This window comes from Brevibacillus dissolubilis (assembly GCF_006170445.1).
In the GTDB taxonomy this organism is placed as follows: Bacteria; Bacillota; Bacilli; order Brevibacillales; family Brevibacillaceae; genus Brevibacillus_B; species Brevibacillus_B dissolubilis.
The window spans coordinates 284,887-400,229 of the sequence record NZ_VCNA01000004.1 but is presented as its reverse complement, the minus strand read 5'-3'; the positions used below and the strand labels follow the sequence as shown (position 1 = coordinate 400,229).

The 115,343-nt window shown below is 45.8% G+C and carries 90 protein-coding genes and 3 tRNA genes (2 of these 93 only partly in view); 83 read left to right on the top strand and 10 right to left on the bottom strand.

The features are described 5' to 3' along the window. Positions 1-170, top strand: the final stretch of a protein-coding gene (locus FGI41_RS10855; RefSeq protein WP_139490133.1) for a PHP domain-containing protein. 682 nt of this gene lie to the left of the window's left edge; 170 of the gene's 852 nt are visible here — the last part of the coding sequence; the start codon falls outside the window, past its left edge; the stop codon is at positions 168-170. Positions 171-273: 103 nt separating this feature from the next. Here FGI41_RS10855 and FGI41_RS10850 read toward each other — a convergent pair whose 3' ends face one another. From FGI41_RS10850 to FGI41_RS10840, 3 genes are all read right to left on the bottom strand, one after another. Further along, positions 274-3,723 carry a LamG-like jellyroll fold domain-containing protein gene (locus tag FGI41_RS10850; RefSeq protein WP_139490132.1) on the bottom strand — a complete coding sequence of 1,150 codons (3,450 nt, stop codon included), beginning with the start codon at positions 3,721-3,723 and terminating at the stop codon, positions 274-276. Positions 3,724-3,921: 198 nt separating this feature from the next. Further along, positions 3,922-4,368, bottom strand: a complete 447-nt coding sequence (locus FGI41_RS10845; protein WP_176560227.1) for a GNAT family N-acetyltransferase — start codon at positions 4,366-4,368, stop codon at positions 3,922-3,924. A 91-nt stretch (positions 4,369-4,459) separates the two neighbouring features. Then, positions 4,460-4,975 (bottom strand): 2'-5' RNA ligase family protein, encoded by a 516-nt coding sequence (locus FGI41_RS10840; protein ID WP_139490130.1) that lies wholly within the window; start codon positions 4,973-4,975, stop codon positions 4,460-4,462. 124 nt (positions 4,976-5,099) lie between these two features. Between FGI41_RS10840 and FGI41_RS24920 the strand changes: the two genes are divergently transcribed. Then, positions 5,100-5,258, top strand: coding sequence for a hypothetical protein (locus FGI41_RS24920; protein ID WP_176560226.1), 159 nt, complete (start codon positions 5,100-5,102; stop codon positions 5,256-5,258). 22 nt (positions 5,259-5,280) lie between these two features. Here FGI41_RS24920 and FGI41_RS10835 read toward each other — a convergent pair whose 3' ends face one another. After that, positions 5,281-6,012, bottom strand: coding sequence for an alpha/beta hydrolase (locus FGI41_RS10835; protein ID WP_255298426.1), 732 nt, complete (start codon positions 6,010-6,012; stop codon positions 5,281-5,283). A 208-nt stretch (positions 6,013-6,220) separates the two neighbouring features. Between FGI41_RS10835 and FGI41_RS10830 the strand changes: the two genes are divergently transcribed. The 3 genes from FGI41_RS10830 (at position 6,221) to FGI41_RS10820 (ending at position 7,191) form a co-directional block, all read left to right on the top strand. Beyond that, positions 6,221-6,778, top strand: coding sequence for a phosphatidylglycerophosphatase A family protein (locus FGI41_RS10830; RefSeq protein WP_139490129.1), 558 nt, complete (start codon positions 6,221-6,223; stop codon positions 6,776-6,778). A 236-nt stretch (positions 6,779-7,014) separates the two neighbouring features. Next, a tRNA-Ile gene (locus tag FGI41_RS10825) sits at positions 7,015-7,091 on the top strand. A gap of 24 nt (positions 7,092-7,115) precedes the next feature. Next, positions 7,116-7,191 (top strand) — tRNA-Val (locus tag FGI41_RS10820). 177 nt (positions 7,192-7,368) lie between these two features. Here the strand turns inward: FGI41_RS10820 and FGI41_RS10815 are convergent. Beyond that, positions 7,369-7,899, bottom strand: coding sequence for a hypothetical protein (locus tag FGI41_RS10815; RefSeq protein ID WP_139490128.1), 531 nt, complete (start codon positions 7,897-7,899; stop codon positions 7,369-7,371). 218 nt (positions 7,900-8,117) lie between these two features. Further along, positions 8,118-8,480 (bottom strand): HsmA family protein, encoded by a 363-nt coding sequence (locus tag FGI41_RS10810; RefSeq protein WP_139490127.1) that lies wholly within the window; start codon positions 8,478-8,480, stop codon positions 8,118-8,120. A gap of 319 nt (positions 8,481-8,799) precedes the next feature. Between FGI41_RS10810 and FGI41_RS10805 the strand changes: the two genes are divergently transcribed. The 14 genes from FGI41_RS10805 (at position 8,800) to FGI41_RS10740 (ending at position 27,378) form a co-directional block, all read left to right on the top strand. Beyond that, positions 8,800-9,480, top strand: coding sequence for a response regulator transcription factor (locus FGI41_RS10805; protein ID WP_139490126.1), 681 nt, complete (start codon positions 8,800-8,802; stop codon positions 9,478-9,480). Beyond that, a complete protein-coding gene (locus FGI41_RS10800; protein WP_139490125.1) occupies positions 9,477-10,886 on the top strand; it encodes a sensor histidine kinase in 1,410 nt (469 codons plus the stop codon). The genes FGI41_RS10805 and FGI41_RS10800 overlap by 4 nt, the downstream gene beginning before the upstream one ends. Before the next feature lie 194 nt (positions 10,887-11,080). Then, the gene (gene sbnA, locus FGI41_RS10795; protein WP_304364767.1) at positions 11,081-12,100 is read left to right on the top strand and encodes a 2,3-diaminopropionate biosynthesis protein SbnA; all 1,020 of its coding nucleotides are present in this window, start codon (positions 11,081-11,083) and stop codon (positions 12,098-12,100) included. Positions 12,101-12,231: 131 nt separating this feature from the next. After that, entirely contained in the window at positions 12,232-13,245 is a 1,014-nt protein-coding gene (gene sbnB / locus FGI41_RS10790) for a 2,3-diaminopropionate biosynthesis protein SbnB (RefSeq protein WP_139490124.1), read from the top strand. 106 nt (positions 13,246-13,351) lie between these two features. Beyond that, positions 13,352-15,355 carry an IucA/IucC family protein gene (locus FGI41_RS10785; protein ID WP_176560225.1) on the top strand — a complete coding sequence of 668 codons (2,004 nt, stop codon included), beginning with the start codon at positions 13,352-13,354 and terminating at the stop codon, positions 15,353-15,355. After that, positions 15,324-16,658, top strand: coding sequence for an MFS transporter (locus FGI41_RS10780; protein WP_139490122.1), 1,335 nt, complete (start codon positions 15,324-15,326; stop codon positions 16,656-16,658). Before FGI41_RS10785 ends, FGI41_RS10780 begins: the two co-directional genes overlap by 32 nt. After that, positions 16,636-18,555 (top strand): IucA/IucC family protein, encoded by a 1,920-nt coding sequence (locus FGI41_RS10775; protein WP_139490121.1) that lies wholly within the window; start codon positions 16,636-16,638, stop codon positions 18,553-18,555. Before FGI41_RS10780 ends, FGI41_RS10775 begins: the two co-directional genes overlap by 23 nt. Next, positions 18,552-20,414 (top strand): IucA/IucC family protein, encoded by a 1,863-nt coding sequence (locus FGI41_RS10770; RefSeq protein WP_255298425.1) that lies wholly within the window; start codon positions 18,552-18,554, stop codon positions 20,412-20,414. The genes FGI41_RS10775 and FGI41_RS10770 overlap by 4 nt, the downstream gene beginning before the upstream one ends. 106 nt (positions 20,415-20,520) lie before the next feature. Next, positions 20,521-21,321, top strand: a complete 801-nt coding sequence (locus FGI41_RS10765) for an HpcH/HpaI aldolase family protein (RefSeq protein WP_139490120.1) — start codon at positions 20,521-20,523, stop codon at positions 21,319-21,321. Beyond that, positions 21,321-22,562 (top strand): type III PLP-dependent enzyme, encoded by a 1,242-nt coding sequence (locus FGI41_RS10760; RefSeq protein ID WP_139490119.1) that lies wholly within the window; start codon positions 21,321-21,323, stop codon positions 22,560-22,562. The genes FGI41_RS10765 and FGI41_RS10760 overlap by 1 nt, the downstream gene beginning before the upstream one ends. Next, on the top strand, positions 22,559-23,356 hold the full coding sequence (locus tag FGI41_RS10755; RefSeq protein WP_139490118.1) for a ParB N-terminal domain-containing protein: 798 nt from the start codon (positions 22,559-22,561) through the stop codon (positions 23,354-23,356). Before FGI41_RS10760 ends, FGI41_RS10755 begins: the two co-directional genes overlap by 4 nt. A gap of 299 nt (positions 23,357-23,655) precedes the next feature. Further along, positions 23,656-24,570 (top strand): HNH endonuclease, encoded by a 915-nt coding sequence (locus FGI41_RS10750; protein WP_139490117.1) that lies wholly within the window; start codon positions 23,656-23,658, stop codon positions 24,568-24,570. Between the two features lie 44 nt (positions 24,571-24,614). Next, complete coding sequence (locus FGI41_RS10745; RefSeq protein ID WP_139490116.1) at positions 24,615-24,947, top strand: nucleoside triphosphate pyrophosphohydrolase; 333 nt, start codon at positions 24,615-24,617, stop codon at positions 24,945-24,947. After that, positions 24,934-27,378 (top strand): DEAD/DEAH box helicase family protein, encoded by a 2,445-nt coding sequence (locus tag FGI41_RS10740; RefSeq protein ID WP_139490115.1) that lies wholly within the window; start codon positions 24,934-24,936, stop codon positions 27,376-27,378. The genes FGI41_RS10745 and FGI41_RS10740 overlap by 14 nt, the downstream gene beginning before the upstream one ends. A 74-nt stretch (positions 27,379-27,452) precedes the next feature. Here the strand turns inward: FGI41_RS10740 and FGI41_RS10735 are convergent, their stop codons facing one another. Then, the gene (locus FGI41_RS10735) at positions 27,453-28,376 is read right to left on the bottom strand and encodes a DUF2971 domain-containing protein (protein ID WP_176560224.1); all 924 of its coding nucleotides are present in this window, start codon (positions 28,374-28,376) and stop codon (positions 27,453-27,455) included. Positions 28,377-28,558: 182 nt separating this feature from the next. Here FGI41_RS10735 and galE point away from each other — a divergent pair, with 182 nt between their 5' ends. Further along, a complete protein-coding gene (gene galE, locus FGI41_RS10730) occupies positions 28,559-29,554 on the top strand; it encodes a UDP-glucose 4-epimerase GalE (RefSeq protein WP_139490113.1) in 996 nt (331 codons plus the stop codon). 270 nt (positions 29,555-29,824) lie between these two features. Here galE and tatC read toward each other — a convergent pair whose 3' ends face one another. Further along, positions 29,825-30,607 (bottom strand): twin-arginine translocase subunit TatC, encoded by a 783-nt coding sequence (gene tatC / locus FGI41_RS10725; protein WP_255298424.1) that lies wholly within the window; start codon positions 30,605-30,607, stop codon positions 29,825-29,827. Between the two features lie 266 nt (positions 30,608-30,873). Here tatC and FGI41_RS10720 point away from each other — a divergent pair. Next, positions 30,874-30,949 (top strand) — tRNA-Val (locus FGI41_RS10720). Between the two features lie 341 nt (positions 30,950-31,290). Here FGI41_RS10720 and FGI41_RS10715 read toward each other — a convergent pair. Next, positions 31,291-32,436 carry a site-specific integrase gene (locus FGI41_RS10715; RefSeq protein ID WP_139490112.1) on the bottom strand — a complete coding sequence of 382 codons (1,146 nt, stop codon included), beginning with the start codon at positions 32,434-32,436 and terminating at the stop codon, positions 31,291-31,293. A gap of 762 nt (positions 32,437-33,198) precedes the next feature. On the opposite strand from FGI41_RS10715, the gene FGI41_RS10710 reads away from it, so the two are divergent. The 16 genes from FGI41_RS10710 (at position 33,199) to FGI41_RS10635 (ending at position 65,629) form a co-directional block, all read left to right on the top strand. Continuing rightward, positions 33,199-36,420 (top strand): UvrD-helicase domain-containing protein, encoded by a 3,222-nt coding sequence (locus FGI41_RS10710; protein WP_255298432.1) that lies wholly within the window; start codon positions 33,199-33,201, stop codon positions 36,418-36,420. A gap of 1 nt (position 36,421) precedes the next feature. Continuing rightward, the gene (locus FGI41_RS10705; protein ID WP_139490110.1) at positions 36,422-39,274 is read left to right on the top strand and encodes a hypothetical protein; all 2,853 of its coding nucleotides are present in this window, start codon (positions 36,422-36,424) and stop codon (positions 39,272-39,274) included. Between the two features lies 1 nt (position 39,275). Then, positions 39,276-42,542 carry an SNF2-related protein gene (locus FGI41_RS10700; RefSeq protein ID WP_139490109.1) on the top strand — a complete coding sequence of 1,089 codons (3,267 nt, stop codon included), beginning with the start codon at positions 39,276-39,278 and terminating at the stop codon, positions 42,540-42,542. Continuing rightward, positions 42,529-45,015 (top strand): DEAD/DEAH box helicase, encoded by a 2,487-nt coding sequence (locus FGI41_RS10695; protein ID WP_139490108.1) that lies wholly within the window; start codon positions 42,529-42,531, stop codon positions 45,013-45,015. The genes FGI41_RS10700 and FGI41_RS10695 overlap by 14 nt, the downstream gene beginning before the upstream one ends. Then, positions 45,015-45,797: a hypothetical protein gene (locus FGI41_RS10690; protein ID WP_139490107.1), complete on the top strand. Its 783-nt coding sequence runs from the start codon at positions 45,015-45,017 to the stop codon at positions 45,795-45,797. The genes FGI41_RS10695 and FGI41_RS10690 overlap by 1 nt, the downstream gene beginning before the upstream one ends. A 4-nt stretch (positions 45,798-45,801) precedes the next feature. Continuing rightward, the gene (locus tag FGI41_RS10685) at positions 45,802-48,903 is read left to right on the top strand and encodes a hypothetical protein (RefSeq protein ID WP_139490106.1); all 3,102 of its coding nucleotides are present in this window, start codon (positions 45,802-45,804) and stop codon (positions 48,901-48,903) included. Beyond that, positions 48,893-49,558, top strand: coding sequence for a hypothetical protein (locus FGI41_RS10680; protein ID WP_139490105.1), 666 nt, complete (start codon positions 48,893-48,895; stop codon positions 49,556-49,558). The genes FGI41_RS10685 and FGI41_RS10680 overlap by 11 nt, the downstream gene beginning before the upstream one ends. Before the next feature lie 442 nt (positions 49,559-50,000). Continuing rightward, a complete protein-coding gene (gene dndB, locus FGI41_RS10675) occupies positions 50,001-51,092 on the top strand; it encodes a DNA sulfur modification protein DndB (RefSeq protein ID WP_218015228.1) in 1,092 nt (363 codons plus the stop codon). Further along, a complete protein-coding gene (dndC, locus tag FGI41_RS10670; RefSeq protein WP_218015227.1) occupies positions 51,089-52,606 on the top strand; it encodes a DNA phosphorothioation system sulfurtransferase DndC in 1,518 nt (505 codons plus the stop codon). The genes dndB and dndC overlap by 4 nt, the downstream gene beginning before the upstream one ends. A gap of 2 nt (positions 52,607-52,608) precedes the next feature. Beyond that, the gene (gene dndD / locus FGI41_RS10665) at positions 52,609-54,600 is read left to right on the top strand and encodes a DNA sulfur modification protein DndD (RefSeq protein WP_139490103.1); all 1,992 of its coding nucleotides are present in this window, start codon (positions 52,609-52,611) and stop codon (positions 54,598-54,600) included. Then, on the top strand, positions 54,597-55,016 hold the full coding sequence (gene dndE / locus FGI41_RS10660) for a DNA sulfur modification protein DndE (RefSeq protein ID WP_139490102.1): 420 nt from the start codon (positions 54,597-54,599) through the stop codon (positions 55,014-55,016). The genes dndD and dndE overlap by 4 nt, the downstream gene beginning before the upstream one ends. Then, positions 55,013-56,131 carry a cysteine desulfurase DndA gene (gene dndA / locus FGI41_RS10655; protein WP_139490101.1) on the top strand — a complete coding sequence of 373 codons (1,119 nt, stop codon included), beginning with the start codon at positions 55,013-55,015 and terminating at the stop codon, positions 56,129-56,131. Before dndE ends, dndA begins: the two co-directional genes overlap by 4 nt. Positions 56,132-56,329: 198 nt before the next feature. Continuing rightward, positions 56,330-58,129: a DNA phosphorothioation-dependent restriction protein DptF gene (gene dptF, locus FGI41_RS10650; protein WP_139490100.1), complete on the top strand. Its 1,800-nt coding sequence runs from the start codon at positions 56,330-56,332 to the stop codon at positions 58,127-58,129. 3 nt (positions 58,130-58,132) lie between these two features. After that, a complete protein-coding gene (gene dptG, locus FGI41_RS10645) occupies positions 58,133-59,521 on the top strand; it encodes a DNA phosphorothioation-dependent restriction protein DptG (protein WP_139490099.1) in 1,389 nt (462 codons plus the stop codon). Then, entirely contained in the window at positions 59,502-64,721 is a 5,220-nt protein-coding gene (gene dptH, locus FGI41_RS24915) for a DNA phosphorothioation-dependent restriction protein DptH (RefSeq protein ID WP_218015226.1), read from the top strand. Before dptG ends, dptH begins: the two co-directional genes overlap by 20 nt. A gap of 170 nt (positions 64,722-64,891) precedes the next feature. Continuing rightward, the gene (locus FGI41_RS10635; protein WP_139490098.1) at positions 64,892-65,629 is read left to right on the top strand and encodes a hypothetical protein; all 738 of its coding nucleotides are present in this window, start codon (positions 64,892-64,894) and stop codon (positions 65,627-65,629) included. A 25-nt stretch (positions 65,630-65,654) separates the two neighbouring features. On the opposite strand, the gene FGI41_RS10630 is transcribed toward FGI41_RS10635, so the two are convergent. After that, positions 65,655-66,461 carry a Shedu anti-phage system protein SduA domain-containing protein gene (locus FGI41_RS10630; protein ID WP_255298423.1) on the bottom strand — a complete coding sequence of 269 codons (807 nt, stop codon included), beginning with the start codon at positions 66,459-66,461 and terminating at the stop codon, positions 65,655-65,657. 196 nt (positions 66,462-66,657) lie between these two features. Between FGI41_RS10630 and FGI41_RS10625 the strand changes: the two genes are divergently transcribed. The 46 genes from FGI41_RS10625 to FGI41_RS10435 form a co-directional block, all read left to right on the top strand. Beyond that, the gene (locus FGI41_RS10625) at positions 66,658-67,671 is read left to right on the top strand and encodes a hypothetical protein (RefSeq protein ID WP_139490096.1); all 1,014 of its coding nucleotides are present in this window, start codon (positions 66,658-66,660) and stop codon (positions 67,669-67,671) included. 50 nt (positions 67,672-67,721) lie between these two features. Continuing rightward, on the top strand, positions 67,722-69,230 hold the full coding sequence (locus FGI41_RS10620) for a helix-turn-helix domain-containing protein (RefSeq protein WP_139490095.1): 1,509 nt from the start codon (positions 67,722-67,724) through the stop codon (positions 69,228-69,230). Positions 69,231-69,432: 202 nt separating this feature from the next. Beyond that, positions 69,433-69,702 carry a helix-turn-helix domain-containing protein gene (locus FGI41_RS10615; RefSeq protein ID WP_139490094.1) on the top strand — a complete coding sequence of 90 codons (270 nt, stop codon included), beginning with the start codon at positions 69,433-69,435 and terminating at the stop codon, positions 69,700-69,702. Beyond that, positions 69,699-69,917, top strand: a complete 219-nt coding sequence (locus tag FGI41_RS10610; protein WP_139490093.1) for a hypothetical protein — start codon at positions 69,699-69,701, stop codon at positions 69,915-69,917. Before FGI41_RS10615 ends, FGI41_RS10610 begins: the two co-directional genes overlap by 4 nt. 76 nt (positions 69,918-69,993) lie before the next feature. After that, positions 69,994-70,794: a hypothetical protein gene (locus FGI41_RS10605; protein ID WP_139490092.1), complete on the top strand. Its 801-nt coding sequence runs from the start codon at positions 69,994-69,996 to the stop codon at positions 70,792-70,794. A 249-nt stretch (positions 70,795-71,043) separates the two neighbouring features. Further along, the gene (locus FGI41_RS10600) at positions 71,044-72,789 is read left to right on the top strand and encodes a CHC2 zinc finger domain-containing protein (protein WP_176560223.1); all 1,746 of its coding nucleotides are present in this window, start codon (positions 71,044-71,046) and stop codon (positions 72,787-72,789) included. A gap of 125 nt (positions 72,790-72,914) precedes the next feature. Next, positions 72,915-75,485 carry a KAP family P-loop NTPase fold protein gene (locus tag FGI41_RS10595; protein ID WP_139490090.1) on the top strand — a complete coding sequence of 857 codons (2,571 nt, stop codon included), beginning with the start codon at positions 72,915-72,917 and terminating at the stop codon, positions 75,483-75,485. Between the two features lie 162 nt (positions 75,486-75,647). Then, positions 75,648-76,001, top strand: coding sequence for a hypothetical protein (locus FGI41_RS10590; RefSeq protein ID WP_139490089.1), 354 nt, complete (start codon positions 75,648-75,650; stop codon positions 75,999-76,001). A 13-nt stretch (positions 76,002-76,014) separates the two neighbouring features. After that, on the top strand, positions 76,015-76,311 hold the full coding sequence (locus FGI41_RS10585) for a PrgI family protein (protein WP_139490088.1): 297 nt from the start codon (positions 76,015-76,017) through the stop codon (positions 76,309-76,311). Next, positions 76,311-77,132 (top strand): TraC-like domain-containing protein, encoded by an 822-nt coding sequence (locus tag FGI41_RS10580; protein WP_139490087.1) that lies wholly within the window; start codon positions 76,311-76,313, stop codon positions 77,130-77,132. Before FGI41_RS10585 ends, FGI41_RS10580 begins: the two co-directional genes overlap by 1 nt. Continuing rightward, complete coding sequence (locus tag FGI41_RS10575; protein ID WP_176560222.1) at positions 77,119-79,023, top strand: VirB4 family type IV secretion system protein; 1,905 nt, start codon at positions 77,119-77,121, stop codon at positions 79,021-79,023. The genes FGI41_RS10580 and FGI41_RS10575 overlap by 14 nt, the downstream gene beginning before the upstream one ends. After that, positions 79,020-79,934 (top strand): hypothetical protein, encoded by a 915-nt coding sequence (locus FGI41_RS10570; protein WP_139490085.1) that lies wholly within the window; start codon positions 79,020-79,022, stop codon positions 79,932-79,934. The genes FGI41_RS10575 and FGI41_RS10570 overlap by 4 nt, the downstream gene beginning before the upstream one ends. A gap of 14 nt (positions 79,935-79,948) precedes the next feature. Then, complete coding sequence (locus FGI41_RS10565) at positions 79,949-81,391, top strand: hypothetical protein (RefSeq protein WP_139490084.1); 1,443 nt, start codon at positions 79,949-79,951, stop codon at positions 81,389-81,391. A 32-nt stretch (positions 81,392-81,423) separates the two neighbouring features. After that, complete coding sequence (locus tag FGI41_RS10560) at positions 81,424-82,686, top strand: M23 family metallopeptidase (RefSeq protein WP_255298422.1); 1,263 nt, start codon at positions 81,424-81,426, stop codon at positions 82,684-82,686. Beyond that, positions 82,673-83,095: a hypothetical protein gene (locus tag FGI41_RS10555; protein WP_139490083.1), complete on the top strand. Its 423-nt coding sequence runs from the start codon at positions 82,673-82,675 to the stop codon at positions 83,093-83,095. The genes FGI41_RS10560 and FGI41_RS10555 overlap by 14 nt, the downstream gene beginning before the upstream one ends. Positions 83,096-83,114: 19 nt before the next feature. After that, on the top strand, positions 83,115-84,602 hold the full coding sequence (locus FGI41_RS10550) for a CpaE/TadZ family protein (protein WP_139490082.1): 1,488 nt from the start codon (positions 83,115-83,117) through the stop codon (positions 84,600-84,602). Further along, positions 84,599-85,285 carry an SAF domain-containing protein gene (locus FGI41_RS10545; RefSeq protein WP_139490081.1) on the top strand — a complete coding sequence of 229 codons (687 nt, stop codon included), beginning with the start codon at positions 84,599-84,601 and terminating at the stop codon, positions 85,283-85,285. The genes FGI41_RS10550 and FGI41_RS10545 overlap by 4 nt, the downstream gene beginning before the upstream one ends. Beyond that, complete coding sequence (locus FGI41_RS25430; RefSeq protein ID WP_255298421.1) at positions 85,278-85,403, top strand: hypothetical protein; 126 nt, start codon at positions 85,278-85,280, stop codon at positions 85,401-85,403. The genes FGI41_RS10545 and FGI41_RS25430 overlap by 8 nt, the downstream gene beginning before the upstream one ends. Further along, positions 85,400-85,612 (top strand): hypothetical protein, encoded by a 213-nt coding sequence (locus tag FGI41_RS10540; RefSeq protein WP_139490080.1) that lies wholly within the window; start codon positions 85,400-85,402, stop codon positions 85,610-85,612. The genes FGI41_RS25430 and FGI41_RS10540 overlap by 4 nt, the downstream gene beginning before the upstream one ends. Next, on the top strand, positions 85,600-86,568 hold the full coding sequence (locus tag FGI41_RS10535; RefSeq protein ID WP_139490079.1) for a hypothetical protein: 969 nt from the start codon (positions 85,600-85,602) through the stop codon (positions 86,566-86,568). Before FGI41_RS10540 ends, FGI41_RS10535 begins: the two co-directional genes overlap by 13 nt. Before the next feature lie 32 nt (positions 86,569-86,600). Continuing rightward, on the top strand, positions 86,601-87,926 hold the full coding sequence (locus FGI41_RS10530; RefSeq protein WP_139490078.1) for an ATPase, T2SS/T4P/T4SS family: 1,326 nt from the start codon (positions 86,601-86,603) through the stop codon (positions 87,924-87,926). 2 nt (positions 87,927-87,928) lie between these two features. Further along, the gene (locus tag FGI41_RS10525) at positions 87,929-88,876 is read left to right on the top strand and encodes a hypothetical protein (protein WP_139490077.1); all 948 of its coding nucleotides are present in this window, start codon (positions 87,929-87,931) and stop codon (positions 88,874-88,876) included. An 88-nt stretch (positions 88,877-88,964) separates the two neighbouring features. Further along, on the top strand, positions 88,965-89,855 hold the full coding sequence (locus FGI41_RS10520; RefSeq protein WP_139490076.1) for a hypothetical protein: 891 nt from the start codon (positions 88,965-88,967) through the stop codon (positions 89,853-89,855). Between the two features lie 138 nt (positions 89,856-89,993). Then, a complete protein-coding gene (locus tag FGI41_RS24910; protein WP_176560221.1) occupies positions 89,994-90,158 on the top strand; it encodes a hypothetical protein in 165 nt (54 codons plus the stop codon). A 22-nt stretch (positions 90,159-90,180) separates the two neighbouring features. Continuing rightward, positions 90,181-90,387, top strand: coding sequence for a hypothetical protein (locus FGI41_RS10515; protein WP_139490075.1), 207 nt, complete (start codon positions 90,181-90,183; stop codon positions 90,385-90,387). A 5-nt stretch (positions 90,388-90,392) separates the two neighbouring features. Continuing rightward, positions 90,393-90,539, top strand: coding sequence for a hypothetical protein (locus tag FGI41_RS24905; protein ID WP_176560220.1), 147 nt, complete (start codon positions 90,393-90,395; stop codon positions 90,537-90,539). A 25-nt stretch (positions 90,540-90,564) separates the two neighbouring features. Next, the gene (locus tag FGI41_RS24900) at positions 90,565-90,714 is read left to right on the top strand and encodes a hypothetical protein (protein WP_176560219.1); all 150 of its coding nucleotides are present in this window, start codon (positions 90,565-90,567) and stop codon (positions 90,712-90,714) included. 184 nt (positions 90,715-90,898) lie between these two features. Next, complete coding sequence (locus tag FGI41_RS10510) at positions 90,899-92,182, top strand: helix-turn-helix domain-containing protein (RefSeq protein ID WP_139490074.1); 1,284 nt, start codon at positions 90,899-90,901, stop codon at positions 92,180-92,182. Positions 92,183-92,210: 28 nt separating this feature from the next. Then, positions 92,211-92,357: a hypothetical protein gene (locus tag FGI41_RS24895; protein ID WP_176560218.1), complete on the top strand. Its 147-nt coding sequence runs from the start codon at positions 92,211-92,213 to the stop codon at positions 92,355-92,357. Between the two features lie 143 nt (positions 92,358-92,500). Then, positions 92,501-93,796 (top strand): helix-turn-helix domain-containing protein, encoded by a 1,296-nt coding sequence (locus tag FGI41_RS10505; protein ID WP_139490073.1) that lies wholly within the window; start codon positions 92,501-92,503, stop codon positions 93,794-93,796. Further along, positions 93,796-93,939, top strand: a complete 144-nt coding sequence (locus tag FGI41_RS24890) for a hypothetical protein (protein ID WP_176560217.1) — start codon at positions 93,796-93,798, stop codon at positions 93,937-93,939. The genes FGI41_RS10505 and FGI41_RS24890 overlap by 1 nt, the downstream gene beginning before the upstream one ends. 244 nt (positions 93,940-94,183) lie before the next feature. Then, positions 94,184-94,564: a thioredoxin family protein gene (locus tag FGI41_RS10500; protein ID WP_176560216.1), complete on the top strand. Its 381-nt coding sequence runs from the start codon at positions 94,184-94,186 to the stop codon at positions 94,562-94,564. 5 nt (positions 94,565-94,569) lie between these two features. Continuing rightward, the gene (locus FGI41_RS10495; protein ID WP_176560215.1) at positions 94,570-95,475 is read left to right on the top strand and encodes an S-layer homology domain-containing protein; all 906 of its coding nucleotides are present in this window, start codon (positions 94,570-94,572) and stop codon (positions 95,473-95,475) included. Between the two features lie 176 nt (positions 95,476-95,651). Next, a complete protein-coding gene (locus tag FGI41_RS10490) occupies positions 95,652-99,911 on the top strand; it encodes a hypothetical protein (RefSeq protein WP_139490070.1) in 4,260 nt (1,419 codons plus the stop codon). Positions 99,912-100,008: 97 nt separating this feature from the next. Then, positions 100,009-100,419, top strand: a complete 411-nt coding sequence (locus FGI41_RS10485; RefSeq protein ID WP_139490069.1) for a hypothetical protein — start codon at positions 100,009-100,011, stop codon at positions 100,417-100,419. A gap of 5 nt (positions 100,420-100,424) precedes the next feature. Next, complete coding sequence (locus FGI41_RS10480; protein WP_139490068.1) at positions 100,425-100,826, top strand: hypothetical protein; 402 nt, start codon at positions 100,425-100,427, stop codon at positions 100,824-100,826. Positions 100,827-100,829: 3 nt separating this feature from the next. Then, on the top strand, positions 100,830-101,420 hold the full coding sequence (locus tag FGI41_RS10475) for a hypothetical protein (RefSeq protein WP_139490067.1): 591 nt from the start codon (positions 100,830-100,832) through the stop codon (positions 101,418-101,420). A gap of 46 nt (positions 101,421-101,466) precedes the next feature. Further along, the gene (locus tag FGI41_RS24885) at positions 101,467-101,772 is read left to right on the top strand and encodes a helix-turn-helix domain-containing protein (RefSeq protein WP_176560214.1); all 306 of its coding nucleotides are present in this window, start codon (positions 101,467-101,469) and stop codon (positions 101,770-101,772) included. Positions 101,773-101,776: 4 nt separating this feature from the next. Beyond that, positions 101,777-103,198 carry a cell division protein FtsZ gene (locus tag FGI41_RS10470; protein WP_176560213.1) on the top strand — a complete coding sequence of 474 codons (1,422 nt, stop codon included), beginning with the start codon at positions 101,777-101,779 and terminating at the stop codon, positions 103,196-103,198. Positions 103,199-103,321: 123 nt separating this feature from the next. After that, the gene (locus FGI41_RS10465; RefSeq protein WP_139490065.1) at positions 103,322-103,924 is read left to right on the top strand and encodes a RusA family crossover junction endodeoxyribonuclease; all 603 of its coding nucleotides are present in this window, start codon (positions 103,322-103,324) and stop codon (positions 103,922-103,924) included. A gap of 332 nt (positions 103,925-104,256) precedes the next feature. Continuing rightward, a complete protein-coding gene (locus FGI41_RS10460; RefSeq protein ID WP_139490064.1) occupies positions 104,257-105,213 on the top strand; it encodes a replication-relaxation family protein in 957 nt (318 codons plus the stop codon). A 546-nt stretch (positions 105,214-105,759) separates the two neighbouring features. Next, complete coding sequence (locus FGI41_RS10455) at positions 105,760-107,484, top strand: type IV secretory system conjugative DNA transfer family protein (protein WP_255298419.1); 1,725 nt, start codon at positions 105,760-105,762, stop codon at positions 107,482-107,484. A 29-nt stretch (positions 107,485-107,513) separates the two neighbouring features. After that, positions 107,514-108,518 (top strand): S1 RNA-binding domain-containing protein, encoded by a 1,005-nt coding sequence (locus FGI41_RS10450; protein WP_255298418.1) that lies wholly within the window; start codon positions 107,514-107,516, stop codon positions 108,516-108,518. A gap of 15 nt (positions 108,519-108,533) precedes the next feature. After that, positions 108,534-109,373, top strand: a complete 840-nt coding sequence (locus FGI41_RS10445) for a hypothetical protein (protein WP_139490063.1) — start codon at positions 108,534-108,536, stop codon at positions 109,371-109,373. Between the two features lie 454 nt (positions 109,374-109,827). Then, positions 109,828-114,954, top strand: a complete 5,127-nt coding sequence (locus FGI41_RS10440; protein WP_176560212.1) for a S8 family serine peptidase — start codon at positions 109,828-109,830, stop codon at positions 114,952-114,954. 101 nt (positions 114,955-115,055) lie between these two features. After that, positions 115,056-115,343: the 5' end (the start) of an RHS repeat domain-containing protein gene (locus FGI41_RS10435; protein ID WP_139490061.1), read on the top strand. The gene runs 4,998 nt beyond the window's last position; the window shows 288 of its 5,286 coding nt (coding positions 1-288); it begins with the start codon at positions 115,056-115,058; its stop codon lies off the right edge, out of view.

Sequence of the window (115,343 nt, the reverse complement as noted above, 5' to 3'; positions counted from 1 at the left end):
AATACGAGCGCCTCGCCGATGAGTACGGCCTCATCCGCACCGGCGGCTCCGACTTCCACGGCTACCGTGGGCCGGAACCGTTCCATGCGATGCTTGGTTCTTATACTGCACCGCTTGATACCGTGGCCAAACTGCGCAAGCTGACAGAGATGCGTAAAGCAAAGCTGTAAAGGCTAGAAGATCTTCATGATAAAAAAAGCAAGCACGGCTCCCGCGTTGGGGAACTGTGCTTGCTTTTTTGTTGTCTGATCCTGATCAATTAAAGAGGTGAGCTTATTGCGATTGCGGGTCACTATCGGGTGAGACCGGATCTGTGCGCGTCACATCTGTTTCAGTCAGAATGGTTGGTTGACTGGATTCTGTCGGCGCAGGAACATCCACCGCAGCAGGAGTCGTCACAACCAATTTCTCAGGCATGCTCTCACCTGTTTGATTCGCCGCCTGTACCGAATACGTGTAGGTTGTGCCCGGACTCAGACCCGTGTCGGTAAACCCGCTGCCATACACAGACCGGCCGACCGTCAATCCGTCGCGTTTGAAGATATAGTCATCTGCTGATGAATGAGGCGTCCAGTTGATTTTGACCGAGTCAGACAGCACTTCGGCCGCCTGCGGATTCAGCTTGGCGGTTACGAATAGGACACCGGTTGCTGTGTTGCCGTATCGCGAAGAATCAAAGGCTTGGTAGGTAGATAGTGCTCCCAGCTTCCAATACCCGACCAGACCTGTTTCTTGACCCGTCAAGGTCGTGTTGACATACGTCTGGATTTGCGTCCGGGTGCGGGCGTGATTCCAGATCCGCAATTCACTTAATTTGCCGCGGAAATTATAGAAGGAGCCGCCTTTGAAATGACCGAACCGGATCATCGGGGATACCTGTCTGGAGCTGATCGAGGTCTCGGACAAGCGGTGGGTCAGTACCTGTTTTTCCCCATTCAGATACAGCTGTACGGTACTCGGGGAAGGGACGCCATTGTAGAAGACAGCGGCCACATGTGTCCAGGTATTGAGCATCTTATCCGCAGGTACCCCAAGCAGATTATCCTGCCCGGTATTAAACCCGAAGGAATTACTTACAAATTCCAGGTCATAGGTGTCCTCCCAACTGAAAGGCATCACCGCATTTTTCCCATCCCAGTACACCCAGAACTCTACCGTGTTTTTGGCTCCGGGAGTCGTATTGACCGCTACATTCTGCGCGGTCATCGTGTCGTCCACACCGTCAAATGACAAGGAAGAAGCCCTCGGTACATCCGGCACGGCTACGAACGGATCACGGAAAGAGAATGAAAAGAAATCACTTGTGGTCACGCCAAAGGCAGCCCCGTCGATCTTGGTCTTGTCTATGGAGACGCTGGCCTGTGAGATACTGTCTGCGGCCTGATGGGCAGTGGCTTTGCCGGTAAAAGTAAGCTTCAGCTCTGTGTCGCTCATACGGGTCACCTCTACGCCAAGTCCGGTGGGGAGAGGATTGATCGTGACACCCGTGCTCATGTCAGCCATAAATGTACCGTTCTTCATATAGACGGACTGGGTGACACTGATGCTACCGTCATTTTCATCTGCCTCTGGAATTACGGGAGTGGAGACGGTTAGCGTTGGAGGAGGGGCTGCTGCAGTCAATTCAGCCTCCTGAATGCTGATGTTTTTCGTATTTTCATAGCCATTGTAAGGCTTAAAATGCAGGCGGTATTTCCGATAATAGTTGGGGTTATGAATCGCAAATTCTCTCTTGACTCCTTGTTTCCAGGTCGTCACGACTTCAGGGGTACTGATACTGGTCCAGTTGCCTCCATTCGATGCTTTGACTTCCCAGGTGATCGGGGTATTGGCAAAAGCAGTGTCAGATGGAGGGGTCAGCGTATACTTGGTGATCCGCTTTTCCGCTGGGAACTCGATCTCAATGTAGCGCCCGTCTGTAGAACCGACCGGATAATCCATCGTAAAGCCAGTGGTTGGGCTGTCATCAAAGATCTTGAAGACCTCTGTCTGATTGATCGTGGTATTTGAACTGAGGATGCCTGACGGTGTGGTGTTGCTCGTCATCTTCGGCATGCTGTCCAGATCGTTTACGGAAAAAGTAAATGGGGCAGACGTGACATTGCTGCCAGGTCCGGATGCCGTTCCTGTCCGAAGTACGCCGGATGCATTCACGACGACTTTGGCGTTGGTGATATCTTGGGCCGAACCGAATTGTTTGGCTACACCAGAGTATGCCAGAGACAGCTGGCGATCATTGAGTCTATTTACAGATACTTGCAAACCTTCTGGTAATTTCTCTACCAGTACGCCCGAGGACATATCAGCAGCAAATGTACCGCTGCTAAGCGTCACGACCTGTGTCTGTGAGACAGAGCCGTCATTGGCATATCCTTCACTGATTACGCTTTCATTTAGTAAGAGACGCGGATTATACAGCCCGTTCATTTCAATCTCGGCAACAGAGACAGAGGTATTGCCAGATTCCCCGTTGGCTCCAGTAAAACGGAACCGGTACCTTTTATACGTACCCGGTGTATCGACGACAAACTCCAGCTTCTGGCCTGCCTTCCATTTGGGCCAAACATTGACGGTATCGATCACTTTCCAGCCCGTACCATCGTAGGCTTCCAGCAGCCATGTGACCGGGGCCCATTTCACATAAGAGTTGGAGGGGGGAGTCATCGTATATTTCTCGATTTTTTCCGGTGCTGTGAATTCATACTCGATCCAGATCCCATTGACAGGATCTTCTGCCAGATTCACGGTCTGATAACTGTTGATGTCATCGTCAAACACTTTATAGGACAGACTCAGATTCATGGTGGCGTTGGTCAGGGTCTGTTCGAATCCAGTCTGGTTCTTTGTCATTTTCGGGACAAAATCCACATCAAATACGGAAAAGGTAAAGGGAGGAGAGATTACATCAGCAGGAGCATTCCCTATACCGCCAAGACCAATCACCTTGCTCTTATCCAAGGTCACAGTGGCGTCCGTGATATCTGTCTGGACACCTACACCAGATGCCTGACCGAGAAAGGTAATCGTCAATACGTAATTACTGGTTCTCGCCACACTGGCCGTAAGTCCGGCAGGCAGCTTATTGACGGTTAGACCGCTGGCTGCATCAGCAGTGAGAGTGCCGCTTGTCAAGGTGACTGTCTGTCTGGTAGAGACGGTACCGTCATTTTGATGGCCTTCACTGATAATCGGCTCTCCCACTAACAGACGCGGTCGAAAGGGACCGATCAGTTCCAGCTCTGCGAGCGAGATCGTAGTGACATTGCTGTAATTGGATGACCCCGTAAAACGGAGGCGGTAGCTGGGATAAGATCCAGGTGTGTCTACGGTGAATTCCTGCTTGACACCTGCTTGCCAGACAGGGGCTTGGGACTGTGTATCGACGATCTTCCACCCCGTACCGTCATACCCTTCCAAAACCCAGGTGGTCGGAGCCCAGTTCACATAGCTGTTGGAGGCGGGAGTAATCGTGTACGTGTTCACTTGCTCATCAGTGAGGAAGTCATAGGAGACCCATCTCATCTGCTCGATGGCAGTGCTCCTGGAAAAATCGGTAATCCAGGTGGCAGCTGCACTGTCATCAAAAATCGTATAAGCCGAGGATGCATTCAGCGTGGAGTTTGTATGAACAAGACCGCTTGGTGTAGCCTTGTCAGTCATTTTGGGGACAAGATCAAATGTATTACCTAATCCATCGGCCGCATAGGAAACCTCAGTTACCAATGGATACCCTCCATAAGATGTCAGAAGGAGAAGAAGCGCAAGAATGGAGAGAAACCATCTTTTTGCCTGTTTCACATAGAATACCTCCTCATGTACTTAGATGTATATTTGAGTTGCTAGGTAAGATTTTACTATAGAAAAGAAAAAGGGAATAGTCGCCTAGGACTATTCCCTACCGTTAAATATCGTTCCTTTTTCCTATATATTCTTTTTCATCGCAATATGATCAATCCCGGCTTCATCAAAAACCTCACCAAAAGGCTCGTACCCCAGCTTCTCATAAAACACCTGGGCATGGCACTGCGCGTTCAGCTTCAAAAGTTCAAACCCGCGCTGCTTCGCCTGCTCTTCAAGATGAAGCATGATTTTTTTGCCGATCCCGGTGCCGCGTTCGCTCTCTAGTACCGCGACACGCTCCACCTTGCCCACGCCTGTATCATAGGTACGGACACGGCCGGTCGCTACTGGTTGGTTGTCTCTGTAAGCGACCGCATGCAGGGTCTCGCCATCCGGCTTGTCATGCTCGTCAATCTCCAAGTCCTCCGGCACCTGCTGCTCCTCGATGAATACCACACGGCGCACCGCGAGCGCATCCTGCATGGTCTTGTCATCCGCTACATTTCGAATGGTATATTCTGTACTCATATCTCTCATCCTTTCTATACCCGCTCATCAGCATTTCTAATCCTCATACGGAAAAGAAAAGACCCTCTATATAAGAGGATCTTCGGCTATCTTACACTTTTTTCAGCAAGAACGTCTGATGTACATTCCAGACGCCGTCTTCCAGCTGGTAAACCAAGTGGATTCGGTCGATCTCGGATTGCAGATCAAGCTTCGTCATGCCAAGCTGTCCGACGACATCCTTCAGCTCATCGCTCGGCAGGTCGCGCCCGATGGTCAGATGCGGGACAAATGCAAAGGTTTCTTTATGGGCGGAGAGACAACCCTCGTTCAGCTTATCGTGCAGTGCAGTCACGGTGTCTTTTTCCTGAACGGAGAAGTAAATCACGTTGGTGGTCGGGTGGAAGGTACCGACACGGTGGAAGTTCAGAGTGAAAGCCTCTGTAGAGTCAGCTACCTGCTGCAGATGAGCTACCAGCTCAGGCAGATTCGCTTCATCTAGTTCAAAAGCCTCTTTCAGACGCATAAAAGGCGGAATCGTAGCATAAGTCGGGTCGTAGCGCTTCCGATATGAATTGGCGATTTCTTGGACTTTGCTAGATGGGAAAATGACAACACTATACTTCACAGAAATCCCTCCTTATGATCATTTCACTATTTTAACAGAAAATTCTCCACTTGTGTAATCTTATGCGTCATCTCGTATATTCCTGCCTGTCCGGGAAAGACTAGAGACAGGAGGTGGAAAAAAATTGAAGTTAGCTATTATGATGACTTATGCATTTTTAGGACTTCTTTTGCTCTTATTCCTCATGGGCAGTATTCTCAACGCAATCCGGCATTCCGATTACGAAGAGGCGGTCGCCACACCGAGACCAGACGAGCCCAAGCCGGAGCCTGACGTGCACTAAGCCTGCATGCATTCCTTACGCCTTATCCCGCATATAGATGACGCAAAATCAGCGGCAGATTCGCCTGCCAATATCCCCAAGTATGATCACCCTCGAAGGTTCTATACGCGAGGGTGATTCCTTTTGTCAACAGGATATCACGCATCCGCTCATTGCCATGCACCAGATCCAAGTCCCCGCGCGAGGTCTCCACGGCGGTCTCCTCAAGCCCGATCTCCAAATATACATTCAGATGGGCTAGGGCAGCCTGATTCTCCACCATCTCACACAGCGCATCGTCAAACGCTCCCGACTGTGACGCCACCTGCCCGAATGTATTCGGATACGTCAGCGCGGTAAACAATGACACCACGCCACCGAGCGAATCCCCGATCAGCGTACGCGCCGAGCCGAGTGGATTGGTCGAGTAATGACGGTCGATGTAATTGACTACCTCTTCCGCCAGAAAACGCGTGTAGGCCGCATGCATCGAACCGTTCGGATGATAGCGCTTACTTCGCTGCGCCTTATCCACCGGCAAAAATACTGCGATCAGATCTGGAATTTCTTTATCCGTCGCAAACTGGTCGAGCAAAGAGGCGAGACGACCCATCGCCAGGTAGTCCGATCCATCCTGCACATACAACACCGGATAGCTGTACAGCGGGCTGTAGCGATACGGTGTATAAATCACGATCTGCTCCGAAGTCCCCAAATACTTGCTCTCGAGGGTCACTTCTGTCAGAGTTCCTTTCAGCAAATCAACGCCAGACAAACCCAACAACCCCTTTGCATTTCAATCTTATCCATTATAACGCATTTTGACACCCCACAGTAAAGGGGGCCCAGCACACCCGGCCCAATGGAAAAAAAGGGTGCCCCAACGAAATGTTGTCGCAATTCTTTGTCAATGTGGTAGTATATAAGGTAAGAAGTCTATTCAAATAAATTTCACTTTTTGCCAGTGGAAGGGGTTGGTTTTCATGACCAAGCAGGTGCACAGTAAGGTTGTCCGAGAAGCTGCACTCCAACGTCTCATCGACCGGGGCGTCAATGTAGAGGACATCGCAGAGATCGTCTTCCTCATGCAGTCCCCGTATCATCCCAACCTCACCATGGAACCGTGCATTGCCAGCGTCAATGCCGTCCTCGAAAAGCGTGAGATCCAACACGCCATCCTCGTTGGCGTCGAATTAGATATGCTCGCCGAAAAAGGCTTGCTTTCCGAACCGATCCAATCCATCATCGCCCAAGACGAAGGCCTCTTCGGGTGTGACGAGACACTGGCCTTAGGCTCTGTGTTCACGTTCGGCAGCATCGCCGTCACCACCTTCGGCCATCTCGATAAACAAAAGGTCGGCGTCATCAAACGCCTCGACACCAAATCCTCCGGCCAAGTCCACACCTTCCTCGACGACCTCGTCGCAAGCATTGCCTCCAATGCCTCCAGCCGCATGGCACACCGCCTGCGCGATGAGCAGGAAGCGCAATTGGATGCACAAGAGGGCAATGAGGCGGACGGTGAGCAGCAGGCGGGATAAAGTTGTGGTGTAAAGCAAAAAAGGGGACAGGGATGAATCTTTGTCCCCTTTTTTCCGTTCGGATTGATTTGCTTACGAAGTAGTTTGTTTCCTTATGGATATGGCTGAATGTTTTGTGCGGAATGACAGAAAAAGAATAAAAAAACGAAAAAAGGTCTTGTGTTTTTGTTTGAGATCGTGTATATTAATTTTTGTTGACACGAGATTCACTTTTCCTCGTATGGAGAAGGATACGAGGGCCCTTAGCTCAGTTGGTCAGAGCGGTCGGCTCATAACCGATTGGTCGTAGGTTCGAGTCCTACAGGGCCCACCAGATAATAATTTTTATACCAACAATGATCCGGTAGCTCAGTTGGGAGAGCACCATCTTGACAGGGTGGGGGTCGCTGGTTCGAACCCAGTCCGGATCACCATACATATGAATGTTAGAACCTCTTGCAGAGATGCAGGAGGTTTTTTTGTTTGTGTTCGTACCGTGGGGGTGACACGAGGGGGGAGTGGTCACGCAGTGTCAGAGTAGGTGTAGGGGAGTTTTTGTGATCCAAAACAAAAAGAGCCGCAGGTTAACGCGGCTCCCATTGATTCTATTCTTAGTGACCGTATGTATTTGTAGCCCAGACAGGTTGCCAGCTGCTGCTCTTTGTATCATAAAGAGTCACATTGCCGTCATCTTGAACATACAGTGTGTCGCCAACGAGGCCTGTTGGTACTGGCACACCCATTGATCCGTAGTGTTGTCTCATCCAACCCGCGGTATCGGCTGTCCAGAACACATGAGTGTCTCTAAGATCTTTGAGTTGAAGAACTCCGTTGGTGTTGAGCACCAATTTATCTGGATATACATAAACAGGTTTTTGAAGGAAGTAATCATAATAAAGCTCAAAGCTTTTGTTATCAGTGTTGGTATCCCAGAGGCCATTACCGGACATATAATGTACTAGATTCCCATCTTGTTGCATGACGAGAGCAAATCTACCATCAGCAGATTGTAACATTTGGCCCTTCGCAAGTGTTTCGCCAGGTTTGAGAGTGTTCTTTGCAAAAGCCGCAGAAACAACGGAGAGCTGAAGCATGGATACTGCAAGTAAAATAAAAGCAGACTTCTTCGCAATTTTTTTCATAGTAGTTTGCTCCTTTGTAGGGAAGATTTTTAATTGCTAGTAAAATATACCATGTCAATCTAATAGGAGCAACTAGTTTTTTAGTAAATTATTGTAAAGTGTTTGCCTGCATAATCTTAACATGTCGATAAAACAAAATGGAAGAATTGATGTTCATAGAGTGTGAGAAATAGCATTGGGGTGAACCTCTTGCAGGAATGCAAGAGGTTTTTGTAAAGTTAACTAAAGCTCAACACAACGCCAATCGTATAAGGGACAAGCCATAAAATCCATACAAGCTGACTAAACTTATGAAATTGCTTAATTTGATTTTCTTGCTTCTTCCACAGAACATAGAATGCCCAGATGGTGTGAAACAACATCAGTACCAGAGCGATTAACCCAGTGATGCCATGCAGATTGAGCACGGTACTTTCTGCGAGCAGTTTCATAAAGGTCGTTCCAACAGTATCAAATAGCAGCCCAAAGCCAAAAAAAGCAAGGTGTCTCTTCTGGAGTCTGCCAGAACGCTTCTCACTCCATACACCAATCGTATAGGAAATTAGTGCAAGGTTAATAAAAATCACGGCGAATGCTAACAACGTAGATCATCTCCTGTTCCTCGTTTTGTGAATACGCTGATGAGTGTAGTACAGGAAGATGAACAACACATGAACAAGTGTCAGGTATTTTTTACAGAGCCATTCGCAACATGATTACCTCAGGACTCTTTTCGTTTTTGTCATTCTTTATTCATCTGTTGTTCACAAGGAGCTCCTATAATGAACTCATCATAATGAGCACATAGTACTAGTCGTATTCGGCAGAAATTTTTTGGAGGAAGCAGGGGCATGTTGCGTTGCTGATTGTAGTTCTAGTAACATGTTGACAAATAGCTTGACATAAAAAGGCGGGAATGAGATGAAGCTTTCGATTCTCATAGCGGATGATGACGTACATGTTCGGGAATTGCTCCGATTCTATTTAGTAAAAGAAGGATATGAAGTACGAGAAGCTCCTGATGGCCAGATCGCCTCCCGTATTCTCGAACAGGAACAAATGAACTTGGCCGTGATCGATGTGATGATGCCGGGGAAAAACGGTTGGGAGCTATGCCGGGAGATCCGGGAACACTATGATATTCCTGTTATTTTGCTCACAGCCAAGGGAGAAGTGAAGGATAAAGGGAAAGGGTTTCTCGCAGGAACCGATGATTATGTGACCAAGCCCTTTGAACCGCAGGAGCTGCTTTATCGCATCAAGGCATTGCTCCGTCGATATCAGATGGTCAGCAAGAATGTCATCACCTTCAATCAAACGGTCATAGACCGGCTCAGTCATGTGGTGAAGGTGGGCGAAGAATCCATCCATCTCCCACTAAAAGAATTCGAGCTGCTTGTGCAATTAGCCAGCTTTCCGGACAGAACCTTTACCAGAGCTCAGTTGCTGGAACTGATTTGGGGGAATGATTACGAGGGGGACAGCCGCACCATCGATGTGCATATCAAACGGCTGCGTGAAAAATTTGCGGAGAAGACGGATGACTTTGTCATTTCTACCATACGCGGTCTGGGTTACAAGCTGGAGGTGCGCAAAGTGTGAAGTCTCTTTATGTCCGGGTTGTCCTCACGTTAGTTTTCATTGTAATGATGAGTGGGATGCTGGGTTTTTTGGTAGCAAATTGGTATTACCAGCAAAACCTTCGATCATACAACGAGCAAAAAATTACGCGCATCGGAGAAGAGATCATCTCCCTCTATGAGCAAAATCCTACACAAGACTTGCACCTCTATCTCACGCGGATTGCTAATATGAATTTCCAAATGTACCTGGTCGATGAAGAAGGAAAAGGAATGTTATTTGGTGCACCTTTTCATGAGCGTGACATTGACCCGGTGATCGCCAAGCGGGTGCTCTCAGGTCAAGTCTATCGGGGAATATCGGAAGAGGAGCACGGCCTGTTTGTCACCGGTTTTTTTCAAAACACCTTACAAAACAGTATCGGGCTTCCGATGAGAGCAGATGGAAAGGAGTACGCGCTTTTTCTACGCCCCAATATCGAGCAGCAGTTTGGGGAAGTTCACATCTTGTTCACGATTTTGCTGGTTGCGACTTTTCTCATAAGCATCCTTTTTATTCTGGTTTTTACCCGGTATCTGGTGAAGCCGATCAAAAGACTGACGAAGGCAACGAGGAAACTGGCGGAAGGAAATTATCATATCGAGTTGGACATTTCCCGTAAGGACGAGATCGGGGATCTGGCTACAAACTTTGCGCAAATGACCCAATCACTAAAACAGCTGGAAGAGATGAGACAGGAATTCGTCTCTAACGTCTCCCACGAAATCCAATCGCCGCTCACGTCTATTCAGGGGTTTTCCCAAGCGATCCGGACAGGTGAGGTGACAGAAGAACAAAAAGAAACGTATCTGGCTATCATCGAACAGGAGAGCAGGCGCCTGTCCGCACTTAGCAAACAACTGCTGACCCTGGCATCCTTGGAGAAAGAGACCAACCTGTATGAACCATCTGTGTACCGCTTGGATGAGCAAATTCGCCAGGTAGTATTGATGCTCGAACAGCAATGGCAAGAAAAGAGATTGGAAATTGATCTGGAGTTGCCAGAAACGCTGATTTATGCAGACCAACAAATGCTCAGTCAGGTATGGATCAATCTTCTTTCCAACAGCATCAAATTTACCGAACCAGGTGGCTCTGTCTTCGTTGGGATTCGTCATGACAACGAGATTACGGTGACGGTGAAGGACACGGGAATCGGTATATCTGATGCGGAGTTGCAGCATATTTTCGATCGCTTTTATAAAGGGGATCAGTCTCGGAATCGAAGCAGCACGGGAAGTGGGCTCGGGCTGTCCATCGTCAAAAAAATTGTACAAACAGCAGGTGGAGGTCTGGATATCCATAGTGAACCGGGAGTAGGAACCTGCATCACAGTGAGGCTTGCGGGTGGGTCTTCAGACATCATGATAGGATCAGGTCGTACGTAGTGTACGGCCTATTTTGCATGTCCAAAAAACCCAAACTGCACATTCAACTGAAAAAAGTTAAAAAACACATTGACAATAATTCTCATTATCAATTATTATAACTTTCGTAAGAGAAAACGTTGAAAACGATTCTCATTATCATATGTTAATTGTATATCTATAAACCAAAAGAATATGAAAGCAGGTGTTCACTTGTGAACAAGGCTGGCACAGTATTAAATCCTACCGTGAATCAAGTAAGCGATTCCATCGTTGCGTGTGTAGGAAAAACCCCTTTGGTTCAACTCAAAAGACTGTTTGCAGACAGCGGAGTGGACGTTTTTGCCAAAATGGAACTGATGAATCCCGGCGGCAGCATGAAGGACCGTCCGGCACGTTATATTATCGAGCAAGGACTTTTGGATGGCACGATTCACTCTGGGACGCATCTGATCGAGAGCACCTCGGGTAACCTGGGGATTGCGATTGCGACGATTGCACGGGTGTATGGGCTGACTTTTACATGCGTGGTCGATCCGAAGATCACGAAGACCAACCTGAATATCATCAAGGCGCTGGGGGCCAACATCGAGATGGTGCAGGAGCCGGATGATCAGGGCGGCTATCTCAAGACCAGGATCAAGCGGGTCAAAGAGCTGGTGGAGATGACACCGAATGCGTATTGGATCAACCAGTACGCGAATCAGCGCAACTGGCAGGCGTATTACCATGGGACGGCGAGTGAGATTGTGGAGCAGCTGAACGCGCCGGTTGATTATCTGGTGATGGCGGTCAGCACGACTGGCAGTATTTTGGGGACATCCCGCCGTCTGCGCGAGGCGAATCCGAATCTCAAGGTGATCGCGGTGGATGCTTACGGTTCCGTGATCTTCGGTACACCATCTGCGCCGCGTGAGCTGCCGGGGATCGGATCGAGCCGTGTGCCGGAGCTGTTCAGCAGAGACGAGATGGATGCGGTGATCCACGTGAATGACCGCCAGTCGGTCGAAGGTTGCCGGAGCTTGCTTGAGGCAGAAGGGATTTTTGCCGGGGGGTCTTCGGGGGCATTGATCTACGCGTTGAAAAAGCTGGTGCCGACTTTGCCTGCGGGATCTCGGGTGGTTACCATCCTGCCAGACCGTGGCGACCGTTATCTGGACAGTGTCTACGATGAAGCGTGGGTGAACAAACTGAGCCAGCCGATGGAAATCGTTCCGGAAGTTCAATTTACGTAAAAGATCGCCAGAATCATCCGAAGAATTTGAATCATCGGTAATAAATTTGGCGTGGAATGAATCACTTCAGCCGATCTAAAAAATTAGCGTACTAGTAAACGCGTTGACCCAAAAAGGAGAGAAACAAAACTATGTCTAATCGTCCAACCATTCTTTACCTCAGTCAAGAAGATATCATCTCAGTCGGCGGTGCTTCATCCGACATGTATGTGACAGCGGTGCAGCGTGCGCTTGAACTGCATGCGAAGCGGGATTTTGTCCAGCCGCTCAAGCCGTACCTGCGTGTGGATGCTGAGAATGGTCATATCGCAGACCGCATCATCGCGATGCCAGCTTATGTCGGCGGGGAAGCGCCTGTATCGGGTCTCAAATGGATCGGGAGCAAGCACGACAACCCGAGCAAACGCGGGATGGAGCGTGCGAGCGGGCTGGTGATCCTCAATGACCCGGTGAGCAACTATCCGATCGCGGTATTGGAAGCGAGTCTCATCAGCGGGATGCGTACGGCGGCGGTCACTGTGCTGGGTGCAAGACATCTGGCGAAAAAAGGCTTCCAGCAAGTCGCATGCATGGGGTGCGGTGTGATTGCGAGAATGCAGCTGACTTCCTTGCTGGAGCAGTTCCCACACATTACGACCATCCACCTGTATGACCTGAACGCAGAAGCGGCGCAACGCTTGGGCAATGATCTGCGTGAGAGATTCAACCATGTTGAGATCGTGATTGCTCCAGATGCGGAGAGTGCGGTACGCAAGGGTGAGGTCGTGGTGACCAGCACGGTTGTGGATAAACCATATCTGCCGTTTGAATGGCTGCAAAAGGGTGCATTTGTCAGCAATATTTCCATCATGGACGTACATAAAGACGTATTCCTGCTCGCAGATAAAGTGATCGTAGACGACTGGGATCAATCCAACCGTGAGAAAAAGGTGATCAACCAACTGGTAGAGGAAGGAAAATTCTCCCGCGAAAAACTGCACGCTGAATTGGGTGAAATCCTGATCGGACGCAGGGCAGGGCGCGAATCGGACGACGAGATTATTTTGCTCAATCCGATGGGTATGGCGGTTGAGGATATCGCGAGTGCGCAGGAGATTTACCAGAAAGCGGTTGTGGAGAATAAAGGCGTGCGCTTGCCCCTCTAGTTGGGGGGGCTCCACCTCCACCCTTCACTTGCACGGTAAGAGGATTGGGATGGAGAAGGAGAAGGCAAAAGTGATAGGTGTAGCGGATGGAGGGGAAATGGGAGAAATGCAAGTGAGAAAAGAGGAAGCAGATCAGGAAGAGGCATATAAGAATCAGGACCACGGGAAGCCGGGGCGGGCAGCTGAGGCTCAAGAACATGCTGAGCAAGCGGTTTTGTACGATTTGATTAATGCAATGCTCCATGAGAATCTGCTCGGGATTCTGCAAAAGGGAGAGGTATCGGCTACTTGGAAGTATGGTTCGAGCCACGTTCCATACCCGTTGGAAGCGAATGAGTCCTACTTTTACCTGCCGTTGGACAGAGGGAGAACCCTGATGTTCAGAGTATGTGAACAGCCTTTTATCCAGTCATATAAAATCAGTCGTCCCCCAGCTGTTTTGCTCACGGTGCAGGCAGATGGTGGACTCGTAAGGGCTGAAGAATGTGACACGGTTGCATTTATGAAGCTATGGGCTGAGTCTGTGACAGAGGAAGAGCGGGAGGGCTTGCTGCCGAACCTGTCTGATTTCCTGGCAGAACTGAGCGAATCTATCCAGCACCATGCATTGTCTTGGCAGGCATTGCAGGAGTATCAGTACAGTGCTGATGGCGCGATGCTGGATGCGGAGCAGTTTTCGGCGTTTCGGGATCGTCCGTTTCACCCGACTTCACGGGCGAAGAGGGGCTGGGATGATCGGGAGTATCGGTTGTACAGCTCGGAGTTCGGCCATTCCTTCGGGTTGGATTGGGTAGCCGTGCGCAGGGATTATATTCAGGCGAGTACGAGTGAAGAGGCTTATACCTTTGGAGTGTTGGATGTTCGGGAGCAGGAGCTGCTTCGCGAGGCGGCTTTGCAAGCGGTGGGGGCTGATTTGGAGTCGTATACGCTGTTGCCTGTGCATCCTTGGCAGATGGAGCATGTGTTGCCTGAGGTGTTCCGACAGGAGATGGAGGGGCGTATCATCGTGCCGGTCATCAGGGACTTGGGGGATGTGCGGGCTACCTCATCTGTGCGGGCGCTGGCTGTGTCAGCAGAGGGGCATCAGCATCAGCATGTAAAAGTGCCGGTCGGGATCTACTCGCTGGGAGCCTTGCGCATCATGCCGCCGCGCTATCTGCATAATGGGGCGGAGGGTCAGCATCTGTTGGCTCGGATTATGGAGCAGGATGCGTTTTTGCAAGACGGCTTGCGTCTGTGTCAGGAGACGAAGTGGTGGGCATTTGATGACCCGAATGCAGATCCGTTTGCAGATAAGCCAGGGCATCTGGCTTGCCTGATCCGGGAGTATCCGCGTGAGCTGCTGGAGGATACAGGGACAGATGTGATCACGATGTCGGCCTTGGCGGTGTTGGATCGGGATGGGAAGAACCCGATGGTGGAGAGTTGGATTCATGAGAGATTTGGCGGGGAGACGGCGAAGGCAAAAGGTCTTACCCCGAGCCCTGCGCATATTCTTCAGCTGTTTGCCGAGCTAAGCCAAATGTTCCTCCAGACCACGCTCCGTTGCTTCCGTTACGGGATCATGCCGGAGGTGCACGGGCAGAACGTGATGCTGACAGTTCGAGGTGGGAACATCCAAGGAATTCTGCTGCGTGATCATGACACCATCCGTCTGCATCTGCCATGGCTGGAGCGGGAAGGAATCGCTGCCCCGAACTATACGGTCAAGCCGGGAACGCCGAACAGCCTGATCAATGACACACCGGAAAAACTGCTCTCCTATCTGCAAACGCTCGGCCTGCAGGTCAATCTGTACGCCATCGTGGATGCCTGGTCAAAAGCGTATGGCATCGATGAAGCGCTTTTCTGGCAGGAGATCCAAAAGGGGATTGAGACGTGCTTGTCTGCGATTGATTTCCCGGCAGAGGTGCATGCGGTAGTAAAAGAGCAACTGCTGCTAAGTCCGACATGGCCGACGCGACTGCTCATTGGGCCGCTGTTAAAACGCAGAGGTTCCGGTGGTGGCAGTATGCCGGCAGATGCGGGCGTGACGCAGAACCCGTTGCAAAATCTCAAGCAGAACCTAGGAGTCGGCTATGCAGACGAGAGCGTCGTTACCACATCGTAAGCGGTCTGGGGGGAACTCGTTCCGTGGACGTAATCCGTTCTACCGGCGTAACCCATTTTTCGTCCTGTGGCTCGGGCAGTTCTTCTCCATCGGCAGTCTGACCGTGCTTGTCCCGCTGTTGCCGTTTTATATGGAGACATTGGGTGCGGGGGGCGAGGAGGATGCCCGTTTCTGGACGGGATTGTGTCTGGCGGCTCCGGCGATCACGCTGTTTCTCACCTCGCCGTTGTGGGGGAGGTATGGGGATCGCTTTGGGAGGAAGTGGATGATTGTCCGGGCGCTGTTTGGCATCGGGGGGAGCTTAGGGCTGATGGCTGTGGCGCAGACGCCGATGCAGTTTTTCCTCGCCAGATTGGTGCAGGGAGCGTTCGGCGGGATTGTCGATGCGACCGCAGCTTTTGCCGGGGCGGAAGCCGAAGAGGGCAAACAAGGCCGAGTGCTTGGGCGCTTGCAGAGTGCTACGGCGGCAGGGTCTCTCATCGGGCCGCTGATCGGTGGGACGATGGCAGATGTCTTCGGGTTTCAGACGATTTTGTACGGGACGGCTGTACTGACGGCGCTGTGTGGAGTCATGGCGGCGTGGGTGCTGCAGGAGCCGAAGCAGGCTGTGGCTGGAAAAGGAAGGGAAGCAGCAGATACCCCAATCCCGCTGACGAAAGCCTTCTGGCAGCTGCTCAGCCACCGCCGCGTGCCGCCCTTCCTGCTCGCCGGGATGCTCGCGCAGTTCGGGGCATTCAGCTTGGTCACCGTTTTTGCCCCGCGCGTAGAAGAACTGGTCGGACACGGGAATTACGCTGCTACGTGGGTCGGAGTGCTCCAAGCGGTCACATGGGGTGCGACGATGCTGGCTGCTCCGTGGTGGGGACGGCAGAACGACCGCCATCCGGTGGAGAAGAATCTGCGTCTGGCCCTGCTCGGCTGTGGTGTCAGCGTGATGCTGCAGATCGTGCCTGCTGATGTGAGCTGGATGATTCCGCTGCGGATCGTGCAGGGGGTTTGCTTCGCGGCGATCGTGCCGTCTATTTTTCTCGTCATCACGCAAGAGACAAAAGCCTGCGACAGAGGGATGCATATCGGCATCTCCAACTCCGTGATGGTGTTCGGGCAGATTGCCGGTTCACTGGGTGGGGCGATGTTTGGGTCGATCCTGTCGATGGAGTGGACATTTGTCATCATGGGAGCTTCGTTCTTGGGCGGGGCGGTGTGGCTGGCATGTGGGACCTGCAAGGCAGAGCCTGCTTGGTATATGAAGATGATTAGGATGAGGTGGAGAGTAAAAAATGATAAACAAATACATGGATGAGGCGACAGAGACATCCAAGACGCTGATCGGACGGAGGGAGCTGGCAGAGCAAGCAGCGGCGGAGCGTCTGCTGAATGCGTACTTCCGTGAGACAGGTGTGTTCGACCCGACAGCAGAGTGGAGGGTGGATGGGGAGCAAGAGCTTCCGGCTTTCCTGTCAGAAGAGCTTCAGAAGCAGGGGGATTTGCTCAAGCTGACGCTCCCGCTGACAGGGGCTGTCCTGTTGGGGGCTGTGCGTTACCTGTCGACATTTGGTCATCATCGGTATGGGCGTAGCTTTTGGGTGAAAAAGGCGGGGAGTGCAGACTTTACACGGATTCCAGGGACAGCAGGACTGGCTGCCCTTTTGCTGGGTGAACTCGCTTCGGCTACAGATGCAACGCCCGAGAAAAAACAGCAGCTCGTCACCAACCTGCTGACCCAAGTGAACAACTCCATCGATAAAACAACGATTTACATACAAGACAGCGAGCGTCCAAGCCGCGACTTATCTGGTTCCTTCCTGGAGCTTGACGGAGTCCCGCGCTTTTATACAGCGGAGCAGTCCTTGGTCTATGGGCATCCGTTTCATCCGACACCAAAAAGCTCACAGGGTTTCTTGCCGGAAGATTTGGAAAAGTACGCACCGGAGATGGGAGCTTCTTTTGCCCTGCATTATTTTGCCTGCGCGGTGGAGCTGGTGCAGGAGTCCTTTCTGACAGCGGGTCAGCCTGAGCAGACGTGGTTTCCAGCCATGGTGGTTGAGGCAGCAGAGGAGAGGCTCGGAGATGGGTGGCAACAGCAGTATCGGTTGATTCCGTGCCATCCGTGGCAGTCGGCTCATCTGAAGACCTGGCCCGAAGTGCAGCAGCTCATGAACCAAGGCTTATTGATCGACTTAGGACCGCTTGGAGATCGCGTCTATCCGACCTCCTCAGTCCGGACGGTATGGGACCCGCAGCATACGCATTTTTTCAAATTGCCATTGCATGTACGAATCACGCATTTTATCCGGGTGAATCCGATCGACCAGTGTGAACGGACGATGGATGCCAGCCGGGTGCTGCATCACTTGAATACAAACTTGAATTTGAACACGAACCAACAGCGTTATTTTGACGGCTTCACCATCCTGCATGAAGCAGGGTACCGCACGATCGTACCACGAGAGATGCCAGAAGATACACAGGCGAGGTTATCCGAAGCATTCGGCATCATCCTGCGTGAAAATCCGGCAGTCACCGTATCCGAGGAAGAGCTTCCAGTCGTCGTGGCAGGCTTATTGGAGCACCAGCCACATGCCGAGCAGCCGCCGATCATGGATGCTTTGCAGACTGCAGCCGGACAATGTCCGCATCTGACACCGCAAGAGCTGGTCGAAGAGTGGGTGCGGCAGTATGTCAGTGTCTCCTTCTTGCCGCTATTGTGGATGTTCACCAACCACGGCATCAGCATGGAAGCGCATGTGCAGAATTCGATGATTACGATTCAAAAAGGCTGGCCCACCCATTTTTATGTCCGCGACCTCGAAGGAGTGAGTATCGGACGTACCTTTGCCCGTGAGCAAGGGATGTTCGGCCAGACTGTTACCGATGAAAGCCCCGTTCTCTATCGCGATGAAGAAGCATGGGAACGTTTCAAATATTATGTAGTGGTCAATCATCTCGGGCATCTGCTCCATACGCTGGCTTGCTACAGCGGCGTGGAGGAGACCGCACTGTGGAGCATCGTGGCTGACGAGATTCAGAAGTCAGAGCTGATCCACAACAGTGCCCATCCACACTATGCCCAAGAACTGATCGATAACCATTGGTTGCCCGCCAAAGCCAACCTGACCAGTTGGTTCTATCAACGGGGGGAACGACCGCTCTATGTCAACATTCCAAATCCGCTGACCGCGTTCAGGAGGGAAGTATGAGCCATACACCGATCCAGACAGAGAATAGACAACCGAAGCAACAACCGCATGTGATGAATCAGGCCCACATCGTCGGAGAGGCGATCCAGTCTGAGCAGTACACAGCCGTGCGCCGCCGGATTTTTCGCCAGCTGATTGAGGCGATTGTATATGAAGGATTGCTGGATGTGACAGAGGAAGCAGTGCAGGCGGGGGGCCTGACACTCTACCGTATCCCCGCCACCGATGAGCATGGCAACCCAGTCGAATACGTCTGCGAAGGCAGCCGCCGTCTTACCTTTGGACGCATCCGTCTTACGCCAAAGCCGATCATCCGCATCGCAGGCGACACCTCCGAGGAAGCAGATTCCGTCGCCCAATTCCTGCTGGAGATCCGCAACAGCCTCGGCTCAGACGACGGTCGCCTGACGACTTTTATCAATGAAATCGAGCATACCCTGCTCAAAGATACCTTGGCCCAGTACCAGCGTGCTCAAGAGGATCGGGTGATCAACCCTGCTCAGTACGATGAGTGTGAAGGCGATATCATGGACGGACATCCGTACCATCCAAGCTACAAATCCCGCATCGGCTTCGACATCGCTGACCATTACGCCTATGGCCCAGAGTTCAAACAAGAATTGCGCCCGCTATGGCTGGCTGTGGACAGATCGCAATCCCGCTTCAGCATCTCCCAAGAGCTGGACTATGACGCTTTTCTCCAAGAAGAGCTGGGAGCAGAGCAACACACTGCATTCACCGAGACGATCCGCCAAAAAGGTCTTGATCCTGCAACCTATCTTTTTGTCCCGGTTCATCCTTGGCAGTGGAACAAAATCATCTCATCCGCTCTGCTCGAAGAAATCCGTGAGCAACGTGTAGTGGTCTTGGGCGAATCTGGCGACACCTACCGACCACAGCAGTCAATCCGCACCTTGGCGAATTCCTCTTCCCCGAAAAAGGCGTATCTGAAATGCTCCATGAGCCTGATCAACACCTCGACCGGCCGGATTCTCGCCCCGCATACGGTATCCAATGCCCCTCATGTCTCCGACTGGCTGCACGAGCTGGTACAATCCGACACTTACCTCACCGAAGAGACACGGGTGATCATGCTGCGCGAGATCATGGGCATCTCCTACGACCGACCGGCACGCGACGAGCTGCTGCAATCCAAAACCTACGGAATCCTTGGCTGCATCTGGCGCGAGAGCCTGCACCGCTATCTGGAGCCAGGCGAGCAAGCCTATCCGTTCAACGGTCTCACCTCACTGGAGCGTGGCGGAGAGCCGGTGATCGCCGCATGGATTCGCCGCTATGGTGCAGAAGCATGGCTCACGAGACTGTTCGAAGCTGCGATTCTGCCGATCATCCACCTGCTGTATGCCCACGGGGTCGCCTTGGAATCCCACGCGCAGAACATGGTGCTGATCCACAAAGACGGCTGGCCTGTACGAGTCGCGTTCAAGGACTTCCACGACGGCATCCGTTTTTCCAAAGCACACCTCACCGCACCGGAAAAATGCCCGGATCTGCTGGGAACACCAGAGTACCACGCCCGCGTCAACCGCAACTCGTTTATCGAGACAGATGACCTCGATGCGGTGCGCGACTTTATGCACGATGCCTTTTTCTTCATTAATATAGGTGAAATTGCACTGTTGATGGCAGACCATTTTGGATTCGATGAGCTGAAGTTCTGGAACCTGGTTCGTCAGGTGATGGAGACGTACCAAAACCGTTTCCCAGAGCTGTCGGAGCGCTTCTCCTTGTTTGACCTGTTTGCTCCGACCATCGAGGTGGAGCAATTAGCCAAGCGCCGTCTGTTCCCAGATACCGAGCTGCGCGTACACCGTGTACCGAATCCGTTGCATAGATAAGCACGAATAAAGCCAAAAACGGTGTAATAGGCTGATCACCGTGAGATGGTTCCCACATCAGCCAGACTCCGAACATCTGAAAAATTCACAGGGGAGAGTGCCCGACGTGCTGCGAACCAACACCCTCAAACAAAAAATCCAAGCAGGCCACCCCGCATTCGGCCTGTTCTGCTCGATCCCATCCCCGACCATGGTCGAGATGATCGGATGTGCCGACTTCGATTTCGTCATCATCGACACCGAGCATGTCCTCATCAACCCGGAGACCTTGGAAAATATGATCCGTGCCGCCGACGCCGCCCACCTGACACCACTGGTCCGAGTCGCGGACGCCAATCCCGGCACCATCCTGCGGGCACTCGACAGCGGTGCACAGGGGATCGTTGTACCCCATGTCCAGAGCAGGGAACAGGCCGAAGCAATTGTCCGGGCCAGCCGCTACTACCCAGAGGGAATGCGCAGTCTCAACAGCGGGCGCCCCGGTGCTTTTGGCAAAGGAGACCTCGTCGCCTACATGAAAAAGGCCAACGAAGAAATCCTCGTCATCCCCATGATCGAAAGCAAGGAAGCCGTCGCCCAGATCGACGAGATCCTGTCCGTTCCAGGCATCGACATGGTGCTGGAGGGCGCGGCCGACCTATCTCAATCCTACGGCGTACCTTGGCAGACTCGTGGCGAGATCGTCCGGGATGCACTCACCCACGTGCAGGCAGCAGCGGCCAGACACGGCGTCCCATACTGTGCCATCCCGCGTGCACGCGAAGACGTAGCAGCGTGGCAGGCAAAAGGGGTGGGCGTATTCGTCCTCGGCGACGAGCGCGGCATCGCTTTCCGCGCCCTGCGCAGTCATCTGCATACCTACCAAGAGGCGTGTGCCGACGAGACAAAAGGGAGAGAACATATATAATGAAGAAACTCGTTACCGAATATATCCAAAAGCAAAAGCAGGAGAGAGAGCAGCCGTTCTGCGCCTTCCTCTACGACCTTCCACACCTGCGCCAGCATGTGACCGAGCGGGTACAGACCCTCCCGTCCCCATGCCGCCTGTTCTACGCGATCAAGGCCAACTCCGAACAGCGCATCCTAGAGACCTTGGCCCCCATCGTCCACGGCTTCGAAGTCGCGTCCCTCGGCGAAATCCGCAAAGTACGCGCCGTCGCCCCCGACATCCCGATCCTCTTCGGCGGTCCGGGCAAGACAGATGAAGAGCTGGAGGGAGCGATCGAGCACAACGTCACGCTCATCCACGTAGAGAGCCTGCACGAGCTGCAACGACTCAACTTCATCGCCCAAAAACGCAATATCATCGTCCCGATCCTCCTGCGGATCAACCTCCGTGGCCCATTCCCCGACGCCACGCTCGCCATGGCAGGCCGCCCAACCCAGTTCGGTATCGACGAATCCCGCATCGACGAAGCGATCCAACTGGCTCTGTCATTAGAGAATGTGAAGCTGGAAGGATTTCATTTTCACTCCTTATCCAACAATCTGGACGCCCGCAAGCATGTGGAGCTCGTCTCGTTCTATCTGCAAACGATCAAAAAATGGATCACCACCTACCATCTCAATATCTCCTACCTCAATGCAGGGGGCGGGATCGGCGTCAACTATGCGGATCTCAATCAGCAATTTGACTGGCACCAATTCGTCACAGGGCTTGCCGCCCGACTGGCCGACGAAGCCATCCCCGGCGTGGAGATTTTCTTCGAATGCGGCCGCTACCTGACGGCTTCATGCGGTTACTACGCGGTAGAAGTACTGGATATCAAAGAAAACCACGGCCAGACGTACGCCATCATCCGTGGGGGAACCCATCATTTCCGTCTGCCACAGTCTTGGCAGCACAGCCATCCTTTCACTGTAATTGAATCGGATCACTGGAGATATCCTTTTGCACGAAAAGAGCACCACGACACCGAAATGACAGTCGTCGGCCAGCTCTGCACACCAAAAGACGTACTCGCCAAGGCCGTCCCAATATCCCGTCTGCGGGTAGGAGATATCATCTGCTTCTTGTACGCCGGTGCATATGGCTGGGCGATTTCCCATCACGATTTTCTCAGTCATCCGCATGCCGATCTGGTCTATCTGGATCAGCCGTCATCTGCTTCTCACTCACACAATCAGGAGGTATCGATTCCAACATGAGTGTCCTATCCTCATTGCAGCTCGTAGAAACCCAACAAATCTGCCTGCACGAAGAGCACGAGACATCCCGACTGACCCACACCAGCATGACACTGGTGCAGGACGGAGTACTCCGCCATCCCCCGCTCGCCATGCAGATGACCGACGGCCGCTACCTAATCTTAGACGGCGCCCACCGCACCGCCGCCCTGCAGCATCTGGGCAGCCGCTATATCCCTGTGCAGGTCGTCAAGCAAGACGAGTTACGTCTGGATGCTTGGGAACATATCGTGGCCATCGGGAGCTGGTTTCACGAGCTGAAGAAGCACCCCGAGCTTGCTTGGCACACCACTCCAATCGACGGCCAAAGACCGATCGCAGAAGTCATCAATTCGTCCGGCGAAACCTATTATCTCTATCTAAAGGGACATGAAAGCGGGGAGCAGCCCCATCTGTCAGACACCCTCCGCGTCTGGCACAGCATCGTCGGCTCCTACAGCAAGACCTACGCCGTACTCCGCCGCCCAAGGGGCACTGTCCAAAAATCAGCAGAAGGCACGGTCTGCCTCCGCTATCCGGTCTATGCGGTAGAGGAACTGGAGCAGCTGGTCGCGCAGGGCCATGTGATGCCTGCTGGCGTGACGCGTTTTCTCGTCAGTGGTCGGTTGCTCAACCTGGGGATTCCGCTCTCCATGCTGATGGAGCAGGAGCAGGTGGATCAGGCTGATCATCAAGGGCGGTGGATGGAGCTGTGCCGGCAGTGGGAGAATAAGCTGAGGCTGTATATGGAGCCGGTTTATTTGTGTGAGGGGTAGGAGAGGGAGGAAGAGAAGAAGAGAAGAAGGAATAGAGGAAGCACACTGACTTTTAGTGAGGGAGGCTAAAAGGCGGTGTGCTTTTTGGTGTGGGTTATGTTATCAATGCGATAGCCGTAGAGGACAAAATGTCTTCTACGGTTTTTTGTTCCCTATTTTCATTTCCAATTCCATTGTCGTTTTTTGTCGCACACGTTCTCTTCAATCCTGTCGAAAATAGCTTTACTATTGTAATTAAGAAAAATTTATAGTGCTGATTTTCCTTAATTACTTCCAGATAGGTTGAGAGCGGTGAGCAAATGACACAAACACAAAATATCATTAGCGCCGATTCCTGGACGGTTATTCCGCCTGATGTAGCGTTCAAAGAGATAGACAGATCAGGATTTCTTCATAGAGGGACAGGAATACCGATAGAGATTCGCCCTTTTTTCCAGATTTCCGATATGGTGAAAGGCGAGAGAAGAAATATTGTTTTACAGTTCGAAGGAACTCCATACGAGGCTTATTTTTCTACCACGGGTAGTGTGGAGCGTGCTACCCCTCAGGCTAGATTATTCTGGATGAAAGATTTCACTCTAGTTATTCAAAATGCTTACCCCGACCATTATTCTTTCTATGAAAATGCTGAAGACAAGAAAGCAAAACCCTACGGTCTGGAAATTCCCAATCTTTATCTTCAAAAAGATCAGGAAACACCGGGGCTTTATATTGTTTCTTTTGACGACCCGCGTCTGGCTCAAGCCGTAGAAGAAACAGACGAAGCGGATTACCAGCGTCGTGTCCAAAGCAAGAAGAATGTTAAGATAAGAGAAGATAAGCCGAAAAACAAACCCGATCCTTCCTTTAAAAAAGGGAGAAAATCGTGGGATCGTGACGAGAATACTGGTGCAGAAGCAATGGCGAAAGCGGAGTACCGTTGCGAGATGGACGCCAACCATCTGACTTTTATCTCACGCAAAACCGGTCAAAACTTCGTCGAAGCTCATCACCTGATTCCGATCAGCCTACAGGATCAATTCGACTACAGCCTCGATGTAACGGCAAATATCGTCTCGCTATGCCCCAACTGTCACAAAAAGATTCACCACGCGAGATACGAGGATCAAGAGCAGATGATCACCCTGCTCTACCAACAGCGAAAAGATAGATTGCGTACTTGCGGAATCGAAATGGATATGCAACGATTATTTCATATCTATAAAAGTTTATAAGAACAAGTACCCATATAAAAAAACACAAAGAGGAGACCACCCCCATGCCCATCTACAACAAACTCATCCGCGACCGCATCCCGCAAATCATGGACGAAGCCGGAAAAACCTACACCATCCGCACCCTTTCCGACGATGAATATAAAACCGAACTCCAGAAAAAATGCCAGGAAGAACTCAACGAATACCTCGCAGCCGAGAACGACACCGACTCCGTAGAAGAGCTGGCCGACCTGCTCGAACTCATCCACACCCTTGTCCGCATCCACGGCTCCACCCCCGAAGAGCTGGAAGCTGTCCGCGTCAAAAAAGCGGAAAAACGTGGCGGGTTCGAAGAGAAGCTATTCCTCATCGAGGTAGAAGATGACAAGCGTTAAACTCATCACAGAAAGACTGCTGGAAGAACTCATACCTGCCTTGCAAAAAGCGACGTCAGTTTATTTTCTGACGTCCTTTGTCATGAGATCAGGTGTGCAGCTGCTTGCGCCACATCTCAAGGCGGTGCTGGATCGGGGCGGGGAGGTCAAGGTCCTCGCAGGTGACTATCTGTACGTGACCCAGCCGGCGGGTCTGCAAGCGATGCTCGACATCGATGATCGGATCGAGGTGCGGCTGTGGCAGAGCAAGGGGATTTCGTTTCACCCCAAGGCATATCTGGTGCAGCAGGATGAGACGGAGGGCGTGTTTATCGTTGGCTCGTCCAACATGTCCAGATCCGCGCTGACGTATGGGGTCGAGTGGAGTCTGGCAGTGCAGGCGGAGGCGGCTCCGGCTACGTTTGATGAGGCGTTGCATCTGTTTATGGAGTTTTTCTACCATGAGCAGACCATTCCCGTGAACCCGGAGACGGTGCGAATCTACCAAGAAAAGTACGACGAGCATCACCAGCGCTACCCGCAGCTTATCCGCAACTGGACTCACAATGAAGAGATAGACGTGATGTTCGAGCGGGATGCGGACAAAGAAAAAGCGGTCACGATGACCAAAGAGACCGCCGCTCCCTACCAGCTGGAGATCACTCCGCGTCCGGCACAGGGGCAGGCGTTGGAAGAGTTGCAGAAGACCGTCAGTGAGGAGTACAACAAAGCGATGGTCGTCATGGCCACAGGTCTGGGGAAAACCTATCTGGCGGCTTTTTTCGCCCGCAACTACAAGCGGGTGCTGTTTGTCGCGCATCGGGAGGAGCTGTTGATTCAGGCGAGCCGATCTTTTGGGCATGTCAATCCAGAGCGGACGACGGGTATTTACAATGGGGTGAGCAAAGAGACCGAGGCGGATGGAATTTTTGCTTCTATTTATACGCTGAGTCTCAAACGGAATCTGGAGTCATTTGCACCAGATGCCTTTGACCTGATCATCATTGACGAATTCCACCATGCGGCGGCGAAGACGTACCAACGGGTGTTGAAGCATTTTAAGCCAAGTTTTTTACTAGGAATTACCGCGACTCCGGATCGTCGGGACGGCAAGGATATCTACGCGATCTGCGACGGGAATGTGGCGTATCAGGTGACATTCATCGAGGCGATTCAAAAAGGCTGGCTGGCGCCCTTCCGCTACTATGGCATCTATGACGAGACCGACTACTCCAAAATCGCTTGGCTCGGTACACGCTATGATGAGGAGCAGCTATTGGCGGCACAACTCCAAGATGATCTGGCAGAGAGAATCTATCTGGCGTGGGAGAAGCATCGTCAGACCCGGACGATTGCGTTCTGCTCGTCGATCCGACAGGCGAATTATCTCGCGGAGGTGTTTCGTCAGCGCGGGATGAAGGTGATCAGCCTACACTCGAAGACACAGGAAATATCCCGGCCCGAAGCGATTCGTCAGCTGGATCGAGGGGAACTGCAGGTGATCTTTACCGTCGATCTGTTTAATGAAGGGGTGGACATCCCGTCTGTGGATACGCTGCTTTTTGTCCGTCCAACGGAGTCGCTGACGATCTTCACCCAGCAAGTGGGGCGCGGTCTGCGGCTTTATCCAGAGAAGGAGTACTGCACGATCATCGACCTGATCGGCAACTACCGCAATGTGGATGTGAAGCTGCAGCTCTTCGACACCGCTGTCCGAACCGGTAAAAAAGAAGCGGCGGCTCTGCCGACTGTACCTGAGTTCTGTCAGGTGAACATGGATGTGCAGGCGGTCAACCTGCTGACGGAGCTGGCTAGAAAACGGCAACCGCGCAAGGAAAAGCTTTTGTCCGCATACGAGGAAGTGAAGCAGGAGCTGGGCCGAATCCCGAGCTATCTGGAGGTGCATCTGCACGGACGGGAGAGCAGCCGGGAGTATCGGCAGGAGTTCAAGTCGTATGTGAATTTCTTGGCCTGGGCCGATGAGCTGACGGATGAGGAACGGGACGTCCTGTACCAATACGAGGCGTGGCTACAGGAAGTGGAGAGTACGGGGATGGCGAAGAGCTACAAGATGATCGTGCTGTTGTACATGCTGGAGCGGGGCGTCGAGAAGTGGCTTGACCCTGTGGCACCGGAGGAGGTTGCGCCGTTTTTTCATACGTATCTGATGGAGAAGGAGTATCGGAGACGGATTGATTTTTCGGACAAGGCTTCCCAGGCGCTGTGGGAGTATGATGCGGTGGCTGTGAGCAGGTTGGTGGCGCAGATGCCGATGAGTAAGTGGAGTGGGAGTTCGAAGGGGTTGGTGGAGTTTGGGGAGGGGAGGTTTTCCATTCGTCTGGAACAAGCTGACTCGCTTGCGGAACGGGTTTTGATTTATAGGTGGACGAGGGAGATTTGTGAGTATCGGTTGCATGAGCATTTTGAGCGGAAGTCTCAAGTAATCAACTAAAAGCCTATCAGTAATAAGGAAAGGAAAGCTCTTTAGCAGTAAGGGAGCTTTCCTTTTTATTTTGCTTTAAAAGATTAATAACGCAAAGGAACAGCAGACTTGTGGATTTTAACATTGGTATGCCCCGAGTGACTCAAAAACCGCTCAACACCTAATTTAGCAATATCAATATTATTTTTTGGACCTATGTTAATTTCAGTAATAGGGATCTGATCTATTCCAACTTCAATATAGGGAATAATGATTCCCAATCGATGTCGAAAGCTCACATCAAACGAATGATTGCTTTTAATCAGAACAATCCTATACTCTTCTTCTGGAGAAAAGGATGGATGCTTAAAAAACAGAGAGTACAAATTAAGCTGCACACTCAGATCCACATGATTGATGACACCCGCGAGGAAATCAGAGATATTTTCGATATCTGTCTTGTTCGATATGTATCGCTCGATCAGTCTTGTTAATAGTTTCTTTTGTTGTTCAAGATCATAAATAATTTTCCCATAAAACAGTAAAAAGCCATTTTGTATAGCGTAATTTCGTAGGCATTCAATTAATTCTGCTCTCTTAAAGCCTAAATTATATCCCTCGTAGTTGGCATAGTTATTCCATAGAGTGATGGAATCGCTATTTTCCGTCAAGGATAAAGCGAAAATTTCCAACTGTTGATGCCATAGGATGTCTTTCATAGATGAGCCTGGCGGAATCGATATTTGTTCTTTGTCAGGGACTAATACCGTATCTCGAAAGAGTTGACTGAATAAATCAGAGGTATAGATCAGCTCAGCCGAATCATTCAGGAACTCACTGTTCGAAAGCCACAGTTTGTTCTGAACGATTCCAAGTAATCCATCGATGCTTGTATAATGATAGATTGTCTCGGAGGTAGATTGTGGTATTAATTCAGAAGCAAAATGAGTTAACGCTTCATATATCTTTTCTGACATATCCCAATCTCCAATCACATTCATTTTTCCCTTTTGTTCTGTTTCTATCATTATGAACATCCATAATTTTAAATATAAGTAATTTCAACAAAATTTTATGGAGATTGAGGCATTAACTGTTTTGTATCAAAATCTTTACCTTCTACGCTTTCCTATTTCTACATATCCATAGGGTAACGGGCGTCTACTATTTTGACATAGCGGGCAATATCGACCAACCAGGAGGTGGAACCATGTCCATTCTAGTAACAGGCGGCGCTGGCTATATCGGCAGTCATACCGTAGCCGAGCTGGTCGCCCAAGGAGAAGACATAATCGTACTCGACAATCTTCACACCGGCCATAAAAAAGCCGTGCAAGTAGAGAAGTTCTACCAAGGAGATGTCCGCGACACAGCGCTGCTAGACGGGATTTTCCGCAATCACCGGATCGAGGCGGTCATTCATCTTGCCGCCCAATCACTAGTGGAGGAGAGCGTCACCGACCCGCTGGACTACTACGATAATAACGTCGTCTCCGTCCACAGACTGCTTTCGAAGATGCACAAATACGACGTGAAAAACATCATTTTCTCCTCCACAGCCGCCATCTACGGCGAGCCAAAGCAGATCCCCATCCAAGAATCTGACCCTACTGAACCGACCAACCCCTACGCCGAAACCAAGCTGGCGGTTGAAAAGCTGCTCACATGGTGTGACCAGGCATACGGTATCAAATCGGTCAGCCTGCGCTATTGTAATGCCGCAGGCGCACACCCGAACGGAGAGATCGGCGAAGCCCACGACCCCGAGAACCACCTCATCCCGATCATCCTGCAAGTGGCCCTCGGACAGCTCGAGTACGTCTCCATCTACGGCGACGACTATCCGACCGACGACGGTACCTGCATCCGCGACTACATCCACGTCATGGACCTCGCCCATGCCCATTATCTCTCCCTTCAATGGCTACGGGAAAAAGGGGAGAGCCGCATCTACAACCTCGGCAACGGCACAGGCTTCTCCGTCAGACAGATCATCGACCAAGCACGCGAGGTAACAGGCCACTCCATCCCAACCCGCACCACAGCCCGCCGCCCCGGCGACCCCGCCATCCTGATCGCCTCCGCCGACCGCGCGAAAAAGGAGCTCGGCTGGACCCCCGAGTACTCAGACCTCCAGACCATCATCCAAACCGCTTGGAACTGGCACAGTCGGCACCCGCAAGGCTACAAGAGTACGGTAAGGTAGGGGAAGGGGAGTCAGTGGAGGAGAGGGGCCAAAAGGGGCCGAAAGATGATTCCACATATCATGAGTGACGCCGGAATTAAGAGCAACTGCCCCCCCTCCTGCAAGCCAACTCCAAATCGAAGCAGCTTACCTAAGGCATCCCTTGTCTACGGCATCCAGCCATCCCCAAAATAAAGAGTCCGCCACCGGATCATTACACCGACAGCGGACTCTTGCTATTGGACTATCTAATTGAATTGCCTCTCGCTCACGCAATCTGAGCCTGACACCCTACTCTTCCTCATCCCACTCCGCATCATCTGTCTCCCAATCCGTGTTCTCCGCTTCCTTCGCCTTTTTACGGAACACGATCTTCGACATCCAAATACTGAACTCATACAGCAGAATCAACGGAATCGTCACGATAATATCGCTAGCAAAGTCAGCCGGAGTGACCACAATCGCAAAAATCGCGAGGCCGAAGTACGCAAATCGGCGGACTTTTTGCAGCCGGAACGGATTGATAATCCCAATCGCTGTCAAGAACATGACCACAATCGGCATCTCAAACAGGAATCCAAACGGCACGACCATATTAAACAAAAACCCGAAGTATTGCGAGATCCCATACGACGTCGGAACCCCAATCGCCTCCGAGAAATTCGCCATAAACATCAGCGTCATCGGATAGACCACATAGAATCCAAACAAGATCCCGATGACAAACAACACAACCGTCGCCGGGATGAAATACAGCGAGACGCGCTTCTCTTTTGGCTTCAGCCCCGGACTGACAAACCGCCACACATGGTACAAAATCACCGGCAGCGTCACCACAACCCCGATCAGAAACGCAAACTGCATATAAATCTGTAGCGCATCCGCCGGCGACAGTGAGATCAGGTTGACATCCGTCTCGATCATGCTGTTATTTTTCAGATATTGAATCAGCGGCCCGACCACAAAAAATCCGCCGATGCATGCCAGCACGAACACCACCAGCACCCAGATCAAGCGTTGCCTAAGCTCGGTCAGGTGTTCTACCACTGACATTTCTTTAAAATTTCTCTTCATCGAACTTCCCCACTTTTATGCGTTATTTCTGGCTTTTCTTTTTTCATGAGATACACGCCATCTCCACGTACACATATTCATGTATTGTAGCTAACCGTGTATGCTTTTAACCTTGAAAATTCGTTTCTACATTATATCACATTTTCCTGTGGGTACTTTAAGCGAAAAATCGAGCATTTTAAGGCGCGGGGGAGTGAAATATATGATTGATTTGAAAAAGAGTGTTGACTTTTAAGGTGGGGTGTAGTAATCTAGTCTTACGAAATGATCCGGTAGCTCAGTTGGGAGAGCACCATCTTGACAGGGTGGGGGTCGCTGGTTCGAACCCAGTCCGGATCACCATACATATGAACGCTGAAACCCTTGATATATAAGGGTTTTTTCTTATTTTAGGCGATTCTGTTTTGACAGTGATTTTTGCTCGGAAAAGGCGTTTGACCACATTTTGACCACCTTTAGTTAACTAAAGCGTTTTTTAAGGGCTTATAACAGGGTTAGGAACGAAGAGGGAATAGAAAAAAGTGAAACAGAGTAGAAAAGAATGAAACGGAATAAAATGAAAGAGCCGCATTCCATTTTTGGTTGGAATGCGGCTTTACTATTATTTTGGGGGATATCAAGCTCTGCATATATATGGGACTAAGATTTTTGAGGTTCATTCACTATCCCTTTGGCTGGCTGCCTCATGACATCGACTTCCGCAACATTTTTTTCATGGCCTTCTCAAAGTTCTCTGCTGCATCTTTTTGCATATCAGGAAGCACATGGCTATAGGTATCCAGCGTAACGCTTATTCGAGAATGGCCTAGACGTTCGGAGACCACCTTGGGATGTTCCCCGATTTGAAGTAAGATCGTAGCGTGTGTATGGCGCAGGTCGTGGAAGCGGATTTTGGGGCTACCAGACTCTTTGATCATTCGGTCAAAATGACGAACAAAATTGCGGGGTTCTACTGGCTTGCCATCTTCTGTACAGACGATAAGATCGTGATCGTGGTATGCGGTTCCGAGCGACAACTTTCTTGTGTTTTGTCTGATTCTATATTTATTGAGGGCATCCACGACTGTCTGGGGCAAGGAAATTTGTCTTTTGGATGATTTGGTTTTAGGTTCCTGGAAGATCAGTCCTTGACGAGTGCGGTACAGAGTTTGACGGATACTCGCTTTCGCTTGCTTAAGGTTGCAGTCTTTCCAGCGGAGGCCGAGGATTTCACCACGACGCATTCCGGTATAGATGGCGAGCAGGTATCCGATGTAGAAGCGTTCACCGTGGTTCTTAGAATATTCTAGGAACTCGGTGGCTTCTTCTAATGTCCATGTCTGGATTTCCTTATCCCGTAGGCGAGGTGGGTCAACCAGTTCGATGATATTTTTGGGGATCAGTTCCCATTTGGCTGCGTGTTTAAGTGATTTGTTGAGAATATTGTGCATGTAGCGAATATAGTCAGGGGATAAGCCTTGTTTAGTTTTCTGACTGTAGAATCTTTGGACATGGGCTGGAGTGAGATCTACTAGCTTATAGTCGCCCAGGTCTGGGATAATGTGAGATTCGATGACGACTAGGTGATTATCGTAGCTTGACGGGCGGAGGACTTGTTTGGCTCGTGTCTCCATCCATTCCATGATGAATTCTTTCAAGGTGGTAGTGCTTGGTTCTACGTACAATCCCTTGTTCATTTGGTTGATTAACTCGTTGCAGGCGCGTTCTGCATCCTTTTTGGTTTTAAAGCCACTTTTGGTCTTTTGTTTGCGTTTGCCGGTCTTTTCGTCTCTGCCTAAGTCGATTGTAAAAGACCATGTGCTGCCGCGTTTACGGAAATAGCCTTTCACAGTAGTATCCTCCTTGTTTACAAAAATCCTGAGATACAAGAGTTTAGCAATAATAGTAGTAGGATTTTAGCAGATGAGGTGGAATGGATGTGAGAGGATTAACCTTTATTTGGAAGATGGAGAGAAGTCTTTTGGTTAGATACACTTTAGAAAAGGGAGTTTATCAACGTGCCACTGGTGCCATGTTGGCTAAGTGATCTCCCAAAAATGTATTAGTCCCGTGATAAGTTAAGTTACTCAAAGGTCTGAACTATCTGCCTGTTTGAAGTCGTGAATCCAGAGATATAGCCGAGTGGTGTCGATGCTTTGAGACCGACTAAGGGAGTTAGATTTAAATTTGTTTTGGTCTATATCTAAATATCTGCGTATGTTATGGATAGTATGTTCGACACCATCTTGACTGAATAGTTAAGTCTGAACATGAACCCAATAAACCTGGCGTGTTAACCCTTGATCAAACAAGGGTTTTTCTTGTTTTAACTCTATTTTCCTACTTTGATTATTTGAAATTGAAAAAATGCTCCTAATAATTCTTTCGTACATAAAATTTCATACTATATCGCACGCTGAAAATGTATAATTTAGTAGAAGTTACTTATTGAAATTATAAAAATCATGAAAAATGTTCCATATTTTTCATTTTTGGAAATGGTAATGAGATTGAGCTTTGAGATTTAAGTTTGAATGTCCTGAAGTCATCAGTGATTTAGTGCATTCACTGCGATCAGTTAACTTCTTAAGTAGGTGAGTATTTTGGCCAAAATGATATGTGCAATAGACCAAATTAATAATATAGGTGAGAAAGCTTTTTATTTTGCTCTTGATAATTTTTTGGATAATTCGCATGTGGTGTATTGGAACAGAGAGGTATATGGGAGGGAGTTCGACTTTTGTATTCTCATACCCGATGTGGGTATCGCCGTTATAGAAGTCAAGGGGTGGAATGAAGCAACTGTTGTTGATGTTCCAAGAGGAGAGTGCATAAGAATCCAGACAGAGAATGGTTTCGAACGACATAACCCTAGAGTTCAGGCCAGAGCATACCGCTTTGCTGTTTTAAATCAGATCAAAACTAAACTTGGTAAGCAACCTGTAGTGTTTCACATGGTTTGTTATCCTTTTATTTCATCTTCTTTTTATAAATCTAATCAGATGGACTTGATCTCTGAACCTCAACTTACATTTATAAAAGAGGACCTAGCTTCCAAAGATGCGTTCTTATCTAAATTAGAGGCAGCTACAAATGTTTCTCGGAAATGGGGTACACATCCTTTTACACCATTATTAATGAAGCAAGTGCGCTCGTTATTTGAACCAGAGATTGAGCTTTATAACGAAATGCACTTTGAAGATCTGGGTTGCGAAAAGAGAGTGGATCGTCTTTTGCCCTGTTACTCAATTATTTCCTATATTCCGGCTAATCAGCAAGCTTGGAAGGCTGAAATTGATCAATTAGTACAAGCATATGATAAGGGAACTCGTATTTATAGTATGGTCGGGACGACCGAAATGTTGGATTATATTTCATTTCGGTTAGCAGAGTGTCTGCGAAATAAAGGTTTAAGCTGTGATAAGAAAGGTAATTTGCATTTAGGAGTTACCTATGATGAGTTAGCCAATGAAGACAAAAATATTACAATATTTAATTGGCAAACGGTACTAATTCCTTCGTGCGAAGAAGTTGAAGATATACCTGGTTTGCATATAGTCGATGCATTTGATCTGGCTGATGAAAATGTAAAGTTCTGGTTGGAAAAGTTAGATGAAGTTGGTGGGATTAATCTTTCGCAGTACCGTGTGGAACATGAAAAGCCAAGAAAGAATATGTTAGTTAAAGCCGGTGCTGGAACTGGTAAAACCCACACGATGATCCTAAGGGTGGCGTATCTATGTTATATCGAAAATATACCTTCTGCAAATTTGTTTGATCGTATCGTTATGATCACATTCACTAAAGATGCGGCTGACAACATGAAGAACCGTTTGAAGACCGTTTTTCAGAACTATTATCTTCTGACAGGACAAGGTGACTTTATGGAGATGTTAGCCCAAGTAGAACGTATGCAGATTAGCACAATTCACTCATTCGCTCGTCGCATTATTGAGAAGCTTGGAACTAGCGCTGGATATGGACAAGACTTAGGGGTTACATCTGGATTGCATAGTCGAAGACAAGTACTTGAAGAATCACTCGAAAACTATGTTAATGAGCAGATTCAGCTTAATCCACAGTACCTTAGTGAACTCGGTCTACCTATTTACGAATTGCGTGAAAAACTTTTGGCCTTTGTTAGTAAACTCGAGAATAAGAGTGTTGATGTAGCTGAAGTTAAGTTTGAACAGTTTGGCACAGTTAACTACAACAAGCCATTGCATAATTTGCTGATTACTGTCCTGAGTATCACGGAGAAGGCCTTTGAACGTCAACTTTTAGAAGATAATCGTATATTCTTAGGACGTTTGATGACGGTCCTGTCAAATTTGGTTACAAACCATCCAGAACGGTTGAAGGAAGGACTTTCCTTTGGTTCACGATACTTATTCATCGATGAGTTTCAGGATACGGACGATGTGCAGATAGGTGTTATTCGTAGCATTTGTTCACAGATAGGATACTGGCTTTTTGTTGTAGGGGATATCAAACAATGTATTTATCGTTTCCGTGGTGCAGAAGAGAAGGCATTTGACCATTTGGAAATCGAGAAAGATTCCCTTCAATGGGGAGAGCATCCGCTCTCCAAGAACTACAGAACAGATAAGCGTCTAATGTCAATATATCAATCTATTTTTGAAGTATGGGGACAATCTTCCCAACCGTTGTTAACGTATAATCCAGAAGAAGATGCTTTGGTCAGTAATGTGTCTATTCATGCCGACGATGTATCACAAGAAGTGTTTTTTAATCGAATTTTTATTGAATCCGAACAATATCGTATGGAGGCTGTATTCACCGAAGTACATCGTTTCAATGCGATCATACGCGAAATGGTTCAAGGAGGGAAACGTCCTTCTAAAGAAGAGAGAACCATCGCTATCTTAGTGAGAGAAAATTGGCAGGCGGATGAAATAGTTCTGGAAGGTAGACGACGTGGCTTCCATGCTATCCAAACACAGACTGGTGGAAACTTGTATCAATCTATTCCCGCCTTGGAATTATGTGCTTTACTCCAGGCGCTCCTCTATGGAGAACCAGAGCATCTTAGTCATATCCTTCAAACCAACTTTTTCAAAGTCACATATGATCGGTCGATAATGTATCAATTTAGTCCTAAAAGGTGTAACGACGATAAATCTCATGAAAAACAGGTAGCTTATCTTACAGGTCTGATCGATAGTGTTCTCGCAGTTTCAAAGGAGTATGGAACATACAACAGCTGGAGCGAAGTAATCAAATCGCTAAGAATGTCTCCAATTTTGCAGGTAGTTCGTAGCTTGTATAAGCAATTGCGTCCATGGACAAAGTTCGACGATAAGTGGATGACTTCTTACTATCGTATGAATGTTGACTTATTGTTCGAAAAGATTTTGCAAGGATGTAGTCTCAATAATTTGACTTTACACCAGCTTACCGATTTTATGGTAATGAATATTGCCACTGGACGGTCTGAAGAATGCCGGTGGCCAGATCAGGGAGAGGAAGATATCCAAATTCTCTGTACTACGGTGCATAAATCAAAAGGTTTGGAATACGGGTATGTGATTCTGCCTTTTGCTTCTTTCCCGATAGATAAGCCGAAACGCAATAGCATGGATGTAATTATAGGTTCCCAGGGCACCATAGGCTATCGCTTCAGTTATGCTGATAATAAGGTGTTAAAGAATAATTATTACGACTTGGCACAGGAGATAACAGAACGTATGAATGAAGAAACTCGTGTGCTATACGTGGCCATGACGAGAGCAATACGATCTTTCTCATGGATTGAATTAAAGTCCGATAGTAAAACATCTTGGCAATCCCTGCTGAAGAGAGGGTGGCATTAGTATGAGCTTTAAGGTCTACACATACGGTGATCCTTATCATTTGGATAAAACATCATTCTGGAACAATATTAAAGGATCTCCTCATATGTGCAGCTCTCAAGTGATGGTTAACGGCTTTCGTGATCTATTTGAAGCTGCATTTGATTCCCTCCTTTGTCCCATCGATAATGTGTTGCAAAACGTTTATACAGGATGGTTTAACAATATTGAAAAACGGATTGCTCAATATATAGCTGTATCCAAGCAAATAGAAACATGGCAAAAACGAGAAAATGGTAACCGCTCTGAATTGTATGCGTCACTAAAACATAATCAGAACGCTCTACTGGAAGCTTTACGACTGTTTGTTGAACTTGGAATTGATGTAAACAGTTTGAATAAGTCTCAAGCAAACCTTGAACAAAGAGTATTTATCGCATTGATGAAGGAAATTTCTAACCCATCAGGTCCTATGTATAAACCATTTTTCTTTCAAGCCGAGTATTCATTATCAGATATTGTGAATTCGTTTAGAAAAACCATATCAGATGAGATTGAACGAGAACAGAAGGAATATGAGAATGCTGATTCGTATAACCGGAAAAAAAGGCAAGAACGCATATCAAAGTTAAGTGTTCTCGGTAAGATTTTTTCAAAAAATGATCTTAAGCAGGTTGTCATCCACGGGATACACCAATTCACTCCATTACAACTCCGCTTCATTATGCTCTTGGATGCTCTTGATGTAGAGGTTGTATTTTTATACAATTTTCAAGCAGAATATAAAGAAATATACGCTACTTGGGAAACTCTGTATCAATTGTTCGATGTTGATATCTATCGAGATACTAATTTTACGCAATATACTGATGAATCAACTAGTCATAAATTTGCTAAGGCGTTTGGTGAATTGATCGAATCTGGTAACGCACATGCAGAGGAGCGTAAGAGATGGTATCAACTTAGCCAAGAAATCCCAATGATAGCTTTCAATAACGTCTCGGAGTATGGAGGTTTTGTTTCCCGTTACTTTGATGATGCGCTAAAAGTTAATAGTAATAGTCCTATTTCGTACATGACTGAACAGGTATATTCTGCTAGTCGTGATATCCATGATTTACTTCGCATCTATTATCCGGATCAATCAGGTGATCGACATTTCCTAAGTTATCCAATTGGCCAGTTTTTGATTGGGTTATATCGTATGTGGGATCCAACCTTGAATCAGTTGAAATTCGATATTAATTCCATTCGTGAATGCTTTGCAGCGGATGTATTGAAAGTTAGAAATTCTAATAGACTGAACGTGATACTTGAACTTACCAGCATGTACTTTGCTGATATCAAAGTCTATGAAGAATTTGTAACCAGAATTTTTGAGTATAAAAAACAGTACAAGAATATACAAACAATGATTAATGAACTCGGAGGGCAGCTCCGCAAAATTGCCTTCTATCAACAAAGGATGGTCTCATTTGAAGATATTGAAAGTCTAGAAGAGGCCGTGAAACAACTCAATGAGTTGGCAAAAGACCTTTTTACACACAAGGGCGATGGTACATTATCTTTCATTCAGCATTTTACGCGTTTGGAACAATTTATAAGCAACCGTATGCTTGTTCTTGTAGAAGAGCAAGAAAAGATTTTGGTCGAAAGTCTATTAGAAAGGTTCAAGCAAGTATCGTTAAACACAACGCTTTCTGGCACCATGAATGACCTAAAAACTGGGCTTCATTACTATCTAAAACAAAAAGAGCTACAACGACCTGACTGGATTGTTCGTAACTTTGTACAGATTGAAGGTGATATACTCCTTAGTAAGCGTCGAGCTAAAGATGAAAGAAAAGAAGAAACGGTCTATCACTTCGGTTTTTTGTCTGACCGTATATTGAATCGATCTATTGATGAGATACTACCATGGCCATTAACTGATTATTTTATCCGCAAAGCGTACTCCCCAGAAGAACTGATTTTTCAGCTTTACTATACATCTATCAGTGAGTATTCAAAGTTTTTGCGGTATGCATTCTTTTATGGTCTTTTCTATAACAAATGTAAGGTTCGTTTAAGTTATGTAGTCCATGTTGAGGAAACTGACGAACAACCTTATTTCCCGCTTCGGATGTTGGGAATCCAGCCTGATCGGTATATTGATAATGAGGTTATGGATAAAAATGATATATTAATTTCTCGATCTTATTCTGTTCAAGATCCAACCAATGCTAATTATGTAGCAGATCGAAATGACCGAATAGATTTTTTCCTTTGTCCGTACAAATACTATCTGGACATGGTATGCCGTGGGGATATCGTGATTGATAATTCCTTCCTCCTAAAGCGTTATTACTGTAACATGCTTATTCATGCGGTTTGGAAAGTGGTGGCCAGTAAACCTCGAATGTTAATCCCAGCAAATCGTATTCGTGAAATAATAAAGAAAACAAACGAACACTATCGTAAATATTTCCCATTTTGGCGGCGTACAAATGACTTCTTTGATATGGAAAAAGAGACGGAAAATTATATCGAGCACAACCTTTGGGATAGATATTATTTTAAAAAATTAGATAATAATCATATGTCAATTCGTTTTTTGTTCGGAAAAGCCATTTTTGCATCAGATGCAGGCAGGAGTCATCCGTATGCTGCTTTTGATGTAAAAACACGAAATCGTTCTGGATTAAAGGAGTATCCATTACACGCCATAACTTCTACTAGTGAATTATCATTATTAGAAGCGATGAAGAACTACATGATAGACAATCCAGATAATCATGCGGTAGCTGGTGAATGGTGCAATAGCTGCTCGCATCAGAGACTTTGTATGAAACCATATCAGGTTGAACTTAACATAACGGCTATGGGGGAAGATTAATATGCAACCAGGTATGTATGTGCGTATTCCTATCAAAATAAAAGAAGTCGATGTTGCATACCCACGGACGTTTGCCTTGGCTCAAATATTGGAAGTCGATTCTTTAGCAGAAACCGTTAAAATACGTCTTCATGATCTTAATAATTGCAGGGCTTATTATAATAACATCTTCAAAAGAACTGAGTTTTCTTGGGATGATGTAGTTCGATGTAAAGCACCGAAGGGTACTAATGTAGTAACGCCTTCTGGGGAAGGCACCATCTTATCTGTAACACGTCAAAAGGACAATGGATCATTTTATATCTATCATGTAAGTATAAATGGACAAGATGTTTTAGCTTTCCCTGAGAACGAAATCGCAGCAGACTTCACGGCCTTCGATATGGACCCGGCTGACATGCTTATGCAATATGAATTCCAGCATCCCTCATGGTTTGCTTGCCGCAATGTGGTAAGCAGCACCATGCATGTATTGAATAATGCAGTTTACGGTTTTAAGGTACTTGCTGGTTGTAGGGTATTCCTTCTACCTCACCAAGTTGTTACGATCCTCCGTTGTTTAGAAAACACCCCGGTACGTTACATGCTGGCAGATGAAGTTGGATTGGGCAAAACAATAGAGGCTTGCTCTATCGTTAAGATCATGCAGGAACGAAATCCTTCTCTTCGTGTTCTCTATGTCCTACCGACTCCCCTAAAGGATCAGTGGAAATATGAACTTATGAATAAGTTTGCCATTGAGGCTGTTCCATATCGTGAAGGGACCGAAGAAGATAGGCATATTCTGGTGACACCGCAGGAACTTAGGCTTATAAATATGGGGTCCTTACTTCAAAACCATTTTGACATTGTGATTGTGGATGAAACTCACAATCTGCTAGGGGATGAAGATGCCTATCAGCGTATCTTGAGACTCAGCAGTCAAATAGAAAATATTTTGTTGCTAAGTGCAACTCCTATTCAAGACCGTAAGGAAGAATTTCTTCGTTTGTTGCGATTATTGGAGCCTAAACAATATGGTAACATGGAGCTTGCCTACTTTTCTGAGCTAGTTGAAAGACAACTGGATATCCAACGTGAGCTTTATATGTTAATGGGCGACATTCAATCATATGGGGAGTATGCCGAATCCATATACGATCAACTCCAATCGTTGGCTCAGGAGTTGCAAGACCAACGTCTTCAATCTCTGGTCAATACTATTGATCTCAACGCCGAAGACAAAGGGCTGGAAACAGCATATCAAGCAGCTGCATATATAAGTGAGCATTATCGCTTGGAAAGGCATGTTATACGCAATAGGAGAGCATTACTTAAAGAGCGTATGGCAGTGCGACAGTTGATTGAACAGCCATATCAAATGGTTACTTTAAATGAACTGTATGGTGAGGCCGATGCAGTTGATTCTTTGATTGAATGGTTGAGTAGCATAAATAACCATACGGACTCTTTTGTAGAAAAGCTAGTACGTCCTCTTCTTGAAGCGGCTTTTAGTTCGCCATGGGCTTTACAGGGGAGATTGCACGTATTAAAAAGCGAGGGAATATCAATTCCTGAGGGCCTAATGGATACCATCGATAGTTGGACACGCGCGGCAGACAGAGAACTGTTGCGTGTGGATGAGCTTTTGGACGAAAATCCAGATGAAATCTGTGGGCGTCTCGTTCGTTGTCTGGATTATCTTGAGCAAGAGACAGATGTGACTAAGAATAAACCTTACAAAGTATTAGTATTTACCCGATATAAGGAAACGTTGGAGCGGTTCTTACAGGTTGCTAGAACTCGTTTTGATGAAAAAATGTGTAGAGCTTTTTATAGTAGCATGACAGAGGAGGAGCTCCAAGATAGTGCTGAAGATTTTCAAGATTCATCTGGTTGTAGAATTCTAGTATGCGATGAACTTGGGGGAGAGGGACGTAACTTTCAAATGGCTGATATGGTCGTTCATTTAGACACACCGTGGACGGCAAATATGTTAGAACAGCGAATAGGTCGGCTAGATCGTTTAGGTCGGAATCCTGAAAATCAGGTGGTTTCTGTTGTTTTCTATGCTGAAAATACTATAGAAGAACAACTAGTCCACTTGTGGAAAGATGGAATGGGGATATACAATCAATCATTAAGTGGTTTGGAAATCATTTCAGGTGAAGTAACGAACAACATTGTTAAAGCATTAAAAAATGATGTTCGAGAGGGTGTGTCTCTGGCGATACCTCTTATACAGGAAGAAACGTCTCGTATGCGGGAAGCCGTTGAAGAGGAACAATTCTATGATATGGCATCTATGTTGTACAGACCTTTGACGGTAGCTGTGGAACGGATGTTGGATATGTATCAAGGTAAAGAAGATGATATTTTCTCTGAAGCTATGGATAGTTGGGCGGACCAGGCTGGCTTTAAGCCTAATTCTATCAATGAGGGCACCAAGAATATCTTGAAGGAGTTTAGGGCTGAGAAGTTTTCCCCAGCTTCATCGACAAATGCATTAATGATCCCGCCATCGTGGGATAAGTATACCATTAATCCTCGCTTTAACCGTATGGGGAGGCGTATTGTCGGTACTTTTAACCGAGCTTTGGCTATTCAGCGGGAAGACTTGCTATTCTACGCTCCTGGCGATCCCATTTTCGACACAATCACGGAAAATGCAATAAATTGCTATCGGGGCAGAGTCGGCGCGATTAAAATTACTCAAGCATCATTTTCTTTCAAAGGACTAGTCTTTATTTGGAATATCGAACCAGATATTCAACCCCTTATTGATAACAATCTTGACTCTGTTGTACTTGCACAGTTTCGAACTTTTTTGCCATTGGAACAAATAGTCACGATTTATCCAATAAATGGGGACTACTCTCATGTTAGCGCAAGGAGTATAGAAGAAATTTTGAAACAAAGAAACTTGATGAAGAAAGCTACACATCTAGGAGAGCGTGGCAATCCTAATAGTGGATTTTCTCCTATAGAAGATTTTATGGAGCGATATCCAGAGCATCAATGGGTTTCTTGGATCAAAAAAGCTAGAAAAGAATGTCATGAGATGGCTTATCAGCTAGTAATGGAACGATGGGATTACGATACCGCACTTGAAGAGGCTAATCGTATCGTAAGTGCTAGACTGGCCTCCGATCAGTATTTTGATCGGAAGACGGAAGGGAATGAAAATTTAAAAAGCACGTATGAGGCTATCCTAGCTGCTATTAAGAACTATCGAGTAATTCTTGATGCATCAGTCTATATGGAGGTGAAGGAGAATGAATATCGTTGAATCTGTTTCTCAAGCTTTGCGAAATCCCTCGTCTTTACAAAGTACCATAGCAATCTTTAAGGAAGAGATAGCTTGGACTGAGCAATCAGGGGGTATCCGTGAACTTCAAGAACAGCGTTGTACTGTTCGTTTCTTAACACGAGCCATACAGTATTCAGAAAGGCTATTAGGCGAAGCTGACTTTCTTGCTGCCTTACGGGACTTTATATTATTCGTAGGAAGTTTGCAGGTCCCGGACAATGTTGCAAATCTTGTTCGAAAGAGTGGGGCAGAGTTTGATATATATGTAGAAGATCCGAATAATACTGTAAATGCAAGGATCAAATGGATAGGGGACAACGAACGATTTATCCATCAGGTTTATGGACAGGAACCTGTGGAGCTTTTTAACCGTAAGCATTCTTGTGGGGATACACTATTGTATCGAGCAACTGGATTTAAGAAATATCGTTCGTTCGAGCAGAAGATTGCGGTTCATACGGCGCTTAATATGCCCCAAGGCTATACGTTACTAGTATCACTTCCCACTGGTGCTGGAAAGAGCTTACTGACACAAATGATTGCGCATGCTGGAGAAGGTTTAACAATAGTAATTGTTCCAACGGTAGCACTAGGGATAGACCAATATCGTGCAGCTCGTACCGTATTAGCAGATTCTTTAATGGAGGATCAGATTGCAAACTATTGCGGTGATGTGTCAGCAACAAAAGCTAAACTCATTATAAACAATATAAATAAAGGTAGGTTAAGATTGCTGATCATTTCTCCAGAATCCCTTGTTCGTAATGACCTACTGAAACAGTCCTTATATCAGGCAGCAGAAAGCCAGTACCTAAAACATTTGGTTATTGATGAAGCACATATCGTTGAGGACTGGGGTGCGTTGTTCCGACCAGATTTTCAAATGATGTCTGTTGTACGTAATGAAATGTTAAATTTAAGTAGCGACAGTTTAAAAACATTGTTGCTTTCCGCAACGCTTACGGAAACCGCAGTCAATAATCTGAAATCGTTAATGTCCGATGGGGAACGATGGATAGAACTTCGCTGTGATTCGCTACGAACTGAACCTCGTTATATCATCGAAAAGTGCAAAGACCAAGATGAATTAAAACTCCGCATTCTTCACTTGTGCAAGACATTGCCAAAACCAATGATTATATATGAAATCAAGCCAGAAAAAGCTGAGTGGTGGAAGCAACTCCTAAAAAGCGAAGGTTTTTCGAATGTTGCTACTTTTACAGGAGATACAAATGACAGCTGTAGAAATGAGATTATCAGGGACTGGAGCGAGGACAAACTTGATATTGTAGTAGCAACCTCGGCTTTTGGTATGGGCATTGATAAACCGGATGTTCGCACCGTGCTCCATGCTACTCTCCCAGAGAGCATCAATCGTTTTTATCAAGAAGTAGGACGTGGTGGACGTGATGGGCTTCCCTCTCTAAGTGTACTCTGCTACTCTCCATCTGATGATAGGAGTTTACAACAATATATCTCATCTTCCCGCGTTTTAACCGTAGAAAAGATGGTTGATCGCTGGGTTTCGATGTTACGCGCGGATTCAGTTGAGCGTGATGGTAGTACTGTGCTGTTGGATACCTCGACTCCTCCTTCTCATTTTTCTGAGAAGGAACGAGAGACTAGCGGGAGTCAGAACATGCGATGGAACCTGAATCTTTTGCTCTTCTTGATACGCTGGGACTACTTAGATTTTGTGGAGATGGTCTTCGTCCCATCACAGAATCGCTATTATGTAAGAGTCTCCATGTGTGACCCGGTGCTTATGCAAAATGAAATAGAACTCGGTCGATCCCTTGAGACCCATCGGGAAAAAGAAGTTGAAAATGTAATGAGCGGCTATACAGCCATGACAAGATTAGCGAAGAATGAAAGGAGTTCATGTTGTGCTGATCATTTTGTAAATCTTTTTCCAAATGCTGAACCATCTTGTGGCGGTTGTTCTTGTCATGACTATACCTATTGTAAGGATGGGGATTTTACATTTAATCATACTATTCCTGAGTATATACAAGATTTATCGAACAGTATAAAGCATAGTCCGAGTCAACTATTGATAGTACGAGGTGAAACGGAATCCTGGGATGTAAAAAAAGCTCTGGAGTTAGGGGCAAAGTTAGTTGTTGATGGATACAAAATTTTGGTCTTACCGTCTACTGATAATGTTGATTCTACAGGGTTTGATGGACTTGTTTTAGATGCTACCGAATTTGAACATCTTGTTTTCAAACATCCGTCTCTTTTTAAAGGTAGTGGGGTCATCTGTGCATTCGATGATGATCAGCGGAGGAATCAAAGTCAATTCAGATCAATGTGTAGGATAGACGAACTTGGTATTTCGTCCGTATATTACTGTCGAGAGAATATGTTCATTAATCAGGCTAATAGAACGATCCGACATTTACTCAATGCAAGTACATTGAGATTTTGGGAAGCGATGGAGGTGCGGTAATGTTTAAGTCTGGGAAAGATAACATGCGAATGGAACCAACACCCGAGCGTGTCTTTGCTTTAGGACGGTTTATGTTGAGTGGCGTCTATTCCCGAGAGGAGATTTATCAGAAAATTTGCATGGTAGATGTCTTCGGAGAAGGTAGCAAAGACATTTTCGGATATACACTTAGCGTAGCTCAAGAGTTGGAAATTATTAAAGATGTGGAAGGCAAATATCAGCTCTCGATTGATCCTACCATTCTAGAAAGTCCTAATACATTTCGTAGATATGCAGCACGAACAGCTTTCGCGAGAATTAATTCACTATTTTTCAAAACATCTTCACTATATTTGAAAATAGCAGAGGATGTTTTGAAGTGTCAAAATTGGAGTGCTGTTACAAACTTGTTTAATCAAAACGATGTGAGTGTAAGTGAAAATGACATTTTGGGTTGGCGCTTTTGGGTTTCTTACTTCGGATTAGGGTATTTACATAGAAATATGTTAATCCCTAACACGTGTAATCGCATCAAAGATGTTCTGGTACAACAAGACGAGCTAAAGTGTAATCAGCCAATATCAGTAATGGAGTTTTTCAACTGGCTGGAAGTTCAGTGCCCAGAACTAAAAGAGAGTCGAATGGATTCGCGTATCGGCATGGGGGTATCTAATGGTCTGCGTACCTTGCATTTTCAAAAAGAAATTCAGTTGATCTCTCAACCAGACGCGTTGAAATGGCAACTGTACGGTCTTGAATCCGAGGATATAAACGATATATCCCATGTGAGGATAATGAGGTGAGATTATGAACTGGCAGAATGTACAAAAAAGGATCAACGAAATCATTCAAGTTGACGTTATGGCTGACGATGAATCGGATTTTATGGCCACACACATGCCATTTAGTCGTCTTCCTGTACAATTCTCTGGACGAAAAGATTCGTTAGCTGTTCAAATGAGCGAAGAGGAAGTATATAGCCAGCTTGTTTTTAATCCAAATAATGAACATCGTATGATTATTGTTAATGGACCAAATGGATCGGGTAAATCGCATTTGATTCGTTGGATTAGGGCCCGTATGTACAGCGACAACAATATTGACACCATTAATAATGAAAAGGTCGTCTTTATTCGTCGTATTGATAACACGTTGCGCGGAACTATACGCCAACTACTTGAACAAGGCGTCGTAACCGATCCTATCCAACTTGAACGTTTGCGCCAATTCGTCCAGAGCAGCGATATTCAAAACGAAGAGGAACTCAAATCTACACTGTTCTATGCTTTTCTTACCAGAGTGGAAACCGATAAGGAAGATATAGATTATCGTAGTGCTGAGCGTAGAAGGCTAGCAAGTTTTTTGCGTGATGATGATGTAAAAAAAATCCTTATGGAAGATGATGGTCCTATTTCACGTTTTTACGAGTTGCTAGCCAAGCCCCATGGGGTGAAACAGCAGGTAGAAGCAGCGTTTAGAGCAGAAGATTTCATGGGAATGCGTAAAATAATGAACACGATTCAACGGAATGGTAGCCAAGATGCCAAACTAATAATTGCGCGTGTGCTCAAAGAAAATGAAGCAGAGAAACTTGCAACATACTTAAATCGGTTCTCTCATGCAGTCATTCAGCAATGTGCTAACATGGCTCAAGGGGATGTTGGTGAAATGATCCGACAACTTCGTCTAGATCTTAAGCGTGAAGGTAAGGCTTTAACTGTTCTTATTGAAGATATGACAACCTTTACTGGTTTGGACGCGGAGCTTATTAAAGTACTATCCGTACCCCATGAGGGAGAATATCAAGACCTGTGTCGTGTCACCTCTGTAATCGGTCTCACTAATGCCTACTATGACACTTATTTTAGAGACAATTTCCAAAATCGTGTCACACATCAAATTAATGTTGATGGCAATATATTTGGTGATGCGGATACATTAGGGGAGATGGCCGCTCGTTACATTAATGCAACTTACATGACAAAACAGGAAGCTAAAGAATGGAATGAACGAGGAGCAGAGCAAGAATTATTGCCCTACCGAACGTGGGAACCCGATTTTGAATGGGAGAGCGAGCGGATTGCTGATAGAGAATTTTCACTGTTTCCATTCAACCGCCGTTCACTTTTGAACCTCTTTAACCGGTTACCAGAAAAAACGCCACGTTTCTTTTTGCGTGATGTAATCAAAGTGCAATTAAATGCTTGGGTTCAGTACCAGTTGGGACAGGGTATGTTCCCAGACACAAAAGTTAGCGCAATCGGTGAAAATCCATTGCAATTTACGGAGTTTCAACATAATGCTCGCTTCGAGTCTGTTGATCTGCCGCAAGAAAAGAAACAAGTGCTACGGGCGATCCTTTGTCTTTGGGGTGACGGTCACCTGCATGAAGAAGGAGAGGAGCCGAATCATACAATTGGTAATCTTTCAGTTCCATTTCTACGCTTTTTTGGAATGAATGGACTTAGTGGAGTACGACAAACTAGTATCCAAAATGTCAGCGCCGCTGAACTAATAGACGTTACTCCAGCAATCTCTACTCAAGCTGCTACCAGTAAAACGATGAGCGTAGCTGAAAAAAATTATCGAAGTGAATTAGAAGCACTTGCTAATTGGTATGAGAAAAAAGAACGGCTCGCATTTCATGAGGATTTCCGTAAAAGAGTACGTTTGTTTTTAGCTGATGCAATCAACTGGCAACTTGAAGGGATTCCAGCGTATTTGGCTAGCAGAAAGCTAGCACTGCAGAATATATATATTGAGGATCAACTGGAACGTCAAGAAGCCAAAGAGAATCTAATCTTCATCAAACGTGATAGAGACAGCTATTGGATGCTGATAGCCTTAACTGAATGGAATTATTATGGAAGTAGTTGGGACTTCAAGGATGCACCTTTTATGCAATATAGGTTAATAGCATGGTTAGAAGCTAACAAGGCTGATATCATTTCTAGATTTAAAGGAGAGCCAGGAGTAACTCCGATGCATACACTCCAGTGGTCAATGTCGTTGGAGTATCTTCGACTCGGCCTAACAGGAGGCTTGGCTCAGACAGAAAGTGATGACATTCTACTTAGAAAGATTTTTAGTCAAAGTGAGAACGTATCCTCTCGCTCTGATACAGACGATGCATGGTCTAGATTGTTGAAATATATCCAACATGATGCAAGGAAGAGCCAATTCGAAGAAAATCAAAAAACCTTGACTCGGTTACCCAATACTCAGATGGGTAGCGTAATAGAAGATCGTAACTCTAAAGTCTTAATCCATCGCGATCAAGTCGAACAGGCTTTCTGTACGCTAAAAAATCTCTATTGGGATGTTTCAACACTCTTGCCAGACCAGTCTATCGAACGCGGGGAATTGAGTACAAGTGCTGCTCGACTTCTACAGTCTCTCCTACCTCGTGTAAAAGAAGTGCTTCAAGACGAAAAGCGAAAAGCTACAGAGTTGTTAAAGAAGCTTAAGGCTAAGTTAGGTGAATCATTGGAGCGGGATACATGGGTCGAAGCGTCTCGTGAAATGGTAAATTTCTTGTACATGTTAAACACTGAGTATCACATCAACTTTCAGTCTAATCTTCGTACTCGCTCTGAAAAGTTAGAAGAAATCGCCGAAGAATTGGCAAATACATGCAAACGATCTTATGAGGTTATAGAGGGAATGAAGTTTTCTCAAGAGCTAGCATTTTTTTCTACAGATCCATGTCAGTTATTGCAGGATGCCTTAGATATCATTCTAACTATTGAAGATCTTGCGTTTAAAGAAGCTCAAAAGGCTGACAGCGCGTTGGCTTCATTGCGTCATGATACAAGTACAGGTAGCGAAAATGTCAAGCTAGTGGAGGTAGGTCTTGTTTCTTTAATTGACCGTATTAATGCTTTAGGGGGAGTTAACCATGTTAATTAATGTATTACAAGATGCTACCGATAGGCTTGAAAAGAATAAAACTTCTCAAGAACGGGTGCGTGATCTAGCGCAATTTGAATCTAATATTAAGAAAATCCTTGATATCGCCAATAAGATGGACTCAATTCTCGAAGTTGCAATAGAGGCCAAACGACAGATACAAATGCCAATTGTTTTAGAACTAACATTGCGAAATGACCTAATTTCTACAATGCGGAGTGTATTGGAACAGGCCCAGGACGGCTTCTTGGATAATGAGGTTGTACGTAATTTATCTAGAAATGCTGATGATCTCAGAGGATATTTTAATAGTAGTTGGACTCAGACGGTATCAGAAGAAGCAAAACAGGTCGCCACATCTCTGGATACATTTGGGCGTTTCATGTCAAATCCCGATGAGGCTTCCCAGATTAAGCTTGCCATCAGTAGCAGAATACAGGCACTACCCTCTCAAAAAAACGATGTTTCACTCTTTGCTTCTAATCTAAAAAAAGGACGTGAAATGGCCGACCAAGCAGGAGATGATCCAGAAATCAAAATGTTTATTAAGAAGGTATTGGATAAACAAGCTTCTCTAGCGGATATTACCCCTAACGTTCAAGAATGGATAAGGAAACATAAACTGGAGCAAAGAACTAAAATTTCATTTGCATAACGATTATTTTTTATCAAACATATTTTGGGGATTTTATACCTAAAGGAAAGTGAGTGTTCACTTTCCTTTCTTTTCGTTACTTTTTAATTTTAATGTAAGCATTAAATATACTTATCTTTGAAAAACATACAACTAGATATTTTAAACCAATATTGTGTTAGTTGAGGTGTCACCTTAATTTCGCTGCTATTCATCATTATAGAAATATTAGCAACAGCGTTTATAATAGTCACTGCTCAAGCATCAAAAGATACTTTATTGCTCTCAGAAAGCAGGTGATCATCTGGCATAGGCAGGAGTCCTAACCCTAATGTCCCATCAGTACAATCTCATAACTGTACGAACAAAAGAAAACCTTAGTCATTTTATTGACGCCTTTAATCAAAAGTAATACGATACTTCCATGGGAGTTTTACAGACTTCCAAAATCGGAGGGATAGACGTGCATCACACATTTCCAGCCGTCCGAGGAATACAAGCTGGACGAGAATACTATATTACGATGTGTCCATTGCGATTAGTACCTAAGCTTTTTTTATTTGAAGATGATGAACTTGACCCAGCGTTAAGAGCACAGCGCATCATTAATAAGAGCCGAATTCCTTTAATCGCAAAGTACATTTCCGAAAACCCAAATGATTATGTTCTTTCTTCTATTACAGCTTCGGTTGATTGTCTGGTAGAGTTTTCACCGATATCTGAGGCTCCATCTCACCATAACATTGGAACAATTCAAATACCGATGACTGCAAAATTTTTGGTAAATGATGGACAGCATCGGCGGGCGGCCATAGAGCAGGCTATAAAAACTAATCCTACTTTAAAAGAAGAGACGTTATCAATTGTTCTATTTATAGATGAAGGTTTGCGACGTTCCCAACAAATGTTTGCAGACCTAAATCGTTATGCAATTCGACCGACCCAGTCATTAAATATCCTCTATGATCACCGAGACCCTTTAGCTAAATTGGTTAGGAGATTGGTACAAGAGGTTGATGTCTTTGATGGACTTACTGAAATGGACAAGTCGTCTATTTCAAATCGATCGAAAAACTTATTTACACTAAGCGGAATTTATAATGCAACTGAGGAGCTTTTGGCCTACTGTTCTGAACAAACACAGGATGAGCAAACCATGGATGCATTGGAATTTTGGAAACAAGTATCTGATTACGTTCCTGGCTGGTTAGATGTTAAAATGGAGAGACAGTCTGCCGCCGACTTGCGTAAAGAGTACATGAATGCACACTCTATTACACTAGTCGCTATTGGACGAGCTGGGAGTGTGTTACTGAGAGACAAAACGGATTGGAAAGACCAGCTACGCAAATTAAAAGAGATTGATTGGCGCCGCTCTAACCGATTATTATGGGAGGGCCGCGCTACTGTTGGCGGAAAAATTTCATTTTCTCGAAACAACCTGCTTTTAATGACAAACGCAGTTAAACAGGCTCTTAACCTTTCCTTGACGGACGAAGAACAAGCAGCGGAAGAAGCATTTCAATCTGCGAAGACCAGGAGGGGTAACCTGTGACATCAACAACAATGGTTGGTAAGGAAGTCATTCAGCAACTTAACGAACGTATTCAGGAATTATACCTATCAGATAAAATTCCATGGGTTGTGGGATATAGCGGTGGTAAGGACTCAAGCACCGTCTTGCAACTTGTATGGAATGCTATTAAGGAACTCTCACCTGAGCAAAGACAACATAAAAAAATATATGTAATAAGTACGGATACCTTAGTAGAACAGCCAGTTGTAGCGGCTTGGGTGAATCGCTCTTTACGTCTTATGAACAATGCTGCTGTGGAACAGGGCCTACCGATAGAAGCCCACCGACTTACTCCTCTGATTGAGAATGCATTTTGGGTGAATCTGATTGGGAAAGGTTATCCCGCACCGCGAAATGGATTTCGCTGGTGTACAAGTCGTCTAAAGATCGATCCATCCAATCGGTTCATTACCAATCTGGTTAGACAAAATGGTGAAGCGATCATGGTACTTGGCACAAGAAAGGCCGAGAGTGTGAGTCGTGCTGCTAACATGAATAAATATGAACAAATGCGGGTTCGCCAATGGCTGAGCCCTAATGGTAGTTTGCCTAACTCGTGGGTGTTCACCCCTATAGAGGACTGGACAAGTGATGACGTATGGATGTATCTCATGCAATACAAAAATCCTTGGGGTTGTAGTAACAAAGAGCTGATGGCTATGTACCGGGAAGCTACTGCAGACAACGAGTGTCCTCTTGTTGTGGATACGACCACACCAAGTTGCGGGAACAGCCGTTTTGGATGTTGGGTTTGTACATTAGTGTCTGAAGATAAGTCCATGCAGGCTATGATCCAGAACGATGAAGAAAAGGTATGGATGATGCCGCTATTGGAATTCAGAAATGAGATTGGTCGTCTTGATGAGGAAACAGGTCGCATCGATGATCATCAGTACCGTGATTATAGACGAATGGATGGTGGCATCAAGCTGTACCCTAGTGATAATACACCTATTCATGGTCCTTATAAAAAAGAGCGTCGTGAATACCTCCTCAAACGTTTGTTGGAAGTGCAAAAGGAGATTCAAGATGCTGCTCCATCTGATATTGAAGAGTTGGAACTGATTACTTTAGAGGAACTTCGCATGATCCGCAAGATATGGGTTCAGGTTAAAAATGAGTTTGACGATTCACTTCCTGCTATTTATGAGGAAGTAATGAATAAACCGTTCCCAGACGAACGTTTTACCCTTTCTCGTTTTAGAGAGGAAGAGTGGAAAATACTAGAGAGTCTTTCCGGTGACAATTACGTATACATGGAGATGCTCTCATCTTTATTAAACGTAGAGCAGCGTTCTAATAGCTTGGGACTGGTGCGTAAGGGGATTGTAGATGAATTGGAGCGACATATAAAGCGGGGATTCTACGAAAGCAAAGAAGATGCCGCAGCATACAAAGTCATGCAAAACAAGCTACGCTCAGTAGATCATCTGACTCAAGCCGACCAACTCAATGAAGAGGATAATCTTGATGAGGAGGACGGAACAATTTAACTATGATCATACATTCTATTACCCTATATAATTTTGGTATTTACTCGGGTGAACAAAAAATTCATCCTTCTTCAAGCGAGTCCCTGTTCGGCAAGCCGATAACATTGGTTGGGGGCTTTAATGGGCGAGGAAAAACAAGTCTGCTTGAGGCAATTTTGCTAGTTTTGTACGGAAATCGTTCCCCCATTGTTCGGGAACGTAGAATATCTTATTCTGATTACCTAGAAAGTCTAATGCATCAAGGTTTGGATGAAGAAGCAACTCAGAGTTGGATTGAGTTAGACCTTGAACTTTTATCTGGGGATCAGATGACTTCACTACGCATTGTTCGTTCGTGGAAAAGGGCCAATGTTCGAACGGTTGATAAATTGAAAGTATGGGTTAACGGTGCGGTTGATTCACATGTATCCGAAAACTGGGAGTCTTATGTCGAAGAATTGATACCATCTGCTATCGCTGAATTGTTCTTCTTTGATGGTGAACGTATTAGTGAATTGGCCGAATCAGATCAGACCATCGATTCTTTACAAACCGCCATTCAATCATTACTTGGTTTAGAAATTGTTGACCGTACTATCAAAGATCTTACGCTAGTGATTCGCAAAAACCAAAAGAAGTTTAAAAATGACGAGAGTGCTGTCTTACTTGAAAACTTACAATCCGAACTTGAAGAAGTTCAGTTGGAAGCTGACCGACTCAAACAGAAAATAGCAGGTCTGAATAACCGTATAATCCAAGCAAACAGAAAACAGACCGAATTAGAAACAGAATACTTTAAATCTGGCGGAAACCTGCTAGAAAGTCGTGACAAATTACTTGCAAAGCGCGATGAAGTTCGAGGGCGCTTAAGCGATGTCAAGGCAGAGTTGTTAGCATTGTTTGCAGGTCCGTTACCGTTAGTACTTGTACAGCAACAGTTACAGCAGGTTCAAAGGCTTGTTCATGAAGACCAAAAGTTGACTCAAGCAAAGATGGCTCTCCCCATATTAAAAGAGCAGAATGAAAGTCTTCTTAAGCAACTGGAAGGTATGCAGCTTGCAGCTGATGTTTTAAGACGAATCGAACAGACGATGGAGGAACGCCGTAATTCAATTGATGAATTGGCGAGCCTACAACCTACTCTCCCCATGTCCTATTTGGGTATTGGTCAACTTCAAGATTTTCTGGGGAGTTTGGGAGTTCACTTAAAGCAAAATGCATTAGACGTATTAAATCAATACGAGTCAGTTGAATTCGAGCTGGAACAGTTAGAAAGACACTTATTAGTAGAGGTCGATCAAGAAAATACGACTCAGCTACTTGAAAAATTGGCTCATACACGGATGGAACTTGTGGAGTTTGAACAAGAAAGGTCCCGTTTAGAAAAAGAGTACGCGACTTCTAAGCGCAAAATTCAGTTGCTTGAGAATAAGATGACCAGAACCGCAGCAGAACGTGGCGGTGTACAAGAAGCAGAACGGATTGTACAGTACGCAGGTAAAGCACAAGAGACCTTTAAAGCATTCCGCGAAGAGCTTACCAAACGAAAGATTCATCTGCTGGCGGATAGTGTAACTGAGGCATTCGATGTTCTGACGCATAAAACCACGTTGGTCAGTAATATTCAGGTTGATCCGCAAACATTCAGGTTCTCCTTATGGACAGCTAATGGTAAAGAGATTTCCAAAGCAAAGTTGTCAAGTGGTGAGCGTCAGATGTTGGCAGTCGCAATCCTATGGGGGCTTGGACGTGTATCCGGGCGTAAATTACCGGTAATCATTGATACTCCGATGGGACGATTAGACTCATTACACCGTATGAATTTTGTAAAAAAATATCTTCCTCATGCAAGCCATCAAGTCATTGTATTGTCCACCGACACAGAGATTGTTGGGGAGTATCTGGAGTCCCTACGTAATCATATTGGACAAGAATATCTCTTGAAATATGATGACCAACAGAGACGTACCGAAATCCTCGAAGGGTACTTCGATACAGTAGGAGTGGCAAAATGATTGTCAAACAAATTCGATTATCGGAAAAGGCCAAAGATCAATTGATCCGAATCAAAGGGAGAACTGGTATTCAACAATGGAATATTCTCTGTCGATGGGCTCTGTGTTTATCGCTGCAAGAACCGATTCCACCTGTTGATGACGAGATTGCTGCTGACAGTAATGTAGAGATGACATGGCAAGTATTTGGCGGTGAGTATCAGGAGTTGTACGAGGCATTAGTAATCCAGCGATGTGTGCAGGACGGACTTGGCACCGATCCAGCTACACTGGCCAAACAATTCCGCTTACATTTGCATCGGGGAATTGCATACATGTCAGCCAGTAACTATATAAAGAGTCCATTGGATCTATTAAAATTGGCGTTGACTGAAAATGAACGCCTACAAGCCCAGGGAGATGAGAACAAGGTATGACCATTTACTTGGACTACAATGCTACTACCCCTGTTCATCCTGAAGTGCTTGATGAAATGTTTAAGGTATATCGTGAAAACTATGGCAATGCCTCTAGTCGGACTCATACCTACGGACATCAAGCAAAGCAGCTTGTTGACCAAGCGAGAAAGACAGTTGCCCAGATCCTCGATATCACTCCAACCGAAGTTGTTTTCACCAGTGGTGCAACCGAGAGCAACAATCTTGCGATACAAGGTCTGGCAAAGTGGGGTAAGGAAAACGGGAAGATGCATATCGTAAGCACTTCAATCGAACATAGTGCGGTACTTGAAGTGTTGGAACATCTGAGCCAACGAGGGTTTGAAATCGAGTATATATCGCCAGACTCTTCTGGTCGGGTAAAAGCACAAGATGTTCTTGAGCGAGTGCGACCTGATACACTGCTTGTGACGGTGATGCACGCTAATAATGAAACAGGTATCATCCAACCGGTTCAGGAAATTGGACAGGCTCTGATGCAGACCGAGACCTTTTTTCATGTGGATGCTGCTCAGACATTTGGAAAATTGGTTGATGAACTAAAAGAACTTCCTTACGATTTACTCAGTGTTACAGCTCACAAGCTATATGGGCCGCAGGGAATAGGGGCATTGGTTATCCGACAACGACGTAATCGCCGTATCAAGTTGGAACCTTTGATGTACGGAGGAGGACAAGAACGCGGGGTTCGTCCTGGAACGCTACCGGTTGCACTTATTGTTGGCTTTGGCAAGGCTGTTGAATTGGCCCAGCAGAACTATCAAGGGTGGATGAAAGCTGCCGGAGACATAAAGGAAAGTATTATGGCGCAACTGACGAGTGTACAGTATGCTATTAACGGTGACCAAAAATATTGCCTCCCTCAAACATTAAATATCTCCTTTATTGGCGTTGATTCCGAAGCATTAATGGTAGCTGTTAAAAACCAAATGGCTATCTCTAGTGGTTCAGCTTGTACTTCATCAAGTTACGAACCTTCTCATGTGATTATGGCAATGGGAGGGGACGCTGAAAGTGCAATTCGACTTTCGTGGGGGCCGGGTAGCGAGGTACGGATTGCCCCTATTGTAGATGTGGTTCGGTCTTTTCAATAGCATGTCGAAATAAAGAGTCTGACAAAAAATTGTCAGGCTCTTTTTAGACTCTTTTTGATACTTTTCTGTTGTTTAAATGGGATTCGTTGACACTTTACATAAGACAGGGTTAGACTAAATTAAGGAATAAAAAGAACTTAATTATAGCCTTACTGAATAAAAATTTCTGACCTGTAGGCAGAACGGGAGAGGATCGTCATGCTAGAAGAAAAAGCACCTACCTGTTTAGTTACGATATTAAAAAAATGTAAGCAATCTTCTCGGGAAGCTGTCGAAAATATCCAATCGTTCAGTCCCTTTAAGAGATATATGCACGTAGAACGAACTGTAGAGAAGGAATTGAAAGAGTTGATTGAACAAGCTTTTCAATCACCCTCGTCTCAGCTCATCCTTGTATGTGGGGGAGTTGGGGATGGGAAATCGCACATCCTTTCCTATTTTAAAGATAAATATCCTGATATAATTCAAGCTTTTTACTTACACAACGATGCTACAGAAAGTTTTGAACCGCAGAAAACCTCTATTCAAACTCTGGCTGAGCGATTTAAGGAATTTTCTGATGAGATGCTTAGCAGCAATGAGGTAAAAAAGGCACTTTTAGCTATTAACTTAGGGACGTTAAACAATTTCATCGACTCGGAGGAAGGTAAAGCGTTCTCTCGACTAAAAAAATATGTAGAAGAAAAGAAAATTCTCGAATCAGTAATTGTTGACAACAGCTTTGACCCAGATAGTCCGTTTCAGTTTATCAACTTTAGCGACTATCATATGTTTCAATTAACGGAAGATGGTCCGAAGTCGGATTACATGAAAAAGTTAATGCAGAAAATTACTGAAGATAAACCTGATAATCCTTTTCATGAAGTTTATAGAACCAATTGTTTGTCTAATTGTCCAGCAGCAGAACAATGTCCGGTCAAGCATAACTATGAACTGTTAAGCTTGGAAGCAGTTCAAGATAAAGTGACAAGCGTTTTGATTCAGACTATCGTCAAAGAAAAATTGATTATTTCTACACGCGGACTGTTGAACTTTTACCACGATTTACTTGTATCACCTCGCTTCGAATCTATGGGTGATTTACAGATACGAGATGAGATCGAAAAACTTTCGTTTGAAGAGTATGTTGATCAATTATTACCGATGTTGTTGTTTAGCAAACCAGAGATATCACCTATCATGCAGGCGGTCCACCGCCAATCGCCGACAAGGATTCGCTCGGAAGAATTGGACGAACGCTACGTTGAATTCCGTACAAAAGAAAATATTTATTCTATTTTCCAAGAACACATTGATCTTGACCAGCTTGCCTATTTAGGGAGGAAAATAAGCCAATCGCCATATGAAATCAATGATGAGCGGGATGGCAAGCCTTTCAAACAGAAACTTGTTCAACTGTTCACTATTTTGTACTTGTTAGTCCCAAAACAAGAGCATGGATGCTATGTTGATATTCGATACGATCAATTTATGAAGTATCTTTTTTTCTGGAACGCGAAAAAGGTGACTAACCTCAGAGAATTATACGGTGAAGTTCGTGATGCAACATACAAATGGGACGGGCATGTCAATAATAGTTATACCAATTTACGAATTGGTAAAGCGCAGACACAATATCAGACGTTTCAGGAGTTGCAAATTAAGCCGTTCATTCAGAAAGATAAAGAAATCACTGAATCCGTGCTTGATAAATTCCTACAGAGCATGACATTGTACTTTAAGCCTGAAAAAGCTGTACTTGATACAGAACAATATCCAGGGATAGAACTCGATTATTCCCTTTACAGTTTATTATCCAAAATCAGAGAAGGATATCGACCTAATAAAAACGATAAGCTGCAATTCATTAAATTCGTTGAGTTTATAAACAAATTAAACCGATTTGGTGAACAGCATAAGGAGCTTTTGTTTGAAGAAAGGCAAGGTGCTAAGAAAGTAAAATACGTTTTGCAGTATGATGAAAGCTTCGACCGATACTCTTTTAAAATGGAGATGTAAAAAATGACTTATCGCTTAAATATAAAAAAAATCCACGAAGCTTTTTCCATCAAGAGCGGAAAATCGGTGAAGCATAATCCAAAGATTGGTATCGATTTTTTACCATACACAACTAAGAAAAAGGGGGTCAACTACCAGCCAGATTTTATAGAGGTAATGGGTGAGTTTAGCCGTTTAGTTGAATGTAAAGCTTCAGCAGGAAGAATAGATATCGATTCGTTCTTTGAGCAGATTCTAGGGAGAGTGGATCTGGAAGAAGGAGCAACGCTGAGTGACTTTAAAAAGTTACTGAAGACGTTGTTTTTCTCTGAGGAACGACTTCATCTATTTCATCCCAAAGTATTATCGTATATGGAGACTATTGAATCTGAAAATAAAAAGCTTGCCCTATTTTTATATCAGGTTTTGAACGCTAGTCTGGTCTCCATGCATGGTTCCAGAAACCATGAGCCGAAGGATGTGTTGACCCGTTTAGTGTTTGACAGCTTACCACAATTACAAGATGGCAAAAAAGAAGATATTAAATATCAATGTGTAGTTCCTGAAGTTTCCGATCTCTTTGCTTATGACTTCAATTGGTTAAGTAAAAATCCCCAGTTATTTGTCGAGTCTATCGGGCGGCTTTTGACCTACTATTACTTCTTTTACGTTACACAGTTTGCCCTCCACTGTTTTGAAATGTTTCAGTTAGAACAATCAATTGTACCTGTGTACTTTACATTGGATTGGGAAAATCTTTCCCAGTCTCGTGTAGGATATGAAAGAGGCTGGAATCACATTGAGAAGGTTGTTTCAGATCTGTTTTCACATGTTAATACACTCAAAATGTTGAGTTTGACTGACTCCACGTCTATTTCTCTGCTGAGTTATCAGGATATTAAGAAACAAATTGACGATTTGTATCCCGATGAAAGGGAAGAGCTGTATGGCCAGTTGAATCGGGTCCTAAATGACTATAAGGAAACCGTAACCGATGTTAGATGGGAAGAGGTTGTACTTTCTCATGCCAACCATCAGGATAAATTGTTAGATAAAATCAGCGAAATCCACAAAATAATTCGCTATCAATTTAAAAAAACCAGACGTAAAAGTGAAGATCAGAATTATTATCGCTGGTTTACGCAGTTTTGCGGAGGGGTATTTCTCAAAAACCGAGGTCGTCTGGGCAAAGCGCTGAATCTGAATGCCGACTATTTGTTATTCCTTACTAAATTAATTATGAAAGATGAACCAAGAATCCGACTGGTTACTTTGTTTGAAGAATTCAAACGCCGGGGGATTATTTTTGATAGAGATTCAGAACAGGCTCTGATTGAGTATTTTGAAGGGATAAATATCTTGGTGAAAAAAAGCGATAGTGGGGATGCGCTATATGTCAAATCATTTTTATAAATTTTTGGCCAAAAAGGTACAGGAGTATTTCAATACGGCTACTCTTCATCCTGGAGATAAATATCATATTCAGTTTGATCGTGAAGAACAAGTAAAAGGTTTGATTGAACAACTACAAGAGTTATCAGAAGCGATAATCTTTTCCTATAGAACGCCAGCAGGAGGTCATTTCGAGACGTTATGCCTGGATATTCAAGGACTTCAAGTGATTGTTGCTTCCACTTTGGAAAACACGACCCCAGATTTTCTTACCAATCTAAGGAACAAAGTAGGAACAGAAGAGGAGTCTTTTGCGAACACAGCCATTCTCTTGGTGCATAACTCTAATCTAGACAGCCTTGTCCATGGGATGATTTCCTTTGCAAAAGAGGGGATGCCGTTCCATCTCCAATCAATTGAACGAGATCTAAAGGAACTGATGAACCACTCGCCTTTAAAGGAAATGGAGAAAAAAATAATTAATTTTGTAATGGATGTTAAGAAGGCGGAGCAGACCTATCAGGAAAAAATAACACTTTTTGACTATACAAGTTTGCTACAGGTGTTAGAAAAAGGTAGTCTTGATTTACAAGATTGTAATCATTTCGGTCTCTTTAACGACCCCGAATTAGAAGAGATGAAACTGCCACCTAAACAACTTAGGGAACGTCTTCGCGATAACTATGAGCTTTATGAGAAAGTTGAAACCTTCCATAAGTACGGAACTTTGGAAGAACTTGATAAGCTATTTGATGATGATGGCATTAAATTATTGGGAGGAGAGCAGTGGCAAGAGCAACCGTACAGTAAGGTGGAGAAGTCCCATAAAAATAAACTTATTGAAGAACAAACTGAATATCAGGAGCCAAATAAGAAATTTACCGATGAAAAACTCCCATACTGGGAACGTCCTGATGGAGAAAGTAAGGCCAAGCAGCGTGTGCGCCATATTATTATTTTTAATACTGAGCGTTTGGAGGAGCTAACTTTAGACCTACCTTTTACAGATTATATGAGTAAACACGTACCCGAACTGACTGGACGTGGGAAAGCAGAATCATCAGGAAAACGAATTCGACTTCATCTCGAACATGAAATCGGGTACACAAATTTTTTTAAGGTAACTGTTAAAACTCCTGCTAAGTATGTGTTCCATATAGCCTCAGTTGAGTGTCCAGAAGGCTGGTTGGCTCCCTTCCAGACAACGTATCGTATTATTGATCAACATATCCAGTACTCATCGGAAGAGACCGAATGGATTCTGAATCCTTCAGATTTAGAGGAAGCGGTAGAGGTTGTTGAAATCATTGGTGATGAAGAGCGAGATATTTTTGAGGTAATGGAGGATCAGCAACTTGTCATCCAAAAAAGATTGGTGGATCAAGATGATGATCAAGAGTTCATTAACTTCAGAGTGTTGCTACCATATACAGAAATTCCTTTGGCTCTTTACGAAGCAACAGAACGACCGGCACCAATTAATGGGCTTCATGTATGGAAGCTAAAGAGAGAGAAGCAGCAACATTTTAAGTATCGTTTGGAAAACGATAAGATGAAAATTCTCCAGGGCACGAAAGAGACATATGCCCAAAATGAATTCCGGGCCAATCTGGATCGTGAGTTGAAGATAATCAAACAAGGGGGGCTTTACTTCAGAGAGGATTCAGCAGATCTCGAAGTTGTTGAACTGAATATTCCTGAAACTGTAGAAGAAGCATACAAGGCATTAGTCAAATATTTCGATGTACATCAACTTTTGCCCAGCTTAGCCTATATGGATGCAGAGTATGAAGGATTAGCTTCCCGCTTTGTTCATGCTTATCTGGACGAGTTGATGAAGCTTGAACCGGGGCAATCCCTAACGCAGCAACAGCGTAACCTTGCCTATGTCGGGACAATTGAACGGGTATTTGGCGACAGAGAATGGTTGTTCACCCCACTGCATCCTCTGAATCTTGCTTATCAACTGCAGATCAAGGACGTATTAGGAGAAGAAAGTGTTGGGGATGAATTGCTTAAGATTCTCCGTTCGACTAACCTGCTGCCGTATGTCAAGGTGGATGAGAAGGTGTACAGACCTGTCGAGAAAAGTGATTCACCTGAGTGGGGAGTTTATGTGGATCATCTGTTGCCACGTTACGGGGGTTCGCGCTCATTTGTAAGCAAGCTGGTAAAAGAGAAGATGGAAGAGTTTATTGAACACTTTGGATTCTTATTTAATCTTAATGAGGCTGCTCCCATTAAAATAAATCTAATTAATATGGGAGACTGTCGAGAGGTTCTACATGGGATTTTTGAATTCTACAAAAAGAACATATCACAGAAAATATCGAAGAACGATATTCTCAAAATCGAATTGTTCATCTATGCAGAGAAAGGGACAGGCAATGTCTTCGAGGAGATGTCCCAATTTGATCACGTGGATGAAATTTCGGAGCAATTTGGATTGAATCTTAAAGTTGATGGATACCGTCCAGAAGAGTTACTCAATTTGTTCAGAGAGAAAGTTCACTTTTACACGCGAGATGTGAATGAAACCAAGTACGAATATGCTCACATAGCGTTTTATCAGATGAGTAAAATTGAACAGACTGCGACAAGCAATATGTCTGAGATTGAGACTGGTCTTTCTCTCTTCGGTTTAGTGTCCGGTGTACCGTCTGTATTTATTAACGGTGATTATAAGACAGGCTTCGGACGTAAGTTCTATCCGAAAAAAGACTCTTCATTACTGGCACTTGTACCTAAGCTAAACGCTTTTTTGACAGTGGCCCGGACATTGTCTAACTATCAGGATGATTCCTGTCTTGTTACGGCCATATCGGTTGAACATAAACAGAAGCTGGACCGTGTATACGACTCGGCTCATTGGGTTACGTTTGTAGAGCCGCGTGTTGATCTTAGCTTCTTCAAAAATGATTCTGATAAGAAAGATTTGCTAGTTATCCATTATAGCGACCACTCTTCTCCGAGCAATTTTGACGCTGTAACAGTCACAAGACGTTCCAAACAATATCAGCAATTAATAGAGGATTTCTTACAATCCAACGGGACCGAAGTACAAGCGGATACGACTCTGCATGTGATCAACATGTTTAACGCATTAAACGGTAACTGGTTGCTACGTCTATTGGCGCAAAAAAATCATTTTTCTAAAGAGAAAATTAGCATCTTGTCAGCGGTCAAATTATCCTTGGCTATGCTATCCCATCCTAACATTGTCTGGCTTCCTATCTCGATGGAGGAAGTGCTACGCATCTCCGGGGGAACAGGATTGAAGCAATCAGAGGGATTGTTCTCTGCAAAAAACCTGGGGCATTCAGGTTCGTACAGTGACGATTTATTATTCATAGGTGTCGAGCAGTTAGGTGAACGTCTTCAGGTTCATTTTTATCCAATTGAAGTGAAGATCGGAAATAATAATGCCAGTATGAAAGAAAAAGCTTTGAAGCAAGTTAAACAGTCCAGCGAGTTATTGCGGAAATTCTTGCAGGACGAGAACCAATTCCGTTCAAAAATGTACCGCAATTTCTTTATGCAGTTAGCCATTGTTAGCGCTGAGAAGATGCAGATGTATGGTATCTGGCCAGAGCAAAATTGGGCCAGTGTAACTGACTCAGATATTCGTGAACGTCTATTAAATGATGACTATCATATCGAGAATCGACTAGAACAACATATCGGGCGTGGTGCTTTTATTAGCTTTCAACGAGATGTGCATTTTATCAACGTAAAGATGGAAGAGGACACACTTGTCATTGAGCAGCCTGAAGGTAACGGGTATGCATTGCTATTGAAGGATATTGAGCAATATAAGGTCCATATCCAAAGCGACAAGGGAGATATCCCGGCATCGATGTTGCTAGCTAACAACTATCGACCTGAAATAGAAGAGACGCTAGAAATTGCGTATGCTTTGTCTCAAGGAAAGGGTGTCAAAAATGCTAGGGACGGTTTGCTGCATGAATATGAGTTCGATGAGCTGTCGGTGCCAGTAGGTGAAGAGGATAAGAATCAGAAACTCCAGGAGTCTGGAGAACATCAAGACCATGAACCAGAATCATCAGTAGAAACACGGATACGTAAACCGATGCAGATTCTTTTTGGTAATGAGGAGCGGTCTGGTCAAGAGGTACTGTGGTATCCTACTTCCACTGATAAAGTAATGCACACCAATACGGGAATCATTGGTACAATGGGGACCGGAAAGACGCAGTTTACCAAGTCTCTAATCACCCAGTTGAAACGGAACAGTGTGGACAATGTGAATTCGACACCTATTGGAATTCTGATCTTTGACTACAAAGGCGACTACATTAAAGATGATTTTGTGGCCGCCACTAAGGCAAAGGTGTTCCACTCACTGTATCACTTACCATTTAATCCTCTGGCTCTTTATGTGACTCAACCAATCCGTCCGATGCTACCGATGCATACTTGCGACACTTTGGTAGACACGATCTCAACGGCATTCAATCTCGGACAGGTTCAACGACGAACATTGAAACAGATTATTATGGATGCCTATGCGGCTAGAGGAATTGATAAGACCATCCCAAGTACATGGGAACTGCCAGCACCTACATTCCGTGATGTCTATGAATTGTATCTGGAAAAGGAAGATACAAAGGTTGACAGCTTGTTAGCTGCACTGGAGACACTTAGTGATTATGAGGTGTTCGAACCTAATGCTGACAGCACGGTGCCACTATTCGATATGATCGAAGGAGTAACAGTCATTAACTTATCAGGCTTCCCAGAGAGCGTGCAAAATCTTGTGGTCGCGATTACGCTTGATGTTTTCTACAGTCAGATGCAGATTTCTGGCCATAGTACTGTTGATGGGAATCTTCGAGAGATTACACGCATGATTCTGGTTGATGAAGCGGATAACTTTTTATCCAAAGACTTTAAGTCAATCAAGAAGATTTTGAAGGAGGGGCGTGAATTCGGGGTTGGTACAATCTTGTCTACCCAGTTCATGGATCACTTCTCAACTGCTGACAATGAGTATTCCAATTATATTCTGACCTGGATTGTCCATAACGTGGCAGAGATGTCTGCACGGGATATTAAGATGATTTTTAATGCACAGTCTAAGGCCGAAGAGGAGAATATTCAGAGTAAGATTCATGGATTGGCGAAGCACTATAGCTTGGTCAAAGGTATAGGCAAACAGCCCATTTGTATTAGGGATAAGGCGTTTTGGGAGATTTCCTAGGTATACCAAAGAGGATGCCATGTAAGGTATTTTTAGCATCCTCTTTGGTCTTAATGTATTAAACAGAAATGTGCGATTGTATATAGAAAATAATTGATATAGGACTTACCAACAAGTCGTGGTAGGTAAAAATCAACCCTTTGTAATTTTTGCGTATAGAGGTGATCGCATTGGAGAAAAACCCACGTAATAGAGATGATTTTTCTCGGTTTTTGGTTCATTTAACTCGAGATTTCGAAGGAAGTCCAGCTTTAGATAATCTTGTGAATATGTTGGACAGATGTGTGATTGAAGCAAGGAATCCCCATTGCTTATTCAAATATGAATTTGATCGAATGAATTTCACAAACAAACTTAAAAAGAGTTTTAACACGGTTTGTTTTACAGAGGTTCCACTTCATCAAATTAAAAACCTAACAGGTGAAATTAAAAGGCAAATCAAATTGAAGCCATATGGTCTAATCTTCTGGAAAGAAGACTTATTTGCTAGCGGGGCAAGCCCAGCAGTATACATTAATGCCATTGGTACGCAACTGAAACAATATTTATTAGATGATTTTCGCAAGAATTTTGTAGAGGTCAGAAGGTACAAGGATCTTACTATCGAAAACTCCGATTTCCATAAAGAATTGATTCAATATTATTCTCTAATAAATATTGTTACACCTAAACACGACTTTATGTGGGAGAGGGAGTGGAGGTATAATGGAGATTTTAAATTTGAGATTACTGATTTGGTAGGAATAATTGCCGAAGATAAAAAAGTATTTTGGGATAAATGTAAAAGGGGCGTAGGATCTAGAAGAGTTCTGAAAGATTTAGAGAGAATCCCTATCATTTCACCTGACTGGGGTTATGAAGAGCTTTTTGAAGAGCTGGCTTTGACAATCTGGAATAGTTCAAAATAAAAAGGGAAGAAAATTCGTGCTCTTATTAGTACGTTGATGCTCCTATAAGTGCTTCAGCGCTTTGGTACAAATTATCATAATGTAGTAATAATATCTTCTGATTTTCCATTGCCTTTCTCTTAATTCGGTAAGTTTTATCATTAAAGTCGGTTCGACGGCCAGCCACAACGGTATAATGTAAACGCGTCTTATCTAGTTTAAGAAACTCATGTGGAAACGATTTTTTTGGATGCTTATATTTTATTAAAGTCTCTTCGAAAGATGTATAGTAGGCTTCGAGCCATTCTTCCCAATTTTCAACTTGTTTCATGCCCTTCCTAAATGAGTCCCCTAATCCACCATCAGATGTTGTGATTTTACCGTATGGTGATTCTAACTCGACAAAAATAAATTCGTAACCTCCTGAACTTTTTCCAATTAGTAAAAAGTCGACCTGGTATGAATTGCCTAATTTAAATTCTGGCATGATATAAGCCGCATGATGGCCAAAGTTGTAATTACTCTTCATCAGGGAGGCGATGATGAAGTAGGCTTTATTATCCCGTATCCAGTTTAGTATTCTGCGTTCGCCTACTTGAGGATCATCTATTTCTTTAAGGAACTTAGCATTCAGAGTATGAAGTTCCTGTTCATTCTTTAAATCTACAATATCTAAATAATGGTTAGGGAATAGGCTCATGTAATGTCTTGCAGCTTTAGGGTAATCCAAGAATAAGCTTTTTCTTATCCATAGTTCCCCCAACTGACCGACTTTTTCTTTCTCCTGAATTGCTTGCCATAACTTGGACTCTTCCTGAGTAAGCCGAGTGTAATCCCTATCGTATATTCCCATATTATACTCCTTCTCTATTATTAAGCTTTATTAATTCAATTTTATCATTAAAAACAACAAATGATCTATAATTGATATATGAATATTTACCTACAATGTGGCTATTCACGAATAACAAGGTCCTATTTGGTTTTCATTTAGATCAAAGTGATTTTTTATAATCAAACAAAATTTGGATATGGAGGTAAGGTATTGTATGGATGATAATCAACGTGAATCTATATCAAAAAAGCTGAAATTTGAAGTAAGAGGTAAACAGTTTTTATTAGATAGGACGTCTTCTGGTAATATTGATTATATTTTAGGATGTTCTGCTCTTTCGTTTCATAAAGCAATAATTGGAATAAGTGAATTAAAAGCAATTGAATCAGTTCAAAATATTGATATTGCCGGGGGACTAAGAATCTCTAAAACTATAAGTTCTTACTATATTCTATATCATCTATTCACAAGCTTAATGCTACTAGATGAAAGATATCCTTTACGTTTCTACTTCCCAACAAAACAAATCGAAGGGCGTAGCTATGTTGAAGTCGAGGTAGATGAGAATATTCTTAATAGTGAAGATGAGACTCCTGAACAATGGATTGAGCAAGGAAAATTAGAACAAGACTTATCTTCAAGAATTAATCATCAGAATATTAAAGGATACATCAAAGATTTACGAGAGAATTTCGGAATAAGAAATGACATCAAAAGTCCCTTTAGAATTTTACATGACCATTTCATTTATCATGACTATGAGAATAACCAAACTAGCATACCAGCTCTCTACGAAAAACTAAATTACATTCGAGATCGTGCAATTTATCGCCCTACAAATGTATTGAATTTGGAGGGCAAGACTATTCAAACTTCTAAGGATGTCAGAAAAGAAATTGATAATTTACCAAACTGGGAGGAATTTTATAGTTATTTAAAGGATTTATATCAAAGTATTGTAGAAGAGGCGAAGGATGATAGGAGAGGTGTTTTTTGTGGATTTTTGTTTAAATTGTGGTTTTCTCCAATTGTAGAGGATGCATCGTATTTAAAATCAATCGGTTGGACAGATGATGACATTTTGGAGTTGAAGTTTAAAAATACAGATAGATTGTTCTTTCCTTCTTTTCTAAGTCAATTGCTAGAAATAGCGGAAGTAAAGAGAGTCAAGGAAGATGTAAATTGTCTTTGGGTTCCACTTTACAATGTATACGAAGATAATTTTTGAAGAAGAGCATCTTCAAGGGAATAAAAGCATAACAGGAGGAAAATGGTTGTATGAACACAAACCTTTCATCACTGGTTAAATTCTACCGAGAGAAAAAAGGGATGTCGCTCTCGCAACTAAGCAAAGTGGCCGATAGCAGAGTATCGTACAGCACACTTTCACGAATTGAGAAAGGACTAACGAAGCACCCTGATCTTGAAACATTTGAATATCTGATCGAGCAGCTGAACATCCCACAGGAAGAAGCCTATGCCTTGTATGTGGAACAAGAAAACCAGACAAACGTGTTGGAACATCTGTTGGAAAAGGCATTACAAACGGAACCAGAAGTGCCTGGATTGGTATACAAAATCGTAGGGCAGTTGATTAAGTCGTGGGAAAATAGTGATGAATTGGATCATGCTCTTTACCGTCTTTATGATTTCGCCGTAACCTACACGGACCTGGATGTGGAAACGTACGCCGGTTCGCACACCGCGAAACGAAAAAGTATAAGGTACATAAGCGAAATGGATACTAGCGAACAACATGCTAGCGATACGTATTCTAGCAAACATCATACTAGTGAAATCCATACAAAAAAAATCGCCCCAAGTGAAACAAGGCAGACTGTAAAATACAACCAAAAGGCTACAATGCTTTTTAGTATCGTGGCCGAGTACGCTAAGCAGTATGGATACCTCCGAATGTCCGCAAAGGCACTGTTGCAGCGTTATCTCATCGAGCGGAGCAATGTTACAGGGCTTGAAGGGAGTTACTATTACGGTCTGCGCGTGATCGAAGAGGCAGGGGAATTGGAGAATGCGGACTATCTTCTGGTCCATTACATGGTCGGCATACATGCTTTCTATCTGAGAGAATACAGAGATTGTCTATTCCTTCTGCAAAGGATCATTGACGGTACAAGCAGTAGTGATCCAAGGATCGTGATGTGGAAAGAAGAAGCATATCTCGCAATGTACAATTCCTACCTGTATTTAGGCGATTACGACAAGGCGGAAAAGTACTTGAACGACTATGTAGAGATATTTAACAGGCACGATGCTCCCCACATCATGGTAGACCAGGCGATGCTGCACGCGAGACGGAGGGAATTTCCCGAAGCAATGAAGCTGTTGCGTGAATATCTTCACCATTATGAAGATTGGCAAGACATGAACACCGTGACAGCAGTGAACGAGCTTTTGCGGGTCAGCATCAAACTGGGGTTGCTGGCGGATATGGAGGCATTACTAGACTACGAAGGTGAATTTTTGGAACTATTGGATCGGCAAGAGATGAAGCTGATCATACAGCGAGAGTATGCCGAATATTTACGACTCAAGGGCCAGGGGCTGGTTTTGCTGGGAGAGATGGAAGCAGCGGTAAAAGCCCTTTTCTCTGGGATGAAGGTTTTCGCGGAGCTGAAAGCGGAGACAGAAATCACAGAGATGCTTCATGAATTGTTCCGTATGTATGCTCAGAATAGGAAAAGCATGGATACATCAGAGCTGTTACATATTACCGATATTCTCGATACATTGAAGCACGATAAAACATTATTGGCGAGTCAAAATTAATGAAGTTCGTCAAAATTAACCGAGTCAGTAACATCAGTCACGAACCGGCGCCAAAAAGGGCGCTTTTTTTGTGTTTTTGTATGTCGAATATTCAAAGAAAATGTCGAACCTGATACTTACGCAAAAGGCGATAAAATAGGAGTGCAATAAGGAAAGAGAAAAACCAGAAAGTTACATTTGGAATCAAAAAGGAGAGGATTGGATGAGTAAGAAAAAACCAACGTTTACGAGCATCGATGCTTACCCATTCATGCTCAAAATGGATGAGGTAGCGGAGATTCTGAGAGTGGATCGGAAGTTTGTGTATGAACTGGCCCACCGTCCCGATTTCCCGGTGATACGTTTTCATTCGCGCAGATTGCGGGTTCCGAGAGCTGCGTTGCTCAGTTGGATGAAGCAGGAGTATGGGATTGAGTGTACGGATATTCGGGAAGGGATGCTGCCGTCTAGCGCAGGAGAGAGCGGGGCATGAAGAACAATGCGTTGCTCAAAGAGGCGATGCGTGAATTGATGCAGATTCAGGTGAAACGGGGTTCTCGTTGGGGCCAGTCGCCTTTTATGCTTAGAGGCTCGTATAAAGCTGATGTAGTACCAGATTGTCAGCAAAAGATGAGTGTGAGTAAGAGTAGAGTTAGTAGAAAGGCTATGGGTGCTAGAGCGGGCGAGAAGGAAGCTTTTCCAGAGTAGAGATCCCGCTGCTACACATTACACCACGTAAGTAATTGCAAGGATAGATCATGGCTAGAGGAAAGGAGGAACGCAGATGCAGTTTGTTGAGCTAATGGTGATGAGCGGTAAAGAGACAACGGTCGTGGAATTGCTTAAAAAGAAGATAGAATTGCTGATCCAATCGGATGCGAGCTGCTGCTTTCTCAAGGATCTGATCGTCTGCCATTTTCGCAAAGGAGTTTCGAGCGTGATCGGGCGTGAGGGTACCCGCTATCGTTATGAGCAGGGGATAAAAAGCTATCTGTTTATCGGGGCAGATCTGCTGCGGTGGACGGAGGAGCAGTTGGTGAAGTTGTATTATTTGCTCAAAGAGAACATTCCGTTCGTGATCGGTCCTGCGCGGAAGTGGAGTGATTGGAAGGAGCGTCTTTTTACCGAGTCGAGAGAGATGGAGCAGTTGGCTTCTGCTCTCGATAGAGAGTTGTCTCCAGAAATCAGATTGGTTCTGCCAGAGAATGAGGTGGAGGAAGTATCCGAAGCAAATGAAGGGGAAGGAGATGAGCACGAGCTCCAGGACGAGTATACGCTTGAGTACCAGTCTCAGACTCAGACTCCTTTCACTACCGCCCATACACCTACAAATCAGATGAAGTCTGTTCTCCATGCCTTTAGAATGAAAGCCTCTGAGGTCGGTTTGAATTTCAAAGAGTGCGTGGTAAAAAAGGCCAAGCAGACGCAGCGTGTTTTCTCCCTTTCCTATGAGTACGTATATGATCTAGTGAAGCGACATCTACCCGAAGTGCTGAAGCCAGATCTTTTTATTCCAGCGGAGTGGTTTGTGAAGTGGTTGCCTGTGTTGATTGACATAGACCTGGACGGGCAACAACAGGCTTAATGTTCACAATCACCAGATATGATAGAAGCCTTCGTTGAGGCCGTTTGCGTTGGATACTTGCTGAATGGCTCATTAAAATGGCGACAGATAGATGGATGCGGTGTTTAGCTGTCTCCGTATAGCATGTTTGAACATCTGAGAAAGGAGTGGCAGGGGGAGTGGACAAGTTGGGGATGATTCCCCCTCCATTCCCTACTTACGATGATGGACAGATTATATCGGATTTTTTTGTATGTAGTGGGGCAGGGTGTGGTCAACATTCAGGAGACCGCCGACCTGTTTGGTGTGAATCGCACTACGATTTGGCGCAACATGCGGAAGCTGGAGCAAAGCGGGCTGATCCAGACGCAGCATACTGCTAGTGGTGTGATTGTGGAGAGAACGGGCGAGTGGATGGAGGAAGTACGTAAGGAAAGGGTTTCGGCGCGTAAGCCCCAGCGGAAAAAGGCGGTTGGGCCTGGTCGTGGTCATGTTGCACTTGTGGATAGTGATTATAGTTGTACAGGTTTTGAGAGCGAGGGGGATGTGCCTGCTGATGTTGCACCATCACCTGCTGCGTCTCCACTTTTTGCTTCCACTGATCATGTTGCATTTTCACCTAATAGCCCTTCTGCTGGTGTTGCAGGAGCGGTGAAAAGCCATGATGCATCCGGCAAACGTCATGGCGCTATGTATAAAAATCATAGTATACAGGATATACCCCAGTTGGTTTATAAAGCTCACGGTGGGGCGAATGTAACATGGGGAGTAGCGGCAAAGGTGTTGCAGATGGGTGAGGATGCCAGCGTCATTACAGAGCCGGCCAGCTGTACGCTTGCCAATTCTCTCCGCTTACCGAAAAAGATCAGCACCTCCTACATCCGCAAAGTGGCGGCGTGGATTCGTGAATGGGTTGATCTGTCCGTTTACCTGCGCTGGCTGGGCATCACGGTGTACAAGCGGAATCGGGCGGGAGAAAATCCGTGCTTGTGTCCACTCCATGATGATCGTCATCCGAGCTTTTACGCGAATCGGGACAAAGGCATCTGGTACTGCCATGCTTGCAACCTGTCTGGGGATGCGCCGGAGATGGTTCGGCAGCTTCACGATCTGCGTTTTGGGGATGCGACGCGAAAGGTGCTTCGGGATGTGCAGGTGCAGTTACTCAAAGGGAAGATGGGTGTTCTCATGGGGCGAGCGGAAGAGGCATTGTTGGCGTGGAGAGAGTTGGGGAGCAGGAAACGGGGAAAGCGGGACTCGCAGCGTAATTGTGCTGGTGGCCAAAACCATTCTGTGGCTGAGAGCCAAGAAAAAGCTAAGGTTCAGGTTTATGCCCAAGCTCAGCGTAAATCCAAAGCTCGAACACAAGCCAAGGTCCATGAAAAGGTGTCGACGGAATTGTTACAACGTCAACGAGCTGCCCAGGCACGGAAGTATGCGGATGATTTGGCGCTGTCAGCGAATGCTAGGCAGTATTTACATGAGCGTGGGTTGAAATGGGAGACGGTTGATGCCTATGGGATTGGTTGGGATAAGACGATGGATCGTGTTGTTTTCCCAAACCGTGATGGGCGGACTGGGCAGGTAGTTGGGTTTACATATCGGGCGTTGGAAGCAACGGCGACGAACCGGTACTGGAATACGCCGAATGATGGGCTTTATCAGAAAGGAGCAATATTGTTCGGTTTGCATGAGGCGGTGGAACGGGCGAAAGAGCAGGGAAGGTTGTATGTATCGGAAGGAATCTTTGATGCGTTGTTGCTCACGCAGGAGATGGGGGTGGCGGCTGTGGCGATGCAGGGGACGCATTTGACGGAGGCGCAGGTGGAGTTGTTGGTGGAAGTGATCTGGAACGGTGTGGAGGTTGTTCTAGTTCCGGATAATGATGAGGCGGGGGAGAAGGGATTGAGGGTTAGTAAGCGGTTGTTGGCTAAGCGGGGTGTCAAGTATGTTGTTTGGCGTATGTCTGAGGAATTCGGGGATGTTGGGGAATGTTTAGGTACTAACAAGAGATAGGATTTTATTTTAGATCTCCGTTTTATTAATAAACAGATAGAAAAGCTCTGTCCATTTATATACAATGTAATCTAAACATATAGAACTTAAATAAATGCATTGTTTAAGCGAAGGGGTATGAGATAGTGGATAAAGCTCACAAAAAGAAGAATAAATTTACAGACATAGTCCGTAAGCTTCAAAATATAGTCCAGTGGATTTCTGTACTAGTTGCAATTATCTATGTAGCCATTGTGGTAGCTGAGAAACAAACATTTATTACAAATATACAACTTTTAGACATAGCAAACTTAGTGAAAACCTATTGGCTCGTTGGAGTCATTATTGTTGCAATAGCGCTCATTAATTTAATAACCAAGTCTAAATTGATTTCCAGTTGGATAAAACATCCCCCGTTTTCTTTTGAAATTGATTATTGGATAGTATCAACTACTATTAGTATGTTAGCTTATGGGATTTCAAGTAATTTAGGTTATACTCAAGGGATTTTCATAACAGATGCAACAAAAATGGTATGGTTTATATTAATTTTATATTGTGCTTATATGTTGAAAAAATATTTAGAGTATTTTTTTAAAAAGAAAGGTGTTGAAAACTCGAAAAAAGGTTTATTTATTGATCAACCAATTCAAACATCTGATGACGACATACTTGAACGTTCTAAATTCGTAACAGGTATTGCAAATGCAATAAGGAATAGGAATGCGGAGGAAAGTATCGTCGTTGGTCTGTACGGAAAGTGGGGTATGGGGAAATCATCCATATTCAACCTTTTAAAAGAGAACTTTGAGGAACAAGGTGGAACTGAAAAGATAGCAACGGTGTCTTTTAATCCGTGGTATTTTGAAAATGAAGGGCAACTCATCTTGCAATTCTTTGAGAGTTTAACCACAGAAATTGAAAAGAACTTTTTTGGAGAAAAAAGTGAACTGGTCAAGAAGCTTAAACAGTACTCAGAAAAGCTTTCGTCAGTTACTATAAGAGCTGGATTTTTTAACTTTTCATTCAAGGAGTTTGCTACTATTTTTAAGAAAGATGATGACATTTTATCTTTAAGGAAAAGTATAGAGAAACTCCTAGAGGACAAAAAGCAAAGAATTGTCGTGTTAATTGATGACTTAGACCGGCTTGACAATGAGGAAACCCATGCAGTACTAAAATTAGTTAAATTAATCGCAGATTTTCCTTATATGGCGTATGTTCTAGCACTTGATGAAAAGGTAGTTTCATCTGTATTGGCTGACCGCTTTGGAACTGATGACTTGAATCAGATGGGAGATTCCTTCCTTGAAAAAATAGTGCAAGTTCCTCTATACCTGCCCCCAGCTAACCGGATAAACATTCAAAAGCTTCTTAAGAAGGGATTAGAGGATATTCTTACTGATAACCAGATTGAGTTATCTCAAGAGAATCATAAACGCCTTTTTGATGACATCTTGAGCCATTCTATTGGTAGGCTGACATTCACGGTAAGGACAGCCAAAAGATATCTCAATGCTGTACTTTTTTCAGTACCTCTTCTTAAAGGTGAAGTCAATATTCTAGATTTATTATGTCTCGAAGGTATTAGAATTTTTTCTCCTGAAGTTTATAAGTTTATCTATGAGCATTCCGATGCAATGCTAGACAACCAAAAATATAGGGACGATGCAAGAAGTAAATACCAATCATTGTTTGATGATTCATGTAAAAAAAACACAGATTATGAAAGAGAAATTATCAAAAAGTTAACGTTTAATTTATTCCCTGAATTTGGAGCGTTACTGTCTGGGAACCGTTCATCGGATCAAAAATCAGATAAAGATTTAAAAGCTGAACAAAGGATTTGTTCTAAGGATTATTTTGAAAAATATTTTGTATATAATGTCCCCAACGACCAAATTTCTGATATAGAGTTTAACGGAATATTGGAACTACTTGAAACTGGTGAGATTGATTTAGCAAAGGAAAGGATTGAATCTATATCTGAAACTATTGGGTATGAAAAGCTACTAAGAAAGTTTGAAATGATAGAGGAAAAGATGTCTTCTTCTTCGGCAAAAAATTTAGGTGCCATAATTGCAAATCAAGGAGAGGCATTATCAAAAGATCTGAGGGCATCTATAATATTACCCGTGGATAGAGCAGCGGGATTAATATCCCGACTTCTAAAGCAACTCTCTAGGAGTGAGCAACTGGACCTTATGAAACAAATCGTTACGGAGACACTTCCTTTAACTTTCGCAGGGAAAATATTAGAATATGTTCATCCACGGGAGCCCAAAGAACCTAGACTATTAACTGAAGAAGAAATTAGAAGATTGGCCCTACAATTAATTGATAGAATTAAATTAGATAGTAAGAATGATAATTTTATCGAAAAGCATGGAACTAAAACTCAAACGTTACTATCGATCTGGCATAGATGGGGCGATAAAGGAGAATTACAAGATCAAATAAGGATATGGCTTAAAAAAGATAACGGGATAGAAGATTTCCTAGGTATTTTTTCTGTTGATTCTCACAATATTTATTTGTGGTCTATCGATGAAATTTATAATATGAGTGAGATTGAAGAATTGTTAATACAAAGGGGGTATGAAGTCCCAAAGTCGGATTTAGAATTTTATCAACCTAAGAACTTAACTAATCGAGAACAAATAGCCAAAACATTTCTATATCGGTATCAAGAATATAAAAAAAAAGTAGCTAATTAATAGTAAAAAGATGGATTGACTCACTTCATAGGTGTCAGTTTACAGCCAAAAGGTATGTGAATTGACACCTTTTTCATTTCGCAGAGGGACTCCGCGCAACCAGCGAACGAAGGAGGTAAAACCTATACTCTGTCCTTCAATCTTCACAGGAGGTAAGAAAACATGGGAACAACCCAATTCTCCAAGATTTTCTTGGCATTAACCCTATTCCTGCTTGCCTTTGCCGGAACCGTTCACGCCGACAAAGCCAACCTGCAAGTCAATCCCGATGCCAACATCTTAAAGCAAGAAATGCAGGACGCATCCAGTGAGTTTGTCGGCGTGGTACGCGGCTTTTTCGCCTTTGTGACAGCAGCGTTGATCACATGGGCATTCGTCATCTTAGGAACAAGCACCAACCCAAACAAAATCGAGCAGGTCAAGCTACGATTCGGCCTAGCAGTCTTGTCACTCGTAGGCGTCTACTTCTCAGATAAGATCGTGGCTATGACCCGCGGCATCTTCGGTTTGGAATAAGGGAGGGACGCGCATGTACGGAGAACAGCATTTGTTGACTTATCGCACCGAGGAAGAGACAAAGTTCGTCTACTTCCTCTCTTTCCGCCAATTCCTTTGGTGGTTGGTCGGCGGGATCTTGAGCATGAAGTTGGCCACATATCTCCCACCGGTTCCTTACATTGGGCTGTGGGGATACTTGCCACACGGCCTGCCATTGCTTGGTGCCATGTTGTTTGCCCATATCAAGCATCCTTCCACGGATTTGATGCTGGGCAAATATCTCTCATTGTGGTTCGCCTTCCACCGCAGAAAGAAGGTGTACCACTGATGGAATGGAACTGGCAGATAATTCAAGACGGGCTGGTTCTTCTTGGAGCTGCTGCGGCTTATTGGTGGCTACGCCGGGGAAAGGCAGAACAGCCAAAGGACAAGGCCATCGAGTGGTTCCAGTTCAAACGGGTGGACGAAGATGGCTTCATTGTGACGGAAGATGACCGCTACATGATGATGCTCAAGGTACAGCCAATTTCGTTTGCTTTGAAATCACCGCAGGAGCAGAAAAATATCTGGCTGACCTTTCGCGAGTGGATTGGGATGATACCTCATCCCGTCCGTTTTCGTGTTCAGTCGCACCCCTATAATCTCAGAGAATACTTCCATGAAGTACGGGCCAAGGCGATTGAGGTGGGGGATACGGCTGGTCTGGAGTATGTGCAGGAACAAGAGGCTGTTTTTATGCAGGTGATCGAGGAGCAGAAAATCCAAGATCAGCGTTGCTATATCATCCTTGAAACAGATTACCGGTATCTACAGGACTCCGTTGTAGCAGGGTTCCAGCACCCGCTTTTGCACGATCTTCTCAGTAAAGTGATGAGAAACACACAGACGGATAACGAAGAGGTTGCCAAGCAAGAGTTGCTCAACAGCCTGCGCCTGACGGAAAGCACGCTCGGCGGTATTTCGATTTCAATTAAGCAGATGCAAAGAGAAGATGTACTCGATTTCGTGTATGACGCGGTAAACAGGGAAATGTCCTCTTTGATATCGTTTGATGAGTTTATGGAGCGTGTTTTGGAACCAGATCAACTGCTAACTTCCATTGGTAAAATTCAGTGGGATGAAGGAGGAAAGGAACATGTTTCGGCGTAAGGACAGGATAGCAATCACTAAAGAAAGGGCAAGTACCAATGTAAACCAAACAGTAGATAGGGATAGAAACACCAAAACCGTCTATTCAAGAAAAGAGGCTATACTGTTATCGCCCACAGTGTTGCGGGAACGTAACGAAATTGACTACTGGATCGAGCTTGGTAACAACACCGATGGGGCTACTTACCTGCGTGCTTGGTTCGCCAAACTAACAGGCCGTACAACCTGGGTGGGAATGCTGGAGCGTATTCTCCTGCATGGTGGCGACGGTCAAGTAGACGTAACCATCTGTGTAGAACCCAAAGATGCAAGTTTAGAAATGCAACGGATGGCCCATCGAATCGCTGTGCTGGAGGCGGATCTGCGGACGACCCAAAATGCGGCAGAAGTTGGGGACAAAATGCAGGAGCTCGGCGATCTCCAAGGCAGAATGAGCCGCTTGAGAGTCGATCAGGAGAAGCTTTTCCAGACGGCGATCATTATGACAGTCGCGGCGAACCAACCGGAACGTATGCAAAAGATCAGCCGCCTGCTGATCAAGAGTATGGCAGGGATCGGGATTCACTTCCGCTCGGCGGATACGCGACAGCTGGCAGCATTGCGTCATGCGATTGGAGTAGGCAGACGAATGGAATTTGATGATATCTATCGGGAAATGGAGTCTAGCAATGTTGCTGACTCTTTTTTGTTTGGCTACGGCGGGTTATCTCATCGGACAGGCGTGTTGCTTGGACTGGATCAGTACAACCGCCCCGTTTTTTATGATGGATGGGATGCGGCTCTTGCAAATCAGCACATGATCGTTCTCGGCAGGTCGGGTAGCGGAAAGTCTTTTACATTAAAAGTTATTATTCGCCGATCTGGAGCCATCGGGATTCATACTGCGATTATTGAACTGGATCGGGAGTACAAGGAACTGGTGGAGGCGATGGGGGGTGTGTATGTGGAACTTTCGCCAAAAGCACCGAACTACCAGCGCATCAATATCTACGATGTGGAAGAGGAGGAAGACGAGAAGGGACGGGTGTTTGTTAATCTGGAGGAATCCATTCAAGCGGTTCAAGCGGTGCTGTTCAAAATGATTCGCCTGATCGATGAAAAAGAACTGACAGGACAAGTCAAGGTGGCCATTCTAGAAAGCCTGCGTGACTTGTATGAGAGATTCGGGATTACGGATGACCCGTCCAGTTTATATGAGCCTAACGAGCATGGTGTGTGGGTGAAAAGACAGATGCCAACGCTTTACGACCATTACCTATTGATGGTTCAACACCCTGATCTGCAGCGTGTCGCTCCATTCATCCGACTGTTCACGCGTGATAACGGCGATCCCATTCGAGCCATTTTTGATGGGCCAAGCACTTTTTCTATTCAAGATGCCCGAACCATCGGAATCACCGTGGCTGATCTGGACGAGGAGTGGATGAAACCGTTGGGGACGTTTGTAGCAACCAAATGGCTATGGGAGAAGTTTGCCAAGAAGAATCGGGAACAGAGAAAACGGCTCATCATTGAGGAAGCCCAGCACGAGATGGAAGACTCTGAGCAGGCCAAATGGCTGGAAAACGGCTACCGCCGTGCAAGGAAGCTGAACGTCTCTATGTGCGTCGCAACGCAAGGTTTTGAGGTATTTATGCGTGTTCCTGAAGGTATGGGAATTTTGAAAAACTCACCGACGAAGCTGTTGTTACGCCAAGAAGCGATTGACATTGATGCGGTGCAAGGGAAGTTTGATCTGTCGGAGGGCGAAGCAAACTTTCTGCTCCGAGCGCCTCGTGGTGTGGGGATTCTCAAGGTGGATGAGGAAAGCACGATTGTACGGATGCTGGCAACGCCGCGGGAGTACTGGATGTATACGACTGATCCGAATGATCGGGAGGCTTCCGCATGAACAGAGGCTGGATTCCGGCTATCGTTTCGCTGGTACTGGCTCTGACGGTAGCTGGATGTGACACCGACAATTCGGCTGTGCAATCGCCCGCTCCTGCTGATTCCGCACCGTTGCCAGAACAGGAGCAGCCGTCTTATTTTGAACAACTGGCAGCACAAGCCATTATGTGGCTGCCTAATTTCGTGATCCGCACCTTTGGATTAAAGGACATCAATGAGTTGGTGTTTGGTCTGAACCAAGAGCCAGGGACGGTATACGGGCTGTTTTTACCCAGCATGTGGCGGTCGATCCATGATGCTTATTCGTTGCAATACTCCTTGCTTGGCTACCTCTTGGTGATCGCTATATCTGTTTGGTGCTTTCTTCTCGTATTTCGTGCGGGCAGTCCGATGGCACAGATGAGTGTGCGTGAGATGACCAATGGGTTTGCCATTTATATTGGGGCGATGTGGCTGGGCAGTTACTTGTTTCAGATCATTTTTGCCGTGAATACGTTTCTGGTCAAATTGGGTTATGTGATGATGATGGAACATTTTCAGCAGTTGGGGCTTCCTGCTCACCTGTCTTTTATGGATATCGTGGCCTATGCGCTTGGCAGTACGACCACGATTGGAACGGCGGGGATGGCAGGGGCTTATTTTGCATTGCTCTCTGGTTCTGGATTTGGTGCAGGGATGGCGATGGTGTTGGCTGTACTGGTGATTTTCATTGCCTTCTTCAATTTCCAGTATGCGATGCGAACGGCAGGGCTTGGCTTTCTCATGGTTTTGTTCCCGATGGCTGCCTATTCATCCATCTTTCCGGGCAGTCGTATGTCCTTTGATCTGTGGTTGCGGACGTTTTTGGCGTTGACGCTGGTGCAGGGGCTGGAAGCGGTGTTTCTCGGGTTCATGTATTCGTTTCTGGTGTAGCGGGAGGTGATAGTGTGTCGAAGATTATTTGGGTATTTGTCATGGTGGGTCTCCTGCCTTCGATCCCAGCTTTTGTACATATCCTGATAGGCGCACCGGGTGAAGCGACGGGGGCGGTTATGGGCGGGGGATTTGGTGGAATTTCACGTCTGACCAAGACCATGCGAGGAATGCGTGAAGAGGGAAGGGTCTCTGGGGTGAGCTCAGTTGGAAGAAGTGTCTCTGGCCCGATGGCGGGAACTGGTGAGTCTGGAGCCTCTTCGGTTCAGGGCAATCCCATTTCCAACATAGGCAAGGGGCTGCGTTCGATAGTTGACACACCTTTTACATCTGACGGGTTGAAGCAACTGTGGGGGAGTGCAGCTAAAGCGGGGGCAAAGGGAGTGTTAAAAGGAACCGGCACAGCGCTGGTTGCAGGTGTTGGTGCGGGTTTAGGGGCTATAGTTACAGCGGCTACTGGAAACGCTGATTTGGGTTTTTCAACGGTGGGATCAGGCATGAAGGGAGTGGAACGAATCCGACAGAATCCAATCGTTCAAAGTACGGGTCAGGCGGTAAAACAGTGGGGGATAGATCAACTTAGCCGCTTTACGGGAGGAAGTGAAGCCTATTCATCCAACGGAAAAAGTTATAGTGAACTTTCCCTGGAGATGCAAGTGCAGTTTGGAAATGCAACGAATTGGATGAATCGATTGGAAGGTGGTCAAGTAAGCTCGGCGTACCATGCTAGTCCGAAACGCGAGCCAGAGACCACAGGCACCACTTCCGTAAGAAGACCTAGTCGTGGATTGGATCAGCCTTCTTATCGGTATGTGCCATATGAGGAGCAGATGAAAAAAATGATTCAGGCCCAAAACAAAGATGAGTTGAGGCGAGGGATGATGAGTCCTGCTTCTTCGCCTATGGCAGTAAATCCGGTTGATGCAACTACGAAAGGGGAAATGCGAAGCGGTGATCATGGGGGTGATGTTACTATTTCGCCTTCTAGTAGAGGTGACAGGGCGGTAGCTACTTCTAAAGAGCCAGTTGTTCCGAGTGGAAGCCATACAGGTCAAGCAGCATCATCATCCCGTCCAGCGATCAGTCCGTACACGAATCAACCGATGATCCCATACAAACCCAAGGGAACGGATTACACGTCGCAAGTATTAAACGATCCATATGGAGTGGCGCATAGAGACGCCAAGTATCGTCAAGGAACAGATGCGTCTTCCAAGGAAAATCGCCATCGCCATACTCAGAGGGCAAGTGTTGGCCAAGTCGTACATGGAAAGAACGCTCCACATGTAGCAACGTCAAATAGGCCGAGTTCAGAATCCTCTAGTTCTACTCAGAAACGAGCGAACCCTGGGAAATCCCATGAGTCTCATCATGAAAATCACACAAAATCAACCAGGCCAGTGCCATTCAATGCCACCCAAATCACTAACATCGGGAAGCCACCGACTAAGAAATGATCGGTGGTTTTCTTCATACTGGGGGTGAGATTGTGCGGTTCTTTTACTTGCTTTGGCAAAAGCTGAAAACGGGATGCCTCATCGCGGGTATCCCGCTTCTTCTTTTGCTTGGTACTGTGTTCATGACGTTTACTGTGGTATTCATTTTGCCGATGACCTACTTTGAAAAGGAAGGGGTTTTGGCCTTTTTTACGACTGGGGACAGTGAGTGGGATTTAGAGAAGGACAAAGAACTCGCAGAGAGGTACCAACGCCTGTCTGTTGAGAATCTGGGTTCTCAAGAAGAGCAGATGTACACTCCTAGCCAGCATGATCAAGCTTATCCCTATCGTGTGCCTTGGGCGTTACTGGCGGCTATCGACCGTGTGCTGGCTGATCCGATGATTCTTAGCAATAAGGATGTGCGAAAACTACGAAACCCGGCTCCCGAAAAACATTACGCTGCGGTCAAGCCATACTACTATTGGCGAGACTCAACTGTACTGGTGAAGCGAACTACGGTTGGTTCAGATGGCAAACGAGTCACGGTAACGGAAACTTACACCGTAAAACTATTGGATCAGGTGGAGACGTACAAAGCGGTGTATAGGCTTCGCTATCGGCAGAGCACTACACAGCATGGTGATGTAACCGTCCATCAAGAAAAGCTAGACAGCGTGGAAATTGACTTTTTGCCAGATGAACAAAACCGTCTGTACGAATTACTAATAACATATGGCTTGCCAAAGCAGGATAGACAGCTCATTCAGGAGCTTGCCATTACCTACAGCGATGAGACAGAACGGGAAGAAATGGAGGAATTGCTTAGACACTATGGTAATGCTTCTGATTCTGTTCCTATTCCGCCACATCCAGACCTCCCGCCGACACAGTGGAAAGGCAGTTTACCACTTGCAGGTAAGATGGGACGAGATTTTAAGCTAACTTCTCACTTTGGCTACCGCAACGATCCATTCACGGGAAAGACAGCCTACCATGATGGAGTGGATTTGGCCGCACCAACGGGAACACCCGTATATGCACCTTTGGATGGTGTCGTCGCTTTTGCCGGAACGATGCGAGGGTATGGAAACACGATCTTGCTCCGGCATGGAGGTGTGTTGACACTCTACGGGCATCTGCATGTGATAGGTGTTGTGAAGGGACAAGCGGTGAAAAAGGGTGAAACAATCGGTCAAGTTGGCTCCACAGGACGGAGTACGGGACCACACCTGCATTGGGGCGCATATCGAAGTGCGTTTGGCAAGCAGAATGCGTTTGACCCAATGAGTTTGTTGAATAATGGAGGTGATTGAAGTGGTGATTATTCGGCGTTGCATGGTTGTATTGCTAGTCATAGGGCTGGTGCTTGGCGGGGGAATAGGCGCCGTCTATGCAGATACACAGAAAGGGATGCAGAACCAGGTACAGGAGACACATCTGGACGTAAACCCGATGAACCCACAAAAGGCGGCTAATGGGTTACAAAAAATGAGTACCGATCTACAAACATGGGGTCAAAATGCTTCGGTTCCACTAGCGCTATGGGCGCTGCTGATTGGGGTGATTACCTTGGTAACAGGGCTTGTTTTTAGCAAGAGATTAGCCGTTGTGGGGATCGCTTCAATAGGTGGTTCCCTCGTACTGCTCGTTATCCTGGGCGATGTAATGAAAAGTATCGAAGTCTTGCAGAACTTAGCTGTGACGGTGCGTACTTGGTTCTAGAAGAGGGAGGTGAATAGAGATGAAGATTGCGGTCATTTGCCGTCCTGCAATGTACGAGCGGTTGGTACAGCCTTTGGTTTGTCTTGAACAGGTGGAGTTGTCTCGCGCTTTGTCGAAGTGGGATGAAGTGATTGCCTACTTGGAACAAGGCGTGACGGGAGTAGTGGTTGAGGACGGTATTCCCTTTTCTTCAGTTGTAAAAAGTATGCCGATTCCGATTTTGGTATATGAACCCAAAACGGATTATTCGCAACAGTTATTGGAGTGGCTGGCTGAGATACAGAAGCCGCAGAGAAAGGAAAAAACGGGACGGCGAGATCAAAAACAAGAGAAAAAGTCGGAGAGGAACAATGATGGGTTTCCATCAGATGAAATCTCAGAAAAAGATGGTTTAAAACCAGTATTTAGCTCAGAACCTGAACCCTCAACTGAGACCGAACATGAGCTTATTTCTCAATCTGACCAGATGGAAGATAAGGTAGAAGCAGATTCGAAAAGACAGGATGAAAACCATGATCCCCCGACACAACATAACCGATCGCATATCCAATCTATAAAACAATGGGGAAGAGACGCTGCTCAAACCATAAGTAATTGGATGACAAGAAAGAAAGAGAGCCAACCACGCCAGAGAAGCCCTACCCAACAGAGTGAACAAGCAAGAGATTTCAATCATGATGCTTCATCAAAAGACGTCATTCCGTTCGTTCCGATCAGGGGAAGGCAGATTTTCACTGTTACATCGGCTAAAGGAGGCACTGGTACCACGACACTCGCCTTAAACACAGCTGCGATGCTGGCAAAGATCGGGAAAACCGTAATAGTAGATGCCAATCTGCGGGGAAGCGTCGGAACAAGACTTTTGCTACCAGAAACAAAAGTGAGTCTTTCAACATGGGAACCATATGTGCAAAGTGAGAGTCCCCTAACAGATGGATTCATTCTACAAAACCTAGTGATTCCACATGAAAGCGGCATGCACGTAATCCCAGCTGGAGAGGTCACGGTAGAAACAGCGGGATTGGTACTCATGACTTTGCTTCGTGTTTTTGACTTTGTGGTGGTGGATATCAATATGAACCACCCCGATCTACTCATGGTCACAGCTACCATATCCAATCAGGTTCTTGTCATAGCCGATTACGACCTCGCTACCATAAAGGAAACACAGGAGCTTTTACTGCATTGGGAGCAAAAGCAGATGAGAATGGACAAGATCGGCATGGTTCTCAATTTTGCTCCAGATGAGCGAGATGGCAATGTTCTTCATAAGGGAAACATCCGTGAATTTCTGCCACATGTCCGTTACCTTGGTGAATTGCCAACCGTGAGTGACATGCGGGCTGTTCAGAACCGAGGCAAAATTCTCTCCATTCATCAGCCAAACCATCCATACTCGAAACAAATCCGCAACATACTGAGCCTTATCGTTCCTGATCTGACTGCGAACGGTAAAGGCTTTTTCTTTTCTACTCCATTTATGAAAGGGAGGCTACCCAAAGCATGAACATCAATAAAAAAGTTCTCATTCCTTCCCTGATCCTGTCTACTGGTCTATCTCTCGTGACACTGTATCTTGGATACCAGCAGGCGGAACAGTCTTTTCAGTCACGCGAATATACCCAAGTCGTGACGGTGAAACAGGGAAAGATGATTCAACCCTATTCCCCCATCATCCCATCTGATCTTGACTACAAAGAAGTTCCCAAAAGCCAAGTCTTGCCCGGCTCGATTATTCAAACGGATCAAATCATCGGGAAAGTGGCTTGGATGCCAATGGGATCAGGTGAAACAGTTTTGGATTGGAAACTCATGGACGGAAAGCTGCTCCCTAAAAAGCAGGAAGCCCGCTATGAGATTGAATTAAGCGAATTCACCCCAATGAGCGAAATCCGCCGAGGCGATTTCGTAAAAGTCTGGATCAACTACAGCGAACTGGACCCAGAGAAGTTGATCGAGTTAGGTGATCCAAGATACTTTCAGAAAACAAATGATACCGCTGACCTGCTTTTTACCTCTCAAGTCGTAGCCGTGAAGGATGGATCGGGGGGCGGAAGTTTTTTCGCTGGCACCAACACCAGTGCAAGAAGTAGAAGCCGTTGCAAACGCCATCGACAACAAGCAACCCCCATCCGACGTACAGAACCGTCTCTCCAAAACCTATCGTGGCCAGCCCCGGACGATGCCTAATCGCCTGCTGTTCAACTGGACAGACAAGCAGTACCAGGCATTCGTGGAAGCAAAAAAGTACGGCACATTACAGATCGGTGTCTACTTCAATGAGCAACAGGCGGTGAAACCAGATTGACAACCAAAAGCGAGGTATATCTGGTACTCGGCGCCTCTCACACGCAGGCTTCGCATTATTTGCCAGATGGAAAACAAGCACTAGTTGTTCTCAGCTATCATCAGTTCATCGCCATGCTTCGTATGTACGAGCCAGATCGTTTGGTTGTGTTTTCGGAGTTGTCTGGCGACCGGCGTGGGAGTGGCTCCATGAGGTTGTGGAAGTATTGAAGGAAAAACAGCAAAAGCTACCGCTCTACATCGTGCCGCAGAACAGCTTAGACCGCTATTTGATAGAGCAGGTGATAGACTCACTATCGCAAACCAACTCTCCAATGCCACCGCTACGCATTCTTGATCCGTATGCCACCTACTCGGAAGTAGCGTCCATTTTGAATGATCGTAAGTTAGAGCCAAAAGCAAGAGAAGATCCACAAGGGCAAGTCATTACCCTTGTCGGCAGCGGGGGAACGGGCATAACCACGTTCCTGCTCTATTACGCCGCATGGTTAGAGCAAATGTTTCCTAACCGCCGGTTTCTGTTGGTGGGGATGAATCGGTTGCTGGATACGTGTGACATAAGCGTGGCGACGCAGACGCATGCGTGCCAGTTGAAAATGTACCGTGCAGAACTAAGAGAACAGCAAGGGGACTTGAGCATCATTTATAAACCTTACAAACAAAATGTCTACACTCTATCTGCTGCAGGAGAATGGACAGCGCAGGAAATCTCCCGCTTCCTAGAGTCGGCTAGACGGGAGTTTGACTGCATTTTTCTGGATCGGGGTTACATACAGACCATCGACCCGGATTTGTTCCCACTCCTAAATCAGACAGACGAATTCATCTATGTGGCTCGTCCGGACGCTTTATCACTTGCACAGGCCCGCTATCTGCTGGGATCGCTCCCACAAACCAACGCCAGGCTTTTACTCACTCACTACGATTCGTCCGTGGTCTCAAAAAACCAAGTCATACAGACGGTTGGCCCATATCCGCTACTTGGTACAATCTCATACTACCGCAATCTTGTTCCGATAGACGTGACTGGCTTTTCATTTACGCCTAACCGAAAAATGAAGCGGGAGTTCGCTACACTCCAATGGGAGACAGCTCTATTACGTCCGAATGCGGAAGAAGGAAAGGGGAGATGGATCGAAGCATTTTTGCCTTCGTTTCTTAAATAGATCAGAGAGTCAAAAAAGAGGTGAACATACTCATGAAGGACATACAACCGTCCTACACCATTGATGAAGTAATCAACATCATCCGCAGCCACTACAGCGAAATGAAGGACATCCCGCTGAATCGGCAAGAATCAGTCCGCCTGTGGATCATCCAGACCGAAAAAGGCGACGAAAACGCCAAACGCAAGTTAATTGTTGACGTAGAAACATACCTGAACGGGCTAGGAATTTACTTAGGTCAGGAACACATCATCTACCCGATGACCACACCTTACGAATCGCTGGTCTACGCTACATATGGCTTGGGCGTGTATGACGCGATCATCCACCTCAGTCCCTTCATCGAATCGGTAAAACTAACCGCTGGCAAAACCGCCTACTATCGTGAAAACGGCTTGGATCGAACTTACCCGTACACGCCTACGGAAGAAGAAATGGAAGTCTTGCAGCGCAAATTATCCGAGATTGCTGCACGCCCTTTTCACCGCAATATTCCCCGCTTATCCGGCTACATCGAATCTACCGAAACCCGTTTACAGATGTACATGCCACCGTACAGTCGCAGACGGCAGACCCTGACGAGACGCTTCACTACCAAGACGTTTTCGCTCGATGAGATTCAAATGGATGAACGGGCTAGAGAACTATGCAAACAAAGCGTCTACGGTCGGCTCAACCATGTGATCGGAGGAGCAATGGGCGTGGGGAAGACCCACCGCGCCTTATCCATGCTCCTGTTGAAAGACCCGTTGACCGAAAGTATCACCATCTATGAATCGGAACACGAGATGCGTCTCGGCGACAAATGGCCGGGGATGGTGATCGAGCTGCAATCCATCGAATCACTTGGATTTGAGTTCGCGCAGACCACAGGCAAAGACTTCTTCCGCAATGAAAGCAACACGGTCGTATTCGGAGAGGTTCGCGAAGCGTATGAAGCACATGTCGCCTTGCAGATCGCAAGCCGTGGCATTGACGGAACCTTTTACGTGACCCACCTGCGGATACCAAAGCCAGAGGTGGCGATTAGAACCATTGCGTCTTTAGTAAACGAGTACCGTCGAACCGGTGAAGAAGGGATTTGCAGAGAAATCACCCTAGCCTTTGATCTCTTCTGGATTCTTGCATCCTATCATGGTAAAAGGGTGGACGACTGCATTTTCACACCCGCCATAGATGAGCAGACAGGTCAAGTCAGGGCCAATGTGCTTGCCTATCACGACATGACAAAAGGGGAACTGATCTGGACGGGAGCGCACTTGTCCCGCGAGAAAGTAGAAAAAATGATTTATGAGGGCAAAGCTGACTTAGACGTACTACGCGAACTGAAAGTAACGGACTACGAAAGGATGATCTAGCCATGCTATGGGAGTGGCAATCGAATTGGTTTTTTGCTACGAGTTTTCTTGCGCTAACAGCGTGTTTCTTTTGCATACTCATGCTCCTGCGCTTCCGCACCACAGAGGATTATCAGCGGAGGTATCTTCGCCAGTTAAAAGAACGGGCAAACCACTGGCTACTGGAGCCTGAAAATGGCGGAAGCTGGGGGAGACAGTTAGAGACAATGCTGATGGTTGTCGGAGGCGGTAGAAGCTGGTTTGAACTGATTTCGTTCGCATTTCTCTCAGGCATGGCTTTTTTGCTGACGCTTGGCTTTTCACTTTTGCTTTCCGAAAACATCTTGCTCGCATCGGTTCTTGCGGTAATCGGTTTGACTCTCCCTTATCTATTCCTCTACTTCCGCTATGTCACCATCACCAGCCGGGCGAGAAAAGTCTTTCTCGACTTTCTGCAAGGATATGTCCAGGCGTATCTTTCTTCCAGCAAGATCGCTTCGTTGGCCTTTAAGCGGATGGGGGAGCGCTGCCCAGATGAGTTTCGACCGATTATGGCCTACATTACGATCAAACTGACGGACGGTTCGGGCTTCGTTCAGGTAATGAGAACGTTTGAGCGTATCATGGATTTTTCATGGGCAACCGACTTTGTACAGATCGTAATTGGAATGCAGCGAGGGGAGATCAACGATGGAGAGAAAGCGTTGAACAGTTTGCTGGTTGACCTCTACCACGCCAAAAACACCGACCAAGAACGAGAAACGATTACGAAAACCGTGATGATCTACGTTGCGGGGATCACGTTAGCCATTCCGTACTTTATATCGCTCAATCTGGGGATGCTCAAATCAGCAAGGCACTACTACTTCTACACGCCGGAGGGACTGCACTTCCTGACGCTGGCGGTTGTGGTCTGTTTCGGATGTTTGTTTGGTGCGATGTTGTTTGCGAAAAAAGGGGAGCGACTGTAGTGGTGCGCCTGCATTGAAAGGGTGAAAAACATTGAGGGAGTTTATACTGGTTGTTGGGGGATTGAGTAAAGCTGGGGACATCTGGCACATGCTTCTGTTGTTCCTATGCTTGTTCGTTGTGTTGACGGTGCTCTGTGTTCACTTCTTGCAAGTGTTGTCACGATTCGAACGCCGAACGAAAAGAGCCGTCAATCCGTTAGATTATCTGCGTGAGCGGGCAAAAAAATTCGCGTCACGGCTTGATGAAACTGAATTGGCTTATCAATCGCCATCGGGCTTTTATGTAAAAGTGGTACGCCGACTAACCAACCTAGTAAAACGGGCAGGCTACCCACTTGGATGGCAACCGTCCGACTGGTTGTTGCTCATAGGTTTTGGAACGGTGGGGAGTATCGGATTTACGCTTGGTCAAATAGTATATTCGGCTATCGCATGGGGGCAGTTGGAGATCCCGCTGTTTACCACTACGCTTGCTCTGGCAGCAACGGTCGGTTTACCCATCTGGTATCTGTTATATCAAGCGGAAAAACGAAGTACCCACTTGTTTTATGATGTACTGCGTAGTTTGAACCGCCTGCTCGAATTTCTAGATTTTGAAATGCCCCGCTATCAGATGCTGACGTTATCGGTAGCAGGGACGAGGCTGTTAAAACAGTACCTTCCGTCGCTTGACAAATGGAACGCAGATGAGCGCACAGCTTTGGAAGAGATGGAACGGCAGATCGGAACGCATGAAGGAGTGATTTTCACCAGATCAGTTCGCTACTGCTTGGAGGAACAGTCTGTATCGGCGAAGCAATACCTTCTGCGCTTGGAAACCAGCCTCCGTATCATGAAAAGTGAGAAGGAGCGACAAAAAATGAAGCGGTTGGAGATCCAATTCATGCTGTTTGTTTTTCCACCGTTTATCATGGCGGTGCTGGCGATTGCGTTTCCGTGGTATCAGAACATCCAGCAGATATTACGCCAGTTTCTATAAAAAGGGCTACACCTTGGCAGATCAACCAAGCGTGGAAGCCTATTTATTTTGCCAACATATGTCCCAGCTGGTGAGGCAGTTTCAATTGAAAGGGGGGATGCCTTGGGAAAGGTGTAGTCTTGAAAGGAGGAATCCAACATGGTCAAATTCGTCATCGGTCTTGTTATGATCGCCCTTACGATTGTCCTGACGGTCCCTGTTATGAAAGAGATGGGTGGAGCAATCGGTGGGCAAAAGGAGCGGCCTTCTGCTCCCAGTCTAAAAAAGACGGTCGTAGAATCAATGGATGACTGGTTGAACTAATTTAGAAAGGTGTGTATCCAAGGTGGTAAAATTCGTACTTGGTCTTTTTATGATCGGTGTTTTTCTGGTCGGCAGCTTCTACATGTACAACGAAGGTATTGTAAAGGGAACCCGTGAGCTTGGACAGAAACAGGCTGTGCAGATCAGCACCACCGAAAGTGACCCAAACAACGGAACCATCGACATCAACTCGATGGAAGAAGGCACATCCGACGTGGATATTGAGTAGCAGCCATGCCTTACGTAATAGCTGTTTTGATACTGACACTCTGGGTCGCGGTTATGGGAAGCGTGGTCAATATGAGCGAAGAGAAGCAACGTCTGGTGTCCAGTCACGACGAACGCAAAATCGAAATGGTCACACTGTCCCTTAAACGGTAAGTCCCTGTCCAAAGGTGGAGTCCATATGAGTAAGGTTGTTGTTATTCTCATCACCTGCGCTGCGGTTGTTGTCACGGGAGTCTTTACCTTTTGGGGAGGCTCTGATGCGGTTCAATCTGGCACGACTCGCTACTTCGGCAAATTAATTGAAAAAAATAATAGGTGGGGACATTAAGCCCCACGGTTTCACCATTATCTGTCCTCTTGTGTCGTTCACCCTCCTATAAATACCCGAAAAATCATCGTCGGTACTTTATGGGAGGGAATCCTTCCTATTCCTACTCTTGGAGAAAACTATAAAATGTTATAAAATATTATTTGGATTCTATTAAAGTTAGTTGCTTTTAGTGGGTGGTAATATGAAGGAGTCGAAAGAATTATTAATAAATGTGTCCATTGGAGATATCATACGTAAGCATAGAGAACAGTCAGGATTGTCTTTATCTAAGGCGGCGGCTTTAGCCGGTATCAGCAAAAGCGTGTTGTCCCGGATCGAGAATAATGAAATTAACAGACCAGAGATTAAGACGATTAAGGCTATCTCAAAAGTGCTGCCGATTCCATACTCAGAATTACTCGAATACTATGTGGAAGTTGAGAACAGGACGGATGTGCTGAAGCAGCTATTAAATGAAGTAATTGAATTAGCGAAAGTGGAATTGGTCAAAGCGGTAGTTCTAAGACTTATCTTCGCTCCATATCAAGACACCGATGAAATGTTAAAGTATCTCATTGACCGTGCAGATGCTGACATCTCTGTTCCAATAAAAATCACTCTGTACCAGTGTGTAGTGGAGTACTCGAAAAAGTACAATATGAATTACTGGTTAGCAAAAAGCCTTTTTCAAAAATATTTAGTCGAACGAAATGATTTTTCAAGGCTAAAAGAAACGTATCAACTAGGAAAAGAAATTATTTTCTTTATTAATTACTTGTCCCCCCAGGAAAAACCAATTGCATATTGGAAGTTGGGTCTTCATGCATATAACCTCAAGTTATACGAGGATTGCATTGAACTGTGTCAGAATGCGATAAGACTGGCTCCTAACCATCCTGATCTTATGAGAAGTGCTATATTAGCCATAGTTCCATCGGCCTTTGAAACTGGGGACTACGAGAAGGCAGAAAAGTATCTGGACATGATGGAGCAGATTGACTCGCCATCGGCCAAAAAATCAGCCAAATTTACCAGAGGAATTATCTATGCGAGACGTGGCAAAATTGATACGGCGATCCCAATGTTAGAAGAGTGTTTTGATGAAGCACGTCAAAACAGGGATATACGTATTGTTCTAATCGCCAACGAGCTGTTGGATGTTCTTCAGGCTAACAACCACTTGACTAGAATAGATGAGATCTTTGGAATGGAAAGAGAAATACTTGCATACGATCATACAACGCCTTTTCTACTTGCAGAGGTCGGAAAATTTTATAAACGCAAAGGATTATTCCATATGAATCAAGGGGAGTTTGAAGCGGGGATTCGCTGTTTTTTGGATAGTATGTCCTATCACGAAAAAGTTAGCGATCATGAGGGGCTTCATGAGTGTACAAAACTCATTCATCATTATCACTATAAGTTTCTAAAAGTAATAGAACTCCCGCTTTTGGAGAAATTGGATAACATGTATAATAACAATTAGAAAAATATAGAGAGGAGAAAGATAAGGTATGAAAAAACTGGCTTCATTAATCGTGCTGATCCCGGCTTTGCTAGTTTTTATGGGGGCAGCATCTGCTCAAACAGTTAAAAGCAGTACCCCACTTCCTAAAAATCAAACGGTAATTACTCCAGATTGGGATGATCCAGGTTGGTAAATAACATCTTATTCTTGCATCAATGCAATTATTAAAGGATCGTTCCTCGGAGCGCTCCTTTTTTCTTTCATCTAACATAATCAAATGATAAGATATAAAAGTTAAAAACTTACATTAGATTCGTTGGGTAGAAGGTGGAAGTGATGCAAAGTCAACTTAATTACTCGACTTTAGGAGAGCTAGTTCGAAAATATAGAGACCAGGCCGGATTGACCCTAACTGATTTAGCAAAGCTAACAGGGATTAGTAAAGGGGCTTTATCACGAATTGAGCATAATGTGACCAAACGACCGGAGATTAAAACTATCAAAGCCATTGGAACGGCACTGGAAATACCGTACACGGAAATGTTATCATACTACGTTAAGGTAGAAGATCGTAGCGAAGTGCTCAAAGAAATACTTTCTAAATTAATAAAATTATCGAATATAGAACTAGTTGGGGTATTTTCTGCGAAAATAGCTGAATGTGCTGATCAGGATACGTATCGATTGTTGGAATACTTATTTAATTTAGCTACAACAGACATCCCCATTCCACTCAAGGTAACTTTGTATGATACCATCATCACTTATACAAAAAATCACGGCATTCATTATTGGCTGGCGAAAAGCCTCCTTCAGAAATATCTTATTGAGCGGAATGATTTCACAAGACTGAAGGAAAGCTACGAGTTAGGCAAAGAGATTCTATACGTGATCAACTATCTGCCTTCCAATGAAAAGCCGATGGCATATTGGAAATTGGGTATTCATGCATATAACTTAAAAGAGTATGAAGAATGTGTGGAGTTATGTAAACAAGCAGTTAAATTAGCTCCTGATCATCCTGAACTTTTAAGAAGTGCAATACTAGCTATAGTTCCGTCGGCCTTTGAAACAGGGGATTATGAAACAGCAGAAGAGTACTTAAATATGATGGAGCAGATGGAACTTCCTGCAGCGAGGAAATCTGCTAGATTTACTCGGGCCATTATCTATTCAAAACAGGGCAATCTTGAAATGGCCATTCCGATGTTAGAAGAGTGTTTTGACGTGGCACGTCAAAATGGGGACATACGGATTGTTTTGATCGCGAATGAGTTACTTGAAGCTCTTGACCTTCAACATGATAATGAAAAGGTACAGGAGATTTTTGGCTTAGAAAAAGAAATATTGTCATACGACTATGACACGCCTTTCCAGCTTACCGAGGTAGGTAAATTCTATAGGTTCAAAGGAATTTTTCATATGAGCATGGAAGAGTTTGAAAGTGGAATTTCTTGCTTTCTCAATAGTATGAGCTATCATCAGAAGACAGGAGATTTTAACGGCATAAATGAATGTACGAAAATGATTCATCATTACCATTTCAAGTTTCAGAGAAGCATGGATTTACCTTTGCTAGAGAAATTGAATCGTTTGTATAACATGGATTTCGGAAAGGAGGGGAAAAATTGATGAAAAGACTTGCGATATCTTTCATGTTGACTCCAGTTGTATTGCTTACCATGTCTATTTCTGTTATTGATGCCGAAAAAGCGAATACGGATTCTACGGTTCAACATGGGGTCAACCTCGATTGGCTTGATCCAGGTTGGTAAAATGACCTATTAGGATAGGGTTAATCTTTGGTAAGGAGCGTTCTAGGGAGCGTTCCTTTTTTTGTTGTCAAAAATTGATTGCTAGATATGAGAGGAGGCGGTTAGATGGCTGGATTCTTCGCTTAAAAATAATATTTGATGAACCGTCAAACTCTGATAGGTTGTCATTTTTAGGTGTAAAATGGAGGACAGAATCGCTAACATTCTCCATTTTAATCTGAAAAGAAAGTTTGGAGGCTGGAGAATGGGAGGAAAAATAAAGACAGGAAAGTTGTTCCTTGGCATAGCGTTATTAATTGTCGCCGCGCTGTTGGTCATTTCTCAGATCAGTGTACGAGAAGCAGAAAGCAAGATCGTCTACATCTACTCCAGCAGTTGTGGATATTGTGACAGCTTCTTACCAAAATTCAATAAAGTTGTCTCGGAGCTGCCCGGCATAAATGTAGAACGTTGGGATGTCTCCGCTGACACTGAAGGCTACCGTGTAGCAAGAGAGCTTGGTGCCAAGGTTACACCAACTGTCTTCCTGCTGCGAAAAAGTGTGGTGGTAGATAAGCTGGAGGGCGATGTAACCGAACAGGAAGCCAGAGAATTTCTGCAAAAAGCAATCAGTTTGAAGAGGTGATGGTCATGAAAAAACTTACACACATCATGCTGACAGCCATTCTAACTACGGGCAGTTTCCATAGCACATCATCTATTGTCCAGCCAGTATCGGCAAGTCAAGGAGTGGCAAACGACTATAACGCTCACATAGCCAGTCAGGATATTTCTTACGTGTTGAAGCACCATTTAATGTGGGTGTACCCAGATGGAAGCTTTAAGCCAGATGAACCAATTACGCAGGCACAACTGGTATCCAGCTTAGTAGTGGTAAGCGGTGCAAAAGGACAAGCATCCGTACCTGAACTTCCTGCTAAGCATTGGGCAAAAGCAACCTATGAAAAAGCAAAACAGGCAGGCTTCTTATTTGATGTAAAAATAGAGCCAGATAAAAAGTTGAATCGAGAGGAAGCGGCTCGTCTTACCATCAACGCTTGGGAGAAGCATCGGAGATACCGGACGCAAAAAAACGAGGGATTAAGTAAAAGCTGGTCCGATGTCCAGTTTCTTGTCGCAACAGGGATCATGAAGCCAAAGGCAGGTGCTTTTCCGAACGGTGTTAGTACTAGTAAGTTTGACTCACTCGCACAAATAACAAGAGCGGAAGTTGCGTCCATGATTCGATTGCTGCATACAGACTTGGTGGAAATGCAGGAGGGAGAGAAGATCGCACAGGAAGTCCATAAAAATTTGACAGTTGAGAATGGCAAGGTAGTGGGGAGAATTCCTAAAAATCGTTTTAATTGGAGAGTTTCAGTTGGATTCTACTTCAAAGATGGCCGCTATGAAAATTACTTTGCTGGACAATACTTTGCTGTTCCCATCGCTTCGATCAAGTTAATGAACGTCAGTGTTCTTAACTCACAATCAACGATATTAGCTGATTACGATTACAAAGAGTTACCTTCCCTGACAAGAACAAAGGATATGTAGGAAGGTGAAGAAATATGAAGAATCAAATATGGAATAAAGCGGTAAGGCTTATGTGCATACTTGCTGTGTTATGGGGAGGGGTATTTAATTATACCGCTCCTTTTGTTGTGGCAAGTATAGGTAGCCCGAACACCCACGGATTACCTGTAGGATGGGTCGATGGTTATAAGAAAATAGTGGATTCCGACAAAATTAGTATTGAAGGAAATCCTGATATCAGGGAGGATGCTGACGAACTCGGACTTATCCTCGGCCACGTCGAACTCAACGGCACGACAATCGGCAAAGCCCCCGCTTTCATCGACCTTGACGGCAACGCAGACCGCGGCTGGGCATACGTAGACATAGCTGACGCCAAAGAATGGATCGCCAAATTCGGCGGCAACGAAGCCCATGTCCTAAGCGGCTCCACGATCTACAGCGTCAATGTCCGCCACAAAAAACAAGGCATTTCCTACCGAGCCTACAATCTTGCTGACATCGCCGTAGCATCTGGGGGGCGGGGCATCATCAAGGGAGATGGCTTAGTCCCATCCTCTCCTGGTGAGACAAAACCTCATCCAGACGCAATGTACAAGAAAATGCTCTACTTTCAATCCACGCCGAGGCCAAGCGGCTCCGTCTCTACCGATAAATCAACCTACAAACCGAATGAAACCGTTAAAATCACAACTAATGCCACCGATCACAGCATCTATGATCGTGGCATTTTTGTTTGGAATTTGTCCGTCATCAACAAAACGACAGGTGGCGGATATCGTCAACTTCTGTCCAACGAGCAGATCAGAGATATTAATCAGGCAGGTTCTCCACCGTTTACTTGGTCCAATCATACATTCACATACCAACCGACAGAACCGGGAGTATATGAGGTATCATTGGTCATCACCGACTTGCACCACCGGACACCAGAAGGTTCGCCCAGTATGAGTGTAGCCAAACCGTATACGGCACAGTTCACCGTGGGCAATGTGACACCTCCGCCAGATGATGAAGATGACGGGAGCGGAAGCAATCCACCAACTCCACCTGCCGCCTGTAAAATTGACCAATCCACCGCGGAGATCGAAGTCCGTATCGAAGGAGAGCGAAGCGATTCTGAACTGATGTTAAAAAGCGGTGGCGCATATGCGCTGCCAACCGATGCGGAGCGCATGATTTTTACCGCTAATACGGAAGGTACTTTCAAGCTGGTCAACCATTCATTCGTTACCGAGCTCCCGTCCGGCTCTGGCAACAATCGAAAGGTAGGGATGCTTACCGAGATCGGGTCATCGTTTACCATCATCTTTGAATCCGATGATAAGCGCATCTGCTGGCAGAAGACCTTTACCAAAGCGGAAGATGACCGAGGCGGGGGTGAATCCTGTCCGATCATCGAAGTCTGGGGGAATTCATCAGACAGTAAGAAATATGACCTACACAACGGGGATACCTTGTACATGACTCCAGATGAGGTGGTTAACTTCAAAGTATTCACAAAGGACGCAACGACTAATCAGAGAGAGCCGGTATATGCTTTCTGGAGAATCAATGGAACTCGTCTGCAAGATGACAACGGCGACAGTGACCGCCGACGAAAAATAGACTACTCATCAGACAGACTTACTCTGCCTCTAAGCGGAACACTCGCGACATACAACTCGTTCCCCTTTACCCCAGGGAGCAGCTACGAATTGGAGATCGAGTACCCATACACAACAGAAAGACAGGGATGCCCTTCATGGAAAATCAAGATCGTTGTGCAAAATGGATGCCCGTTGGTCGAAGAGAACCGGATCGTGACCCGTGTCTATGGTGAACCGCCTGCTTACTATCCGCCAAATGGAGAAGAGACGATTCTTGGTCTTCCCCTAAAAGATGTGTATTTTGGTTCCTTTATACGTTTGCCGGACGGTCGATGGGATACGAGAATTGACCTGAGTGCAAGCTTGCCCGGCGATTGGTTTCTACTGAGAGATGGGACAAAAACCAAATTGAATACCGAGCCGCTTCAAGCCAATCAGCGGGTGGATGTAATTCTGCCAGCAGATACCGAGCCATATGCGGTATTTGACTTGCAGTTTGTCTCAACCGAACCAATCGGCTGCAAGAGAACGATCCAGTTGATTGTTCAACCCTCAGAGAAGAAGTCTTGTCCCATCGTTACGTTAGCCACAAAAGCAAATAAGCAGACCGTGAAGCTTGGAAGTACGGTGGCTCTGCAGGATGATGACTTTTACAGGGGAAGCTCCGGCAAACGGTATGTGTATGTTCTCCAAGAGGATTTCGGAAAAGGACAAGTGAAGCTCTATCAACTGGTTAATGGCACTTGGCAAAAGGTATCTGAGGGTTGGAACCGTAAAAACTACCCGTGGGATGACCCGATCAACGCTGAATACATGCTCGCCTTCCCGACAACCGAAAATGAAATGGTGGTCTCCGGCACATATCGGATCAGTTGGTCCGCGGATAACGATGATAACGAGTATGATGACCTTGCCGAGTGTTTTGGCTCTTTCGTGATAGAAGTGGGAGAAAGTGAGGGAGGGGAGAACCTGCTTATCCTGCCGGACAGTTTCAAGATCACTCCTAACATGCCGCAGAAGCAGGGAACAGAAGCTGTTGTTACCTTTGCCGTTAAGAATGAAGGGAAACTGACCCATGACACCAAGCTCTCCGTCCGGTGGGAAAGCGTCTCGCAGGCTACCCAATTAGATGTAAACAACTTTAAACCTGGAGAAGTCCGTACCATTACAGTTCCGACCAAGTATCCGATGAAATCAGAAACATTTATAGCGCACATCAATCCAGACCGGACGCATCCTGCAGAAGAACGAAATTGGGATGATAACCGACGGGCTTGGCCTGTATCTGTTACGGCAGAAGTTCCCAAACCTCCAAAGCCAGATGTACCACAGGGAGAATTTGATGGCGGTTCCATCCTGTTAAAGCTTTTTGACAGCTCCAATAGGGAATTAATCCTTAACGGGGATGGTGTATGGGAACGGGAGCCTGTAAAGATAGAAGTAAAGATAGATCAGACCAAGATCAATGAATCTTTTGAAAAAGTAAAGCAGGAAATCAACAAAATGATTACAGACTACAAAGCGGAGCTGCAGCAATTTTACCAGCAAGACAACATAAAGAATCTGAAGATAACTGCAACGCCCGCATGGATCGCAGATGCCAAGAAGCTTGCCGTCTACAATCCTGTAACCCTCAAGCTGAATGTAAGCGGTCCTGGCTTAGAACAAGCCTTTACCCTATCCAGTGCTTCCATGGGAGGTACTTTCTACTACGCTGGCACAACCGTACCAACGTCCACTACATGGCGGAAAATATTAAACACACAGAAATATCAAGCCGAAGTGGATGGTTTCACCATCGAGATGAATCCGAAGATTAATTTTACCGTCACCTATGATCTCCTTACTTGCTCACCAGAAGAGGTAGGAGTAGATGAAGATGGAAACCCAATTCATGAAGAAGTCTGCACCACTTCGCCCCAGCAAGAGAATACCGAAATCAATGGAGAATTCCGTATTAACGTCAAGGGTGGCAAACGACTCTTTGACGTGTTTGAACCAAACGCGGTCTTGCGTCTTCTGCATGAGCCGGAAGCTGTCCAATGGTATGCGCGGGATCGCTATAAGCAGACCAACAATCATTACTACGGCGGAGAAGCGGTCATTACCCATGTAGCACTGGAAGAACGTCATAAACACCCTGTCTCTGGCAAGTATCCAATCATACTTGGTGCGCAGGTCTGGATCAAGGAAGATGGGGGCAAAGAGCGCATGTACATGAAAGGGCTGAACGGCTATGCTGATCGGAACCAATATGTAAGCACCCCACCAAATGCTCTCTTGCAGAATGCTCTTACCTTGGAAAAACGCAACGTCACTTACAAAGTCGCACGCTCTTCGAAACTGGAGTCTGATCTGTTTGCACCAGTTTATTCAACAAGCAAGATAGAGACTGGATTCCGCAGACGATTTGAGGAACTGGTCACTACAACCCGCAGCGAAGAAGTCTGGGCTGGCCCGTTGATTGAAGTGAAGAATATGGGGAAAAGGGAAGCCACGCTGGCAACGAACATGAGCAACCGCTACGGTAAAATTGTTGACATTCACGATAAAAGCGTCTCTGAATACGAACGGCGTGACAAACGCTTCTATGACGAGAATGTAGGAATGGTTCGGACAAAACCTACTTTTATCCAGCCGTTTAACGATCCACAAGAAACGAAGCGAAAGCATTTTATCTACTACCGCCAAGAACCGTATTATATCCATTCGGTGGTACGGTTTGGCTTTGGTGTAGACAAAGGATTTCCGCTTTACCAGCGTTCCACTTTTATCGGGAAGGCTGCAAATGATTCAGACTACCGCGCTCCCGTCCATGTCGTGGGTAGCATCTATGAATTCCAGTCTTACAGAACACATGCCAAATAAATAGGCCACAGAACAAAATGAATCCGCTATTCCCTTGCTTCGGCTTGGGATAGCGGGTTTTTTCGTTTTCAAAGAGATGGAAGGGAGGTGTACCGTTTTGAGCAACTACATCGCCACATTGCTAGCCTTGCTTCTGTTGTTTTTTCCTGTTGGTGCTTATACGCAAATTCACACAGGGAACCAGGTTAAGCAGGCAGCATTTCATCTATTGGCGGAGAGCGTGAAGCATGTAGAGGTGCAGGGAGCCAACTCGCAGGAGGAGGCTGAGCGGCTGGTCCGAGCCTTTGTGGATAGAACGATTCAACAGAACAGCATGAATCTCGATCCAAGTAAGCTGGTCATTCAGGCCGAGAAACTGACGGAAATAGGATGGCGGGACGGCGTGTTTCGCATCACTTTCATCTATCCCAAGCCTGTGCTCGTTTCCTTTCTGCAAGACAACGAGACGTTTTCCTTCGACATGCTTGGTACTATTGAACCTCATCAATTCGATGAAAGGAGGGAGTAATCACGATGTCACACTATCTGTCTTTTCTGTTGAGCGTTCTTGTCCTGATGATCCCGTCCATTGGTTCAACCACGGTCTATGTGTATCAAAACCAACAGGCAACGATTCATACGGTTTATCAGCAACTTAGCGAGGAGGTAGCGAAGGCTGGCTACCTCGATCCAGCTGTAAAGCAGTTTTATATCGACGCACTCAGAGCAAAGGGTTTTCCGAGTGTGTCTATCCATGCATCTACTGAATCTAAAGCTTTTCGCATTGTTCGCCCACGCTACGGACAAGAACCGCAAGCGGCAAACCTCATCACGCTGGAGATGACAGTTGAACCAACTTCCGTTACTCGCCTGTTTTCACTTGAACCCATTCACTGGGAACGGCAATTGATCAGTGAGTATGGAAAGGAGGAATAGTTCATGCCGGTTCTTTTGCTGTCGCTGTTTTTACTCGTATTAGAATTGCAAATCGGGCTGACCGTAATGGACACCGATCTCATCAGCCAGAAACAAACGGTGATGCAGGAGTTATTGGATAACGCTTTACACCATGCATCGTTTGGAGTGGAAGAGGAGTCATTAAAACGCACAGGCGCCTTCTTCGATATTTCCAGCCAAGCCCTTATCCGTCTGCATGAACGGATGGGGCAAAACGGCGGATACACCTGGAATGGTCTTGCTTATCAGCCGGGCCAAGGTTCCGTTACGAATAGCGTGGTTCCCGCTGCCTTTGTTCAGTTGGACGAATGGGAAGCAACTACCGAACTAACATTCCGCTACACCGGGGGAGAGCTACGTCTTGCTTCACACACACAAACCTGGTCGGATAGTCCGCTGCTATTCATTCGCATTGTTGATGATACCAATGGGGGAAAAGTATATAAGCTCCCTCCCAAGGTGATAACTGGTTCGTTGCTCGTCGCCGTGGCAATGGTAGACGATGAACCGATCAGCAACCTGTTTGCCCGCCATACGTTTCCCGTTGTTTCTGTTCAAGAAATCCAACATTAAAATTAGGACTTGTGATTGAATGTCCACAAAAGAACAAGGAAAGGAGGTGAAACCCATTAAGCATAACAACCTGTATACCACCATCAACTACGCCTTCTTCCACCAAAGGCTCACCGAACCGATGAAAGATGTCTTATGCACCATCGGGGAAAGCGGTGAGATTAACAAACAGTCCCTTATAACTAAAAGCGGCTACAGCAAAACACTGGTTCATGCTTGTACCGAAGCCCTCTATTTTGCAGGGTTCCTCTCCATACGAACCCCCAGGAGACAGACGGTATACACGCTGACTGAAGAGGGTCAGATGTTCGTTGACTATCTGGTACAACATGCCACAGAGGAGGTTGAATGATAACATGACCCTGATGAACAGCAAAGAGCTGGAATACATGACGGCCAACGAATATATCCGAGACATTTCCATCCGCTTCGGTGTGATCGGCGCAGGACAAAAGGGCAACAAAGATGCGGATATCTTTGCAGGCTACAAATTTACTGACGGTACACCGTGCTACCCGACACTGGCCGTCAATTTTGCTCAAACGGATATGACCCATCTGCAACACATTCCCCAACAAGACCGCATTCATTTTGATGGAATGAGAGGAGCTGCGAGAACGCCGTCTCTCGTGGTGGAGCGCTTTGATCCAGCCGTAAATCCTCAAGCCAATCAACTGCGAAGCCAACTGGCCTTGATCATGGAACAAAAGTTTTCCAACGTCGATCATCTGCTTGTAACAATTGGCGCGGGCGGAGGTGTGGGAACGGGCTGGGCATCGCTTACGCTGCAACTGATTCGAGAAGGATTTTTTCCTGTCCCAGTTACGTTTTTGATCTCGTTGCCATTTGACGATATGGATGAGATTGCGAATGCGCTTCTGCTGTTGGAAGAGATCAAGGAGTTTCTGCGAATCCAGAACGAACTGTTCGATCCAAACGAACCCAAGCCACTCGCCAGCGTGATCCTGACCGACAATAAGAAAATCTACCACGACTTTGAGCTGAAAAAAGGGACACGCCAGATGCAAAACAAAACGCTCTCGTGGAAAGACGAGGGAAACCATGCTATTGTCAGCACGCTTCATGAACTGAATCTCATACCCGCCAACTTTGGCAGCGATAATGTCACCTACGACCCGTCCGATTTGTTGAAGCTCATTCAACTATCTGGCGGGTTTCTTACCGTCGCAAAAGCAAGGCTGGAGCCGGATTTCACCCTAGATAAGCTGGAAGCCAAGATGATGGCAAGCATTCACAAGGGCTATTTTTCGTGCGGTCATCGTTATCGGACAGCGACGATGTATGGTGGTTTTGTGCTGCGGCCATCTAGTGCCGAGTTTTTCAAAGATATCAAGACAGAAGCTGTAATCAAGAAAGTGATTGCGGAGTGCAACCCACTCTTCCGTATGCGCGGTAAATACGGTGATCCGATCTGGAATGAAGGTTATGCCGTGATCTATACGATTTTTGCTGGAATGACGATACCAGACCGCTTTTCCGAACTGGCAGAGGAACTGAAACAATTCAGGGATGCACGAAAGCTGGACGAAGGGAGCAGTGAAAAAGAGGTGGATTTGTCTGCCGCCATCGAGAGTGTGGGGCAATCGAGTTTCAATCCGTATCAAAAGAAGGCAAATGCGTTTGGAGGAAGCGGATGGGGAAGTGGTCGTCCATCTGTGTTTAGCCGACAAAAACAGTCACAATCACAAGTCGAAGGAACTAGCGTCGTTAACCGCTTTGCAAGACTCCGAGATGTAAAATTGCATGATCGCAAGTAAGATGCTGTTGGCAAAATGAAATGTTTTCGGATTTCACGGGTGCTATCGGATGCTAAGCGCATTTGTTGGATACCAATAGAATCCGCATCGGATGTATTTATGGAGAGGAGAGGTGACAAACCTATGACAGCCATTCAAACTATTTATCTCACAGAGAAAGAGTTGGACGACCGTGAAGCCCGCCTCACCGAGATGATCAAGCACCTAGAACAGATGCGGATCGACCTCCACTACCAACTGCTCGACGTACAATCCTGGAAATGCCCGTATCAGACACAACCAGAGCATCTATCTACACTGATATATGAGTATCAAAACGGAGTGCTCAAACTGGTTATGGACGGGATGCTTCCGTTTATCTATGAGAAGCAGGACAGCAAGTATTACCGCAAAGTTCGGGACTACTACATCCAACAATTCGTCCAGTTTGTGAAAAACGAGTCGATTACACTTCATTTTGAACCAGCCTTTGTTTTTCTGGCTCACTATTTTCCGGATCTTCGCTTGCGGGATTTAGACAACCGCAACAAGGGGTTTATTTTCAACGGTCTGCGCCACAGTGGGATCATCGGGGATGACAACTGGAGGAAGCTTGCCTACATGGAAGCAGGATTTCTCGATGCCATGCATCCAAGGGTAGAGATATTTGTTACCGATGCCTCCAACATGGGCAAGCTTATTGAAATCTATATGTCAAAATGGGCAGAAGAATCTTCATTAATATAGGCACAGGGAGGAAAGTGTCAAAACAATGTCGCTGTTTGGACACACTCGATTTTGACACCTCTGGTAATGACATTGTTTTGACATTGAGAAAATGGCGAAAAACCTTGATATCCCCAGCTTATTGGGAAAATCAGAGCGGAAGATACGGTTTTGACATGGTAAAGCTATTCCATTCTCCGGTCAGACAAGGCTTTTCACGAGAACATGAGCGGAAGATACGAAAGCGAAAAGGATTGGAGGAACTAGCGCGCTGGTGACGACAATCCAACAACCGCGCAAAGTGGGAGCAAGATCCGCTAGATTGAGACCCACACAGAGAAGGAGGTGTGAGCATGAAGGGCAAGCAGCGAGATGATGAATTACTCATGGCTCTCTACGAATATCGTGGATTGACGGTGAAGCAGATCAAGGAAGTGTTCTATTCGGATTCCACATGCTATGTCTACCGCCGGATGCATCTGCTCAAAAAACAGGGATTGGTAGAAAGCCAGCCAATAATCGGAGAGCGAGGGAAAAAAGTCGGGGCTTTTTACTACCTAACCGAAAAAGGACTAGACCGTTTGGAACAACAGGGACTAATCGAACGAACCAGGCGAGCGCGGGAAAACAAACCATCTGGCCGGAGACTTCCCTACATCGTGAGCCGCAATGAGCTGTACACCCAGCTTAGTCCGTATGGGTGGAAATTCGTAGATGGACGAGATTACAAGGCGCAGTACCAGATGAATCGGGGTGCGATGCTCAAAGGCGGGCTGATCCGTTCGGACGGCAAAGAGTACGCGGTTTATATCTTGGAGAAGAACACGAGAGAGAAGACGATCAAGCGCATGGTGAATGAGATCAATAACAGCCGCTTGACGAACTTGTTCATCTTTTGCCACAGCCAGGATGTATACAACAGGATTAAGCAGGAGGATATTCGCCAAATGGAAGTTAATTTGCTTCCGTTTCAGCGGGGGATTAAGCTGTTGCGTCGCTTTCACAGCGAAGAGGAGTGGCTGAAGCTTTTCAGGCGGTATGGTGAAGTGATACCTGTGCAAAATAAGTTTCTTTTCGGTAAGTATCTGATACGGACTAGCGATGGTAGGGAGTTGTATCTTTGCAACTGTTTGCTCAACGATGTGCAGGCATTGAATTGGCTGCTTCGCTACACGTATGAGCGGTATCGGCAGGATGGGCGTGGAGTGCTGTTGCTTAAGTGGGAGGGGCAGGACATTGGCATGGAGAGACAACGAGGTTATGAGCATGTAGAAATTGTTGAGTTAACGAGAGACGAGCTAATGATGTAAGCAAAAGTCAGAGTTGCACAAAGGGACGGATTTATTCCGTATCGCTAAATGAGTAGAAAGGAGAAGGAGAATGGCCAGAATAGGAGCAACACTCGTAATAATTGCATGGCTCCTCGTCGTTACGGGGATGAACATACGTATCCCACTATGGATTCCAACGGTTCTGTTCCTGTCTAGCCTAGTCATGTTAATCCGTGAATTTCGTACAAGGCAAGCCCTATGGTTTACCCACGCAGTGTTTGTGAGCGGTATAGGTTTGATTGGAAGCTACTTGGTTGCCCGATATGGTGTCGGTAGAATGTCAATTCTACTAGTCAAACTCCCTATATTCGGCTTGCTGATCGTCTCCTTGTTGATACCGGTGATACATGCGCGTTACCAGAAGAGTCTCCCAAAAGACTGTCCACAGAATTCTCCTAATTCCATATCGCCTAACGGTCATCGTGTCTCTCGGTGGCTTATTTCACGTTCCCGAAAACAATCCCCAGTCAAGCTTGAACAACCAAATGCTCTTGACTTCATACTAGGAGAGGAGGTGAGCAAGAAGTGATCCCACTTATCTCCGTCCCCCTGCGATGGGGCGGCAAAGACGCTTTCACCCACATGCTCGTCGTCGGCCCTACCCGATGCGGCAAGACAGCCACCCTACTCAAGCCGTTGATCTATCAAATCCTGCTGGCAAAAAAACGTGCCACTCCCGTTGGCCTATCAGTCGTGGAACCAAAGGGCGATGTGGTCTCAATGGTCAAAGAAATGTGCGATGCAATGGAAATCCCGCTCTTCTGCCTCGATCCACGCTACCCACTTCAAACAGATCGGCTCAATGTCATGAATGGAGACACCAACTCCGTATCAGAAGCCACTGTTGCCGTTCTGAAAAGCTTGTTTGGGAGGCAAGAAGCCTTTTTCGCCATCGTCCAGGAGCTGTCCACCCGCAACATCACCAAACTGCTTAAGGAACTCTACCAAGACAGCATGGATATCACCGATGTACTGGACAACCTGAGGGATGAGAAGAAACTCAAGCAAAACGTCGCGCTTCTCGAAAGCCGCCAAGGTGAGAGCGATCTTGTGAAGTTCTTCAAAGAAGAATTGCTCGGCGACGGGGATCTTGCCAAAAAGTACAAGCAGCTAGTCATTGGTCTGCGGGCGCAACTGGAGAACCTAACGTCCAACGACAACCTCAAGTCGATCATCACGGGCAAGAGCAGCATTAACCTGGACGCACATTTTGCAGAGGGTGGCGTACTAGCCGTCAATACCGCGCTTGGGCTACTCGGACCAGCAGGAGACGCTTTCGGACAGTTTATCGCTATGCATCTGCAACTGGCAACGTTTCGCCGTCCGGGGACGGAAGAGACCCGAGTTCCGCATTATCTCATCGTAGACGAGTATTCCCGCTACATGAATCCTGATGTAGAACGGTTCCTATCCATCGCAGCAGAGTACCGTGTGGCCGGAATCTTCGCGCTTCAGTCTCTTGGACAATTGGAAGTGGAGACGGGAAAACTAAGTGCAAAAGCAGTAAAGCAAGCAATCTTGGCAAGCTGCCGCAACAAGATCGCCTTCGGAGGTCTGAGCGCCGCTGATGCGAAAGAATTTGCTGACGAATTCGGCAAAGAGATCGTCACCGAGCGGATGGAAACGTTTGAAGGTGGTATCCTCCCGTCCCTATTCCCGACGAGCTACAGAGAAGTGGATCAGGAGAAACACCGCTTTTCCCCTACGTTCCTGATGGACGGAATGCCGGCTTTTCATTTCGTTCACAAGCTTTTAAAAGACGGGCATCCACAGCCTCCAGGCATGGGCAGAGGCCTATTTGTCCCAAGAGATTGGAAAGAACAGCTTATCACTCAACCCAACATATTTGTAGATTTCCGCACGTTACCTAGTGCGGCTTTTCGTGCTGTTCGTAATCTCTTCCAGTTCAGAAAAATTGAATCGGTAGAACAGCATAACCAGCGAATGTTCAAAGAGTGGTTAGAAGAGCAGAAGTATTCACAGGTTATCAACAAAAAATCTGTGGAAACTGTTGATAAAGTTACCTTGAAAGGGGGGGAGGATTCGAAAAATGCCGCAAAAATGGAACAGCGCAGTAAGACAGGCGAACAGCAGGCGCAAAAAGACGAGCCAGTTGGCTTACACCACCAAAACAATGCGGAAAAACTCAACAATCTCGACCCACATGAAGGTTCAAATCCAAACCCTTCACAAGCCTCTACGTGGTCGAGTAATTCCTCCTTCTGGGGGGACGATACTTCTAAGCCATAACAAATCACTAGCAAGGGAGAGAAGAAACTATGGAAAACAAAGAATACTTTGCAGAGCAACACATTCCAGTTATGGGCGAACCAGCCGAGCAAGAAATTCAAGAGAATCCAATGGACCAGCATTCCTTAGCAAGCGAAGAAGGTACGCTACTCCTTGAGCAAGTTGACACAACTGTGGAAGCTGTCGGCGAATCCTCACATTCTCAATCCCGCCAGCTTCGGGTATTGGTAGAAGGCTATCAGCCGGAGAAGGCGGAAGAAGCCGAGTTGGACATGAGCAAAGTGGACGAACACTGGCTGTCCATCTATCGCGCTTATCAGAACCGCATGATCATGCAAGCACGTCTGGTTGGCATCGAAAAGAAGCTGAACCGCCCATGTGCCGTTGTAAGAGTTGGGCACGTTCGCGGCTACATTCCACTTGAGCACTCTGGGTTCAATACCTTGCAGGAAATGAGAAATCTTATGGGTGAGATGTTGGCGTTCAAAGTTACTTCGTTTGATCGGGAAGGGGATGTTTTCACCGCTTCCCGATTACTGGCCCTCGAACATATGGCTTCCCTGACATGGCAGCGCATTGAGGAAGGACAAGTAGCCGATGCTGTCGTCAGAAGTGTCCACCGCAAGCGGCTGCGTGTAGATATCGGCGGTATTTTGGTCACGTTGCCAGTAGAGGAGGTTGACTACGGATGGATCGATGACCTGGGTGACTCTTTTGCAGTGGGTGATCATCTAAAAGTAAAGATTACGCACGTTCGCAAGGAAAAACAGGAAATCAAAGTAAGTGCAAAAGCATTAAAAACACCGCCATGGCCGGACTGCACACGCCGTTATCGTGAGCTTGACGATTATGTTGGCAAGGTATCAGGTGTGGAAGAGTACGGTGTCTTCGTCAACCTTGAACGCGGGGTAGATGCGCTTTGCAAGCATATGCCGTTTGATCTGGTTTCCAAGGGCGAAGAAGTGCTGGTTCGCATCCTCAAAGTAGATGTGAAGAAAGAGCAAATTCGGGCGAAGATTATCCGTAAGTTGTGAGAGGAGTGAGATAGGATGGGGACCAAACAGGAGGGATATTCGAGTAATCAGCAGTCCGCACCCGTCTCATACCAGTCGGGGGGCGGCTTGTCCGACCTAGGTTTACATAGTACCATTGACGAGCCGATTAATAGCCAATCTAACGAAAGAAGACTCAGTCCTTTCTCACTACAACACGGCTGGACGGTCCAATGGACATATCGTGTGCCTAACATCGTGAAAGCACACATGACTCTTCGCGAGGAGCAGGTGGCAAAGTCATTAGCTAAGATCGGAATTATCGGGGGAGCGCAGCTCTCCCGTCTTTTTTTTAATAAGAATAAATTGCAGATGAAAAAAATGATCCACAAAGGATACGTAATTCCCCATGTGTTACGAGATCAGCACAAAGAAATTCCGATCTACACTCTTTCACCAGTTGTACTTAACAGCTATGGAGGAGTAGTTTGGAAGCGATTTACTGTTGAAGATGTTTTGCAGCGGATGTTGTTTTTTCAACTGTACGGTAAATTTACAGAGAAAGAGCTTGTGATGATTGAGCGAGCAGAATCAGAGCCATATGTAGGGATAATCCGCAGGAAAAATATGAGGTTCTATATTGGTGTGGTTCGCGGAAACATGGAAGAATGGGAACGAGCACTTAGGTGGGAGTACGAGAGTAAGAGAATCCTGTTAATTGCGGAGACTTTAGAAGAATTAGCGCCAGTGCAGGAGATGATAAAGCACCGAATGGTCAGGGTGACCACTGATCATGATTTAAAAATGCATTTTAACGAGATGTTTTATCAGTGGATGGATGGAAAATGGGTGCGTGAAGTTAGGGAAGATCATTCCTCCATACAAGTTTGTGAGTAATAGATTTGAAGTGTGACTGATTCATGTCTAAGTACTGGGCCAACTGTTTATGTGAACGGTCTGGAAAGTTGCTCGGATTAGATACCCGTTCCTCTCTGCTTTTTTAAGGGAGATTTGGTAAACATAATTTATACAGTCAAACTTTGTTTCAAAGAAAAAGCGGATAAATCCAAAGTCAGAGCTTTCTTATACATTGATATTCGGTTGTATATACATTTTGTGTACCAAATGTCGATATTCATGTGACATTAACTTTGAAATGTGATCAAGTATGACTCGGAAGCGAGAATGTGTAATACGAATTAATCGAATCTGGGGGACCCTTTGAATGGAGACAAAATTCTATCCATTTAGAGGGATTTTTTGGCTTCTAATTATTTAAAGAAATATTCTTTTGGAGTATAATGATCCGATAGAACTAATTGATAATATTTGGAAAGGGTGAATGTACATTTTGAAACACAGGGTGCTAACCGTGCTGGTCATGTTTGGTATGGTGATGCAGTGGTTCTTTTATCCTGCAACAACCATCGCTGAAGGACCGGCAGAAGGGGCGGAGGGCAAGGTCATCATCGGGTTGAAAAAAGATGTGGACCCAGAGAAGTTTATTCAGAAAAAAAGTTGGCAGAACAAGAAACACAAGAAAAACAAGCATATAAAAGCACTTCATGTGGAAGTAACGGACCGTGAATTCCAACAGTTGCGTTTTGACCCGGATGTCGCTTATGTGGAGGCAGATGCCACAACCGAGATCTCGGATGAGCCTGCACAGTCAGGTAGCCAGGCATCATTGCATACGCAAGCAAAACCACAACCACAAACCAACGATCAAGCAACCCCGTGGGGAATTCGTGCGATTGGAGCAGACCTCGCCCAGTCCCACAAAGAAACAGACAAAAAGGTCAAAATTGCGGTGTTCGACACGGGGATTGCTCCCCATACAGACTTGTCCGTAACAGAAGCCGTCTATTTCGGTGAAAAAATCAGAACCACCACCGACGACAACGGTCATGGAACACATGTAGCGGGTACTATTGCCGCTCTGAATAACAATAGCGGCGTGGTCGGAGCAGCGCCAGAAGCGGAACTGTATTCCGTCAAAGTATTGGATCAGAACGGCTCCGGAAGTTATTCCCAAGTCATCGAAGCAATCGATTGGGCGATTGATCAGAAGATCGACATCATCTCTATGAGTTTCGGAGGGAATACCTACAGTCAAGCCTTACACGAAGCGGTTCAAGTTGCTGACAATCACGGCATTCTCTTAATCGCGGCGGCAGGAAACGGCGGTCAAGGTGAGGAGACGGAGACTTATCCAGCCCGTTATCCGGAAGTCCTGTCTGTTGGTGCCATCAACCAGAGTTATAAAAGAGCGTACTTCTCCAGCACGGGAGAGGAGTTGGATCTGGTGGCGCCCGGTTCAACCGTCCTCAGTACCACGATGGACGGCGGAACTGGCACTAAATCTGGAACTTCAATGGCTGCGCCTCACGTGGCAGGAGTGGCTGCCCTGATCTGGGGAGCGGACAAAAAGCTCACCAATGACGACGTGAAAAAGCGTCTGATCGAGTCAGCGACACCGCTCGGAGATCAGCGTGAGTACGGTCATGGCTTGGTGAATGCAGCAAAAGCACTCGGGATCACTGATGGGCCGATTGGGCCTCTGCCAGCAGAGGAGCCAACGACGGAGCCGCCAATCTTGACCCCGGATCAACAGATTTCCCTGATCCACGATTATGATGTCAAGGTGACGGGTGCGATTCAGACCATGGAGTGGTATGTCAAGCTGGCAGAGAGCAATGGCAAGACAGCACTGGCTGAAGAGATTCAACAACAACTCCAACAAGTACGTGAACAGCATCTTCGCCTGATTGACCTCCCGGATGAATACGAGCGGGTACCCGTCAGTGACAGTGAAGCTGCCGCTTTGCAGGTGGGTATCGATTCCTATTTTGAGACCAAAAAGGCGGAACTGAACCAGCTGCGACAAACAGCAGAGCAATGGAGAAACAAATATCACGATTCGCTTTTTCCTGTGAATACGGATGAATCTGATACAGAAGAAACACAGGCAACGGCAGATGCGTATGAACCAAACGACGATTTTAGTATCGCTACTAAAATATCGACGTGGGGTACGTCGATTTCAGGTACGATCCCCGATGAAAAAGATCTCGATGTTTTTCAATTAACCGCTTCCAAAAGTGGCTCTACGAGTGTGTCGTTGAAAGTTCCAGCAGGCGCTACATTTGTCTATGCCGTACACGACGCGAATCATAACGTGATCGACGGTTATACCGATGTGACAAGCAGCTCAGAAAAAACAATTAGCTTCTATGTGACAGCAGGTTCTACGTATTATATTGGGATTTCTATCATGCAAAATCCGGGTTCTACCAACCCATATACACTGACCATTAACCAAATATCCGATCCGATCCTCTTTGCATCTTCGCCTGTAGATGTGCAGGGAGCTAAGGGAGAGACGGTCCTTTTCCGCTTTACCCCGCCTCAATCGGGAATCTATAAGGTGTTTACCAGCCCTTATAAGGCTTTGGGAGTGAGCAATAACACGAAGCTGGCTCTATATGACAGCTACACGCTAAGCAAGTTGCTGACCGAAAACGACAATGCCAGCAGCACGACAGTCTTTTCAGAAATTCAATATTCATTGACCGCAAATGTAACGTACTTTATCAAGCTAAGTCCTGCCGTATCCACCGATGCCCTGCACACCAGAATAACGGCCCAATATGTCGGGGCATCTACTCCAACACCAACAGCACCGAAGCTCACTGCCATCCGCGCGACGGTCAACGAAGCCGCAGCGAATGACGGCAGCATCACGGACGTACAGGTTGTCGCTCTGGAAAACAGCACCTTCGTCCAGACCGACCTCAGAGCCGGGATACGGGTGAATAATCTTCCGGCTGGTCTAACCATCAACGTGACACGCAACAGTGATACACAGTTCACCATCAGCTTTAGTGGAAAAGCGACCCAGCATACGAAAGCGAATAGTATCACGAATGCATCTGTTACGGTAGACCCAGCCCTCATTACGGGTACCACCTCAAGCATCACCAGTAACACGTTTGGGTTTACCTTTATCGACGCAGCTACTGTCGGGGAATACCTGTACACGTACAAATACGATGACAACAACCGGCTTCTATCTGTAAGTAAGATCGAGAACGGGCTTGAGATCCCCCGATGGGAGTATGTATACGACCTAAACGGAAATTTGGCGGAGCGTAAGGTTGTTTCAGGTGATACTCCACCGCCGGATACAGAAGATCCTCCAACGACTCCACCACCAACAACCCCGCCGCCAACAAGCCCACCTCCGACAACGGACCCCAATTATGTAGCCATCACCGCGAGTCCGTCCATGATGTCGTTGAAGCAGGGGCAGAGCCAACAGATTAACGTTACCGTATTGATGCTCGATGGAACCTCAACAAGCGCGAATGCCGTAGCGGTCTATGAAGCACAGAACAGCGCGGTAGCCACTGTCAATCAGAAAGGGACGCCTTCACCGGGGATGGTCCATGCAGTGGGCAAAGGGAACACATCTGTTACGGTTTCGTTTAACGGGCTGACATCAATCGTGAATGTCGCCGTTACGACCGCGATTAAAAACTACTCCGTTACCCCAGGGTTTAATGAAGTGCGAATCGGTGAACCAACTACGGTCAGCTTGTACGCGAATTATGAAGATGGCAGTGTTGCAAAGTTATCGGGAGTTACTTTTGCCGCCTTGAATCCAGATATCGCTACCATTGATTCTTCGGGTAAGCTGACAGGTTTAAAAGAAGGGAAAGCTCAATTCACCACCACGTTTCAAGGTCAAACCATGGTGTGGAATACGTTGGTTGTACAAGAACGGGCCACCGCGCTGCAGATCACTCCGAATCCAATCGAAGTGAGCCCGGGTGAGCGAACAGTCCGAATCCGTGCGCAATATCCAGACGGGTCTATGAAAGATGTGACAGAGGTAGCCACCTTGTCATCATCCAATGAAGGCATTTTCGCTCCGAATCCTGCCAATCCGGGCTATTTACAAGTGGCAAAAGTGGGAGCAGCTTCGCTGAAGGTTGGTTTCGGTGGACTGTCGCAAATCGTCCCAGTTCATGTGGCCAATATCTATCCAGAACAATACCAAGCCTCAATGGACTTCAGTAATCTGCAAGGGAAAAACGATTGGTATTACCAAGAGTGGACAGGCTCAGCCTATAAGGATTTGAACTATACGGGCAGTGGGAACTATTGGAACGGTTCGTACCCATACACCAGTGTATTCCCGAATCGTCAGGAAACCGATGCCTATGATTCTGTGCGGAAATGGGTGGCACCAAGACAGGGAACTGTCCAGATCAGCGGCAATGTAGCCCAGCAGTATGCTGATTGCGGAGACGGCTTCCAAGTCCGAATCATGAAAAACAACACCCAAATCTGGCCGAATACAGGATGGCAATATGTTGCCGCAGATGACACGGTTGGCTTCTCCCATGACATCTCAGTAGAAGTGAATACAGGAGATGCAATCTATTTTGTCATGAACCAAGGAGCACAAAACAACTGGTGTGATCGTGCCGAATGGGACCCAACCATCACCTACAGCTATTCCAAAAGCTCCTACACCGCCTCGCAAGACTTCAGCAACATCCAAGGCCAAAACAACTGGTACTACCAAGAATGGACCGGATCAGCGTATCAGCAATTAAGATATGTCGACAGCGGCAACTTCTGGAACGGCTCGTACACATACACCAGCATTTTCCCGAACCGCCAAGAAACCGACGCCTACGACTCCGTCCGCTCCTGGGTAGCCCCTCGACAAGGTACGGTACGGGTCAGCGGCAATGTCGCCCAACAGTTTGCCGATTGTGGAGACGGTTTCCAAGTACGAATCATGAAAAATAATACGCAAATCTGGCCAAACACCGGCTGGCAGCACATCGCTTTCGATGACATCATTGGACTCTCCCACGACATTCAGATACAGGTGAATGCCGGGGATACCATCCACTTTGTCATGAACCAAGGAGCACAAAACAACTGGTGCGACCGTGCCGTATGGGACCCAACCATCAGCTATGACTATCTCAAAACTTCTTATACCGCGTCCGGAGACTTCGGACCGGTGCAAGGATTGAACAACTGGTACTACCAGGAGTATAAGTGGGACACGCTGTACCAACCTATGAGTTTCAACGGATCATACTGGAAGGGTTCTTTCCCTAACACAGACATTACAGCAGGTGTCCAGCATCCAGACGAAAGCGACTCCGTCCGCAAATGGGTAGCGCCGATGACCGGACTCGTCCGCATCTCTGGCCGCGCCTTCATGGACGACCACGTGTGTGGAGATGGAGTCTGGATCAAGATCGTGAAGAATGCAACCAAAATCTGGCCTTACGAAGAGTGGGCTGTCATCCGTGCAGATGATCAGGTGGGCGCTTCGCATGATATCGAAATCGACGTCGTGGCCGGGGAAGAAATCTATTTCATCGTGAATAAAGGGATGACGGATAACTACTGTGACGGGCTGAACTGGGACCCGACAATCAGCTATTAAGAAAGAGGATCTTTCACAGAAAACCTCTGACAGTATCGGCTGCTGGAGGTTTTTGTGAGAGGTTCTTAAACATTTTCAATCCATTTTTCGGAGGAGCCATAATGAAAAGACGATTACTAAATGGACTTCTTACGCTAAGCCTGTTGGTTACGACATTATCACCAGCTGGTGTAGCTGCGAGCGAGACAACCCCGAAGCTATTGCCTCAATCAGAAGTCCATGCAGACACAAAAGACTGGGTAATTCAGCAATCCAGCCAAGACCAAGAAGCGAGAAACCAGGGAAAAAAGGGTCAATTAGACCTGACTGAACAACAGATTGCAGATATGCACTGGGATCAGCTCACGACCAAAGAAGTGCTGCAAATCTACAAACAATTTGACCGGAAA

What these genes read in the sequence shown, in the direction of transcription:
- FGI41_RS10845 (WP_176560227.1), bottom strand. Translation starts at nt 4,368, where the DNA reads ATGAGTACAGAATATACCATTCGAAATGTAGCGGATGACAAGACCATG.
- FGI41_RS10830 (WP_139490129.1), top strand. Translation starts at nt 6,221, where the DNA reads ATGACCAAGCAGGTGCACAGTAAGGTTGTCCGAGAAGCTGCACTCCAA.
- FGI41_RS10815 (WP_139490128.1), bottom strand. Translation starts at nt 7,899, where the DNA reads ATGAAAAAAATTGCGAAGAAGTCTGCTTTTATTTTACTTGCAGTATCC.
- FGI41_RS10805 (WP_139490126.1), top strand. Translation starts at nt 8,800, where the DNA reads ATGAAGCTTTCGATTCTCATAGCGGATGATGACGTACATGTTCGGGAA.
- sbnB (WP_139490124.1), top strand. Translation starts at nt 12,232, where the DNA reads ATGTCTAATCGTCCAACCATTCTTTACCTCAGTCAAGAAGATATCATC.
- FGI41_RS10785 (WP_176560225.1), top strand. Translation starts at nt 13,352, where the DNA reads ATGCAAGTGAGAAAAGAGGAAGCAGATCAGGAAGAGGCATATAAGAAT.
- FGI41_RS10780 (WP_139490122.1), top strand. Translation starts at nt 15,324, where the DNA reads ATGCAGACGAGAGCGTCGTTACCACATCGTAAGCGGTCTGGGGGGAAC.
- FGI41_RS10775 (WP_139490121.1), top strand. Translation starts at nt 16,636, where the DNA reads ATGATAAACAAATACATGGATGAGGCGACAGAGACATCCAAGACGCTG.
- FGI41_RS10770 (WP_255298425.1), top strand. Translation starts at nt 18,552, where the DNA reads ATGAGCCATACACCGATCCAGACAGAGAATAGACAACCGAAGCAACAA.
- FGI41_RS10760 (WP_139490119.1), top strand. Translation starts at nt 21,321, where the DNA reads ATGAAGAAACTCGTTACCGAATATATCCAAAAGCAAAAGCAGGAGAGA.
- FGI41_RS10755 (WP_139490118.1), top strand. Translation starts at nt 22,559, where the DNA reads ATGAGTGTCCTATCCTCATTGCAGCTCGTAGAAACCCAACAAATCTGC.
- FGI41_RS10750 (WP_139490117.1), top strand. Translation starts at nt 23,656, where the DNA reads ATGACACAAACACAAAATATCATTAGCGCCGATTCCTGGACGGTTATT.
- FGI41_RS10745 (WP_139490116.1), top strand. Translation starts at nt 24,615, where the DNA reads ATGCCCATCTACAACAAACTCATCCGCGACCGCATCCCGCAAATCATG.
- FGI41_RS10740 (WP_139490115.1), top strand. Translation starts at nt 24,934, where the DNA reads ATGACAAGCGTTAAACTCATCACAGAAAGACTGCTGGAAGAACTCATA.
- FGI41_RS10735 (WP_176560224.1), bottom strand. Translation starts at nt 28,376, where the DNA reads ATGATAGAAACAGAACAAAAGGGAAAAATGAATGTGATTGGAGATTGG.
- galE (WP_139490113.1), top strand. Translation starts at nt 28,559, where the DNA reads ATGTCCATTCTAGTAACAGGCGGCGCTGGCTATATCGGCAGTCATACC.
- tatC (WP_255298424.1), bottom strand. Translation starts at nt 30,607, where the DNA reads ATGAAGAGAAATTTTAAAGAAATGTCAGTGGTAGAACACCTGACCGAG.
- FGI41_RS10710 (WP_255298432.1), top strand. Translation starts at nt 33,199, where the DNA reads ATGATATGTGCAATAGACCAAATTAATAATATAGGTGAGAAAGCTTTT.
- FGI41_RS10705 (WP_139490110.1), top strand. Translation starts at nt 36,422, where the DNA reads ATGAGCTTTAAGGTCTACACATACGGTGATCCTTATCATTTGGATAAA.
- FGI41_RS10700 (WP_139490109.1), top strand. Translation starts at nt 39,276, where the DNA reads ATGCAACCAGGTATGTATGTGCGTATTCCTATCAAAATAAAAGAAGTC.
- FGI41_RS10695 (WP_139490108.1), top strand. Translation starts at nt 42,529, where the DNA reads ATGAATATCGTTGAATCTGTTTCTCAAGCTTTGCGAAATCCCTCGTCT.
- FGI41_RS10690 (WP_139490107.1), top strand. Translation starts at nt 45,015, where the DNA reads ATGTTTAAGTCTGGGAAAGATAACATGCGAATGGAACCAACACCCGAG.
- FGI41_RS10685 (WP_139490106.1), top strand. Translation starts at nt 45,802, where the DNA reads ATGAACTGGCAGAATGTACAAAAAAGGATCAACGAAATCATTCAAGTT.
- FGI41_RS10680 (WP_139490105.1), top strand. Translation starts at nt 48,893, where the DNA reads ATGTTAATTAATGTATTACAAGATGCTACCGATAGGCTTGAAAAGAAT.
- dndD (WP_139490103.1), top strand. Translation starts at nt 52,609, where the DNA reads ATGATCATACATTCTATTACCCTATATAATTTTGGTATTTACTCGGGT.
- dndE (WP_139490102.1), top strand. Translation starts at nt 54,597, where the DNA reads ATGATTGTCAAACAAATTCGATTATCGGAAAAGGCCAAAGATCAATTG.
- dndA (WP_139490101.1), top strand. Translation starts at nt 55,013, where the DNA reads ATGACCATTTACTTGGACTACAATGCTACTACCCCTGTTCATCCTGAA.
- dptF (WP_139490100.1), top strand. Translation starts at nt 56,330, where the DNA reads ATGCTAGAAGAAAAAGCACCTACCTGTTTAGTTACGATATTAAAAAAA.
- dptG (WP_139490099.1), top strand. Translation starts at nt 58,133, where the DNA reads ATGACTTATCGCTTAAATATAAAAAAAATCCACGAAGCTTTTTCCATC.
- dptH (WP_218015226.1), top strand. Translation starts at nt 59,502, where the DNA reads ATGTCAAATCATTTTTATAAATTTTTGGCCAAAAAGGTACAGGAGTAT.
- FGI41_RS10630 (WP_255298423.1), bottom strand. Translation starts at nt 66,461, where the DNA reads ATGGGAATATACGATAGGGATTACACTCGGCTTACTCAGGAAGAGTCC.
- FGI41_RS10625 (WP_139490096.1), top strand. Translation starts at nt 66,658, where the DNA reads ATGGATGATAATCAACGTGAATCTATATCAAAAAAGCTGAAATTTGAA.
- FGI41_RS10620 (WP_139490095.1), top strand. Translation starts at nt 67,722, where the DNA reads ATGAACACAAACCTTTCATCACTGGTTAAATTCTACCGAGAGAAAAAA.
- FGI41_RS10615 (WP_139490094.1), top strand. Translation starts at nt 69,433, where the DNA reads ATGAGTAAGAAAAAACCAACGTTTACGAGCATCGATGCTTACCCATTC.
- FGI41_RS10610 (WP_139490093.1), top strand. Translation starts at nt 69,699, where the DNA reads ATGAAGAACAATGCGTTGCTCAAAGAGGCGATGCGTGAATTGATGCAG.
- FGI41_RS10605 (WP_139490092.1), top strand. Translation starts at nt 69,994, where the DNA reads ATGCAGTTTGTTGAGCTAATGGTGATGAGCGGTAAAGAGACAACGGTC.
- FGI41_RS10590 (WP_139490089.1), top strand. Translation starts at nt 75,648, where the DNA reads ATGGGAACAACCCAATTCTCCAAGATTTTCTTGGCATTAACCCTATTC.
- FGI41_RS10585 (WP_139490088.1), top strand. Translation starts at nt 76,015, where the DNA reads ATGTACGGAGAACAGCATTTGTTGACTTATCGCACCGAGGAAGAGACA.
- FGI41_RS10580 (WP_139490087.1), top strand. Translation starts at nt 76,311, where the DNA reads ATGGAATGGAACTGGCAGATAATTCAAGACGGGCTGGTTCTTCTTGGA.
- FGI41_RS10575 (WP_176560222.1), top strand. Translation starts at nt 77,119, where the DNA reads ATGTTTCGGCGTAAGGACAGGATAGCAATCACTAAAGAAAGGGCAAGT.
- FGI41_RS10570 (WP_139490085.1), top strand. Translation starts at nt 79,020, where the DNA reads ATGAACAGAGGCTGGATTCCGGCTATCGTTTCGCTGGTACTGGCTCTG.
- FGI41_RS10555 (WP_139490083.1), top strand. Translation starts at nt 82,673, where the DNA reads ATGGAGGTGATTGAAGTGGTGATTATTCGGCGTTGCATGGTTGTATTG.
- FGI41_RS10550 (WP_139490082.1), top strand. Translation starts at nt 83,115, where the DNA reads ATGAAGATTGCGGTCATTTGCCGTCCTGCAATGTACGAGCGGTTGGTA.
- FGI41_RS10545 (WP_139490081.1), top strand. Translation starts at nt 84,599, where the DNA reads ATGAACATCAATAAAAAAGTTCTCATTCCTTCCCTGATCCTGTCTACT.
- FGI41_RS25430 (WP_255298421.1), top strand. Translation starts at nt 85,278, where the DNA reads ATGCCTAATCGCCTGCTGTTCAACTGGACAGACAAGCAGTACCAGGCA.
- FGI41_RS10530 (WP_139490078.1), top strand. Translation starts at nt 86,601, where the DNA reads ATGAAGGACATACAACCGTCCTACACCATTGATGAAGTAATCAACATC.
- FGI41_RS10525 (WP_139490077.1), top strand. Translation starts at nt 87,929, where the DNA reads ATGCTATGGGAGTGGCAATCGAATTGGTTTTTTGCTACGAGTTTTCTT.
- FGI41_RS10520 (WP_139490076.1), top strand. Translation starts at nt 88,965, where the DNA reads ATGCTTCTGTTGTTCCTATGCTTGTTCGTTGTGTTGACGGTGCTCTGT.
- FGI41_RS24910 (WP_176560221.1), top strand. Translation starts at nt 89,994, where the DNA reads ATGGTCAAATTCGTCATCGGTCTTGTTATGATCGCCCTTACGATTGTC.
- FGI41_RS24905 (WP_176560220.1), top strand. Translation starts at nt 90,393, where the DNA reads ATGCCTTACGTAATAGCTGTTTTGATACTGACACTCTGGGTCGCGGTT.
- FGI41_RS24900 (WP_176560219.1), top strand. Translation starts at nt 90,565, where the DNA reads ATGAGTAAGGTTGTTGTTATTCTCATCACCTGCGCTGCGGTTGTTGTC.
- FGI41_RS10510 (WP_139490074.1), top strand. Translation starts at nt 90,899, where the DNA reads ATGAAGGAGTCGAAAGAATTATTAATAAATGTGTCCATTGGAGATATC.
- FGI41_RS24895 (WP_176560218.1), top strand. Translation starts at nt 92,211, where the DNA reads ATGAAAAAACTGGCTTCATTAATCGTGCTGATCCCGGCTTTGCTAGTT.
- FGI41_RS10505 (WP_139490073.1), top strand. Translation starts at nt 92,501, where the DNA reads ATGCAAAGTCAACTTAATTACTCGACTTTAGGAGAGCTAGTTCGAAAA.
- FGI41_RS24890 (WP_176560217.1), top strand. Translation starts at nt 93,796, where the DNA reads ATGAAAAGACTTGCGATATCTTTCATGTTGACTCCAGTTGTATTGCTT.
- FGI41_RS10500 (WP_176560216.1), top strand. Translation starts at nt 94,184, where the DNA reads ATGGGAGGAAAAATAAAGACAGGAAAGTTGTTCCTTGGCATAGCGTTA.
- FGI41_RS10495 (WP_176560215.1), top strand. Translation starts at nt 94,570, where the DNA reads ATGAAAAAACTTACACACATCATGCTGACAGCCATTCTAACTACGGGC.
- FGI41_RS10480 (WP_139490068.1), top strand. Translation starts at nt 100,425, where the DNA reads ATGTCACACTATCTGTCTTTTCTGTTGAGCGTTCTTGTCCTGATGATC.
- FGI41_RS10475 (WP_139490067.1), top strand. Translation starts at nt 100,830, where the DNA reads ATGCCGGTTCTTTTGCTGTCGCTGTTTTTACTCGTATTAGAATTGCAA.
- FGI41_RS10470 (WP_176560213.1), top strand. Translation starts at nt 101,777, where the DNA reads ATGACCCTGATGAACAGCAAAGAGCTGGAATACATGACGGCCAACGAA.
- FGI41_RS10465 (WP_139490065.1), top strand. Translation starts at nt 103,322, where the DNA reads ATGACAGCCATTCAAACTATTTATCTCACAGAGAAAGAGTTGGACGAC.
- FGI41_RS10460 (WP_139490064.1), top strand. Translation starts at nt 104,257, where the DNA reads ATGAAGGGCAAGCAGCGAGATGATGAATTACTCATGGCTCTCTACGAA.
- FGI41_RS10450 (WP_255298418.1), top strand. Translation starts at nt 107,514, where the DNA reads ATGGAAAACAAAGAATACTTTGCAGAGCAACACATTCCAGTTATGGGC.
- FGI41_RS10445 (WP_139490063.1), top strand. Translation starts at nt 108,534, where the DNA reads ATGGGGACCAAACAGGAGGGATATTCGAGTAATCAGCAGTCCGCACCC.